92 protein-coding genes, 2 tRNA genes and 4 pseudogenes (2 of these 98 cut by a window edge) are annotated in these 115,343 nt (G+C 72.2%); 53 read left to right on the forward strand and 45 right to left on the reverse strand.

Annotated features, from left to right (window positions below):
* Together CP969_RS14530 and CP969_RS14535 are read left to right on the forward strand one after the other, a co-directional pair.
* On the forward strand, positions 1-997 hold the 3' end of the coding sequence (locus CP969_RS14530; protein ID WP_223887077.1) for an FtsX-like permease family protein. Its footprint begins 1,814 nt before the window's first position; 997 of the gene's 2,811 nt are visible here — the last part of the coding sequence; its start codon lies beyond the left edge, outside the window; it ends in the stop codon at positions 995-997.
* 94 nt (positions 998-1,091) lie between these two features.
* Complete coding sequence (locus tag CP969_RS14535; protein ID WP_016826225.1) at positions 1,092-2,114, forward strand: ABC transporter ATP-binding protein; 1,023 nt, start codon at positions 1,092-1,094, stop codon at positions 2,112-2,114.
* 155 nt (positions 2,115-2,269) lie between these two features.
* Here CP969_RS14535 and CP969_RS14540 read toward each other — a convergent pair whose 3' ends face one another.
* The 4 genes and pseudogenes from CP969_RS14540 to CP969_RS14560 form a co-directional block, all read right to left on the reverse strand.
* On the reverse strand, positions 2,270-2,947 hold the full coding sequence (locus CP969_RS14540) for a DUF8185 domain-containing protein (protein ID WP_004987981.1): 678 nt from the start codon (positions 2,945-2,947) through the stop codon (positions 2,270-2,272).
* The gene (locus CP969_RS14545; protein ID WP_004987980.1) at positions 2,944-3,360 is read right to left on the reverse strand and encodes an acyl-CoA thioesterase; all 417 of its coding nucleotides are present in this window, start codon (positions 3,358-3,360) and stop codon (positions 2,944-2,946) included. The genes CP969_RS14540 and CP969_RS14545 overlap by 4 nt, the downstream gene beginning before the upstream one ends.
* Positions 3,361-3,364: 4 nt before the next feature.
* A complete protein-coding gene (ettA, locus tag CP969_RS14550; RefSeq protein ID WP_026085176.1) occupies positions 3,365-5,029 on the reverse strand; it encodes an energy-dependent translational throttle protein EttA in 1,665 nt (554 codons plus the stop codon).
* Between the two features lie 238 nt (positions 5,030-5,267).
* A pseudogene (locus CP969_RS14560) lies at positions 5,268-6,024 on the reverse strand (GntR family transcriptional regulator).
* 78 nt (positions 6,025-6,102) lie between these two features.
* On the opposite strand from CP969_RS14560, the gene CP969_RS33825 reads away from it, so the two are divergent.
* Positions 6,103-6,381, forward strand: a complete 279-nt coding sequence (locus CP969_RS33825) for a hypothetical protein (protein WP_016826223.1) — start codon at positions 6,103-6,105, stop codon at positions 6,379-6,381.
* Between the two features lie 547 nt (positions 6,382-6,928).
* On the forward strand, positions 6,929-7,225 hold the full coding sequence (locus CP969_RS14580; RefSeq protein ID WP_016826221.1) for a hypothetical protein: 297 nt from the start codon (positions 6,929-6,931) through the stop codon (positions 7,223-7,225).
* Positions 7,226-7,851: 626 nt separating this feature from the next.
* On the opposite strand, the gene CP969_RS14585 is transcribed toward CP969_RS14580, so the two are convergent.
* Complete coding sequence (locus CP969_RS14585) at positions 7,852-10,947, reverse strand: NACHT domain-containing protein (protein WP_016826220.1); 3,096 nt, start codon at positions 10,945-10,947, stop codon at positions 7,852-7,854.
* A gap of 526 nt (positions 10,948-11,473) precedes the next feature.
* Here CP969_RS14585 and CP969_RS14590 point away from each other — a divergent pair.
* On the forward strand, positions 11,474-12,733 hold the full coding sequence (locus CP969_RS14590) for a hypothetical protein (RefSeq protein ID WP_144055266.1): 1,260 nt from the start codon (positions 11,474-11,476) through the stop codon (positions 12,731-12,733).
* 542 nt (positions 12,734-13,275) lie between these two features.
* Here CP969_RS14590 and CP969_RS14605 read toward each other — a convergent pair.
* Positions 13,276-14,892 (reverse strand): IS4 family transposase, encoded by a 1,617-nt coding sequence (locus CP969_RS14605; RefSeq protein ID WP_026085175.1) that lies wholly within the window; start codon positions 14,890-14,892, stop codon positions 13,276-13,278.
* Positions 14,893-15,005: 113 nt separating this feature from the next.
* Between CP969_RS14605 and CP969_RS14610 the strand changes: the two genes are divergently transcribed.
* Positions 15,006-15,710 carry an IS5 family transposase gene (locus CP969_RS14610; RefSeq protein WP_016826217.1) on the forward strand — a complete coding sequence of 235 codons (705 nt, stop codon included), beginning with the start codon at positions 15,006-15,008 and terminating at the stop codon, positions 15,708-15,710.
* Here the strand turns inward: CP969_RS14610 and CP969_RS14615 are convergent.
* Entirely contained in the window at positions 15,655-16,158 is a 504-nt protein-coding gene (locus tag CP969_RS14615; protein WP_016826216.1) for a hypothetical protein, read from the reverse strand. The genes CP969_RS14610 and CP969_RS14615 overlap by 56 nt on opposite strands.
* Before the next feature lie 271 nt (positions 16,159-16,429).
* On the opposite strand from CP969_RS14615, the pseudogene CP969_RS14620 reads away from it, so the two are divergent.
* Positions 16,430-16,900: pseudogene (locus CP969_RS14620) on the forward strand (tyrosine-type recombinase/integrase); the annotation flags it as partial.
* Positions 16,901-17,238: 338 nt separating this feature from the next.
* On the opposite strand, the gene CP969_RS14625 reads toward CP969_RS14620, so the two are convergent.
* The 4 genes from CP969_RS14625 to CP969_RS14640 all read right to left on the reverse strand — a co-directional run bounded on the left by CP969_RS14625 (position 17,239) and on the right by CP969_RS14640 (position 23,450).
* On the reverse strand, positions 17,239-18,648 hold the full coding sequence (locus CP969_RS14625) for a Cys-Gln thioester bond-forming surface protein (protein ID WP_026085173.1): 1,410 nt from the start codon (positions 18,646-18,648) through the stop codon (positions 17,239-17,241).
* A 287-nt stretch (positions 18,649-18,935) separates the two neighbouring features.
* Positions 18,936-19,418, reverse strand: coding sequence for a single-stranded DNA-binding protein (locus CP969_RS14630; protein ID WP_016826213.1), 483 nt, complete (start codon positions 19,416-19,418; stop codon positions 18,936-18,938).
* 441 nt (positions 19,419-19,859) lie between these two features.
* Positions 19,860-21,836 carry a YfjP family GTPase gene (locus tag CP969_RS14635; RefSeq protein ID WP_016826212.1) on the reverse strand — a complete coding sequence of 659 codons (1,977 nt, stop codon included), beginning with the start codon at positions 21,834-21,836 and terminating at the stop codon, positions 19,860-19,862.
* Between the two features lie 3 nt (positions 21,837-21,839).
* A complete protein-coding gene (locus CP969_RS14640; protein ID WP_004987923.1) occupies positions 21,840-23,450 on the reverse strand; it encodes a dynamin family protein in 1,611 nt (536 codons plus the stop codon).
* Between the two features lie 322 nt (positions 23,451-23,772).
* On the opposite strand from CP969_RS14640, the gene CP969_RS14645 reads away from it, so the two are divergent.
* Positions 23,773-23,845 (forward strand) — tRNA-Arg (locus CP969_RS14645).
* 198 nt (positions 23,846-24,043) lie between these two features.
* Here CP969_RS14645 and CP969_RS14650 read toward each other — a convergent pair.
* Complete coding sequence (locus CP969_RS14650; RefSeq protein WP_039831156.1) at positions 24,044-24,211, reverse strand: hypothetical protein; 168 nt, start codon at positions 24,209-24,211, stop codon at positions 24,044-24,046.
* Positions 24,212-24,377: 166 nt separating this feature from the next.
* Between CP969_RS14650 and CP969_RS14655 the strand changes: the two genes are divergently transcribed.
* The gene (locus CP969_RS14655; protein ID WP_004987916.1) at positions 24,378-24,599 is read left to right on the forward strand and encodes a hypothetical protein; all 222 of its coding nucleotides are present in this window, start codon (positions 24,378-24,380) and stop codon (positions 24,597-24,599) included.
* A gap of 592 nt (positions 24,600-25,191) precedes the next feature.
* Here CP969_RS14655 and CP969_RS14665 read toward each other — a convergent pair.
* Together CP969_RS14665 and CP969_RS14670 are read right to left on the reverse strand one after the other, a co-directional pair.
* The gene (locus CP969_RS14665; protein ID WP_016826210.1) at positions 25,192-25,500 is read right to left on the reverse strand and encodes a zinc ribbon domain-containing protein; all 309 of its coding nucleotides are present in this window, start codon (positions 25,498-25,500) and stop codon (positions 25,192-25,194) included.
* Between the two features lie 273 nt (positions 25,501-25,773).
* Entirely contained in the window at positions 25,774-25,893 is a 120-nt protein-coding gene (locus tag CP969_RS14670; protein WP_016826209.1) for an LPXTG cell wall anchor domain-containing protein, read from the reverse strand.
* 373 nt (positions 25,894-26,266) lie between these two features.
* Here CP969_RS14670 and CP969_RS14675 point away from each other — a divergent pair, with 373 nt between their 5' ends.
* Positions 26,267-27,241, forward strand: coding sequence for an alpha/beta fold hydrolase (locus CP969_RS14675; protein WP_106431151.1), 975 nt, complete (start codon positions 26,267-26,269; stop codon positions 27,239-27,241).
* 88 nt (positions 27,242-27,329) lie between these two features.
* Here CP969_RS14675 and CP969_RS14680 read toward each other — a convergent pair whose 3' ends face one another.
* From CP969_RS14680 to CP969_RS14695, 4 genes are all read right to left on the reverse strand, one after another.
* Positions 27,330-27,596 carry a hypothetical protein gene (locus tag CP969_RS14680; protein WP_016826207.1) on the reverse strand — a complete coding sequence of 89 codons (267 nt, stop codon included), beginning with the start codon at positions 27,594-27,596 and terminating at the stop codon, positions 27,330-27,332.
* 153 nt (positions 27,597-27,749) lie between these two features.
* The gene (locus tag CP969_RS14685) at positions 27,750-28,019 is read right to left on the reverse strand and encodes a hypothetical protein (RefSeq protein WP_016826206.1); all 270 of its coding nucleotides are present in this window, start codon (positions 28,017-28,019) and stop codon (positions 27,750-27,752) included.
* A gap of 145 nt (positions 28,020-28,164) precedes the next feature.
* Positions 28,165-28,443, reverse strand: coding sequence for a hypothetical protein (locus tag CP969_RS14690; protein ID WP_016826205.1), 279 nt, complete (start codon positions 28,441-28,443; stop codon positions 28,165-28,167).
* 157 nt (positions 28,444-28,600) lie between these two features.
* Positions 28,601-28,879: a hypothetical protein gene (locus CP969_RS14695; RefSeq protein WP_016826204.1), complete on the reverse strand. Its 279-nt coding sequence runs from the start codon at positions 28,877-28,879 to the stop codon at positions 28,601-28,603.
* A 373-nt stretch (positions 28,880-29,252) separates the two neighbouring features.
* Here CP969_RS14695 and CP969_RS14700 point away from each other — a divergent pair, with 373 nt between their 5' ends.
* Positions 29,253-29,498 carry a chaplin gene (locus CP969_RS14700; RefSeq protein ID WP_016826203.1) on the forward strand — a complete coding sequence of 82 codons (246 nt, stop codon included), beginning with the start codon at positions 29,253-29,255 and terminating at the stop codon, positions 29,496-29,498.
* Between the two features lie 144 nt (positions 29,499-29,642).
* Here CP969_RS14700 and CP969_RS14705 read toward each other — a convergent pair whose 3' ends face one another.
* The 4 genes from CP969_RS14705 to CP969_RS14720 all read right to left on the reverse strand — a co-directional run bounded on the left by CP969_RS14705 (position 29,643) and on the right by CP969_RS14720 (position 32,319).
* Positions 29,643-30,509, reverse strand: a complete 867-nt coding sequence (locus CP969_RS14705) for a tyrosinase family protein (RefSeq protein WP_016826202.1) — start codon at positions 30,507-30,509, stop codon at positions 29,643-29,645.
* Positions 30,493-30,948, reverse strand: a complete 456-nt coding sequence (locus tag CP969_RS14710; protein WP_016826201.1) for a tyrosinase family oxidase copper chaperone — start codon at positions 30,946-30,948, stop codon at positions 30,493-30,495. The genes CP969_RS14705 and CP969_RS14710 overlap by 17 nt, the downstream gene beginning before the upstream one ends.
* 203 nt (positions 30,949-31,151) lie before the next feature.
* On the reverse strand, positions 31,152-31,421 hold the full coding sequence (locus CP969_RS14715) for a hypothetical protein (RefSeq protein WP_016826200.1): 270 nt from the start codon (positions 31,419-31,421) through the stop codon (positions 31,152-31,154).
* A 184-nt stretch (positions 31,422-31,605) separates the two neighbouring features.
* Complete coding sequence (locus tag CP969_RS14720) at positions 31,606-32,319, reverse strand: hypothetical protein (RefSeq protein ID WP_016826199.1); 714 nt, start codon at positions 32,317-32,319, stop codon at positions 31,606-31,608.
* A 354-nt stretch (positions 32,320-32,673) separates the two neighbouring features.
* On the opposite strand from CP969_RS14720, the gene CP969_RS14725 reads away from it, so the two are divergent.
* Genes CP969_RS14725 through CP969_RS14760 form a run of 8 tightly spaced genes read left to right on the forward strand, consistent with a single transcriptional unit; the run spans position 32,674 to position 42,136 of the window.
* Positions 32,674-33,765, forward strand: a complete 1,092-nt coding sequence (locus CP969_RS14725) for a hypothetical protein (RefSeq protein WP_026085172.1) — start codon at positions 32,674-32,676, stop codon at positions 33,763-33,765.
* Entirely contained in the window at positions 33,759-35,063 is a 1,305-nt protein-coding gene (locus tag CP969_RS14730; RefSeq protein ID WP_016826197.1) for a glycosyltransferase family 4 protein, read from the forward strand. The genes CP969_RS14725 and CP969_RS14730 overlap by 7 nt, the downstream gene beginning before the upstream one ends.
* A complete protein-coding gene (locus CP969_RS14735) occupies positions 35,060-36,505 on the forward strand; it encodes an exopolysaccharide biosynthesis polyprenyl glycosylphosphotransferase (RefSeq protein ID WP_026085171.1) in 1,446 nt (481 codons plus the stop codon). The genes CP969_RS14730 and CP969_RS14735 overlap by 4 nt, the downstream gene beginning before the upstream one ends.
* A 6-nt stretch (positions 36,506-36,511) precedes the next feature.
* The gene (locus CP969_RS14740) at positions 36,512-37,855 is read left to right on the forward strand and encodes an O-antigen ligase family protein (protein WP_016826195.1); all 1,344 of its coding nucleotides are present in this window, start codon (positions 36,512-36,514) and stop codon (positions 37,853-37,855) included.
* Positions 37,852-39,546, forward strand: coding sequence for a murein biosynthesis integral membrane protein MurJ (gene murJ / locus CP969_RS14745; RefSeq protein WP_016826194.1), 1,695 nt, complete (start codon positions 37,852-37,854; stop codon positions 39,544-39,546). Before CP969_RS14740 ends, murJ begins: the two co-directional genes overlap by 4 nt.
* Positions 39,530-40,297: a polysaccharide deacetylase family protein gene (locus CP969_RS14750; protein ID WP_016826193.1), complete on the forward strand. Its 768-nt coding sequence runs from the start codon at positions 39,530-39,532 to the stop codon at positions 40,295-40,297. Before murJ ends, CP969_RS14750 begins: the two co-directional genes overlap by 17 nt.
* A 1-nt stretch (position 40,298) precedes the next feature.
* Positions 40,299-41,471: a glycosyltransferase gene (locus tag CP969_RS14755; protein WP_016826192.1), complete on the forward strand. Its 1,173-nt coding sequence runs from the start codon at positions 40,299-40,301 to the stop codon at positions 41,469-41,471.
* On the forward strand, positions 41,468-42,136 hold the full coding sequence (locus CP969_RS14760; RefSeq protein ID WP_004987869.1) for a YveK family protein: 669 nt from the start codon (positions 41,468-41,470) through the stop codon (positions 42,134-42,136). Before CP969_RS14755 ends, CP969_RS14760 begins: the two co-directional genes overlap by 4 nt.
* Positions 42,137-42,162: 26 nt before the next feature.
* Here CP969_RS14760 and CP969_RS14765 read toward each other — a convergent pair whose 3' ends face one another.
* A complete protein-coding gene (locus tag CP969_RS14765; RefSeq protein ID WP_016826191.1) occupies positions 42,163-43,449 on the reverse strand; it encodes a glycoside hydrolase family 26 protein in 1,287 nt (428 codons plus the stop codon).
* A gap of 187 nt (positions 43,450-43,636) precedes the next feature.
* Between CP969_RS14765 and CP969_RS14770 the strand changes: the two genes are divergently transcribed.
* Both CP969_RS14770 and CP969_RS14775 read left to right on the forward strand, forming a co-directional pair.
* Positions 43,637-44,890, forward strand: coding sequence for a carboxylate--amine ligase (locus tag CP969_RS14770; RefSeq protein WP_016826190.1), 1,254 nt, complete (start codon positions 43,637-43,639; stop codon positions 44,888-44,890).
* 2 nt (positions 44,891-44,892) lie between these two features.
* Positions 44,893-46,155 (forward strand): NAD(P)-binding domain-containing protein, encoded by a 1,263-nt coding sequence (locus CP969_RS14775; protein ID WP_026085170.1) that lies wholly within the window; start codon positions 44,893-44,895, stop codon positions 46,153-46,155.
* 151 nt (positions 46,156-46,306) lie between these two features.
* On the opposite strand, the gene CP969_RS34440 is transcribed toward CP969_RS14775, so the two are convergent.
* The 5 genes and pseudogenes from CP969_RS34440 to CP969_RS33830 form a co-directional block, all read right to left on the reverse strand.
* On the reverse strand, positions 46,307-47,293 hold the full coding sequence (locus CP969_RS34440) for a chaplin (RefSeq protein ID WP_223887078.1): 987 nt from the start codon (positions 47,291-47,293) through the stop codon (positions 46,307-46,309).
* Between the two features lie 180 nt (positions 47,294-47,473).
* Positions 47,474-48,373 carry an ABC transporter permease gene (locus tag CP969_RS14785; RefSeq protein ID WP_004987854.1) on the reverse strand — a complete coding sequence of 300 codons (900 nt, stop codon included), beginning with the start codon at positions 48,371-48,373 and terminating at the stop codon, positions 47,474-47,476.
* Entirely contained in the window at positions 48,370-51,027 is a 2,658-nt protein-coding gene (locus CP969_RS14790) for an alpha/beta fold hydrolase (protein WP_026085169.1), read from the reverse strand. Before CP969_RS14790 ends, CP969_RS14785 begins: the two co-directional genes overlap by 4 nt.
* Before the next feature lie 207 nt (positions 51,028-51,234).
* Positions 51,235-52,737 (reverse strand): CoA-acylating methylmalonate-semialdehyde dehydrogenase, encoded by a 1,503-nt coding sequence (mmsA, locus tag CP969_RS14795; protein ID WP_026085168.1) that lies wholly within the window; start codon positions 52,735-52,737, stop codon positions 51,235-51,237.
* Positions 52,738-52,979: 242 nt separating this feature from the next.
* Positions 52,980-53,141: pseudogene (locus tag CP969_RS33830) on the reverse strand (5-deoxy-glucuronate isomerase); the annotation flags it as partial.
* Positions 53,142-53,701: 560 nt separating this feature from the next.
* Here CP969_RS33830 and CP969_RS14805 point away from each other — a divergent pair.
* Positions 53,702-53,896, forward strand: a complete 195-nt coding sequence (locus tag CP969_RS14805) for a helix-turn-helix transcriptional regulator (protein WP_016826185.1) — start codon at positions 53,702-53,704, stop codon at positions 53,894-53,896.
* A gap of 63 nt (positions 53,897-53,959) precedes the next feature.
* Complete coding sequence (locus tag CP969_RS14810; protein WP_026085167.1) at positions 53,960-54,523, forward strand: GNAT family N-acetyltransferase; 564 nt, start codon at positions 53,960-53,962, stop codon at positions 54,521-54,523.
* On the opposite strand, the gene CP969_RS14815 is transcribed toward CP969_RS14810, so the two are convergent.
* A complete protein-coding gene (locus tag CP969_RS14815) occupies positions 54,504-55,547 on the reverse strand; it encodes a zinc-dependent alcohol dehydrogenase family protein (protein ID WP_016826183.1) in 1,044 nt (347 codons plus the stop codon). The genes CP969_RS14810 and CP969_RS14815 overlap by 20 nt on opposite strands.
* 331 nt (positions 55,548-55,878) lie before the next feature.
* Here CP969_RS14815 and CP969_RS14820 point away from each other — a divergent pair, with 331 nt between their 5' ends.
* Together CP969_RS14820 and CP969_RS14825 are read left to right on the forward strand one after the other, a co-directional pair.
* On the forward strand, positions 55,879-56,118 hold the full coding sequence (locus CP969_RS14820) for a heavy-metal-associated domain-containing protein (RefSeq protein ID WP_004987834.1): 240 nt from the start codon (positions 55,879-55,881) through the stop codon (positions 56,116-56,118).
* 122 nt (positions 56,119-56,240) lie between these two features.
* Positions 56,241-58,505, forward strand: a complete 2,265-nt coding sequence (locus CP969_RS14825; protein WP_016826182.1) for a heavy metal translocating P-type ATPase — start codon at positions 56,241-56,243, stop codon at positions 58,503-58,505.
* Between the two features lie 719 nt (positions 58,506-59,224).
* On the opposite strand, the gene CP969_RS14830 is transcribed toward CP969_RS14825, so the two are convergent.
* Both CP969_RS14830 and recD2 read right to left on the reverse strand, forming a co-directional pair.
* Complete coding sequence (locus tag CP969_RS14830) at positions 59,225-60,514, reverse strand: citrate synthase (RefSeq protein ID WP_004987828.1); 1,290 nt, start codon at positions 60,512-60,514, stop codon at positions 59,225-59,227.
* A gap of 219 nt (positions 60,515-60,733) precedes the next feature.
* Positions 60,734-63,043, reverse strand: a complete 2,310-nt coding sequence (recD2, locus tag CP969_RS14835; protein WP_004987825.1) for an SF1B family DNA helicase RecD2 — start codon at positions 63,041-63,043, stop codon at positions 60,734-60,736.
* A gap of 410 nt (positions 63,044-63,453) precedes the next feature.
* Here recD2 and CP969_RS14840 point away from each other — a divergent pair, with 410 nt between their 5' ends.
* Entirely contained in the window at positions 63,454-64,431 is a 978-nt protein-coding gene (locus CP969_RS14840; RefSeq protein WP_039831632.1) for an AraC-like ligand-binding domain-containing protein, read from the forward strand.
* A gap of 266 nt (positions 64,432-64,697) precedes the next feature.
* Here CP969_RS14840 and CP969_RS14845 read toward each other — a convergent pair whose 3' ends face one another.
* From CP969_RS14845 to CP969_RS14855, 3 genes are read right to left on the reverse strand one after another with little or no spacing between them, the layout of a single operon-like run.
* Positions 64,698-65,528: a sugar phosphate isomerase/epimerase family protein gene (locus CP969_RS14845; RefSeq protein WP_016826180.1), complete on the reverse strand. Its 831-nt coding sequence runs from the start codon at positions 65,526-65,528 to the stop codon at positions 64,698-64,700.
* Positions 65,525-66,676 (reverse strand): dihydrodipicolinate synthase family protein, encoded by a 1,152-nt coding sequence (locus CP969_RS14850; RefSeq protein ID WP_016826179.1) that lies wholly within the window; start codon positions 66,674-66,676, stop codon positions 65,525-65,527. Before CP969_RS14850 ends, CP969_RS14845 begins: the two co-directional genes overlap by 4 nt.
* Positions 66,673-67,824 (reverse strand): Gfo/Idh/MocA family protein, encoded by a 1,152-nt coding sequence (locus CP969_RS14855; protein WP_026085165.1) that lies wholly within the window; start codon positions 67,822-67,824, stop codon positions 66,673-66,675. The genes CP969_RS14850 and CP969_RS14855 overlap by 4 nt, the downstream gene beginning before the upstream one ends.
* 279 nt (positions 67,825-68,103) lie before the next feature.
* Here CP969_RS14855 and CP969_RS14860 point away from each other — a divergent pair, with 279 nt between their 5' ends.
* The 3 genes from CP969_RS14860 to CP969_RS14870 all read left to right on the forward strand — a co-directional run bounded on the left by CP969_RS14860 (position 68,104) and on the right by CP969_RS14870 (position 71,697).
* Positions 68,104-69,150 (forward strand): LacI family DNA-binding transcriptional regulator, encoded by a 1,047-nt coding sequence (locus CP969_RS14860; RefSeq protein ID WP_004987814.1) that lies wholly within the window; start codon positions 68,104-68,106, stop codon positions 69,148-69,150.
* A gap of 342 nt (positions 69,151-69,492) precedes the next feature.
* On the forward strand, positions 69,493-70,293 hold the full coding sequence (locus CP969_RS14865) for a sugar phosphate isomerase/epimerase family protein (RefSeq protein ID WP_016826177.1): 801 nt from the start codon (positions 69,493-69,495) through the stop codon (positions 70,291-70,293).
* A gap of 165 nt (positions 70,294-70,458) precedes the next feature.
* Entirely contained in the window at positions 70,459-71,697 is a 1,239-nt protein-coding gene (locus tag CP969_RS14870; protein ID WP_016826176.1) for an MFS transporter, read from the forward strand.
* 128 nt (positions 71,698-71,825) lie between these two features.
* Here CP969_RS14870 and CP969_RS14875 read toward each other — a convergent pair whose 3' ends face one another.
* Positions 71,826-72,746: an EamA family transporter gene (locus CP969_RS14875; RefSeq protein ID WP_016826175.1), complete on the reverse strand. Its 921-nt coding sequence runs from the start codon at positions 72,744-72,746 to the stop codon at positions 71,826-71,828.
* 89 nt (positions 72,747-72,835) lie between these two features.
* Here CP969_RS14875 and CP969_RS14880 point away from each other — a divergent pair, with 89 nt between their 5' ends.
* The 3 genes from CP969_RS14880 (at position 72,836) to CP969_RS14890 (ending at position 76,750) form a co-directional block, all read left to right on the forward strand.
* Complete coding sequence (locus CP969_RS14880) at positions 72,836-73,753, forward strand: LysR family transcriptional regulator (RefSeq protein WP_004987806.1); 918 nt, start codon at positions 72,836-72,838, stop codon at positions 73,751-73,753.
* Between the two features lie 340 nt (positions 73,754-74,093).
* Positions 74,094-75,938 carry a glycoside hydrolase family 3 protein gene (locus tag CP969_RS14885; protein ID WP_016826174.1) on the forward strand — a complete coding sequence of 615 codons (1,845 nt, stop codon included), beginning with the start codon at positions 74,094-74,096 and terminating at the stop codon, positions 75,936-75,938.
* 155 nt (positions 75,939-76,093) lie between these two features.
* A complete protein-coding gene (locus CP969_RS14890) occupies positions 76,094-76,750 on the forward strand; it encodes a hypothetical protein (RefSeq protein ID WP_399474464.1) in 657 nt (218 codons plus the stop codon).
* 19 nt (positions 76,751-76,769) lie between these two features.
* On the opposite strand, the gene CP969_RS14895 is transcribed toward CP969_RS14890, so the two are convergent.
* The 3 genes from CP969_RS14895 to CP969_RS14905 form a co-directional block, all read right to left on the reverse strand.
* Positions 76,770-78,203, reverse strand: a complete 1,434-nt coding sequence (locus CP969_RS14895) for a S28 family serine protease (RefSeq protein ID WP_016826172.1) — start codon at positions 78,201-78,203, stop codon at positions 76,770-76,772.
* 86 nt (positions 78,204-78,289) lie between these two features.
* Positions 78,290-78,676, reverse strand: a complete 387-nt coding sequence (locus tag CP969_RS14900; protein WP_004987800.1) for a hypothetical protein — start codon at positions 78,674-78,676, stop codon at positions 78,290-78,292.
* A gap of 243 nt (positions 78,677-78,919) precedes the next feature.
* Positions 78,920-82,669, reverse strand: a complete 3,750-nt coding sequence (locus tag CP969_RS14905) for an ABC transporter ATP-binding protein (RefSeq protein WP_026085163.1) — start codon at positions 82,667-82,669, stop codon at positions 78,920-78,922.
* A gap of 292 nt (positions 82,670-82,961) precedes the next feature.
* Here CP969_RS14905 and CP969_RS14910 point away from each other — a divergent pair, with 292 nt between their 5' ends.
* From CP969_RS14910 to CP969_RS14930, 4 genes and pseudogenes are all read left to right on the forward strand, one after another.
* The gene (locus tag CP969_RS14910) at positions 82,962-83,792 is read left to right on the forward strand and encodes an endonuclease I family protein (protein ID WP_016826170.1); all 831 of its coding nucleotides are present in this window, start codon (positions 82,962-82,964) and stop codon (positions 83,790-83,792) included.
* Between the two features lie 553 nt (positions 83,793-84,345).
* A pseudogene (locus CP969_RS14920) lies at positions 84,346-84,525 on the forward strand (Scr1 family TA system antitoxin-like transcriptional regulator); the annotation flags it as partial.
* Positions 84,526-84,580: 55 nt separating this feature from the next.
* Complete coding sequence (locus CP969_RS14925; RefSeq protein WP_004987783.1) at positions 84,581-84,808, forward strand: DUF397 domain-containing protein; 228 nt, start codon at positions 84,581-84,583, stop codon at positions 84,806-84,808.
* Between the two features lie 94 nt (positions 84,809-84,902).
* Entirely contained in the window at positions 84,903-85,514 is a 612-nt protein-coding gene (locus tag CP969_RS14930) for a hypothetical protein (protein ID WP_016826166.1), read from the forward strand.
* 210 nt (positions 85,515-85,724) lie between these two features.
* Here the strand turns inward: CP969_RS14930 and CP969_RS14935 are convergent, their stop codons facing one another.
* From CP969_RS14935 to CP969_RS14945, 3 genes are read right to left on the reverse strand one after another with little or no spacing between them, the layout of a single operon-like run.
* A complete protein-coding gene (locus CP969_RS14935; protein ID WP_016826165.1) occupies positions 85,725-87,410 on the reverse strand; it encodes a thiamine pyrophosphate-binding protein in 1,686 nt (561 codons plus the stop codon).
* Positions 87,407-88,384, reverse strand: coding sequence for an agmatinase (gene speB / locus CP969_RS14940; RefSeq protein ID WP_016826164.1), 978 nt, complete (start codon positions 88,382-88,384; stop codon positions 87,407-87,409). Before speB ends, CP969_RS14935 begins: the two co-directional genes overlap by 4 nt.
* 57 nt (positions 88,385-88,441) lie before the next feature.
* Positions 88,442-89,908, reverse strand: a complete 1,467-nt coding sequence (locus tag CP969_RS14945; protein ID WP_004987770.1) for a sodium:solute symporter family protein — start codon at positions 89,906-89,908, stop codon at positions 88,442-88,444.
* Between the two features lie 186 nt (positions 89,909-90,094).
* On the opposite strand from CP969_RS14945, the gene CP969_RS14950 reads away from it, so the two are divergent.
* Together CP969_RS14950 and CP969_RS14955 are read left to right on the forward strand one after the other, a co-directional pair.
* Positions 90,095-91,552 carry a PucR family transcriptional regulator gene (locus CP969_RS14950; RefSeq protein WP_016826163.1) on the forward strand — a complete coding sequence of 486 codons (1,458 nt, stop codon included), beginning with the start codon at positions 90,095-90,097 and terminating at the stop codon, positions 91,550-91,552.
* 151 nt (positions 91,553-91,703) lie between these two features.
* Positions 91,704-92,495 (forward strand): phosphatase, encoded by a 792-nt coding sequence (locus CP969_RS14955; protein WP_004987762.1) that lies wholly within the window; start codon positions 91,704-91,706, stop codon positions 92,493-92,495.
* A 3-nt stretch (positions 92,496-92,498) separates the two neighbouring features.
* On the opposite strand, the gene CP969_RS14960 is transcribed toward CP969_RS14955, so the two are convergent.
* The 3 genes from CP969_RS14960 to CP969_RS14970 form a co-directional block, all read right to left on the reverse strand.
* On the reverse strand, positions 92,499-93,377 hold the full coding sequence (locus CP969_RS14960; protein ID WP_016826162.1) for an acyl-CoA thioesterase: 879 nt from the start codon (positions 93,375-93,377) through the stop codon (positions 92,499-92,501).
* Positions 93,378-93,412: 35 nt separating this feature from the next.
* Positions 93,413-94,570 carry an acyl-CoA dehydrogenase family protein gene (locus CP969_RS14965; protein WP_016826161.1) on the reverse strand — a complete coding sequence of 386 codons (1,158 nt, stop codon included), beginning with the start codon at positions 94,568-94,570 and terminating at the stop codon, positions 93,413-93,415.
* A gap of 152 nt (positions 94,571-94,722) precedes the next feature.
* Complete coding sequence (locus tag CP969_RS14970; RefSeq protein ID WP_004987755.1) at positions 94,723-95,319, reverse strand: SACE_7040 family transcriptional regulator; 597 nt, start codon at positions 95,317-95,319, stop codon at positions 94,723-94,725.
* An 88-nt stretch (positions 95,320-95,407) separates the two neighbouring features.
* Here CP969_RS14970 and CP969_RS14975 point away from each other — a divergent pair, with 88 nt between their 5' ends.
* From CP969_RS14975 to glmS, 12 genes are all read left to right on the forward strand, one after another.
* Positions 95,408-97,024, forward strand: a complete 1,617-nt coding sequence (locus CP969_RS14975; protein ID WP_004987754.1) for a carboxyl transferase domain-containing protein — start codon at positions 95,408-95,410, stop codon at positions 97,022-97,024.
* Positions 97,025-97,050: 26 nt separating this feature from the next.
* Positions 97,051-98,991: an acetyl/propionyl/methylcrotonyl-CoA carboxylase subunit alpha gene (locus CP969_RS14980; protein ID WP_016826160.1), complete on the forward strand. Its 1,941-nt coding sequence runs from the start codon at positions 97,051-97,053 to the stop codon at positions 98,989-98,991.
* Positions 98,988-99,944, forward strand: coding sequence for a hydroxymethylglutaryl-CoA lyase (locus CP969_RS14985; protein ID WP_016826159.1), 957 nt, complete (start codon positions 98,988-98,990; stop codon positions 99,942-99,944). The genes CP969_RS14980 and CP969_RS14985 overlap by 4 nt, the downstream gene beginning before the upstream one ends.
* Before the next feature lie 5 nt (positions 99,945-99,949).
* Positions 99,950-101,110 carry an acyl-CoA dehydrogenase family protein gene (locus tag CP969_RS14990; protein WP_004987750.1) on the forward strand — a complete coding sequence of 387 codons (1,161 nt, stop codon included), beginning with the start codon at positions 99,950-99,952 and terminating at the stop codon, positions 101,108-101,110.
* 274 nt (positions 101,111-101,384) lie between these two features.
* The gene (locus tag CP969_RS14995; RefSeq protein ID WP_004987749.1) at positions 101,385-102,428 is read left to right on the forward strand and encodes an ABC transporter substrate-binding protein; all 1,044 of its coding nucleotides are present in this window, start codon (positions 101,385-101,387) and stop codon (positions 102,426-102,428) included.
* Positions 102,429-103,181: 753 nt separating this feature from the next.
* Positions 103,182-104,624, forward strand: coding sequence for a lysine decarboxylase DesA (gene desA, locus CP969_RS15000; RefSeq protein ID WP_016826157.1), 1,443 nt, complete (start codon positions 103,182-103,184; stop codon positions 104,622-104,624).
* Positions 104,608-105,900, forward strand: a complete 1,293-nt coding sequence (locus tag CP969_RS15005) for a lysine N(6)-hydroxylase/L-ornithine N(5)-oxygenase family protein (protein WP_016826156.1) — start codon at positions 104,608-104,610, stop codon at positions 105,898-105,900. The genes desA and CP969_RS15005 overlap by 17 nt, the downstream gene beginning before the upstream one ends.
* A complete protein-coding gene (locus CP969_RS15010) occupies positions 105,897-106,472 on the forward strand; it encodes a GNAT family N-acetyltransferase (protein WP_016826155.1) in 576 nt (191 codons plus the stop codon). Before CP969_RS15005 ends, CP969_RS15010 begins: the two co-directional genes overlap by 4 nt.
* Complete coding sequence (locus tag CP969_RS15015) at positions 106,469-108,241, forward strand: IucA/IucC family protein (protein ID WP_016826154.1); 1,773 nt, start codon at positions 106,469-106,471, stop codon at positions 108,239-108,241. Before CP969_RS15010 ends, CP969_RS15015 begins: the two co-directional genes overlap by 4 nt.
* A gap of 301 nt (positions 108,242-108,542) precedes the next feature.
* Positions 108,543-109,466 carry a DUF4429 domain-containing protein gene (locus CP969_RS15020; protein WP_016826153.1) on the forward strand — a complete coding sequence of 308 codons (924 nt, stop codon included), beginning with the start codon at positions 108,543-108,545 and terminating at the stop codon, positions 109,464-109,466.
* A 109-nt stretch (positions 109,467-109,575) separates the two neighbouring features.
* The gene (locus tag CP969_RS15025) at positions 109,576-109,833 is read left to right on the forward strand and encodes a hypothetical protein (RefSeq protein WP_004987724.1); all 258 of its coding nucleotides are present in this window, start codon (positions 109,576-109,578) and stop codon (positions 109,831-109,833) included.
* Between the two features lie 11 nt (positions 109,834-109,844).
* Positions 109,845-111,662, forward strand: a complete 1,818-nt coding sequence (gene glmS, locus CP969_RS15030; protein ID WP_004987722.1) for a glutamine--fructose-6-phosphate transaminase (isomerizing) — start codon at positions 109,845-109,847, stop codon at positions 111,660-111,662.
* A 113-nt stretch (positions 111,663-111,775) separates the two neighbouring features.
* Here the strand turns inward: glmS and CP969_RS15035 are convergent, their stop codons facing one another.
* Positions 111,776-112,303, reverse strand: a complete 528-nt coding sequence (locus CP969_RS15035) for a universal stress protein (protein ID WP_004987720.1) — start codon at positions 112,301-112,303, stop codon at positions 111,776-111,778.
* A gap of 777 nt (positions 112,304-113,080) precedes the next feature.
* On the opposite strand from CP969_RS15035, the gene CP969_RS15040 reads away from it, so the two are divergent.
* The 3 genes from CP969_RS15040 to CP969_RS15050 all read left to right on the forward strand — a co-directional run.
* Positions 113,081-114,367: a GlxA family transcriptional regulator gene (locus tag CP969_RS15040; RefSeq protein ID WP_004987717.1), complete on the forward strand. Its 1,287-nt coding sequence runs from the start codon at positions 113,081-113,083 to the stop codon at positions 114,365-114,367.
* A gap of 192 nt (positions 114,368-114,559) precedes the next feature.
* On the forward strand, positions 114,560-115,162 hold the full coding sequence (orn, locus tag CP969_RS15045; protein ID WP_026085162.1) for an oligoribonuclease: 603 nt from the start codon (positions 114,560-114,562) through the stop codon (positions 115,160-115,162).
* A gap of 128 nt (positions 115,163-115,290) precedes the next feature.
* Positions 115,291-115,343, forward strand: a tRNA-His gene (locus CP969_RS15050); it runs 20 nt beyond the window's last position.

Genomic DNA, 115,343 nt, shown 5'->3' on the forward strand with positions numbered 1-115,343 from the left:
CGCCCGCGTCACCTCGCCCCAGGCGCTGCCGTCCGGCCTGGCCGACCGGGTCCGGCGCGTGCCCGGCGTGCGCGAGGTCACCCCCGTCGGCATCACGCACTACGCCCAGCCCCTGGACGGCCGGACGACCCTCCAGCTGGCCGGCGTCGACCCGGCCGGTTACGCGGCCCTGGCCCGCCACACGGACCTCGGTCCCTTCGGCCGGGACGCGCTGAGGGCGACCGGGGCCTCCGGGTCGGACGCCCTGCCCGCCCTGGCCTCCCCCGCGGTCGCCGACCACTACGGCACCCGGCCGTTCGCGGTGCGCCTGGACGACGGCGCCCTGGTCACCGTGCGGATCGTGCTGGTGCGGGAGCGGACCCCGGCGGTCGCCGGCCAGGAGTTCCTGGTCGTGGACCGGTCGGGGCTTCCCGCCGGCGCCGCCCGCCCGACCTCGCTGCTGGTGACCGGCGACCACCCGGACGCGGCCGAGCTGCGCCGGGTCGCGGGCAGCGGAACGCAGGTCCGGGTGCGCGCCGAGGAGCTCGCCGGTCACGCCGACTCGCCCCTCCGGTCCGGCGCCGAGCGCGTCTACACCGCGGCGGTGGCGGCGGGCGCCGGGTACGCCGTCCTCGCCCTGCTGCTGACCCTGCTGCGCGCCGCCCCCGAACGCGCCGCGCTGCTGGCCCGTCTGCGCACCATGGGCCTCACCCGCGCCCAGGGGCGCCGTCTGCTCGTCCTGGAGTCCCTTCCGCAGGCCCTGCTCGCGGCGGTCGGCGGCATCCTCACGGCCTGGTCCGCCATCCGGCTGCTCTCCCCCGGGATCGACCTGACGGCCCTCGCCCTCGCCGCCTCCTCGTCCCCGGCGGGGCGGGCGACGCTGCGTACCGATCCGGTGTCCCTGCTGGTGCCGGCGCTGGCGGTGGTGGCCCTGACCGTCGGGATCGCGGCGGCGCAGGCGTGGTGGACGGGGCGACGGGGGTCGGTGCGGGAGCTGAGGGCGGGCGATGCCCGGTGAGGCGGACGGACGACGACGCGCGGTCCCCGGCGGCTCCCCCGCCTCCCGCACCCCTCCGGCCCCCGCCGATCGACCCCCGCCCAGGAGGCCCCCGATGACCTCGAAGCCCACGAAGCCCACGAACCCCTCGAAGCTCTCGAAGCTCTCGACGACCTCGAAGCCCACGTTGGCCGAGCTGGCCGGCCGCGTCGCGGCCGACCGCGACCGCCCGGTCTTCGGGCACGACGCGCTCATCACCTGCGACCGTCTGGTCCGGGTCTTCACCGCGGACGGCGTGGAGGTGCAGGCCCTGCAGGGGCTCGACCTGCTGGTGCGCGAGGGCGAGCTGATGGCCCTGGTGGGTGCCTCCGGCAGCGGCAAGTCCACCCTGATGAACATCCTGGCCGGCCTGGACACCCCCACGGCCGGCGCGGCCCGGGTGGCCGGCCGCGACCTGCTCACGATGAGCGCCGGGGACCGCCTCGCCTACCGCCGCGAGGTCGTCGGCTTCGTCTGGCAGCAGACCTCCCGCAACCTGCTGCCCTATCTGACGTCGGCGCAGAACGTCGCCCTGCCGATGCAGCTCGCCGGCCTCCGCGGCCGGTCCCGCGGGGCACGCCGCGCCCGCGCCGAACGCGCCCTGGAGCTGCTGGAGTTGCTGGAGGTCGCCGACTGCCGCGATCGCCGTCCGCACCAGATGTCCGGTGGCCAGCAGCAGCGCGTCGCCATCGCCGTGGCCCTCGCCAACGACCCGTCGGTGCTGCTCGCCGACGAGCCCACCGGCGAGCTCGACTCGCACACCGCGGAACAGATCTTCGCCGCGTTCCGCACCGCGAACGAACGGCTCGGCACGACCGTCGTGATCGTCACCCACGACCAGGCGGTGGCGGGCGAGGTCCGCCGCACGGTCGCCATCCGCGACGGCCGCACCTCCACCGAGGTCCTGCGCCGCAGCGAGGTCGACGCCACCACCGGTCACGAGACCGTGGTCGCCCGCGAGTACGCCATGCTCGACCGCGCCGGCCGCCTCCAGCTGCCCGCCGAGTACACCCGGGCCCTCGGCATGCGCGACCGCGTGGCGCTGGAACTGGAACCCGACCACATCGGGGTGTGGCCGGACGACAGCGCGGGCGACTGAGGGAACGGCACCGAGGAGACGGAACCGGGGCCGGAACTGGGACCGGGGCCGGAACTGGGACCGGAGCCGGGATTGGGATCGGGACCAGGGCCGGGATGGGGACCGGAACCGGTGCGCCGGGGCCGGGAGGAACCGGGAAGGGCCCTGCGGCGGTCTCAGCGCACGCTGAGGCCCAGCGCCCCGAGCCCGCCCTCGGGCCCGTCCCCGCGCACGGCGACCGACCCGTACGGCGTCCGCAGGCGCAGCCAGGCGCCCGAGGAGAACAGCCCCAGCTCCTCGCCGCGCAGGAACCCCAGGGACTGGGCCGCGTGCACCACCCGCACCGGGAGGCCGGTCTCCGCGACCGTGCGGGACCAGATCTCCCGCCCGATCCGGTCGAGCGCGGCGCGGGTGCGCCGCTCCGGCTCCAGTTCCTCCGTGCGGGAGCGGAACTCCGCGACCGAGGCGGCGACCAGCCCCCGCAGCGCCCGGGGCTCCGGCAGTCCCGGCTCGGCCCGCCAGCCGCCGCGCGGCGGCAGCACCCCCGCCCACGGCGGCCCGGTCACCGCACCCGGCACGGCGGCCGTGGCGGCGGTCTCGTCCACCGCCTCCAGCAGCTCACCGGCGGACACGGTCGCGTCCAGCGTGACGTCGAGCCCGTCCTCGAAGGGCTTGGCGAGCCGCACGGCGCGGATCGCGAGCACCTCGAAGGAGGGCGGCCGCCCGAAGACGGCCAGCGCGGTACCGGCCGCCTGCAGCCGCACCGCGGCCGAGCGGTCGTAGTGCAGCAGCCGGGAGAGGAAGGCGGCGAGATCCGCCGCCTCCCCCTCGTCGGCGAGGTGGAGCACCGTCATGCGGCGACGGCCTCCTCCTCGGCCGTGTCGTCCATGTACTCCTGGAGGAACTCCCGTTCCTCCGCGGTGATCCGGCGCGGACGCTGCGCCTCGAAGTCGAACGGCACGATGACCGTCGAGGCCCGGACGTAGACCTGGTCGCCGTCCTTCACCTCGTAGGTGAGGGTGAAGGACGCCGCCCTGATCTCCGTGACCCACAACTCGATGTCCACGGGCGCGTGCCGGTGGACGAGCTGCCGCTTGTAGTCGATCTCGTGGCGCGCCACCACCGACCCCTGCTGGAAGTCCTTGTCCGGGCGGAACAGGAAGTCGATACGGGCTTCCTCCAGGTACCGGAGGAACACCACGTTGTTGACGTGACCGTATGCGTCCATGTCCGCCCAGCGCAGCGGGCAGCGGTAGATGTGCCGCAAGAGATCAGCCCCGGGTCAGCTTCTTGTAGGTGGCGCGGTGCGGACGCGCGGCGTCCGGACCGAGCCGCTCGATCTTGTTCTTCTCGTACGACTCGAAGTTGCCCTCGAACCAGAACCACTTGGAGTCGCCCTCGTAGGCGAGGATGTGTGTGGCGACGCGGTCCAGGAACCACCGGTCGTGGGAGATGACCACGGCGCATCCCGGGAACTCCAGCAGGGCGTTCTCCAGGCTGGACAGCGTCTCGACGTCTAGGTCGTTGGTCGGCTCGTCGAGGAGCAGCAGGTTGCCGCCCTGCTTGAGGGTGAGCGCGAGATTCAGGCGGTTGCGCTCACCGCCGGAGAGGACGCCGGCCGGCTTCTGCTGGTCCGGTCCCTTGAACCCGAAGGCGGAGACGTAGGCGCGCGACGGCATCTCGACCTGGCCCACGTTGATGTAGTCCAGCTCGTCGGAGACGACGGCCCACAGCGTCTTCTTGGGATCGATGTTGGCGCGGTTCTGGTCGACGTAGGAGATCTTGACGGTCTCGCCGACCTTGATCGAGCCGGAGTCGGGCTCCTCGAGGCCCTGGATCATCTTGAACAGCGTGGTCTTGCCGGCGCCGTTCGGACCGATGACGCCGACGATGCCGTTGCGCGGCAGCGTGAAGCTGAGGTCGTCGATCAGCAGCTTGTCGCCGAAGCCCTTGCTGAGGTTGTTCACCTCGACGACGACGTTGCCCAGGCGCGGGCCCGGCGGGATCTGGATCTCCTCGAAGTCCAGCTTCCGCATCTTCTCGGCCTCGGCGGCCATCTCCTCGTAGCGCGCCAGACGCGCCTTGGACTTGGCCTGCCGCCCCTTGGCGTTCGACCGCACCCACTCGAGCTCGTCCTTCAGGCGCTTCTGCCGCTTGGCGTCCTTCGCGCCCTCGACCTTGAGGCGCGCTGCCTTGGTCTCGAGGTACTTGGAGTAGTTGCCCTCGTAGCCGTGCAGGCGCCCACGGTCGACCTCGCAGATCCACCCGGCGACGTTGTCCAGGAAGTACCGGTCGTGGGTGACGGCGACGACGGTGCCCTCGTACTTGGCGAGGTGCTGCTCGAGCCAGTTCACCGACTCGGCGTCGAGGTGGTTGGTGGGCTCGTCGAGGAGCAGCAGGTCGGGCGCCTCGAGCAGCAGCTTGCAGAGCGCCACGCGGCGCTTCTCGCCACCGGAGAGGTTGCTGACGGGCCAGTCGCCGGGCGGGCAGCCCAGGGCGTCCATGGCCTGCTCCAGCTGGGCGTCGAGGTCCCAGGCATTGGCGTGGTCGAGCTGCTCCTGCAGCTTGCCCATCTCGTCCATGAGCTCGTCGGTGTACTCGGTCGCCATCTGCTCGGCGATCTCGTTGAACCGGTCGAGCTTGCCCTTGATCTCGGCGACACCCTCCTGGACGTTCTCCAGGACGGTCTTCTCCTCGTTCAGCGGGGGCTCCTGCAGCAGGATGCCCACGGTGTAACCGGGGGTGAGGAAGGCGTCGCCGTTGGACGGCTGCTCCAGCCCCGCCATGATCTTCAGAACGGTCGACTTACCGGCACCGTTCGGGCCGACGACACCGATCTTCGCTCCGGGGTAGAAGCTCAGGGTGACGTCGTCGAGGATCACCTTGTCGCCGTGCGCTTTGCGCGCCTTGCGCATGGTGTAAATGAACTCAGCCAAGAGAAACCGTCCGGCAACTTGAAATCTGGCAGTGGGCAGATACACCCCATCTTGCCCGACCGCTACCCCCGGGGGGAAACCCATCTGGTTCAGGGCCCCCGACCTGGGGTTTCACGGACGGCGCCTGCACGTCGCCTGTCACTGTCGGTTGCCGTCGAGTGCCCTCGGGCGCCCTCGCACGGCCCAGAGACGGCCCAGCAGCGACCGTGATCAAGGGCGTCTCGATCTGGCCGTGCCGTTAACGGCTGATCGGAATCTCATAGACGATCTCGCAGAGCGCGGCGGGCACCACGATGTCCGCGGTCTCCACGGGCCGCCCCTGGTCGCTGTAGTACGTCCGTCGGATGTGGGTGACGAGCGCGCCCTTCTGGATGCCCAGGAGTGAGGCCTCCTCGGCGGTCGCCTGCCGCGGCTCCGGCTGCTCCACGGCGTGGCTGACGGTGATGCCGATCTCCGCCATGCGGTTCACGACCCCTGCCCCGGCGTGCGGGCCTCCCTCGGGGAGGACGACGAGCGTGCCGGCGGTGAGGTCGTACGGCTCCCAGCTCGTCGACAGCTGCACCGGCCTGCCGTCGGCGAGGAACTCGTACGCGGTGCGGACGCACAGCTCCCCCTCGGCGATGCCGAGACGCGTGGCGATCTCCACTGGTGCCGGGACCTTGGCCTCGGTCCGGCTCTCCCAGTCTCCTTGCCTGCCCACGGCCTTCATGTCCGCACGGAACGGGGAGCCGCTGGGCTGCTCGCGCGCCGATGAACGGACCACCCGTACCCGCTGGCGAGGCTCGGCGACGTAGGTGCCGGAACCGGCGCGGCCTTCCAGCACACCTTGGGAGATCAGCAACTCCTGCGCTCGGCGCACCACGTTCTCGCCGACGCCGTACTCCTGGCCGATCTGGGCGCGGGAGGGAAGCCGGTCCCCGGGTGCCCACTCGTGCTCCGCGATCCGCCGCCGTAAGTTCGTCGGCGATGCGGAGATAGGGCGGCTGCTCAGGCATATGGAAAATCTAGTCCACTAGCTCTAATCTAGTTAACTAGCTTTACTCAAAGTGATCGCCGGTGACGGAGGCTGCCCTGTGCCCGCTTCGGGAGTTCGCGCGGCAGCCATCGCTGCCCGGCTGTCCGACCTCGGGCTTCCCGCGCGCATGGAGGAGCACGACCGACACACGTCGGTCGAGGCGGAGGTACCGGAATCACTCACCGTCGACTTATGGCGGGAGGTCCTGGAAGCGGTGGCTGAGGCCGATCAATTCGGGCTTCTCGCCACCAGCCTGAACGGCCGCGCCCTCTGGGCGGTCGTACGCAAAACGGTCCCCACGACGGGCGATGTCGGGGGACCGAGCCATCAGCGATAGGAGCTGACCAGCATGCTCAACCGTATCCGCCGTGCCGCCTCGCTCACCAGAGCGCGGCACTTCCCCAGGGGCAGGCACCGCCGCACCTTAACGCCCTTCCAGCCGACGTCCGCCCCCGTTTCCTCTGCATCTGTTGACCAGCCGACGGTCGTCCTGGGCCACACCCTCGACAGAGCAAGTCACTGGCAGCCACTCAGAGGCGAGGACACCGCACTCGTCCGTCCGTACGTACTGGCGCACGAAGAACGCGCACGACGGCACCCGACAGTCGTCATCGCCTCCCAACCGCCGACCGACGCCTGGTCGGTTCTCCTGGGGGTCCACTGATGCCCTCGCAACGGCAGACTCTTGGCCCGGACGCCTCCGCCACCCCGTACCGCTCGACCGCCTGCCAGATCGGCACGCACCACGCCTGCGCGGAGTCCTCTCCGGAGTCGGCGCCGGTCGACCTGCCCTTGATCTACGAGGCCTGCGACTGTCTGTGCCACTCGGCATCCACTGGCACGCCGGCACTCCACGCCGAGATCACCGAGAGGAGCACGCGGGGATGACGGCACAGGACGAACTGAGGCTCCTCCCGTGGGTGGGGCCGGACGGCAAACCGTGCTACTTGAGCACCGACGACCAAGGCGGCTACGTCTCCCGCCTGGCAGACCACATCGAGGCATTTCAACTCGGCATGGCATCCCAACTGCTGGAACACTCGCGTCAGGTACTCGACGACGAGACCGAAGACCCGGAGGAGCTGAACCTCCTTGCGGCTCAGTTGACCAGCGCACTGCGAGACGTGTTACGTGTAGCGACCAGCCGCGGACGTGGTCCCGTCGCGCCTGGGCGCCCCTGAGACAACCTGTGCTGCTGTACAGCCACAACTGATCACCGGCGACCGTGACCTGCGGCCGTCTAACGGATCAACGCCCTGACCTGCTGCCGAGCTGTCGGCACCTGTCGACGTTGGCCACCATTGAGCGCCCTTCCACGGCCCGAGGACGGCCCGGGAGGGCGCTCGTTCGTGAGCACCGCATTAGGAGTTCGGTCCACTCCGGGCTAGTTTGGGTCCAACTGCACGCACGCGAGCCACCAGCGACCGCCCACTACTGCAACTGTCCGTGGTCGTTGATGTCAATCTTGGATGTCAGCGGAACAGTTCCGGCATTGGGCGGGCAGGCTTACAGCAGGCTGATTGCGCCCCCGTTGAGCAGGCCACTTCCCGTGCTGGGTACCTGCCGGGGGACGTCTGAGGGAGGCATTTCAGCGTCATTCCGGGCGGTAGTTGGTCAGTCCCTCGTTGAGGTTAGAGAACTGCCTCGAGACCGGGCCAGCGCGCGGCTTGCCCCTGAGAGTTCTACTGCTCGGCCACCTCTGGAAGGCTGGTCGTCTCGTGCATGGTGTCTGCCTCGACTTCACTGGGTGAGGCCCCTCGGCCGTACACGGCCCGGGCCCCTTCGGGAGCCCGGGGCTACCGTGTTGTCAGTCGAACTGGGTGCGTACCCCCGGGATGTCCAAGGTGGTGATGCTCGTACCATCGGGGGTTTGACAACTGGATAGAGTCACCAGTTCAAGGTTGTCGAGTTGTGTGAAGGCTTGACGGTCAAGGGGCACAATGCAGTTGTTCAGATGCAGTTCGGTCAACGAAGGCGGAACGCTCTTGAGCGCCGTGATCCAGGCGTTCACGTCCTGGTTGTAGAGCCACAGGTCTTTGAGACCGGTCATTCCTGCGAGCTCCTCGAAACCTAGCGTCGTGCAGTGGTCATCCCCGACCAGGTGCAGGCTCCGCAGGCCGGTGAGGGTGGTCAGCGGGCTCAGATCCTTCTCCGCGACGTGGGAGAGGCTGAGAACATCAAGCTTGAGAATCAGGCGCAAAGCGTTCAGGTCTAGGTCCCCAGTGAAGGGAAGTGCCAGACAGCTCAGTTCCGGGAGGTCCGCGAGAACGGAAGTTCCTCTCACCGGCTCTCTGCCCCACAGCATGACATGCTCCAGACCTGGATGGACCCGGAGGACGGACAGGTCGGCTTCTTCACGGAGCGTGAATACCCACAGTTGATGGAGGGACGGGAACTCGGCGAGAAACCCGAGCCCCCGTACGGGGTGACCTATTCGAACGCTTTCCAGCGAATGCAACCGGCTTGCTGCGTGTAGTTGGCCGGAGTGACTGAGGAACACATCGTGTCCTGCCAACGACAGCCGAGACAGAACATCGTCAACGTATGCGTCTGCGTCGAAGTAGTCCCATGCGCTGATAAGTTCATGGACGACGCCCTCACGATCATCCCTCACGTATCCCGCCAGCAGTTCCAGGGACTCCTCACCCCCGATCAGCGCCACGGTCCGCACCGTCTGTTTAGCGGCATTCTCACTCAACTGCTCCAATGACCGCGGCAACCAACGCAGCAGGCTGGGCCCCACTGCCGCCAGCGCGGGCGGATCCGTTTTCCTGCTTGCCGGAAGCAGCTTGGTCACGGCCTCGTCCAAGCGGTCCGCAAGTCCATCCGCCACGGAAGGCAGCGTCTCCTGGCACGCTGCCGCCAGCAGCCGCAGCGTGCGCGCGTGCCGGGGTTCTTCATCGGCGCGGCTGAGGATGCCACCAAGCAGTTCTTCCCGTTGGCGGGAGTTGGCATGGCCGGCCGTCATGATGATCGTCTCCCGCCACAGATCCAGATGCGCTCGGTCAACCAGGTTGCCGATGCGGTCCTCCTCCGCAGCCTCCTTCGCAGCGAGGTACTCCTGGAAGGTACGGTGCACGAAATCCACGCGCCCCTCAGCGGGAGACCGGAGGATGCCGGAGCGGTGCCGTAGCTGCTCCAAGACCTGGTCGCCGTCCAGAACGTCCAGGTGGCGCATCGCCCTCAGCTTCGCCGCGACGTATCCGGCTGCCTTCTCCAGGTCAATCTCAGTGCGGTTGTTGTCCGACAACCGCCACGCAAGATCTCTCAGTATGACAAGTTTGTCGCCGAGGCTGAGCTTGCTGTCCACCGCACTCGGCACATTCCGATCCGCGTCCCGGTCGTGGACCAAGGTGTGTAGGGCATTGCGATACAGCTCCATGCGATCCCGCGGCAGTTGACGGCCCCTGTTCAGGTGCATCGCACACAGCATGGCCGCCAGCAGCGGCGTACCCGCCAGCGATTGCAGATGCGCTCTGTCCTTAAGGCTGGCAAGCAGGGACTGCTCATACTGAGGAAGTTCATCTACGGCGCAGGGCAGTTCGCCGCCCAGCTCGCGTACGGCCTGGTGCCACTGCCGTATGAATGCCGCCAGGTCCGGTGGCGTCATCCGGTCCAAATGGAGGGCTGTGAATTCCTCACGGCGCAGCCAATCCGCGCCGGCAGCCGCAGGGCGCGAGGTGACGACCACCCGTACACCGTTGTACTGCCCAAGCAGCTTGTGCAGCCAGTCCCGCACTGCTCGGCGTTCCCGGTCGAGTAGTTCGTCCAAGCCGTCGATCAAGAGCAGTGCCGTACCGCTGTTGAGCTGCCGCTCCACCCATCCCCGGGGCATGATCCCAGTAATGGGCCCGGCGATTCCGTCGAGCATCGCCTCCGGGTTGGGCGGCGTGCGGCCGCTGTACTCACGAAGCTTAATAAAGATGGGGGTGAGTCCGTTCCAGTCGGCCAGTTCACCCGTGAAAGCTCCGCGCGCTGTCATGACGGCCAGCCAGCGCAGCAAGGTCGTCTTGCCCGAGCCGGCCTCGCCCCGTAGCAGTACCCGGGGCGCGCCGCTCAACGCAGCCTCGACCCGCATGCCAGAGCTCTCGACTACGGCTTCATCCCAGTTGCTCATATCGGGCCTGATTAGCGGTAAGGAGCGGGCGGTGCGTCGGCGCTTCCCGTCGTCTCCGGAGGTCCGCAGGCTCACATACGCGACGGACAGCCGTACACGTGGTGCGGTCGCTTGGTCAGAGGTACGGCGGAACAGCTCCACTTCGTCGAGGTCCCTACTGACCAGTTCCAGGTATGTACGGCGGAAGGCCGTGTCTTGGTCCATGCCGTCCGGCGCAAACAGCGAACGGTCCGGGAGGCGTTCCAAGATTCGCGCAACCTCGGCGCCCAACGTGGCTGTCCGCGCCAGCAACTCCCCAACTGCCCGCTCCTCGAAGACTGGCAGGCTGCGCACGATGCGTACGTAGTACTCGACGCACTCGGCGAAGAGCATCTCATACAGGTGGGTTTCCGCCTCGTTCAGGCCGACAGGCGCGCTCACGGAACCGGTGATGTAGCGGATGAGCTCGGCCGGGCGCGCGTTCGCGGCGAGGAGCGCCTCGTCTGAGAGGTCCGCCCGGGTAAACGTGTCGGACACGGCGTCGATCACCGCTTGACGGCTGCCCTCCTCCAACCGCTGGAACGCGTGCTTCAGGAACGGTTCTAGCCGGTCGAACACCGCGTTGGTGATCTGGTCAAACTGCTGCCTAACCTCGCGCTGAAGACGAATGCCGGGCACCCGTACCCGGACTAGTTCCTGCATCGGCAGCAAACGCTCCTGCTCCCGCTGCTTGCCTCCCAGCCAAAGCCGTCCCGCCGCGTTCGCCACCGTTGTCCCCAGCCGCAACGCTGCCGTCTCCGCGAGCATTGAAACCCCCTCCTTCACGTGACCCAGGCATTATGGCAGCAGACAACGACAAATGGTTTCCTTTCTATGTGAAGAGGACACCCTAGCCAGTCCTCACTACCGCAGTTGCCCTGCCTGGGCTTTGACGGAGCAGGGGCACCCTCCTGACCCGGCAGTCTTCCAGCGGGCTGGCTGTGCTCCCACCGACCTGGCCAAAGTCGGTGGTGCAATCACACCGAGGGACCGTGGGGGCAGACTTGCCTGGCTTGCCGGTCTACTGATCATCGGTTCCGCTGACCAGCGGACCTGAAGAAGCCCACGGCTCTGACCAGCTCAGATGCCGTGGGTTTCTGTCGTCGTTGGTCGGCGGCGGGTACTCTCGTACGGCCCAGAGACGGCCCAATGCGAGAGCCAGGTAGCCGCCCGCCTCCGCCATCAGATGAGGTAGGCGCCACAGGCTTCGAAAATCTGGTGGCACTCCTCCAAAGGCGCTGGTGATGATGTTGGGGTGACGTAACCGGTTCCCTCACAGTAGGCGGGGTGGAAAATGAATTACGAGTGGTACCGACCTCTGGGCAAATTTTCCGTACCTTGGCAGTTCAGAGGCGACGAGTGGATCTCACGGCTAGTTGCACACCTGAAGGAAATTTCCAGTATTTCCGGGCATGGAACACGGGCGGGCGGGGAAGTGGGGCCCTTCGTCGAAGTGCGTGTGTCAGCGGAGCATGAGGAATTTGATACTCGCCTACTTATCGTTCCCCTCCCTGAAGATGCCATCGAAGTATGGGTGTGTGGGAACGAAGCGGTAAACTTTAAACTTGAAGATAATTTTCGAGAGGCTGCGGAAAAGGCCACCGCTGGACTCAGGGAAAAAGATCGGACTCATAAATGGTCGGCGATAATTGGGGATTCCACGTCGATGTACAGCGAGGCTATACCTCGCCGCCTAGCTCAAGGATTCAAGCTGTCGGGAGTTGAGCTTTTTTCTACGGAGCGCTACTTCTGGAATGTGGAACGTGCACCCGTTCACACCATGAGCTCCTGGTCTTTCCGGCCGACGGTTCCTATCATCGTTCGTGGTTCTAGTCTCGGTTACGACTGGGGTGCTGCTCAACCTTTAGCGGCTGAACAGCTCGGCAAGCTGGCCGCATTCTTGTCGCTTGTCTGGGGGGTTCTAATTGACGTAATGGAGCCCCCTGCCCCCTTGGAGTGGGGGGAATGTCGCCTGCCTGATCATCCACCGTGGATCCGAATGGATCCAGATATGAAAACTGCACCAGCCATGGACGAACTTCCCGCGTTTGAAGCGGCAGAGTGGCTCGCTGACGCGTGGGTCCGGCTGAATAGGCGCACCAGGCTGCAAACTGCGGTTTCCATGTACATGGAGGGCCTTCGGATAGAAGATCGCCATCCTAGCTTAGCGCTGGTCTCTTACGTGTCGACTGTAGAGGCGATTTCACTGATGTTGTTCCATGAGCAGCGTTGTGAAGTTTGTCGAAATCACGTCAATATCGGAGATAAGTTCTTTGAGGCTCTAAGGCTGGCAGTCGGTCAAGAGGGTGCCGAATCCTTGCGTCGGGTTTACGGGAGTCGCTCCAAGACGGTGCACACTGGGCGCCTTCATGGAGCCGAGGTGGCACCTGGTGCTTTCAGGTTCAGCTCTTTCGTAATGCCGCCAGAGGCTTCTTTTCAGTGGCAGATTCTCCGGGGCATGAAAACCGCAGCCCAAAAATTGCTTATCATGGCTGTTAGGGGGCAGCTGCCCGGCAGGTCGCATTTCGTGAAGAGTGGCGAAGTGTCGGATTAAAGGTCGGTGGAGCGGCTTTGGGCTGGAGCTGCTTTGGGGCGAGTGATCATGGCCCCGTAAGCTTGCGGCGCGTCGGGCAGTCTGTGGACCTGCCCGTTAAAGCACGACGTTGGGGCCATGATCTGCGAGGCTCGCGCCAAAGTGGCTGCGTAACTGGCTGTTTTCTATCCGCTCGCGTGGTCGATCAGCTTCGAACAGGGTGCTGGATCGGGTGACTTGGTGGCTGGTGGGGCATGAAGAAAGGGCCTCTTGGTAGCTCGCGGTTGTCGAATCCAGCGAGTGGCAAGAGGCCCTGATGTCGAAGTGTTGCGTGGTGGTGGTCGGGGAGTCCAGCCGGGCCACCCGGGGGTGTGACTGTCTCGCTCACCGGTTCGGGAACGCGGGTGACCGGCCCGGCCGGGTGCGGCGGTACGGCTCGGACATGAGCGATGCGGAGTGGGCGCCGGTGCGGGACCTGCTGCCGGTGCCGGCCTGGATGGCGGGCCGGGGCGGCCGACCGGAGGGCTACTGCCACCGGCAGATGATCGACCAATGCCGCGAAGTTAAGGCCCCGATGGTGCTGTCAAGGGCTCGGCGAGCGGGATCTTGTAGGTGCACGGGGCTGTGCGGATCAGTCGGTTGTTGCGGGTCCAATAGCAGAGTTGTGCTGTGAGGCTTTTGATGGATGGTGCGGTGGTGAGGCCGAGGCGGCGTGCGATGTCTCGGGTGTGCATGGGTTGATTCGCGTTCGCTGCCAGGACCCGGCAGACCTGCTCCCAACGCCTGGAGGTCGTCTGGCTCGGAGCCTGTGTGCCGGGAAGGGCCGGCGGGTGGACGGTGATCTCGATAGTGCTGATCGGCGTGCTGTCGCGGGGGCGTCCGTCGCGATTCCAGGTGTGGTAGCGGGAGATTCCACTTTTGACGATGCGGGTGGAAAGCCGCATCCGGCGTCTGGGAAGGAGCGTGCGCAGAATGCGGGTGCCGACTTGTCCGACCAGGTCGGAGTAGTTGTTCGGTCCGGTTGTCGGAAGTGTTCCGGTGAGGCTGACGACGGTGTCGCGGGCTGCCTCCAGGGCGGCGGTGAAGCCAGCCCGGTCGGGGTCGCAGCCAGGTTCGGTCTCCACCGCGGTCACCATGATTGAGCGCAATGCCTGGTAGAGGGTGAGAAGTCCCCACACTTTCTGGCAGAGACCCACCGGGTCCTTCGACCGCAGCACCCGGCCTTGAAGGAGGGTATGGCGCAGTGCCAGGTAGGCGGTCTCGATCTCCCAGCGTTCGTGGTAGAGGCGCATCAAGCGGGCGGCGGGGTCTGTGCGATGGTCGGTGAGTGTGGTCAGCAGGCGGTAGGCGTCGCCAAAAGTGCTGCCGTCGACGGTGCGTGCTTCGACCTTGGCCTCGATCACTCGTAGCGAGAGGTTGCCGATGCGGGTGAGGTAGGAACCGTCGGGCAGCAGGGCCAGCACCGGTGGGCGTCGTGTGTTGGTGCAGCGCACCAGGAACTGGGCGCCCTGCCGTGCGATGGCGGCCAGGAGTTCGTTGCCGTCGAATGCGCGGTCGGCCAGAAGGAGCATGTCCGGGGTGAGGTGGCCGGTCAGTTCCCGGGCGTAATCGCTCTCGGCTTTGACGGCGGGGCCGAAGGCCGCCGCGATCAGGGCGCGGGTGCCTGTCTCGCACAGGGTCATCAGCATCAGCCGGGGGTATCCCGCCGGGCCGTGGCGTCGAACAGTACGGCCGAGCCAGGTCCTGTTGCGCTCGTGATCGGGGACCGAGAGGCTTCCGCATCCGTCGAAGGCGACCGTGCGCCAACGGCGGTAGCGCACTCCAGGGGTGGAGGGCTGGGCCAGCGGGCCCGCCAGCACGTCGAAGAGTCGCTGCAGAGGGGCAACGCCCACCCGCCGGCGCAGATCACGAAGTGCCTTCTCGGACGGCTGCGGCACGTTGACACTCAGTCCCGCTACGAGTTTGTCCCATACCAACTGGGCGCCCAGATGCTCGAACAGGCCGAGAGCCAGGACGAAGTAGACCCCGACTCGGGAAGGCAGACTCCGCAGTCGTTTCTCCCGGGCTCCGGTCTCCTCCACCACCGCATCCACCAGCTCCGGCGGGATGACTTGCGTTAACTCACCGATGTGACCGGGCGCGAACACGTCAGGGGTGCCGCCCGTGACAGACTGGGCCACAGGGCCTCTGCTTTCTCAGGAAGATCTTGGTCGATCCCCTGAATAGCAGAGGTCCTGCCACATCTCACGACCCCCTTGACATTGCCATCGGGGCCTTAACTTCGCGGCATTGGATGATCGACGCGGTGCGCTACCTCGTCGACAACGGCATCAAGTGGCGGGCGATGCCCGCCGACTTCCCGCCCTGGCCACGGGCGTACGCCTTCTTCGCCCGCTGGCGGGACACGGGCCTGGCGGCCGAGCTGCACGACCGGCTGCGGGACGCCGTCCGCCGGGCGGAGGGCCGCAGCCCGGAGCCGAGCGCGGGCGTGGTGGACTCGCAGTCGGTGAAGGCGGACGCCACCGTCACCCATTCCTCACGAGGCTTCGACGCCGGCAAGAAAATCAACGGCCGCAGGCGGCATCTGCTCACCGACACCCTCGGACTCGTCCTGGACGTCCTGGTCACGCCCGCGTCCACGACCGACCGGGACGCCGCCCGCCTCCTGCTGCCCGCAGGCAAAGAGCGGTTCCGGCGCCTCGCCCGCATCTGGGCCGACGGCGGCTACACCGGCCACCTCACCGACTGGGCGGCCCAGCATCTGGGGCTGGTGGTGGACATCGTCCGCCGCAGCGACGACGCCCGCGGCTTTGAGGTCCTGCCCCGTCGCTGGGTCGTCGAGCGGACCTTCGCCTGGTTCCTGCGCAGCCGACGCCTGGTCCGCGACTACGAAAGGCGTCCCGAGACCGGCGAAGCCGTCATCTGGTGGTCGATGACCATGCTCATGAGCCGCCGTCTGGCCGCCCGGCAGCGTCCTGCTCCGCTGCGGGCGGCGTGAAGCGGCCGGGCTTGTCCTCGACCAGCCAGCCCCGTTCCACCAGCCGCTTCAGCCGGGCCCTGGCTCCCTCGACGCGGGAGGCGGACGCGCTGTCCCAGCCCAGCACCACCGCCGCCCGCCGGGCACCGAACCCATCGGCTCCCGCATCGACCGCGGCGGCCATCAACGCCTGATAGTCCGGCGACAGCACCTCGGTTCCGGCCGCGCCCTGGCGGTGAGGCACGGCCCGGCGCGGCCCCACGGGCTTCTTCTGCGACACCCTGCCGGCCGCCACGGCGGGCGCATCCGCCTCGGCCAGCGCCTCCAGATACTGCTCCAGGCCGATCACCCGGCGCCGGAGCACCTCTTCCGCCTCCGCCAGAGCCGCCCGCACCCGCTCCAGCTCGGCTGCGAGGTCCTCCACCCACACCTCCGCGGCCTTCTGCCGTGCCTCCAGGACCGCCCGCATCGACGGCATCCGCCACCCCCTACGACATCTCGGCCAGTAATGACCCGAGACTTCCGCGACAGCTGCGATCTCATGTCTGACCAGCAGAAACCGCACATGAGGTTCGGAAAGAGAACGACCTCTAAAGCCGTGGAGCCGACCGCCCCAGCCACAGCGGGTTTTTCTTCTTCGCCCGCATGCACGCAGCGCGCCGCCGGGCGCGGCCAGCCGGGGCGAAGACAGGAGGCAGGCCGCGCCGCAGAGGCGGCGCGCGCCCGCGCCGCGCGCGGGCCTTGACCTCGAGGTGTCGGCGGCGCTCCGCGAGCACATGGCGGCCTTCCCGCCCGTCGACGTGACCTTGCCCTGGCTGACCCCGACCGGCCCCAAGGTCACGCACCGGCTCCTCTTCACGAGCGGGAGCGGCGCGGCCATCTGGAGCCAGGCGTTCAACGACCGGGCTTGGAAGCCTGCGCTCGCGTCCGCCGGCATCATCCCGGCCCCCGGAAAGGGTGAGCGCTACGCCTCCGCCCGTGAGCACGGCATGCACGCGCTCCGGCACTTCTACGCCTCGGTCCTCCTGGACGCCGGGGAGAGCATCAAAGCCCTGAGCCTCTACCTCGGCCACAGTGATCCGGGGTTCACCCTCCGGGTCTACACGCACCTGATGCCGTCCAGTGAGACGCGGACCCGGAAAGCCATCTCCGCGATGTACCGGGCCGCCGGTCACGCTCACGACGGCCCAGAGACGGCCCAGGTTGCCTGAGACAGCCCCTCATCGGCGGAGAAACTGCTGGTGAGGGGCTTTTTCATGCCTGCTCGCGGTAAGTAACACCCCATCTTGCCGCACCGCCCCCCAGGGACGAAACGCATACGGTCCGAGGCCTCCGACCTGCGCTTCCCCTCCGGAGCCGGGCGAGGACGCGCCGCGCGCTCTGCGGCTCCTCTCAGGGGGTCGCCCCCGGACCCGGTGACGTCGACGCGGACGCCACCGGGCCGTGCGGGTCCCTCGTGCGGATCCCCGCGCGGGACCCCCGCGGGCCCGGTCCGCAGAGGAGCGGGGCCGGAGCCGCGCAGGGCCGGGTCCTGCCCGCCCGCGGGCGCTCAGTCCCCGGCCGGGGACTGCCCGCGGCGGGTGATGACCAGGCCCGCTCCGCCGAGGACGACCAGGCCGATGGCGGTGCCGGCGATCCACGGGGTGGCGTCGGAGGCCCCGGTCGCGGCGAGGTTGGTGTCGGCGGGCGCGCCGGCGAGGGGGGTGGGGCTCGGCCCGCCGAGGGCGTGGGTGGTGGTGCCGATCTCGGCGGTCCGGGTCCGGCAGTCGAGCACGCCGGTGAACCGCTTCTCGAAGCCGCCCGACCCCTGGACCGTGAAGTCGTACCGCTGGTCCTCGTTCAGCGGAACCGTCACCGTGCGGGTCTCGCCCGGCGCGACGGTGTGCTCCAGGCCCGCCAGCTCGAAGGTGAAGGGCTCGTCGCCCTGGTTGGCGGCGGTGACGTCCACACCGCCCTCGGCGCAGTTCTCGCGGGCGGACAGGGCCGGTATCGGCCCCTCCTGCGCCCAGGTGACACTCGCCGTCGCCGAGACCGTCGACTCGCTGGAACCGGCCAGGATCTGGGTCTGGCTCCGGCTCTCGGAGGCGAACGCCCGGCCGACCGGCACCGTGGTCGCGGCCTGCGCGGTCAGCTGGGCCGTGCCCGCCGCCGCGTCCTCGGGCACGTCGAAGAACACCTGGCTGCCGTCGGTGGCGGTGATGACGGACCTGCCCTCCTCGTCGACGATCCGCACCCCGCTCGTGGCGGCGTCCGCCGGCGGGGAGATCGTCACGCTGCGCGCGTCCGTGTGCACCGTCACGGGTCCGATCCGCTGGCCCGGGCGACCGGAGACCGCCGGCGGGTCCAGGGACAGCGACGCCCTCGGCTCCGACTGGTTCCGGGCGTTCTCGTGCAGGTAGTCCGCGAGCTGCTCGGCCTGCGGGTCGACGGCGTCCACGTCCACGTCGTCGGAGTAGCGCCAGATGGCCACCTGCGTACCGGCCGCCGCGTCCTGCTCGGTGAGCTGGCCGCGCACGCCCGCCTTCTTGGCGAGCGCCGCGAGGTCGTTCACCTGGGGGTAGGAGTTCTGCAGGATCCAGCGGATCCGTCCGGCGTCCTTGTTGGTGCCCAGCGAGGTGCTGCTCCAGGGGGCCTCGTGGTACTTGGCGTCCTTCTGCGTGGGCGTCTGGACGTCGACGCAGTACGTCTGCAGCATGCCGCCGCCCTCGACGGACATCTCGAACAGGCCCGCCGAGATCTGCTGGTCCCCGGCGGCGCCGTGTATCACGGCCGCTCCGTACGTCTTCAGCCCACCTATGGTCGCGACCGCCCCGCCCTGCGCCGGCGCCGTCTCGTAGGCGACGGCCGTCCCGGCTCCGGTCAGCACGCCGGCGGCGGCGAGCCCGGACACCAGTGTCCCGGCGGCGAGGCGGGCCGCCCCACGTCCACGCGCGGACAACGCAGAGAACGAAGCAAACACCGAATTCCCTTCCAAGCAGGACCCGTTGTGACGTGGGGGGACGGTCCCACCAGCAGAATCACCGGCCCCGAGCCTCCCGGGAGCCATGCCCGGCATCCTAAGGACGCGGTGCACCACGCTTGTTCGATCATCCCGCCGCAGGAGTGATCCGAATCGGAATCGTTATCGCCGAAGCCGCCACCGGCTCGGTTTGTCGACAAAACCATCCGTGACCGTTCGACATGGATGCGTGGATAAGCCGCACTTCGGTCGGCACCGGCCCCGACGACGCCCGGCGTCCTCTGACGTCACGTCACCATGGCTGTTTCGAAGGGTTGTTGGGGCTCGTCCGCTCCGGCGTCCTCCGGTGCCTCACCGGGCCGGATCCGCCAACCGGGTTCGGACCGGTTCGGCGCCGCCGCCTGCTCCGGCCGGCCCGTGCGCTTGAAGGCGGAGGTGCCGCGGGCGAGGTCGTGGCCGATCGCCACCGCGTCGATGTCCGCCGACACCCGGCCCTGCTGTCCCTCGCGCAGCTCCGTACGCACCTTCAGGCGGCCCTGGACGACCACCGGTTCGCCCACCGACAGCGATGCGGCGGCGTTGGCGGCGAGCTGCCGGTTGGCCCACACCGTGAAGAAGTTGGTGTGCCCGTCCGTCCACGTGCTCTTCTCCCGGTCCCAGTACCGCGAGGTGACCGCGAGCCGGAACCTCGCCGACGGACCGGACGCCGTCTCCCGGTACACCGGCTGCGTCGCCACGTTGCCCACCGCGCAGACCATCGTCTCGTTCATCGCGCTTGCCTCCCCTCGGCCGGACGCCGCCACCGGCGCCGGCCGCATCCGCGTACGGGCCCGTCCCGCACGGCTGCGTCTGCCACGACGGCCACGCCACCACGGGGGCGCCACCGTCACCACGACGGCCGCACCACCACCGGGGGCGCCACCGTCACCACGACGACCGCGCCACCACCGGGGGCGCCACCGTCACCGCGACGGCCGCGGACCGGACCGCGATCGCCGCGAAGCCAGACTGCCTCCGCCGGGCCGGGCCCGCCGGGCACTGTGGACCACCGCCGCCCTGTGGACATCTCCGCCACCCGGACGAGTCACCCCGGACGACCGGAGCCGCGGCTGACCGGGCCGCAGCCGACCGGAGCCGCAGCCGACCGGGGGCCCGGCCGACCGGAACCCCGACTGGCCGGGGGCCCGGCCGGCCGGGCCCCCGGCCTCCGCTCAGCCTCCCCCGATCCGGGCCCCGGTCCCGACCCCGGTCACGGTCCCCGCCCCGGCCCCCACCCCCACGACCCGCCCGTACTGCTCCCGTACCTCCAGGTACCGCAGCAGCTCCGCCGCCACCGGATCCAGGACCCTGGCCCGGCCGCACCCGGCGGCCGCCTCCCGCAACCGTCTCTCCGCCTCCTGCCCGTATCTCCGGGCCGGCCCCCGGGCGGCCATGCGGCAGCTCCACTCGATGAGCGGTCCGCCGACGATGCCGATCACCATCAGCAGCACCGGCACCCCCAGGTTCGGCGGCACGACCCCGATGATCTGGCCCAGCAGCCACAGCCCGCCCACGAACTGGAGGAGCGTCATCGACGCCTGGACCAGCACGGCCACCGGCCACCACCCGGGCCTCGGCGGTCTGCCCGGCGGCAGCCCCGCCCGCACGGCCAGCGCGTCCAGCGCCTCCGGCAGCCCCTGCGCACCGCGCGCCGCCGCCTCCCGCACCGCCTGCGCCCACGGCGCCGGCAGCCCGGCCGAGGCCCGGTCGGCCACCGTGCGCACGGCCTGTTCCACGCGCTGCCGGGCCGTGATCTCCTCGTCGGGCTGCCCCCGCAGGAGCTGCCGTCCCGTGATCGGATCGCCCCGGTCCTGGCACCAGCGCCACAGCCGCAGCCAGGGCGTGCCGCACGCGCGGTTGGCGTTGCGCAGCCACGCCCGCTCGGCGGCCTCGCCCGCCGCGGTGGCGCCCACGGCGTCCGCGAGCCGGTCCGAGAACTCCTCGCGCGCCTCCTCGCTCAGCCCGGCGCGCCGGCGGGTGGCGTACACGGGCCACAGCCGGGCCGCGGCGACGTCCACGTCCGCGGAGATCCGGCGGGCCGGGGCCCCGCGTTCGACCACGAAACGGGCCAGCGCCTCCCGCAGGTCACCGACCCCGTCCCCGGTGAGCGCGGACAGCGCGAGCACGGTCGTCCCGGGTTCGCCGTACTCCCCGAGGGCGATGCCGTCCTCGTCGAGCAGCCGCCGCAGGTCGTCCAGGACCTGCTCGGCGGCCTCCCCCGGCAGCCGGTCGATCTGGTTGAGGACGACGAACATGACCTCCGCGTGGGCCGCCATGGGCCGCAGATAGCGCTCGTGCAGCATGGCGTCGGCGTACTTCTCGGGATCGACGACCCAGATGACCGCGTCGACCAGCGCCAGTACGCGGTCCACCTGCTCGCGGTGCTGCACGGCCGCCGAGTCGTGGTCGGGCAGGTCGACCAGGACGAGGCCGCGCAGCCGCTCGTCCGCGTCCACCGTCGCCTGCAGCGGGCGCCGCCTGAGCCGGGGCGGGATGCCCAGCCGTTCGATGAGGCTCGCCGCGCCGTCGCTCCAGCTGCACGCGATGGGCGCGGCGGTGGTCGGCCGCCGTACCCCGGTCTCCGAGATGGGCACTCCGGCCAGCGCGTTGAACAACTGGGACTTGCCGCTGCCGGTCGCGCCCGCGATGGCGACGACGGTGTGCTGCCCGGAGAGCCTGCGCCGCACGGCGGCCTCCTGCAGGACCCGGCCCGCCTCCGCGAGGGTCCGGTTGTCGAGCCGGGTGCGGGAGGACCCGACCAGCTCGCGCAGCGCCTCGAGCCGCAACCGCAGCGTCGTGTCGTACGCCAGGGGGGGCACCGCCTGCGGCCCGGGACCCCGGGACTCCGCCCCGGCGAACGGCCCCTCCCCTCCGTTCCCGGTCATCCGCCGTGCGATCAGCCCGTCGTCCCAGGGGCTCGCGTCGGTCCCCGTACGGCGGGCGGGACCCGCCGGGCCCGTACGGCCCTCACGGAGCGGGCCGCCGGCGGTGTCGTGGCCGCCCTCCCCGGACGGCCCGGCCGCCCCACGACCGTCCTCCCCGGGGTGACCGTGCTCACGGTCGTCGCGTTCCGGACGGTCGTCGTCGCACGAGGTGTCCCCCCGGCGATCGGGGCGCTCGGTGTGGTCCTGGTCAGTGACGGCGGTCACCGGTCACCTCTCCTTCTGCAGTACGGACAGCGCGGCGATGAGTTCGGCCTGGGGTTCCGCGTGCACCTCGAGCGCGTCGAGCGGGGCGAGCCGGCGCTCCCGTTCGGCGTGCAGGATCCGGTCCATGTGCGCGATGAGCAGCCGTCCGCCCCGGTCACGCAGCCGCAGCGCCCCGTGCGCGCCGATCCGCTCGGCGAGCCCCTCCCCCGCGGTGCGTGTCCGGCGGCCGCCCAGCAGCACCGTGGCGACCAGCGCGGCGACCGTCTCGGCGTCGGGGGCGACGCCGCGGTCCAGCTCGCGCACCTCCTCCTCGGCGTACTCCTCGAGCTCCCGTCGCCAGCGCCGCACGGCGAGCCCGATCCGGTGCTCGACGCTCTCCGGTGAGGAGTCCCGGGCGGCGAGTTCGGGGGCGCTCGCCGCGGGCTCGCGCCGCCAGGCGTCGTCGACGCGCTCGTCGGCGGCGGTGACGGCGCACAGCAGCAGCGCGCTCAGACTCTCCACCAGGGCGTCGAGGAGCTCGCCCGGGGTGCAGTCGAGCGGGAAGGCGCGCCACCGCTTGAGCGCGTCCCCGGAGAGCACGGCTCCGGCTTGCAGCCGGCCCCGTACGCGCGCGTGTTCGCTGTCGTAGGCCCCCTCGACGGCCGAGGTGAGCCGCAGCGCGGCCGCGTACTGCGCGGCGGCGGCCCCGGCCAGTTCGGGCATGCGGGCGTTGAGGGAGTCGAGGACGCCGTACGCGGTGCGGGCCAGGACCTGCTGCCGGGCGGCGGCATCGTGCGTCTGGTGCACGAGCCAGGTCCGCAGCGATGCCACGGCGGTGGCGGGCAGCAGCCCGCCGCCCCAGGCCGACTCGGGCAGCTCGGGCACGGTGAAGCGCGGTACGTGGCCGAGGCCGGCCTTGGTGAGCAGGGCACCGTACTGCCGTGACACCTCGGCCACCACCTGGTGGGGCACCCGGTCCAGGACGGTCACCAGGCTGACGTCGTACTCCTTGGCGGTGCGCAGCATGTACCAGGGCACGGCGTCCGCGTAGCGGGCGGCGGTGGTGACCATGATCCAGATGTCCGCGGCGCAGATGAGTTCGGCGGCGAGGACCCGGTTGTCGGACACCAGGGAGTCGATGTCGGGCGCGTCCAGGAGGGCCAGGCCGGGGGGCAGGGTCTCGGCGGTCTCGACGCGCAGCACGCGCGCGGGGTCCTCGCCGGGGAGCAGCAGGTCCTCCGACGGTTCCTGGTGGCGGGGCACCCACACCCGCGTGAGGTCGGGCAGCACCCTCATCCCGCTGAACCAGTGGTGGTCCTCCGGATGGCAGACGAGCACCGGCGTCCGTGTCGTCGGCCGCAGCACGCCCGCCTCGCTGACCCGCCGCCCCACCAGGGAGTTCACCAGGGTGGACTTCCCGGCCCCGGTGGATCCCCCGACGACGGCCAGCAAGGGCGCTTCGGGATCTCTCAGCCGGGGCACCAGATAGTCGTCGAGCTGCGCGAGCAGCTCGTCGCGGTTGGCACGCGCGCGTGGGGCCCCCGCCAGGGGCAGCGGGAAGCGTGCGGCGGCGACACGGTCGCGCAGGGCGGAGAGTGCGTCGAGCAGCTGAGGCCGTACGTCCAAGGTCACCACATGCGAAGAATGCCCAATTTCAGGGGAATTCTGAAACATATGAGCATGTCTGCGTGCCGATAGGACACAAGGGGCGGAGGGGACGTCTGCGACACGGGCGCAGTCCAGGCATAACGAGTGCACAACACCCGGTGCGCGAGACGCCAAAAGCGGTGCACGATTCGTACCTGCCTGCGATTATCAGGACCGCTTCACCGAACCTCCACACCGAGCCACGGAGGCGAGGCGACAGGGACAAGGATGCGGGAGCCCTATCCTTGTCCCCGGCGATGTCAGGGAACGGCCCGGGTCCGGGCACCACGACGACAGGCCGCCACACCCGGCCCCCGTAGCTCAGTGGATAGAGCAGGCGCCTTCTAAGCGCTTGGCCGCAGGTTCGAGTCCTGCCGGGGGCGCACGTCTCCGCCCTCCCCTCGGGGAGGGCTTTTCGCCGGTCGGAACCAGTGTCGTTCATCACGCCGAAGCCCCGGGCGCCCTCTTGACGATCAAGGGCGGCCCCCGGGGCTGTCCGGCCGTCACCGGGTTTTCGCGGGTGGCCGTGTCGACGGGTGGCCGCGTCGAACACGTGCCGACGTTCTCGGCCGGAGGAGGGCTCAGTCGGCGCCCGGCACCTCCGACGGCTCACCCGCGGCTCCGAGCCACCGCTTCAGAGCCGGCAGCCGCCCGTCGACGCACCGGGCGCGCGCGGCGAGCAGCACGACCACGCCGCTCCCGGCCCACTGCGCCACCCGGGCGCGGGCGGGATGCCGTCGTTGAGCCACTTGGTCGGACGCGTGCGCCGGTTGTCGTACACGCAAGGAGACCCGCGGTCGAGTTTCGTCTCACCAGGCTTCAAAACACCAGGTCAGCGGCGTGACCCGGTCGCTCCCGCCCGACTCTGTGCCGACGGCCACAGCGAACGGGACGCGCATGGGCTCATACTGAGCCATGACAAAGCCTGCGGCATCGAAGCGTCACCTGCCCACCAGCCCCTTCAAGGCCCCGGTCGAACCGGCTCCCAAGCACTTCGCCGTGGGCGACCAGGTCACCCACGACATGTACGGCCTCGGCCGGGTGATCGGCATCGAAGACGGCGTCGCGGCGCTCGTGGATTTCGGCTCGGCACAGATGCGGGTCTTGAGCCCGTACGCCAAGATGACCAAGCTGTAGGACCGCTGTGCCCGGTCACGGCACACCAGGCCCCGTCAGGGACCTGTGACGAAAGGCAGCCCCTCATCGACTCGACGTCGCTGTTCTCCGCCCCGGAAGGGCAACCCCGCCGTTCCGCTGCGGTGTCACCGCCTCCGACGACACAACCCTTCCAGCCCCCGGACTTCGGAGAAGGCGAGATCCCCTGGACCGAGGACGAACAGGTGCCCGCCCCGGACGCGCGTGCGACGCGGCCCGAGACCGCCTAGCGGTGGCCGGGAGTCGACCACGGCATGACGTGGGTGCAGGCGCTCATACGTACGGGAAGCCGAGCATGAGGGTGCCGAGCGTCGCGTCAGGGCGAAGGCCGTCCGTCGCCGGCAGCGCTCCCGTCCGGGTCAGTCGAGCAACCTCCTGCGGAGCCATCGGCTTCCCAAGCTGAGGGCTCTCGCGTTCTTGCCGCGGGCCCGGCGGTCGCGGGCTTGCTCTGGGCGACGGCACGGCAGCGTGGCTGAGACCGGACGGGGTACAGCAAGGCACACACGCGCCTGGCCGGACGGCTTGCCCACCCTCTGGGTCGACTGTCGTCGGCTGAGGTGGAAGCAGGAGAAGGTCAGTAAGGGATGACTCTCCAGCGTTCGACCCACCGATGCCGGTCGCCGCCCGCTCCCCGGATCAGGACGCGGTCATCCTCCAGCTGCCAGACGTCGCCGTACAGCGTCGCGTGGGGAAGGTCCGCCCGTACGGTGTCGTGGACCTCCAGGTCGGCTTCCACCTGCCGGGACCAGGCGTGTCCGCAGCGGTCGCAGGTGTAGCCGACGGCGTCGGGCTCGGCGGCGGAGGGCGGTGTGCCCAGGCGGACCGCTTCGTCGGAACAGCGGGGGCACGGGTCGGCAGTGTGCGGGCCTATCAGACGGGACACCGGGCGATCTTCCGGTACGGCAGCGAAGTGCCGCAACCTCCACGGTTCTCAGTGCCCAGCCCCGCCCCGCGCGGACCAGCTCGCCGCTTCCTTGCCGCCCAACGTCCGTTCCTCACAAAGCTACAGACCAGAAGGCAGCCGACATCCACGGTACTCAGACAGCAGGACTTGTCCTTCGGCCCCGACCGCGGGAGGAGCCGCGGTTCGCTCCGCGAGATCCCGGTCAACCGTCCACAGTGGTCGGTCAGTTCCCGAGAAGCAGGCCCGCGGGTGTCACACCTGCCTCCGGCGCCGGATGTACCAACCCGCCACCAGCACGATGAGAACGGCGACCACGAACGCCCACACGGTCGCCGCGCCGTGGTACGAGCGGTAGGCCACCAGAGCAAGCATGCTCGGGCGGGTACCCGGCGCGGGTGACTTCAGTCGGCACACGACACCTGCTCGTCTGTCGAACGCGTGTCGAAGTCACCGCACATCCGCAGCCGTTGGCCGGAGAACCCGAGGTCGGAGGGCGTGAGCCGATGATTCCACCCAGTGCCTTCCGAGTACTTGGCCGCGGGTTCGAGTCCTGTCGGGGGCTCAACGCCAGTGACGGGCAGAAACGTTGGTCCTTTTCGCTCCGGTGAGAAGGTTCCGCCGACGAGTTCAGGCCGGTGGGTGGATTTGACGGGATCGCCCACAAATGAGTGGTTCCGCCCCAAAAACGGTGTTGTCGGCAATCATGAACGGGTTCATCGACGTTCCCCCTGCCCCGGAGTCGTTCATGCGCACTACCGCCCCCATCCCCCGGTACGCACCGGACGCACACCGTCATGCCTCCGCCCCGCCTGCACCGGAGCAGGTCGAGGAGCGGAGCCTCACCTTCGAGGGCTTCACGTACACGTGCCGCATCGTCCACCAAAGCGCTCCGCAGACCGTCCCGCTGGTACTGCTCGGAGGCTCGTCCCAGAACAGGTTCTCCTGGCAGGGCCACGAGAAATGGCTGTCACCGCTGTGCACGCTGGTCACCGTGGATCTCCCCGGTTACGGCAGCTCGGACTTCCTGCCCGCCCGGTACGGCATGGACTTCCTCGCCGCCGCGGTCAGGCACATGCTGGTGAGCATCGACATGCCGCAGGTGAACCTGTTCGGGGGCTGCTTCGGTGAAGTCGTCGGTCTCCGCTTCGCGCAGCTCCACCCCGAATTCGTCCGGCGCCTCGTCTTCTGCGGCGCGGCGAAGCGGCTTCCCGAGATCTACACCGACGCGGTACCGCGCCTGTCGCAGGCGCTCGAACGGGGCGATGTCGAAGGGGCCGCCGGTGGACTGGTGCAGCTGTTCATGTCGAACCCGGGTGCCGGCCGGGTCCGCAAGCACGCAGTCGTCGCCCGTCTCCTCCATCACCAGTTCATGAGCCAGACGCCGGACGAGCTCAGGAAAGCGGTCGAGCACAACACGCGGCTGCTGGCGCACGGGTGCTACGAGCCCCTGCCCGTCCCCGAGGTGCCGACCCTGGTATTCACGGGGGAGTACGACACCCTGTGCACCCCGCAGATGGGTCGCGAGCTCGCCGCGACGATGCCCTCGGCCCGCTTCACGACGGTCAGGGAGGCGGACCATCTGGTCACCGTCGAGCGCAGGGAGGAGTCATCCGAGCTGATCGGCCGGTTCTGCGCCGACCTCCCCATCGACGACCTGCCGTACTGCACCGTCCTGGAGTCGCCGGGCGCCGAGCTCATCGGCGCGACGACGTGCCGGTGACGGACATACGGAGAGTGGCCGGACCCGGTACCGGGTCCGGCCACTCTCCGCTGTACAGGTGTTTCCGCGGTACGGGGCGTCAGGGCCTCTAGCCCGGGAGGGTGACGCTGCTCGTGCAGGAAACCTCGGGCCCACCGGAGCAGGTCTGCCTCGAGTCGTTGACGAAGCTAATCTTTCCGTGGTCTTTCGACCTGACCTCGTACTCGGTCACCTGCTCGCAGCGAACGGTGCCCCGGCTGTCCTTGACGCAGTTGCCCGGGTTCTCGGCGCCGACGGCCTGGACGGCACCGACGCCGATCAGGGCGAAGCCCCCCAGGACTCCCGTCACCGCTGCGATCTTCTTCGACTTGAACATCTGCCTGTTTCCTTGACGGTCGACTCGCCGCCGCTGGACGGCGGAGTCGCTCCGGATGACTGGACCGGCCACACCGGCCAACGAGTCGGGCAGGCCCGGGACTCGACCGCCTGGGTTCGAGTCCCGAGACCTGCCCGGATCACATGTTGGTGATCACTTGCCGCCGATGGTGAAGCTCGTGCCGCAGGCCACGGTGTTGGCGTCGTTGGCCTCCTGCTTGTTGAGGCCCAGGATGGCGATCCCGATGTTGACGTCCTCGATGTTGATGAGGCCCTCGGTGGAGTTGTCCTGGACGCAGGTGGTGGCCTGCTTGTTGTTCAGCTCGAACTCCGGCTCGTCACCGGCGTGGCTCACGCCGGCGCCGAGGAAACCGACACTGCCGAGCATGGCCATGACGACAGCGGCCTTCTGGTACTTGCGCATTGCTTCTCCATTTCTCGTCCGACACGTTCCGTACGGTTCGCGTCACTGACAGTCGCCAATCTAGGCGACATTTTGCGGCAGTTGGTAAGTGAAACGCCGAATCGCGCCTTTTAAAAGAGACTCGTCGCGTCTCGCCGACGTGACGTCAGGACTTCCCGCCATCAGCGGCGACACTGTTCGCGCACGAGAGCTCGGGAACCGAGCCGGAGCAGGTCATCGTCGACTCGTTGACGAAGCGGACCCTTCCCTCCCGGTCGGCCGGAAGCCGGTACTGCCTCGCCTGCTCGCAGCGAACGGTGCCCCGGCTGCCCTTGACGCAGTCGCCCGGGTCCTCGGCGCCGACGGCCTGGACGGCACCGACGCCGATCAGGGCGAAGCCCCCCAGGACTCCCGCCACCGCTGCGATCTTCTTCGACTTGAACATCTGCCTGTTTCCTTGACGGTCGACTCGCCGCCGCTGGACGGCGGAGTCGCTCCGGATGACTGGACCGGCCACACCGGCCGATCAGCCGGGCGGGCGGCCCCGGGGCTCGCGCACGTGGCTTCGAGCCCCGGGGTCCACCCAGATCACCTGTCAGTGATCACCTGTGCTTGCCACCGATGCTGAAGCCGGTGGCGCAGGCCACGGTGTTGGCGTCGTTGGCCTCCTGCTTGTTGAGACCCAGGAGAGCGGCGACGCCCACGTTGACGTCATCGACGTTGACGAGACCCTTGGTCGAGTTGTCCTGGACGCAGGTGGTGGCCTGCTTGTTGTTCAGCTCGATCTCCGGCTTGTCACCGGCGTGGCTCACGCCGGCGCCGAGGAAGCCAACGCTGCCGAGCATGGCCATGACGACAGCGGCCTTCTGGTACTTGCGCATTACCTCTCCGTTTCTCGAGTGGACACAGTCCGTGTTGGACCGGTCACTGCCAGCATTTAACGTAAGGGAGGTTTGCGGCTTTGAGTAGGAGAAACGCCCATATACGTGAGTTTCTTGTGAAGCCGCAGGTCGCGAGGCTGACACGCGGGCATCAGGCGGGCGAGTCGGGCGAGCCGATCCCCCCTTCCGAGCCGGACCGGGATGCACAGCTTCGCGTTCCCCTGGGCGAAAACCGTGAGTTGTTCCGTGACACCCCTTTTCCGAAGAGTGATCGCGAGCCGTGGCCCGTGACCGGTGCGTCGTCCCGGCGTTGAGCGGGGCGTGCGGTCGCGCGTCACGCCGCCGCGGTTACCAGATCAGTTAGGGGAACGTGATGTCTCGCATCGCGAAGGTCGGCACTGTCGCTCTCGGCACGGGCGCCATGGTGCTCAGCGGGGCCGGGATGGCCACGGCGGACGCCGGCGCCAAGGCTGTGGCGAGCCACTCACCCGGTCTCGCGTCCGGCAACGTGGTCCAGGTCCCGATCCACGCGCCGTTCAACGTGTGCGGAAACACCGTCAATGTGGTCGGCTCCCTCAACACGGCCGCCGGCCACCGCTGCGTGAACGTCGATCACTAGACGCGCCACGGCAAGCACGACAAGAAGCAGGACGGCAAAAACCACAAGGGTTACGACCACTGACGTCCCGCGTGATGACCGGCCCGAGAGCCCCGGCGCATTCGAGCGCCGGGGCTCTCCCCGTGGGCCCTGAGCCACGTCCCCTCACGCGTACCGGTAGACGTGGCCGACGTCCTCCAGTTCGTCCGGTGTCACGTCCCACGGCGGCAGCTTCTCGTGCCGTGCCACGACCCGGCCGTGCTGTTGGTTGCCTCGGCCCGGCGGTGTCGCGGGGAGGTAGCGGGCGTTGCCGTGCCGGCGCTGCCAGCGGTACCACTGCAGGTCGACGAAGGCGTGGTGCAGCCAGAAGACGGGGTCGTTGACCGAGGCGGCGCCGAGCATGACTCCACCGATCCAGCGGTGAACGCGGTTGTGGTTGCGCCACGAGGCGCTGCCCCGGCCGGTGCCCCAGCCCTCCAGCTTGTTGCGGAAGCCGTCCGTGACCGTCGAGTCCCAGGGCGCCACGTCGTAGACGGGGTCCCTCAGCGCCCACTCCAGGTCGCGCTCGGTCGGCAGGTCGAACGGGTCGCTCCGGCGGCCGAGGTCCCGGGTGAGGAACTCCTCGTCGGTCACACTCACCCTGATGGCCCAGTTGCCCTGCTGATGGGCGAACGGGCCGGTCATCACCCGGTTGTCGGAGCGGCGCCCGTTGCCGCCGAGGAGGTCTGCCGTCCACGGGACGGAGGTGGTCGTGCGGTCGCGGGTCCAGTCCCAGTAGGGAAGGGTCACCGAGTCGTCCACCCGGCGCAGGGCGCTCTCCAGGTCGAGCAGGAGCCGGCGGTGCCAGGGCAGGAAGGAGGGCGCCATGTGCGCGGTGCGCAGTCCGCGCTCGCCGTCGGGGGCGTAGTACGCGAGGTGCATCCGCACGAATTCGTCGTACTCGCCCCGCCGTTTGACCTCCAGCAGCGCGTTGACGAACCGGCGCTTCTCACCGCTCGTGAGCGTGGCGGCGTCCTTACGCACGTACGCCATGCGGACCTCCCTGGTGGTCGCGCAGCCGCTGGCCGGGGGCGAGGGCGTCGACGGCGGCGCGGGTGGCCTCGAGCGGTGTCCGGTGCGAGCTGTAGTGGTCGACCGTGCTCAGCCAGGTGCCGTCGGCACGGCGCATCAGGTGCAGGGGGCGGCCGTCGACGGTGACGTGCCACCGCTCGCCCTCGAACGCGTCCCGGGCGGGCATCCGGACGCCCCGGATGCAGCGGCCGCGATAGGTCGTGTCGAAGCCGGTGTCGCGCGGGGCGCCCCCGGCCGGGAAGCGGAAGGCGGTGAGCACCGGGGTCAGGACGGCGGCGAGCACACCGGCGCGCAGACCGCGTGCCACCTCCCGTCGTGTTCTGCCCTCCGGTCCGGGCAGTGCCCGGACCGGCGTCGTCTCCTCGGCACCCACCGGTGCCCCGCCCATGGTGACATTCATGATCCACTCCTTGTCCGTGCGGTTGTCGGTAGCGGTAACCGGTGCACACATCACGCGGGCACCGCCGTATGGCAAGAACGGTGAAGGCCGGCGAGCGGCACCGGACGAGCACGCGGAGCCCTTCCGCGGAGGGGCGTCACCGGTCACGCAGACGTAAGTCGGCCCCCGGAGGATCCGGGGGCCGACTTCGGTGCGCCGTGGCGTCAGGCGTGCAGCCCCAGGTCGCCGTGCACCGGCTTGGCCTCGTTCGCCACGGCCACCGCTTCCTTCGTCGTCTGCAGCAGCGAGCCCTCGGTGCCGAGTGCGTTCGACTCCTCCTGCAACGGCGACATCAGCTCGAAGGGGACCGCGGTGCGCAGGCCGCTGTCGAGGCCGGTGGACACCAGCTCGGTCTCCTGGGCAGAGGCGGGGGCGGCGAAACCCGCGGCGATCAGGGACCCGGCAATCACAGCGGCAGCCTTCAGGGACTTCATCGTGTTCCTTTCTTCGGCAACGCAGGTCGCCGGAGAGAAATCTGTCACCGTGCCTAACGACCTCCGGTCGCAGCGGAAACTGGGGATCCGGAGATTGACGAGTCCTCATATGAGATCTCCGAACGGCCGGAGAACAACGGTGGTGCCGCGCCCGGGGCCGAACGGAAGCCGTGCCGTGCGGCGCTCAGGAGGTCGGCAGGAACAACAACGTCAGCGGTGCGGACACGGGGAGCAGCGGCACCTGTGTCACCGGCGTCGTGCCGACCGGAGCGGGCAGGGTCGACACCTGAGGGTCGGCGGTGCCGAGCAGCTCGTCGACCAGAGCCTCCACCTCGGCCAGCAGGTCCTCGATGACGACGTCCTCTTCGCCGGAGAGCAGCAGGTCCTGGAGGTCGTCGACGACCTCGCGCACGGCGTCCAGCAGGTCGTCGGCGAGGACGGTCTCGTCGACGACGAGCGGCGTGTCCTCCGCCGGGACCGATGCTTCCGGCGTCGCGGTCGGGGACGAAGTCGTGATCGTGGTCGTGGTCCCCGGGTCCGACGCGTCCGGCGTGTCCGTGGTCACCGGAGCCGTCGTCGCGGGTGCGGCCGTGGCCGCCCGGGCCTTCGCGGCCGCCTTCTCCAGGGCGTCCTCGGCGGCCCCGCCCAGCTTCCTGGCCTCGGCGGGGGGCAGGTGGCCGCCGTCCGCCTCGAGCACGGCCTCCAGCAGGTCGACCACTGGGGCGAGTTCACCCCTTTGCGCGTCGAGGCTCCTGACCTGAACGAGCAGCGCGTCGGACGACGCGGGGGTGCGCTCGCGGACCGGGTCGGCGGCCGTGGCGACGGGGCCGGTGATCCCGACCAGGAGGGCGGCGCAGCACGCGCCGAGCGCGATGCGCCGTACAGGGAGAGCACGCATGGGTGTTCCTTTCGTTGGACGTCGGATCCTGTGCCCACCGTGAAAGCGCCCGTAACTCCCCGCAACCGATCATGCGCCGTTCGCGATCTTCCGTTCACCCTGCTGCCCGCCCGACTCGACGGAACCGCCTGCCGGTCCAGTGGAAGCCCGGCCCCGTTCCACGACACGGCAGCGGCCCGGCGACGGCTGGCTTCACACTTTCAACACACATGTCGCTATTCACTGAATTTCGGTGAATTTGTCCGTTTGGTGACTAGAGTTGCGAACCTCTTCACGCACTCCTCCGGGCGGACGCAGCGCATTCTTCGTCCCGCTGTCCGCCGTCCCTCACCCGTTCGAAAGGCTCCGACGGTCATGCGCCAATCCCCGGGTCAGATGCTTCGCCATACGACGGTGGGCGTCCTCACCCTTGCCGCGGTGTGGGCGCCCTGCGGCGCCCCGGTCGCCGCACCGGCCGCGCCCGCGCCCGAGGCCGCCGTCCTCGCGTTCGACCAGCGGTACCGCGCGCTCCAGCACGGCGGCATGGTGCGCGCCGCCAACACCTCCATCACCTGCCGCGCACAGGCGTCCTCCTGCCGGAACGTGCAGACCGGCGGTTCCGGGGTGAACGGCGACTTCGACATGTTCTACGTCGACGTCGACAACGACCCGAACACCTACAACTCCTCCCGCTCGGAGGTCCGTCTGCCCGCCGGCTCCCGGGTGACGTACGCGCGCCTGTACTGGGGCGGCAACCTGCGCGTGGGCGAGCAGAAGCCGCTCGAGGACAACGGGCGGGTGCTGATCGCCGAACCGGGCGGGGAGTACAAGGAGCTCCTCGCGGACACGGTCGTCGGACACCGCGTGGCGGACGGCGCGGACGCCTTCCAGGCCTCGGCCGACGTGACGGGGCTGGTGCGGGACAGCGGACCGGGCCTGTACACCGTGGCGCAGGTCAACGTGGCCATGGGCCGGTCGGCGGCCGGGGCGTGGGGCGGCTGGACGCTGGTCGTGGCGTACGAGAACCCGGCGGAGCCGCTGCGGCACCTCACGCTCTGGGACGGCTTCCTGCCGCTGATGGGCCGCGGGGAGGTCCAGATCCCGCTGCGCGCCCTGGACTTCTCCGCGGGCGCGGGGGGCCGGGTGGGCCTGGTGGCGTACAACGGCGACCGCGGGACCAGCGGCGACTCGCTCGTCCTGACCACCGGCGGGTCCGCGCCCGTGTCCACCGTGCTCGCCGACGCCGCCAACCCCGGCGACGACGTCCTGAACTCCACCATCAGCGACCCCGGAACGGCTCCGGCGCGGGTACCGGCGTACGCCAACACCCTCGGCTACGACTCCGACGTGTTCGACCTCTCGGGTGCTCTGCCGCACTCCGGTGACGAGGCGACCCTGCGGCTGACGTCCCAGCAGGACGCGGCATGGGCCGGCGCGCTCTTCGCCGCCGTCGACGCCCGGTGGTGAGCGCGCCGCAGCCCGCCCCGAGTCCCCTCACGGACTCCACGCGCGGGGAAACCCTGCCCACGGACCTGCCCCCCGTCGGCCACCGGCCGCGGATCCTGCACCTCACCCAGCCGGTGGACGGCGGGGTCGCGCGCGTCGTGACGGACCTGGTCCGGTCCCAGCTCGCGGACGGCCTGGACGTCACCGTGATCTGCCCCGACAGCCCGCTCGCCGACCGGCTGCGGGCGCTCGGCGCACACGTGCGGCGCTGGCGGGCGACGCGGTCGCCGGGTGCGTCGCTCGCACGGGAGGTGCGGCACCTCGCCCGGCTGATCGACGAGGTGCGCCCCGATCTGGTGCACGCGCACAGCGCGAAGGCCGGACTCGCCGGACGCCTCGCGGTGCGCGGGCGGATCCCCACCGTCTTCCAGCCGCACGCCTGGTCGTTCGAGGCGGTGGGCGGGGGCACCGCGGCCCTGGCGCTGCTGTGGGAGCGGTGGGGCGCGCGGTGGGCCGGGCGGATGATCTGCGTGAGCGAGGCGGAACGCGTGACGGGCGTGCGCTCCGGGATCACCGGCCGGTGGGCCGTCGTGCCCAACGGCATCGATCCCGAGCGCTTCCACCCGGCCTCCGCCGACACCGCACGGGCCGGGCTCGCGCCGCTCGCCGGCCTCCCGCCGCGGACACCGCTCGCCGTGTGCGTGGGCCGGCTGTGCCGGCAGAAGGGACAGGACGTCCTGCTGCGCGCCTGGGACACCGTCGTGCGCCGGGTGCCCGACGCCCGCCTCGTCCTGGTCGGCGACGGACCGGACCGGGACCGATTGCGCGCGCACGCTCCCGCGTCCGTGCTGTTCGCGGGAGCCGTGGGCGACCCCGCCCCCTGGTACCAGGCCGCCGATCTCGTCGTCCTGCCGTCCCGCTGGGAGGGCATGGCGCTGGCCCCGCTGGAGGCGATGGCCTGCGGGCGGCCCGTGGTCGTCACGGACGTCGACGGGGCCCGCGAGAGCCTGCCGCCCTCCTTCACCGCCCGCTGCCTGGTTCCGCCGGAGGACCCCGGGGCGCTGGCCGGTGCCGTCGGCGAGCTGCTGCTCGACCCGCCGCTGTGCGCCTCGCTCGGCGACCAGGGCCGCCGGCACGTGCTGTCCCTCCACGACGTGCGGCACACCGCCAGGGCGGTCGCGGACGTCTACCACGAGCTGCTCGGCACCCGGTCCGCTCCCGCGTGCGCGTGTCCGCCCCGGGCGGCCGGGCGCGCCGGGGCCCACCGGACGACACAGCACGCCGAGCCATCCGAGTACAGGGAGTCCATCCACTCGTGACCGCTGAACGTACCGTTCCCTCCCCCGGCGCGACGCCGCGGGAGCACGGTTCCTCACCCGTGTCCGTCATGCCGCCGCGCGGCACCGACACCGGCAGCCCCGACACCGGTTTCCGGCCGCCCGCCGCGCGGCCCCCCGAACGGCCGGCCTCGCCGGTTCCCCTGCGCGTCGCCGACGGTGCCGCCGCCCTGCTGGGCGCACTGGCGCTCACCGACGCCCAGCGCCATCCCCTGCTCGTCGCCCTGCTGGTCGGCGCGGCGCTGCTGTGGCGCCCGCGCGCCGCCGGCTCGCCGGTACCGGGGCTGCTGGAGGAACTGCCCGCCGTGTGCGGCCGCATCCTGGTGGCCTGGTCGGCGGCGGCGGCGCTCTGGGCGGTGCACCGGCCGGAGCAGGCGCTGTCCGCCCGCACCGTGCTGACCGGCCTCGCCCTGCAGGCGGTCGTGGGCTGCACGCTGCGCGCGGCCGTGCACGGGCGGCGGCGCGCCGCGCTGCTGCGCCACCCGCACGCCGCGCTCGTCGTCGGACCGCTGGTGCCCGCGCAGCGCGTGGCCGGCGCCGTGCTGCGCCACCCGCGGTGCGGCGTGCGGCCGGTGGGGATCGTCGCCGACGCGCAGCCGGACGGCACCGAGGGCGTCCCGGTGCTGCGCACGGACGAGGAGGCCCAGCGGGCGGTCATCCAGAACGGGGTGCGGGCGGTGCTCGCCGTGCACCCCTCGGTGCGCACCGAACAGGAGCCGCTGCTGCGGGCCCTGGCCGAGTCGGGCTGCGTGGTCTGGGAGGTCGACGCCGACTCCCCGTCGTACGGGGCGCGGGAACGGCTCGCCGGGTTCCCCTGCCGGCGGCTGGACCTCTTCCCGGCGCACTCCGGTGCCGCCGGCAAGCGGATGCTCGACGTCCTGGTCTCGGGAGCGCTGCTGCTGCTGGTCAGCCCGTGGCTGCTGGTGTGCGCGGTGACGCTGCGGCTCCTCGACGGGCCGGGCGTGGTGTTCCGGCAGGAGCGCATCGGCCGGAACGGGGAGCCGTTCACGCTGCTGAAGTTCCGCACCCACCGCCCGGTCGACGCGCACGAGTCGGCGACCCGGTGGAGCGTGGCCAACGAGCACGAGATGCGCTGGTTCTGCCGCATGCTGCGGCGCACCTCCCTGGACGAGCTGCTGCAGTTGTGGAACGTGCTCCGCGGCGACATGAGCCTGGTCGGGCCGCGCCCCGAACGCCCCTACTTCGTCGCGCAGTTCAGCCGGACCTACCCCGGCTACGCGGCCCGCCACCGGGTGCGCACCGGCATCACCGGACTGGCCCAGGTCCACGGGCTGCGCGGCGACACCTCGATCGAGGACCGCTGCCGGTTCGACAACGCCTACATCGACGACTGGTCGCTGTGGCAGGACGTCTGCATCCTGCTGCGCACCGCGGCCACACTGGTCCGTCCGACGGGGAGCTGACCGACCGTGAGCCACGCCCTCGCACCGCTCCCGCGCCGGACCGCCGCACTGGCGCCGGTCCTGCCGCTGGTGGCGGTGGTCGCCCTGCCGGCCCTGCCGTCGGCGGGGGACGGCGCGGGACCCGCCGACGCGGTGTCCGCCCTGGTGGTGGTGTACTGCGTGATCCGTCTGCTGCGGGAGCGGCGGCGCCCGCTGTCGCCGGCCGCGGCGGTGGTGCTGGGCCTGCCGGTCGTGGGGCTGGCGTTCGCCGTCATGGGGACGTCCTCGACGGCGGGCGGGCTCACCGGTCCGGGCCGCTATCTGCAGGTCTTCGTGCTGGTCCCGGCGGCCGTGCTGGTGCTGCTGCGGCACCGGGCCGACCTGCGCGTGCTGGCCTGGTCGTTCGTGGGGCTCGCCCTGTGGCAGGGGGCGGTCGGCGTGCACCAGTACGTCACCCGGACCGGTGCCTCCTACCAGGGCGAGACCATCCGCGCGGTCGGCACCTTCGGGGCCCAGGACGTGATGGGCATGGCGGCGGCGGTCTCGCTGGGCCTGGTGTGCGCGGTCGGGATCGCGCTGGGCCGGACTCCGGTGCGGCAGCGGGCGGTCGCCGCCGGGTGCGCCCTGGCGCTGCTGCTGCCGCTCGCGGTCTCCTTCAGCCGGGGCGCCTGGATCGCGACCGTCCTGACGTGCTCCGTGCAGCTGGTGCTGGCCGGGCTGCGGCGGGCGCTGTGGACGGCCGCGGCCGTGGTCGCCGCGGGCGCGGTCCTGGTGGGCGGCCTCGGCGTCGGCACGGCGCAGTTGCAGGAGCGGCTCGACAGCATCACGCAGGTCGCCGACACCCCCGACCAGTCGGTCGTGGACCGGTACACCCTGTGGGCGTCCGCCACCGGCATGTGGCGCGCGCACCCGCTGACCGGCGTGGGCCTGAAGAACTTCCCCGAGCACCGCGACGCGCACGCCGGCCTCGCGCTGTCGTCGGGCAGCGACATCGAGGGCGCGGGAGAGGCGTTCCACAAGCAGGCGCTGCTGTCCCCGCACAACATGTACCTGCTGGTGCTGAGCGAGCAGGGTCTGATCGGGCTGCTCGCGCTCGCCGGGAGCTGGCTGGCGCTGCTGGTGTGCGGGCTGCGCAGGCTGCTGCGGGCGCGCCGCCACGGACGGGGGCTCGACTGCGGGCTCGTCGCCTGCGGGCTGCTGATCTGGTCGCTGACCGACTTCGTGTACGGCGACATCGGCGGCCCCTCCACCGTGCTGACCGCCATGGGCCTGGGCCTCGCCGCGTGGTGGGCGCTGGCCGACGACGAGCGGGTGGAGGCCGCGTGCCGCGAGGAGGCGGCCGTGCGGGTCGAGGAGGCGGTGGCGCGATGACCGTGGTGCCCTCACGGGCCCCCGGGGCCCCGGCCGACGAGACGGCGGCCGTCCCCGCGGCGCGGACCGCCGGCCCGGCCGGGGACGGCGGCGACCACGCCTCCCCGTCCGGGAGGTTCCTCGCCCGGGCCGCGCTCGTCACGGCGGCGCTGTCCGTCGCCGGCTCCCTGCTGGGTCTGGTGCGCGACCAGTCACTGGCCCGGCTGTTCGGTGCCGGGAGCGACACGGACGCCTTCCTGGTCGCGTGGACCGTGCCGGAGATCGCCGCGACGCTGCTGATCGAGGACGGGCTGGCGATCGCGCTGATCCCGGCGTTCAGCATGGCGCTGGCCCGCCGCGCCCGGGGCGCCGCGGGCGACCCGGTCCGCGCCCTGGTCGCCGCCACCCTGCCCCGGCTGTGCCTGGCCTTCGCCGCCGTGGCCGCGCTGGTCGCCGGTACGGCCCCCCACCTGGTCCGGGCCCTGGCGCCGGGTCTGCCCGACCCGGGCCTGGCCGTCGACTGCACCCGGCTCACGGCGATCAGCGTGCTGGCCTTCGGGCTCGCCGGGTACTGCAGCGCCGCCCTGCGGGCCCACCGCCGCTTCGTCGCGCCCGCGGCGATCTACGTCGCCTACAACACCGGCATCGTCGCCGCGATGTTCCTGCTCGGCGGCGCGTGGGGGGTGCGCTCCGCGGCGGTCGGGGTCGCGGTGGGCGGCTGCCTGATGGTGGCGGTGCAGCTCCCCTCGCTGCTGCGGCAGCTGACGTCGCGCGCCCCCGCGCCCGGCGGGTCCGGGGACGGGGCGGGGGACGGGGAGCGGCCGGTGCGCCTCGCCCTGATCGCCGCCGTGCTCCTGTTCGCGCTGTGCCGCCAGTCCCAGGTCCTCGTCGAACGCTTCCTGGCCTCCTCGCTGCCCGCCGGGGCCATCTCGCACCTCAACTACGCGCAGAAGGTCGCGCAGATCCCGATGACGCTGTCGTTGATGCTGTGCACCGTCACCTTCCCCGTGGTGGCGCGGGCGCTCGCGGACGGCGACACCGAGCGGGCCCGCGCCCGCGTGGAGCGGGACCTGGTGCTGGCCTCCTGCGTGGTGCTGCTGGGCATGTGCGCGGTGCTCGCCTGCGCCCCGCAGATGATCGAACTGCTCTTCCAGCGGGGCGAGTTCACCGCGGGAGACACCACCGCGACGGCGGACGTCATGCGGGTGTACGCGCTCGGGCTGCTGGGCCAGACCCTGGTGGGCGCCCTGATCCGCTCGTACTTCTCGACGGGCCTGCCGAGTTGGTACCCCTTCGGCGTGATGGCCGTGGGCGTCGTCGCCACCTCCCTGATCGGCGCCGTGACCGTGGGCCACTGGGGGGTGGCGGGGATCGCCGCCGCCAACGCCTTCGGCATCACCGTCACCGCCGCCCTGCTGCTGGTCGGGCTGCGCACCGCCCGGCGCGCCGGCTCCCCCGGTGTCTCGGTCCGCGTCCGGCGGGTCCTGGCGGGGCTGGGCGGGCCCGTGCTCGCCGCGGCCGCCGCCACCGCCGCCGGGGTGTTCGCCGCGGGCCGGCCCTCCTCGCCGGCGGCGGGCCTCGCGGCGGGCTGCCTGACCGTGACCGTCGTCTTCGCCGCCCTCTGTCTGGCCCTGGGGGTCCAGGGCTCCGCATCCGCACTGCGTTCCGTCCGCACCGTCACACGAAGGCTCGCACATGGCCGCTTCCGTTGAATCCGCCGCCCACGGCGCCCTCCCCGCCCCGCGCCGTCCGGGCCCCGTCCCGTGGGTGGCGATGTACCACTCGGTGGGCGACTGCTCGGACGATCCGTACCGCATCACCGTCACCCCCGAACGGCTCGCGGGGCAGCTGGCCTGGCTGCGCCGGCGCGGGCTGCGGGGCGTGTCCGTGGCCGAGCTGCTCGCCGCCCGCGCCCGGGGCGGGGGGCGGGACCTGGTCGGGCTCACCTTCGACGACGGGTACGCCGACTTCGTCACCGACGCCCTGCCGCTGCTGCACCGCTGGGGCTGCGGCGCCACCCTCTTCGTGCTGCCCGGGCGGCTCGGCGGCGACAACGCCTGGGACCCGCTCGGCCCGCGCAAGCCGCTGCTGACCGCGGACGGCATCCGGCACGCGGCCGCCGAGGGCGTGGAGATCGGCTCGCACGGGCTGACGCACGTCGACCTCACCCGGGCGGACGACGTGACCCTGAAGACCGAGGTCACCGAAAGCCGCGCCAGGATCGCGGAGTTGACCGGCACCCGGGTCGACGGTTTCTGCTACCCGTACGGCACGATCGACGCCCGCGCCGTCGAGGCCGTGCGGGAGGCGGGCTACGCCTACGCCTGCGCCATCGACCCCGGCCCGCTGACCGGCCCGCACGCCCTGCCGCGCGCACACGTCGGCCAGAACGACACGGCGTGGCGCCTGCACCTCAAGTACCGGCTGCACCGGCTGCGCCGGCGCCCGGTGGAGGGGGTGTGAGATGGGGGCGTCCGACCTGAGGGTGCTGCACGTCATCACCGGTCTCGGCGTCGGCGGGGCCGAGCAGCAGCTGCGGCTGCTGCTGCGTCACCTGCCCGCCGACTGCGACGTGGTGACGCTCACCAACCCCGGCGCGGTCGCCGACGGCCTCACCGCCGACGGCGTCCGCGTCGTGCACCTCGGCATGGGCGGCAACCGCGACCTGGCCGCGTTGCCGCGCCTGGTCCGGCTGATCCGCGCCGGCGGCTACGACCTGGTGCACACGCACCTGTACCGGGCCTGCGTCTACGGCCGGCTCGCCGCGCGCGTCGCCGGGGTCCGCGCGGTCGTCGCCACCGAGCACTCCCTGGGCGACTCGCAGATGGAGGGCCGCAGGCTGACGGCGGGGGTGCGCGCGCTGTACCTCGCCAGCGAGCGGCTCGGCTCGGCGACGGTCGCCGTCTCCGAGGCGGTGGCCGAGCGCCTGAAGCGCTGGGGCGTGCCCGCGCCGCGCATCGAGGTCGTGCCCAACGGCATCGACCTGGAGCGTTTCCGCTTCGACCCCGAACGGCGGGAGCTCACCCGCCGTCGCCTCGGTCTGCCCGAGGGGGCGTTCGTCGTCGGCGGTGTGGGCCGGCTCGTCCGGGGCAAGCGGTTCGACGTCCTCGTGCACGCGCTGGCCCGGCTCCCGGAGGACCACTGGCTGCTGCTGGTGGGCGGCGGCCCCGAGGAACACGTGCTGCGCCGCACGGCCCACGAGGCCGGTGTGTCCGGCCGGGTCCTGTTCACCGGCGAACGCCCCTGCGTCCCCGACGGCTCCCCGGGCCCCGACCTGCCCTCGCTCACCTCGGCGATGGACCTGCTCGCCTCCCCGTCCGCGGAGGAGGCCTTCGGCCTGGCGGCCGTGGAGGCGCTGGCGTCGGGCCTGCCCGTGCTCTACGCCTCCTGCCCGGCGATCGAGGACCTGCCCGCGGCGGCCACCGTCGGCGCCCGGCGGGTGCACGGCGGCCCCGAGGCGTACGCCCGTGCGATCGCCGAGGTCCGCGCGGCGGGCCCCGGGCCGCGCACGGCGCCCGGCGTCGCGCACCACTACAGCATCACCCGCAGCACAGCCCGTCTCATGGACGTGTACGCCGCAGCCGTCTCCGGCACGTCGCCGTCCCTCGCACCTCGACAGGAAGCACATCCTTCATGACCGACACACCGATCCGTCGGCGCCGTCCGTCCCTGGCTTCTTCCCTGGCCCGGGTCAGGAGACTGCCGGCCTGGTCCGCGCTCGCGGCGGGCCTTCTCGCCGGCGGTCTGTGCGGAGGCGCGTACGGGCTGCTCACGCCCCCGGTGTACACGGCCACCAGCTACGTCGTCGCCGTGCCGACGGACAAGGCGCCCTCGGAGGCCGCCCGCGGTTTCGCGCAGGCGTACGGCCGGGTGGCCACCCAGCTCGCGGTGCTCGGCGACGCACAGGTGTGGGCCGGCGTGCCGGTGCGGACGCTGCGGGACAGTGTCCGCGCGTCGACCTCGCCGGACGCGCCGATGGTCGCCGTCACGGCCACCTCCGCGCGGCCCGACCTCGCCGTCGACATGGCCAACGCGGTCTCCCGCGCGCTGACCCGGCACGCGGAGGACACCAAGGGCAGCACCCAGGTCCGGCTCGTGCAGTTCTCGCGCGCGGTGAAGCCGGGCGGGCCGTCGTCCGCGTCGGCGGCGGTGACCACGCTGGTCGGTGCGAGCGCCGGCGGACTGCTGGGCGGTCTGGCCCTGCTGGTCCGGCCGAGGCGGCCCGGCCGGGACGAGGACGCCGTGCCGGCCGCCTCGGTGCCGGGCCCGGCCACCGCCGCCGACGCGCACGGGCAGCGGTGACGGCGGTGCACCCGGCCGGTCCGGCGTCAGGGCGTGCCGCTCGACCACCAGTTGTAGCGGAGGCAGAGCTTCCCGCCGAGCCAGTACTCCACCCAGTTGCCCAGCTCCAGCGGCGAGCAGTTCTCCGGGGACAGCGGAACGGTGGGCACGGGCGGTGTGGGAGTGGGAGTGGGGGTGGGAGTGGGCTCCGGGGCCGGCCCGGTCGAGCGGCCGGAGAGGACGGACCGGTAGACGCGGGACGACTCGGGGTTGTCGCCGCACTGCCACACGCCGTGCGGGCAGTAGTCGGTCACCGTGTTGTACAGCGGCCGCTGCTCGTCCATCCACTCGAGCATGCGCCGCATGTACTCGGGATTGTCACCGTTGCGGAAGAGCCCCCATTCGGGATAAGAGATCGGCTTTCCGTGGGCTTTCGCGAAATCCACGTGCGCCCGGAGTCCGTAGGGCTCCTCCACCTGTTCGTCGAACGACATTCCGGACGGCTGGTCGTAGGAATCCATGCCGATGACGTCGACCGTGCCGTCCCCCGGATAGCACTGCGTCCAGGGAACGGCGTCCCGGCCGCGGCTCGGCGCGAAGTCGAACCGGAATTCCTGGCCCGGCACCGCGCGCATCGTGGCGACGATCCGGTTCCAGTACTTCTTCCAGGACTCCGGGTCGGGCCCGCACCGGTGGGTGTAGGTGGCGCCGTTCATCTCCCAGCCGAGCACCAGGATCGTGTCCGGCACCTTCAGCTCGACCAGCCGCTCGGCGAGCGCGCGGAAGTGGTGGTCGAACTCCCCGGCGGCGCCCCGCCGCAGCAGCTGCCGCACCTCGGCGTCGGGGACGCCCTCCTCGTTGCGCTCCTGCAGGGGGACGTTGAGGACGAGCATCCGGTCGTCCTTCTCGTTGCGCCAGCGTGCCCAGTCCTCGAGGAAGCGGACGCGGCCCTCGATGTCGCTCCAGTGGTTGCCGGGCAGGTAGGTGTGTCCGACGCGCAGCTCGGCGCCGCCCAGCCAGCGGCTCAGCTCCTCCATGCGGGCCACGCCACGGGCGTCCGAGGCGAGGAACGCCCCGAACGGGGGGAACTCCTGACGGGGCGCCCGGAGGTCGGGGAGGGTGAGCGGCGGCAGGGGGAGGGCCGGTGCCAGGGGCACCGGAGGCGTGACGTCGGGCATCGTCGGGGCCGGAACCGGGGGGCGGGCGTCGTCGGTTCGCGCCGTCCCCGTCCCCACCCCCGCCACGGGGCCGGCCGCCAGGGCGGCCGACACGGCGACCGCCGCCGCGCCCAGGGCCAGCCCGCGAACCCGGACCCGCTGGTGCTGTGGGGCCATGGCTGCTCCTCTTCTCGCTCTCGTCCGCCTTCTGCCGCTGTCCTCTTTGCTGACGAACAGTCATACGAAGTAAAGGCACAGGAAAACCGACGACGCCAGCGTCATACGGCTTTCGAGTGCCGGGCTCGCCCGTGTGGGTGAGTCGACCCAAAAGAAAGCCAAGAAAGCCAAGAGAAAGTGAGATCGCGTGTCGTTGTTCGACATCCGCGTCCCCGCCGTGCTGCTGCGGATCGACCGGAATCCCTTTCACCACGGAACGCTGGGGGCGGTGCGCTCGCTCGGCCGGGCGGGTGTGGAGGTGCACGTCGTCGCCGATGCGGCGGGAAGTCCCGTCCACCGGTCGCGTTACGCGCACCGGATGCACCCCCCGCCTCCCCCGGGGGCGTCGGAGCGGGAGATCCTCGCCGCGCTGCGCCGCGTGGCCGACCGGGTCGCGCGCCCCGCCGTGCTGGTCCCGCTGGACGACGCGAGCGCCATCGCCGTCAGCCGCGCACGGGACGACCTCGCCCCCCACTACCTGCTGCCGGAGATGCCGGACAACCTGGCCGAACGCGTCGCCGACAAGGCGGAACTGGCCGCCGTGTGCGCGTCCGCGGACGTCCCGCACCCGGTGACACTGGTCCCGGACGGCCCGGAGCGGGCCGCCGACGACGCGCGACGGCTCGGGCTGCCGCTGGTGGCGAAATGGAGCCGGCCCTGGCTGCTGCCGGCCGGGAGCGGGCTGCGCAGCACCCGACTGGTGCACTCCGCGCAGCAGGCCCGGGAGCTGTACCTGCGCACCGAGGAGGCCGGCAGCCGGCTGCTGCTGCAGGCGTACCTGCCGCCGGGACCGGACCGGGACTGGTTCTTCCACGGTTACGCCGACCGCTCGGGCGCCGTCCGCGCGGGCGGACCGGGCCGCAAGCAGCTGTCCTGGCCGCGCGGGGCGGGCCTGACCGCCGTGGGCCGCTGGACACCCAACCCCGAGGTGCGGGCGCTGGCCGAGCGGCTCACCGGCGCACTCGGCTACCGCGGCGTCTTCGACCTCGACTTCCGCCGCTGCGGCACGACGGGCCGCTACCACCTGCTCGACTTCAACCCGCGCCCCGGCGCCCAGTTCCGGCTCTTCGCGGACAGCGCGGGACTGGACGTCGTCCGCGCCCTGCACTTGGACCTGACCGGCCGTGAGCTGCCGGACGGGGACCCGGTGGCCGGGCGGGCGTTCGTGGTGGAGAACTACGCGCCGTTCGCCGCGCTGCGCACGGCGCCGGGCAGCCGCGAACTGGCCTGGTACGCCCGGGACGACCGCGGCCCCGGACGGGCGATGTGGGCCCTGTGGTGCCGCCATGTGACCGGCCGGCTGCGCGAGCGGCTGACCGCGACGGCTCCGGTGCCGGCCCCGCGCCCCGTTCCCCGGGCGGTCTCGCCCTCCCTGACCGACAACGAGAAAGCGAGCAGTTGATGATGTACGACCTTCTGGTGGTGGGCGCGGGTCCGTACGGTCTGTCGATCGCGTCCCACGCCGCGGCCGCCGGGCTGGAGCTGCGCGTGTTCGGCCGACCCATGGCGTCCTGGCGGGACCACATGCCCCGCGGCATGTTCCTGAAGTCCGAGCCGTGGGCGTCCAACCTCTCCGATCCGGGCGGCCGCTGGCGGCTGGACGCCTACTGCGCCGAGCGGGGGCTGACGGCGCGTCACGCCGAGCCGATCCCGGTGGAGGAGTTCGCGTCGTACGGCCTGTGGTTCGCCCGGCACGCCGCGCCGCCGGTGGACGAGCGCACGGTGACCCGGGTGACGCCCGGCCCGGACGGCTTCACGGTGGTCACCGAGGACGGGGAGGCGCTGCGCGCGCGCAGCGTGGCGCTGGCGGTCGGGGTGATGCCGTTCATCGAGGTGCCGCAGGCCCTGCGCGGGCTGCACCCCGCGCTGGTCACGCACAGCAGCCACCACAGCGACCTCGGCCGCTTCCAGGGCAAGGACGTCACGGTGATCGGCGGTGGCCAGGCGGCGCTGGAGACCGCGGCGCTGCTCGCCGAACAGGGCACGCGGGTGCGGGTGCTGGCGCGGGCGGAGCGGCTGCGGTGGAACGACGTGCCGCCGCCCTGGGAGCGTCCCTGGTGGCAGTCGGTCCGCTCCCCGCACAGCGGACTGGGTCCCGGCTGGCGGAACTGGTTCTACTCCGAGCGCCCCGGCCTCTACCGCCGGCTGCCGGAGGCGACCCGGTCGCGCATCGCGGCCACGGCGCTGGGACCGGCGGGTGCCTGGTGGGTGCGGGACCGGGTGGAGCGGGCGGTGGACCTGCTGCCGGGCCACGAGGTCACCCGGGCGAGCGCGGTGCCGGGCGGGGTGCTGCTGGAGACGGTCAACCTCGAGGGCGGCCGGCGCAGCCTGGAGACCGAACACGTCATCGCCGCCACCGGGTTCCGGGCGCGCTGCGACCGGCTCGGGCTGCTCTCCGCCGAACTGCGCGGCACGCTGGCCACCCTGCCCGACGGTTCCCCGGCCCTGGGACACACCTTCGAGTCGTCCCACCCCGGGCTGTTCTTCGCGGGCCTGGTGACCGCGTCCGGCTTCGGCCCGGCCATGCGCTTCGTCCACGGTGCGACGTTCACGGCGGGGACCCTGGTGCAGGGGGTGCGCCGCCGGCTCAGGGCGACCCCGCCGCGCGGGACGGTTCCCGTTCCGGCCGGCAGCCGGAGCGCGTCGCCGTCACCGGTGGGTCCCTGACGCCGGGGCGGGCGGCGGGCGGCGTACGTCGCCCGCGCACATGGTTCGTCCCCCGGACCGGTTCGGCCACCTCGCGGGTGGCCCGGGTCGGTCCGGGGGACGTGCCGGGGTTCGGTGGTGCCGGGTGGGGTGTGCCCGGCACCGGGAGCGGCTAGCGGTGGCCGCCGGCGCGCCGGCGGCGGTACAGCATCGCCCCGCCCGTGATCAGTGCGGCACTGGCGGCCGAGGCGACGATCAGGCCCTCGGCGCCGGTCTCGGCCAGCTGGGGACCGGGTCCGGGCCGCTCCTCGTCGACGGACGGAGGCGCGGGCGGCGTCCGCTTGCCGGGCTCGGGCGTCGGGGTGACGGTGCGCGGAGGCGTGACGTCCTCGGTGCCGTAGCCGGGCTGCGTGGTGTTGGCGCAGGAGGTGCCGTACGAGGAGTCGAACAGGCCGATCAGGTCGAGGGTGTTGCCGCACACGTTCAGCGGCACGTGCACCGGCACCTGCACGTTGTTCCCGGACAGCACACCGGGGGATCCCTCGGTGTCGCTCACCGCGCGCGCACCGCCACCGGAGTTCCCGTACGAGGAGTCACCGCGCGAGGAGGCCGACGACCGGGCCCCGGACTCCCGCGCCTGCGAGTCGTTGGCGCAGGAGCTGTCGGCCGCCGTGTTGAACGCCCCGACCGCGGTGACGTCGTTGCCGCACGCGTTCACCGGCACGTGCACCGGTGCCTGCACGTTGTTGCCAGACAGCACACCGGGGGATCCCTCGGTGCCGCCCACCGCCTGCGCACCGCCGCCGGAGTCACCGTACGAGGAGTCACCGTACGAGGAGTCACCGTACGAGGAGGCGCCGCGCGGGGAGGCGCTGCGCGAGGAGTCCGACGACCGGGCCCCGGACTCCTGCGTCTGCGAGTCGTTGGCGCAGAAGCTGTCGGCCGCCGTGTTGAACGCCGAGACCGCACCGACGGTGTTGCCGCACGCGTTCACCGGCACGTGCACCGGCGCCTGCACGTTGTTCCCGGACAGCACACCGGGAGAATCCTCGACCCCACCCACCGCGTACGAGTCGGCGAGGGCGGGGGTTCCGTACAGGGACAGAATGCCCGTGGCGGCGGCCGCCGCGAACACTCCCCTGCTCAGGGTCTGTCGCAATGTGATTGTCTTCCTGCTTGAAGAATCGGAGTGGCCGGCCCCGGCATGGAGGCCGGCAACCGAGGACACGTGTCCCGGCCCTCGGTTGCCGCATGGCCTACTCCCTCCTCAACCCGCCTCACGCCGATCGGTTGCGCAGGTTCACCCGGTTGGACCGCACGGGGTGCGTGCGGTCCGGCGTCAGGAGACCACGTCCTTGCGGGCGAACCCGCGGAAGGCCAGCGCGAACAGCACGAGGGCGTACGTCACGGAGACGGCGGTGCCCTGGATCATCCCGGACCACTGGGGGGTCGGCTGGACGGCGTCCGCCCAGGCGAACTGCCAGTGCGCGGGCAGGAAGTGGCGCCAGTCGCCGAGGGCGGTCACGGCGTCCAGGACGTTGCCGACGATGGTCAGGCCGACGGCGCCGCCGACCGCGCCCAGCGGGGCGTCGGTCCGGGTGGACAGCCAGAACGCGAGCCCGGCGGTGACCAGTTGCGACACGAAGAGGTACGCCACGACCACCACGAGCCGCCCGACCGCCGTGCCGGGGTCGAGCGCGCCGCCGGTGGGGATCTGCAGCGGGCCCCAGCCGTAGGCCGCCGTGCCGACGGCGAGCGCCACCAGCGGCAGCAGCACCATCGCGGCGAGGCTCAGCCCCAGTCCGACGATCAGCTTGGACCACAGCAGCCGCATGCGGGGCACGGGCGCGGCGAGCAGATAGCGCAGGGAGGACCAGCCGGCCTCCGAGGCGACCGTGTCCCCGCAGAACAGGGCGACGGGGATGACCAGCAGGAAGCCCGCCGACACGAACAGGTTCACGGCGGCGAAGTTGGCGCCGGACGCGGTGGCCGTGTCCATCAGGTTCACGCGGTTGCCCCGGCCCTCCGGTTCGCCGCCGATCGCGAAGGCGACCACCAGGACGAAGGGCAGGGCGGCCAGGATCGCGCCCATGACGAAGGTGCGGCGGCGCTTGAGCTGTCGCGCCAGTTCGACGCGCAGCGGCAGCGTGCGGCCCGCGCGGTAGCCGGCGGCGGTCTCCACGGGCCCGGGGTGCCCGGCCGGGCCGGCGGGTTCGTTCCGCTCGGTGAGCGCGCTCATGCGGAACCTCCGATCAGGGTGAGGAAGGCGTCTTCGAGGCGGCGGTGCGGGCCCACCGACGCCACCGGCACCTCCAGCCGGACCAGTTCCGCCACCAGGCGCGGGGCGGTGCCGCCGGCGTCCAGCCGGACCAGCAGCCCCTCGTCGGTGCGGACGGCGGAGGCGACGCCGGGCAGGGCCGCGACCTTCTCGGCGAGCGGCTCGTCCACGGGCTCCTCCGTGCCGACCAGCAGGGTGTCGCCGGAGCCGACGATCTCGTGGACCGGACCGGCCTGGACGAGCCGGCCGCGGTCCATGACCACGAGGTGGGTGCAGGACTGCTCCACCTCCGCCAGCAGATGGCTGGAGACGATCACCGTGCGCCCGGCGGCGGCGTAGCGGATCATCACCTCGCGCATCTCGCGGATCTGGGGCGGGTCGAGTCCGTTGGTCGGCTCGTCGAGGATGAGCAGGTCCGGCAGGCCGAGCATGGCCTGGGCTATCGCGAGGCGCTGGCGCATGCCCTGGGAGTAGGTGCGCACCGCGCGGGCGAGGGCGCCGCCGAGGCCGGCGATCCGGAGGGCCTCGTCCAGGTGGGCGTCCTCGGGCGGGCGGCCGGTGGCCCGCCAGTACAGCTCGAGGTTCTCCCGGCCGGACAGGTGCGGCAGGAAGCCCGCGCCCTCGACGAAGGCGCCGACCCGGGACAGCACGGGGGCGCCGGGGCGGACGGCGTGGCCGAAGACCCGGATCTCGCCGGCGTCGGGCTTGATCAGGCCCATCAGCATGCGCAGGGTGGTGGTCTTGCCCGCGCCGTTCGGGCCGAGCAGGCCGAGGACCTGGCCCTTCTCGACGCGGAAGGACAGGTCCTGCACGGCGTACCGGTCGGCGGAGCGGGCGTAGCGCTTGCTCAGGCCGGTGATCTGCAGCGGCACGTCGGCCAGTGCGGGGTCGGGGGGCGTGGCCGCCGTCCGGCGGCGGCCGGTCAGCAGCAGGGCGAGGGCGGTCACGGCGCCGGCGGCCGGCAGCCACCACACCCACGCGGGCAGCGGGGCCGCCGCGGTGGTCACGCCGGGGGCGGCGGGCACCGTGAGGCCGCTCTTCAGGGAGACGGTGTACGTCGCCGGGGCGGCCGGCGAGGCGTAGCCGAGGTCGGTGGAGGCGAGGACGAGGCGCAGGCGGTGGCCCTTGCGGACCTCGTGGTCGACGGCCGGGAGGGTGAGGGTCACGTCCTTGCCGGCCTCGGCGCCCTCGACGCGGACCGGCGCGACCAGCTGGGAGGGCAGCACCTGCTGCCGGCCGTCCGGGCCGACGTCGTACACCTTGCCGAACAGCACGGCGTCCTTGCCGGTGGACTTCACGCGGACGGTGACCGTCGGCGATCCGGTGATCCGCAGGTCGCCGGGGAGCGGGGCGGACTCGAAGCGGGCGTGCTGGCCGGGGAAGTCGAGGGACACCCCGACGCCGAGGGAGGACAGCTGGGCCAGGCCGCCGGAGCCGCCGAGGCCGGGGAGCGCGGAGACGGCGGGCGGGTTGGCGCCGGCCGGGTTGGCGAAGCTCTGCTCGCGGCCGGTGAGGGGGAGGGAGGTGCCGCCGCCGTCCAGGCCCGGGTAGCGGTCCGCGCTCGCGCCGCGCAGCTGGGCCCGGCCGTCGGTGGAGTCGACGCCTCCGGTGCGGGTGACGCGGAAGGCGGGGCCGGTGTCGGCGCCCTCGTCCTCCTTCAGGTACCGGTCGAACCACGCCCGGACGCGCGCCTGGACGCGGCTCGTCTCCGGGTCGCCGCCGTCGTGCCCGCCCGCGATCCAGTCGACGGCGACGGGGGCGCCGTTCGCGCGGATCGCCCGCGCGGCCGCGTCGGCCTGGCCGAGCGGGAAGAGGGAGTCGGACTGGCCCTGCAGCAGGAGGGCGGGCACGTCGATGCGGTCGGCGACGGCGGACGGCGAGCGCGCCCGCAGCAGCGCGCGGGCGTCCTCGTCCGGGGTGCCGGACTCGGCGACCCGCTCGTACATCTCGCACAGCGCGGGCTCGAACCGCGCGCAGCCGCCGCCGGTGTTGACGAAGATCCCGGCCCACAGCTTCTTGAAGACGCCGTCGGGGAAGAGCGCGTCGGCCAGGTCGAAGTAGGTGATCGCCGGGGCGACGGCGTCGACGCGGTCGTCGTGCCCGGCGGTGAGCAGGGCGATGGCGCCGCCGTAGGAGGCACCGGCCATGCCGACGCGCGGGTCGCCGGCCCGGTCGAGCTCGACCTCGGGCCGGTCGGCCAGCCAGTCGATGAGCCGGGAGACGTCGGCGACCTCGCCCTCCGGATCGTTCAGCCCGATCCTCCCGGTCGACTTGCCGAAGCCGCGCGCGGACCAGGTGAGGACGGCGTACCCGTCGCGCGCGAGGTCCTCGGCCTGCCGGCGCACGTCGTTCTTGCTGCCGCCGAAGCCGTGCCCGAGCAGGACGGCGGGGCGGCGGCCGTCCGGGCCGGCGGTGAAGTACGAGGTGTCGATGCGCACCCCGTCGCCCACGTCCATGACCCGGTCGGCGCGGCGGACCGCGGGCGCGTCGTCCGAGGCGACGGCGGTCCAGGTGCCGGCACCGGCGAGCACGACGACGGCGGCCGCGACGGCGGCCAGGGTCCGTCGCGGCCGCCGCGACCGCAGCCACCGCACTCCGGGCAGTCGAAGATCCATGCGTCAACGGTACGGGGTGCGTCCGGCGCCCCGACGCCGCCCGTGGACCGAACCCGGGGCCCTACCGGCGGCGTACGCGGGGGCTCGCGCGTACTGCGTCCGCGGTAGCGGCGGGACCGGGGTCCGGCCGGGGGAGCGGTGGGCGGCGGGCCGGGACCGTGGAGGTGGGCACGGTCCCGGTCCCGCCGGGGTGGGGGGCGGTGGCCGTCAGTGGTTGCGCGGGAAGCCCAGGTCGACGCCGGTGGGGGCGTCGGCCGGGTCGGGCCAGCGGGTGGTGACGACCTTGCCGCGGGTGTAGAAGTGCGTGCCGTCGTTGCCGTAGATGTGGTGGTCGCCGAAGAGCGAGTCCTTCCAGCCGCCGAAGGAGTGGTAGCCCACGGGGACCGGGATCGGCACGTTCACGCCGACCATGCCGGCCTCGACCTCGAGCTGGAAGCGGCGGGCGGCGCCGCCGTCCCGGGTGAAGATCGCGGTGCCGTTGCCGAACGGCGAGGCGTTGACGATCTCCAGGGCCTCCTCGTACGTCTCGGTGCGCAGCACGCACAGGACCGGGCCGAAGATCTCGTCCTGGTAGGCCTTGGCGGACGTCGGCACCCTGTCGAGCAGGGAGATGCCGATCCAGTGGCCGTCCTCGTACCCCTCGACGGTGTGGCCGGTGCCGTCGAGGACGACCTCGGCGCCCTCGTCCGCCGCGCCCGCCACGTACGAGGCCACCTTGTCGCGGTGCGCCTTGGTGATCAGCGGGCCCATCTCGGAGGCCGGGTCGTCGCCGGGGCCGATCTTGATCTTCTCGGCGCGCTCGCGGATCTTCTCCACCAGCTCGTCGCCGATCGCGCCGACGGCGACCACCGCGGAGATCGCCATGCAGCGCTCGCCCGCCGAGCCGTAGGCCGCGCTCACCGCGGCGTCGGCCGCCGCGTCGAGGTCGGCGTCGGGCAGCACCAGCATGTGGTTCTTGGCGCCGCCGAGGGCCTGGACGCGCTTGCCGTTGGCCGAGGCGGTGGTGTGGATGTAGCGGGCGATCGGGGTGGAGCCGACGAAGGAGACCGCCTTGACGTCGGGGTGGGCGAGGAGGCGGTCGACGGCCACCTTGTCGCCATGGACGACGTTGAACACGCCGTCGGGCAGCCCGGCCTCGGCCAGCAGCTCGGCGAGGCGGATCGAGGCGGACGGGTCCTTCTCGCTCGGCTTCAGCACGAAGGTGTTGCCGCAGGCGATGGCGAGGGGGAACATCCACATCGGCACCATGGCCGGGAAGTTGAACGGCGTGATGCCGGCGACGACGCCCAGCGGCTGGCGGATCGAGGCCACGTCGACGCGGCTGGCGACCTGCGTGGACAGCTCGCCCTTGAGCTGGACGTTGATCCCGCAGGCCAGGTCGACGATCTCCAGGCCGCGGGCCACCTCGCCGAGGGCGTCGGAGTGCACCTTGCCGTGCTCGGCGGTGATCAGCTCGGCGATCTCGTCGCGGTGGGCGTCCAGCAGCGCGCGGAACCTGAAGAGGACGGCGGTCCGCTGGGCCAGCGAGGACTGGCCCCAGCTCAGGAACGCCTCCTTGGCGGCGGCGACCGCGGCGTCCACCTCCTCGACGGAGGCGAACGCGACCTTCGTGGTGACCTCACCGGTCGCCGGGTTCGTCACCGGGCCGTAGGTACCCGAGGCGCCTTCGGCGGTCTTGCCGCCGATCCAGTGGTTGACGATCTTCGTCATGACCGAGAGCTCCTTCTGAAGATGGCGGCGACGGGTGGAGACGTGCCGTTCGTACAGCTCGTGCGCCGTGACCGCGGACGGCCGTGTCGCGGTTCCGGCCACGGGTCCATCCCAACAGGCCCGGGCCTTCGGATGCGCCCGACACAGTGTCGGCCGTTTCGGTCCCCGCGTAGACACATGCGGGGGCGGCGGACACGTGCGGGAGCGGCGGGGGCGCGGAACCGGCCCGCGCCCCGGCGGACGCCGTCGTCCAGGGCCTGCACCTCCGGCGCGGGGCCATAGCGGGCGGGGAGTCGTCGCTCGCACTTCGCTCCTGCCAAAGCAAAGCGGCTTCCCGCGCCGGAGGCGATCCGGGGCCGGGCGCCCCGGGACGCGTACACACCATCGGTGACCAACGTGCACACACCCCTCACACCCGGGAGCCGACACACTCTTCTTCCTCCGTGCGGACCATACGGCTCTCCCCGGTTCTAGCCCGGGCGGGAAACCCTGTCAACATTTTGTCCGGACATTCGGACGAGATCTTGACGGTGCCGCTCCGGCCGCGGGCCGGCCCGGGGCGCTCCGCCCGGCGGACCGGGCAGGTGGCGGAGGCGGGCCGCACGGCGCGGTGGGCGTCCACGACGTCCACCGACCGGCCCTCGAGCCGGCCCTCGAACCGGCGCGTGAACCGGGTGGCCCCGTACGGGAGCCCGGTGCGTCCGCCGCGGCACGAGGAGGTCCGGAGCGCCCCCGCCGTACGACCGGCGTACGCCTTTGCGTCATTCGTGTCACAAAGACCTCCGTTCGGTCACACCCGTCACGGGTGTGCGGGCTTTCCGTCACATCCGCGCACGCCCCCTGACCCGCTCCCGCCCGGTGTCGTTCACCGGGCGCGAGGCTGGTGATCGTCAGCGCGGCACCCGGCTCCCCCACGGACGGCCACCCCGGCCGCCGCCGCGGTGCGCGCGGGGAGGTACGACACATGACCGACCGACGGCTGTGGTCCTACAAGGACATCGCGGCGCACATCAAGGTGCAGCCGGACACCGTGCGCTCCTACCGCAAGCACGGCCTGCTGCCCCCGCCGGACCACGTCGAGGGCGGCAAGCCCTACTGGTACGCGGACACGGTCCGGACCTGGGTGGCCTCCCGGCCGGGCAACCGGGGCCGGGGCTGACCCCGGGAGGACCTCCGGGAAAAGCGGCTGTGCCCCACCGCCCGGGTGGGGCACAGTTCCGCCATGGACTTCACCGACAAACCCACCCTCACCGGGGAGCGGACCGTGCTGCGCCCCTTCACGGAGGCCGACGCCGAGGCGATGGGGGAGATCATCCAGGACCCGGAGGTCGTCCGCTTCACCTTCGACCCCTCCGTCGAACTCACCCCGGAGCGGCTGCGCTCCTGGTACGGCTCCCGGTCCGCGCAGCCCGACCGGCTCGACCTCGCCGTCACCGACCGCGCCACCGGGGAGCTCGTCGGCGAGGTGGTGCTCAACGCGTGGGACCCGGACGCGCGCAGCTGCACCTTCCGCACCCTCATCGGGCCGCGCGGCCGCGGCCGGGGGCTGGGCACCGAGGCCACCCGGCTCATCGTCGGCCACGGCTTCGAGCGCCTCGGGCTGCGCCGCATCCAGCTGGAGGCCTACGGCAACAACCCGCGCGCCCTGCGCGTGTACGAGAAGGTCGGCTTCGTGGTCGAGGGCGTGCGGCGGGAGGTCACCTTCCGGGACGGGGAGTGGGTGGACGAGGTGATCATGGCGATCCTCGACCGGGAGTGGGCCACGCTCAACGCCACGGTTCGATGACCGTCACGCCCGCGCCCGGGGCCGTGCCCATCGCCGCCAGGGCCGACGGGGCCGCGTCCAGGCCGATGGTCCGCGTCACCAGGAGGTCGGGGCGGACCGCGCCCGCGCGGACCAGTTCCAGCATCGGCGGGTAGGCGTGCGCGGCCATGCCGTGGCTGCCGAGGAGTTCGAGCTCCAGGGCGATGGCGCGGGCCATCGGGACCGGGGTGGTACCCGTGGGCGAGGGCAGCAGGCCGACCTGGACGTGACGGCCCCGGCGGCGCAGGCCGCCCACCGAGGCGGCGCAGGTGGCGGGTGAGCCGAGGGCGTCCAGGGAGAGGTGGGCGCCGCCGCCGGTGAGGTCGCGGACCGCCTCCGCCGTGTCCTTCGTCCCCGTCGCGTCCACGCATTCCGCCGCGCCGAACGTCCGTGCCAGGTCGAGGGCGTGCGGGGAGACGTCCACCGCGACGACCCGCGCGCCGGCCGCCGCCGCGATCATCACCGCGGACAGGCCCACCCCGCCGCAGCCGTGCACGGCGACCCACTCCCCCGCCGCCACCCGCCCCTGCTGCACCACCGCGCGGTAGGCGGTGGCGAAGCGGCAGCCGAGGGAGGCGGCCGTCGCGAAGGTCATGTCCTCCGGGACGGCGACCAGGTTCACCTCGGCGTGGTCCAGCGCCACGTACTGGGCGAAGGAGCCCCAGTGGGTGAAGCCGGGCTGGGTCTGCCGCTCGCACACCTGCTGGTCGCCGGCCGCGCAGGCCGGGCAGCTTCCGCAGGCGCAGACGAACGGGACGGTGACCCGGTCCCCGGGGTGCCACCGGGTCACCCGCGCGCCGACCGCCTCGACGGTCCCGGCGAGTTCGTGGCCGGGGACGTGCGGCAGCGCGATGTCCGGATCGTGGCCCTGCCAGCCGTGCCAGTCGCTGCGGCACAGGCCGGTGGCCTCCACGCGGACCACGACCCCGTGCTCCGCGGGTTCCGGGTCCGCGACCTCCCGCACCTCGGCCGGTTCCCCGTACCGCTCGAACACCACCGCCCGCATGGCCGGTCCCTCCCCACGCTCGCCGTTGTCGGCGGAACGCTATCCCCGGCCTCCCGCTTTGTCGCGGGCGGCCCCTCCGCCGACGGCTCCCTCCCCCGCGCCCACCGGTGCCGCCGCGGCCTCCGGGAGGCGCAGTACGTTCGGGAACGCGGGGCGTCCGGGCGGGGCGTCCGGGCGGGGCGTCCGGGCGCGGAAACGTCCGGGAACGGGGAACACTTTCGTCCGCCGCTCCGGCCCGCCGGTCCTGGATTCATACCCCCTAGGGGTATAGTCTTGGTGGAGGGCCCCCGAGGACCCTCCCATCCCCTACCCCCCGACGAGGAGCAACGCCATGACTTCCCCGACCGACACCCAGGGTTCCGTCACCGCCGTCTACAAGGTGAGCGGGATGAGCTGCGGCCACTGCGAGGGCGCCGTCTCCGGCGAGATCTCCGAGATCCCCGGTGTCAGCTCGGTGAAGGCGATCGCCTCCACCGGCGAGGTGACCGTGGTCTCCGCGGCCCCGCTCGACGAGGCGGCGGTGCGCGCCGCCGTCGACGAGGCCGGCTTCGAACTCGTCGGCAAGGCCTGAGCCGGGACCGGGGCACCGCGCGGCGCGCACCGGGCCGTACCGGCCATCAGCTCCCACGGCCCGGCACGCCGTCGGCCCCGGGTCCCGGACACCACCCCTTCCGGCTTTCCTGGAGTGAGGACGTGACCAGCAGCACCACCACCGCCGGGGCCCCGGCCGACGGACAGCCGGCGACCTCGGAGGTCGAGCTGCTCATCGGCGGGATGACCTGCGCCTCCTGCGCGGCCCGCGTCGAGAAGAAGCTCAACCGCATGGACGGTGTCACCGCCACGGTGAACTACGCGACGGAGAAGGCCCGGATCACCTGCCCGCCGGGCGTCGAGGTCGCCGACCTGATCGCCACCGTGGTGAAGACCGGCTACACCGCCGAGGAGCCCGCGCCCCCGGCGGACGAGCCGTCCGCCCCGCACGACGGGCCGCCCGGTGGGCAGGAGGACGTCGAGTCGGCCGCCCTGCGCCGGCGCCTGACCGTCTCCGCGCTCCTCGCCCTCCCCGTCGTCCTGCTGGCGATGGTCCCGCCCCTGCAGTTCGACCACTGGCAGTGGCTCTCCCTCACCCTCGCCGCGCCCGTCGTGGTCTGGGGCGCGCTGCCCTTCCACCGGGCCGCCTGGACCAACCTCCGGCACGGCGCGGCCACCATGGACACCCTGGTCTCCGTCGGCACGCTCGCCGCGTTCGGCTGGTCCCTGTGGGCACTGTTCCTCGGCGACGCGGGCATGCCCGGGATGCGGCACCCCTTCGAGCTCACCGTCTCCCGCACCGACGGCGCCGCCACGATCTACCTGGAGGTCGCCGCCGGCGTCACCGCCTTCCTCCTGCTCGGCCGCTACCTGGAGGCCCGCTCCAAGCGCCGCGCGGGAGCGGCCCTGCGGGCGCTGATGGAGCTGGGCGCCAAGGACGTGGCCGTCCTGCGGGCCGGGCGCGAGGTGCGCATACCGGCGCAGCAACTGGCCGTCGGCGACCGGTTCGTCGTACGTCCCGGGGAGAAGATCGCCACCGACGGCACGGTGGTGGAGGGCTCCTCCGCCGTGGACGCGTCCATGCTGACCGGCGAGTCCGTCCCCGTGGACGTCGCCGTCGGCGACACCGTCACCGGCGCCACGGTCAACGCGGGCGGCCGGCTCGTCGTCGAGGCCACCCGGGTCGGCGCCGACACCCGGCTCGCCCGGATGGCGAAGCTGGTCGAGGACGCGCAGAACGGCAAGGCCCGGGTGCAGCGGCTGGCCGACCGGATCTCCGCCGTCTTCGTCCCCGTGGTGCTGCTGATCGCGGCCGGCACCTTCGGGGGCTGGCTGGCCACCACGGGCGACACGGTGGCGGCGTTCACCGCGGCCGTCGCCGTGCTGATCATCGCCTGCCCGTGCGCCCTCGGGCTCGCCACGCCCACCGCGCTGATGGTCGGCACCGGGCGCGGCGCGCAGCTCGGCATCCTGATCAAGGGACCGGAGGTGCTGGAGTCCACCCGCCGCGTCGACACCGTGGTCCTGGACAAGACCGGCACCGTCACCACCGGACGGATGTCCCTGCAGGAGGTGTACGTCGCCGAGGGCACCGACGAGAAGCAGGTGCTGCGGCTCGCCGGCGCCCTGGAGCACGCCTCCGAGCACCCCGTCGCCCGGGCGGTCGCCGCGGGGGCCGAGGAACGCGCGGGCGCGCTGCCGGAGGCCGAGTCCTTCGAGAACGTCCCCGGCCGGGGCGTACGCGGGCGCGTGGAGGGCCACGAGGTGGCCGTGGGGCGGCTCTTCGAGGAACTGCCGCCGGAGCTGGCCCGGGCCGCGCGGGAGGCCGAGAACGGCGGGCGCACGGCCGTCGTGGTCGGCTGGGACGGGACGGCACGCGGGGTCCTCGCCGTCGCCGACACGATCAAGGAGACCAGCGCCGAGGCGGTGCGCGAACTGCGCGCCCTGGGACTCGCCCCGGTGCTGCTGACCGGTGACAACCGGACGGTGGCCCGGGCGGTGGCCGAGGCCGTGGGCATCGACGAGGTGATCGCCGAGGTGCTGCCCGAGGACAAGGTCGACGTCGTGCGGCGGCTGCAGGCCGAGGGGCGCGTCGTCGCCATGGTGGGTGACGGCGTCAACGACGCGGCCGCGCTCGCCGTCGCCGATCTGGGTCTCGCCCTGGGCACCGGCACGGACGCGGCGATCGAGGCGGGCGACCTGACCCTGGTCCGCGGCGACCTGCGGGTGGCCGCCGACGCGATCCGGCTCTCCCGCAGGACCCTCGCCACGATCAAGGGCAACCTCGTGTGGGCCTTCGGCTACAACGTCGCCGCGCTGCCGCTGGCCGCGGCCGGGCTGCTGAACCCGATGATCGCCGGAGCGGCGATGGCCTTCTCCTCGGTCTTCGTGGTGACGAACAGCCTGCGGCTGCGGTCATTTCATTGAGGTCTCACATTGGGGTGCACCCCTGGAGTCCGGTACGACCCTCACATAAGCTCTTCACAAGGCTCGCGCATCACCCTTACGCTCGGGCCCCATGAGCGACATTCCGTCTCTTGCGCACCTAACGGACATACGCAAGAGACGCAGATCACAGTGATCTGAACGTAACCATCGAAGGGGTTCGAAGGTCTAAGTTGGCGATGTCGGGCAGCGTCTTGGGGGGCGCTTCCTGGCATCTGGGGATGTCTTGGGGGACTTTCCCAGAATGGAGTACCTCCCTGCTCGAACGTAGGTGAGAGCTCGGGGGAGCGTTGCCGGGGCACGTATCCGCCGGGGAGCTTTGAGCGGCCCTCCCGAACGTGCGTTGTCCCGGCAGACCGCACAACTGTACGAGTGCACGGCGGAAGCGTTCCGTCCGCGCTCACACAGCGATTCAGGCGCTGTCCTCACAGACGCCCGGCCGGATCCCGTGGGGGGAATCCGCACCGGGACATGGGAAGGCGCCCTGCTCGTCGGCCCGTGGGGGGACCGGCGCCAGGGCGCCTTCCGCTTCTGTCCGCGCGGACGTCCTCGTCCCCCGGAGATCCCTGCCCGCACGGACCTTCCTGTCCGCACGGACGCCTTCCTCCGCACGGACAGGAATCCCGCGCCGGCGGGAAGCGGAAGGCCCCGCACACGACCTGCGTGCGCGGGGCCCGGTGACGCGACGTGCGCCGCCCGTGTCAGCGCTCCTCGACCGGGACGAAGTCGCGCTCGACCACGCCCGTGTAGATCTGGCGCGGGCGGCCGATGCGGGAGCCCGGCTCCTTGATCATCTCGTGCCACTGGGCGATCCAGCCCGGAAGACGGCCGAGGGCGAACAGGACCGTGAACATCTCGGTCGGGAAGCCCATGGCCCGGTAGATCAGACCGGTGTAGAAGTCGACGTTCGGGTAGAGGCTGCGCGAGACGAAGTAGTCGTCGGAGAGCGCGTGCTCCTCCAGCTTCAGCGCGATGTCCAGCAGCTCGTCGGACTTGCCGAGGGCGGACAGCACCTCGTGCGCGGCGGCCTTGATGATCTTGGCGCGCGGGTCGAAGTTCTTGTAGACCCGGTGGCCGAAGCCCATCAGGCGGACGCCGTCCTCCTTGTTCTTCACCTTGCGGATGAAGGAGTCGACGTCGCCGCCGGAGTCGCGGATGCCCTCCAGCATCTCCAGCACCGACTGGTTGGCGCCGCCGTGCAGCGGGCCCCACAGGGCACTGATGCCGGCGGAGATCGAGGCGAACATGTTCGCCTGCGAGGAGCCGACCAGGCGGACCGTGGAGGTCGAGCAGTTCTGCTCGTGGTCCGCGTGCAGGATGAGCAGCTTGTCCAGCGCGGAGACCACGACCGGGTCGAGGTCGTACTCCTGCGCGGGCACCGAGAAGGTCATGCGCAGGAAGTTCTCGACGTAGCCGAGGTCGTTGCGCGGGTAGACGAACGGGTGGCCGACCGACTTCTTGTACGCGTACGCCGCGATCGTCGGGAGCTTGGCCAGCAGGCGGATGGTGGAGAGGTGACGCTGCTGCTCGTCGAACGGGTTGTGGCTGTCCTGGTAGAAGGTGGACAGCGCCGAGACGACCGACGACAGCATGGCCATCGGGTGGGCGTCGCGCGGGAAACCCTTGTAGAAGTTCTTGACGTCCTCGTGCAGCAGGGTGTGCTGCGTGACCTCGTTCTTGAACGCGGAGAGCTGGTCGACCGTCGGCAGCTCGCCGTTGATCAGCAGGTAGGCGACCTCCAGGAAGGTGGAGCGCTCGGCCAGCTGCTCGATGGGGTAGCCGCGGTACCGGAGGATGCCGGCCTCGCCGTCCAGGTAGGTGATCGCGGATTTGTAGGCGGCGGTGTTGCCGTAGCCGCTGTCCAGCGTCACCAGACCGGTCTGGGCGCGGAGCTTTCCGATGTCGAAGCCCTTGTCACCGACGGTGCTGTCGACCACCGGGTAGGTGTACTCGCCGCCGTCGTACCGCAGTACTACAGAGTTGTCGCTCACGTCTTCCCTCACCGACGTTGTGCCTCATCTTCGAGGTGCCCTGACTGTCTCTACCATCCCCCACTTGGCTCAGGAGAGTGCACTCGGGGTCGACCATCGGGCCTATTGGCGGCACTGAGTGCCGCCAACTTGCCCATCCTGCCCCCTCGGTCCACCAACCGGAAGGGTTCTGTGACCTTCACGACTCGTTTGATCGATCATTTTTTGGTGACGGGCCGCTCACCGCGGCGCCCCGCCCTCCGGGAGGCGCGCGTCCGCGAGGCGTGCGTCCGGTGAGCGGGAACCCGCCAGACGGAAGTCCAGGGCCGTGCACCGGCGGCCCGCCGAGACCGTGCGCACCGCCTGCCCGATCGCCCTGCGGGAACCGACCAGGACGACCAGCCGCTTGGCCCGCGTGACCGCCGTGTAGAGCAGGTTGCGCTGCAGCATCATCCAGGCGCCCGTGGTCACCGGGATGACGACCGCCGGGTACTCGCTGCCCTGGGAACGGTGGATGGTCACGGCGTAGGCGTGCGCCAGCTCGTCCAGCTCGTCGAACTCGTACCCCACCTCCTCGTCCTCGTCGGTCAGCACCGTCAGGCGTTGTTCGACCGGGTCGAGCGAGGTGACCACACCCACGGTGCCGTTGAAGACGCCGTTCTCCCCCTTCTCGTAATTGTTGCGGATCTGGGTGACCTTGTCGCCGACACGGAAGACCCGGCCGCCGAACCGCTTCTCGGCGAGGTCCGGGCGGCCGGGGGTGATGGCCTGCTGGAGCAGCCCGTTCAGGGTGCCGGCGCCGGCCGGCCCCCGGTGCATGGGGGCGAGGACCTGCACGTCGCGGCGCGGGTCCAGGCCGAACTTCGCCGGGATGCGGCGGGCCGCGACGTCCACCGTGAGCCGGCCGGCCTCCTCGGTGTCGTCCTCGACGAAGAGGAAGAAGTCCTTCATGCCGTCGGTGACCGGGGGACGCCCCGCGTTGATCCGGTGCGCGTTGGTCACCACGCCCGACTGCTGGGCCTGGCGGAAGACCCGGGTGAGCCGCACGGCGGGCATCGGGCTGCCGTCCGCCAGCAGATCCCGCAGGACCTCGCCCGCGCCGACGCTGGGCAACTGGTCGACGTCCCCGACGAAGAGCAGGTGGGCGCCCGGGGGGACCGCCTTGACCAGCTTGTTGGCGAGCAGGAGGTCCAGCATGGAGGCCTCGTCGACCACCACCAGGTCGGCGTCCAGCGGGCGGTCCCGGTCGTAGGCGGCGTCGCCGCCGGGCTTGAGCTCCAGCAGCCGGTGGACGGTGGAGGCCTCGGCGCCGGTCAGCTCGGCCAGGCGCTTGGCGGCGCGGCCGGTCGGGGCGGCCAGCACCACCTTGGCCCTCTTCGCGCGGGCCAGCTCCACGATCGAGCGGACCGTGAAGGACTTGCCGCAGCCGGGGCCACCGGTGAGGACGGCGACCTTCTCGGTGAGCGCGAGCTTCACGGCCGCCTCCTGCTCGGGGGCGAGGTCGGCTCCCGTCCGCCCCTTCAGCCAGGACAGCGCCCGGTCCCAGGCCACGTCACGGAAGCCCGGCATCCGGTCCTCCTCGGTGCGCAGCAGCCGCAGCAGCTGGGCGGAGAGGGACAGCTCGGCGCGGTGGAAGGGGACCAGGTAGACCGCCGTGACCGGATCGCCGCCGTCCGGGCCCGGCACCTTCTCGCGCACGACACCGGGGTCGGCGCCGTCCTCCGGCGGTTCGGACAGCTCCGCGAGGCACTCGATGACCAGGCCGGTGTCGACCTGGAGGAGCTTGACCGCGTCCGCGATGAGCCGTTCCTCGGGGAGGAAGCAGTGCCCCTGGTCGGCGGACTGGGACAGGGCGTACTGCAGGCCCGCCTTCACCCGCTCCGGGCTGTCGTGCGGGATGCCGACGGACTGGGCGATCTTGTCGGCGGTGAGGAAGCCGATGCCCCAGACGTCGGCGGCCAGCCGGTAGGGCTGGTTCTTCACGACGGAGATGGAGGCGTCGCCGTACTTCTTGTAGATGCGCACCGCGATCGACGTGGAGACCTCGACGGTCTGGAGGAAGAGCATGACCTCCTTGATCGCCTTCTGCTCCTCCCAGGCGTCGGCGATCCTCTTCGTGCGCTTGGGGCCGAGACCGGGGACCTCGACGAGCCGCTCGGGCTCCTCCTCGATGATCTTCAGCGTGTCCAGGCCGAAGTGCTGGGTGATGCGGTCGGCGAAGACCGGGCCGATGCCCTTGACCAGGCCCGAGCCGAGGTAGCGGCGGATGCCCTGGACCGTGGCCGGCAGGACGGTCGTGTAGTTCTCCACGTGGAACTGCTTGCCGTACTGCGGGTGGGAGCCCCAGCGGCCCTCCATCCGCAGGGACTCGCCGACCTGGGCACCGAGCAGCGCGCCGACGACCGTGAGGAGGTCGCCGGCACCCCGGCCGGTGTCGACGCGCGCCACCGTGTAGCCGTTCTCCTCATTGGCGTACGTGATCCGCTCCAGGACGCCTTCGAGGACGGCGAGTCGGCGTTCGCCGGAGGCTGCTGCGGACTGGTTGGACATGGTCCGACGGTACCTGTGGGCGGTGACAGCCACCGAAGTACGGGGGTGCGGCCGGTACGGGGGTGCGGGGCCCCGCCGTGGCCTCACCGCCCGCTGGGGGCAGCAGGTGTTCGTCGAGGCCGGGGGCCGGACCCGCTTGAGGTTCTGCCCCGCCGGGTAGGAGGCGTCACCGAAGACGTCGAGCCGGAACTTCGAGGGGGCCCGGTCCGTCGACCGGGCCCCCTCGGTCCCTCCCCCGTCAGAACCCCTCAAGCCCCCCCCGGGTCCCCCTCCAGAAGTCCTGACGCAGAGTACGACCGGCGAAGGGCGGGGAGGGTTGCACGGTCTCCCGGATTTTTTTCCCGCCCGGTTCCTACGATGTCCTCCGGGCAGGAAGCAGCCGTCCGGTACACGTGGGGAGCCGTGTGGCGATGCTGGTGCAGGAGTTCCGGACCGAGGTCGTGCCGCCCGCCGAGCGGTGGGACCTGTGGCAGGACGTCGCCACGCGGACGCACGTGCCCAACCTGCTGCGCAGTGAGCGCAGCGACGACTTCCGGGCCACGATGCGGGTCCTGCCGCTCGGCGAGCTGCAGATCGCCGAGCTGGACCTGCCGCAGCTGGACACCGTGCGCACCCCGCGGACCATCCGGCGGTTCGACCCCGAGGTCTACCAGGTCAACTGCCAGCTCGCCGGGGACGGCGGGATGGCCCAGGACGGCAACGAGTCGGTGTTCGGGGCGGGGCACCTCGTCGTGGCCGACAGCAGCCTCCCCTACGACGTGCGGATCAACAGGACGTCCGAGCGGACCACGACGGTCGTCGTCAGCGTGCCGCGGGCCCGGCTGCCGCTGCCGCCCCGCGCGGTCCGGCGGCTGCTGGCCGTGCCGGTCCCGGTGGACCGGGGCATGGGCGGCACGCTGTACCGCTGGCTGGCCGACGTCGCCCGGCGGGCCGAGGAGTTCACCGAGGCCGACGCACCGACGCTGGCCTCGGTGACCACGGACCTGCTCGCCTGCGTGCTCGGCGGCTGCCTGGACTCCGAGGACGCGCTGCCCCCGGAGTCCCGCCGGCGGGCCCTGCACACCCGGATCCGGGACTTCATCGACCAGAACCTCGGCGACCCGTCGCTGTCCCCGGCCACCGTCGCGGCGGCGCACGGCATCTCGGTGCGCCACCTGCACCAGCTGTTCGCGGCGGAGGGGGAGGCCCCGGCCGCCTGGGTCCGCCACCGCCGCCTGGAGCGCTGCCGCCGTGACCTGGCCGACCCCCGGCTGCGGGGCCACTCCGTGCGGTCCATCGCCGCGCGGTGGGGCTTCACCGACCCGGCCACCTTCAGCCGCGTCTTCCGCCGCGCGTACGGGATGACCCCGACGGACCACCGCCACCACCACACGGGCCGGAGCGCGTAGGGAGGGCTCCCTCCGCGCCGGCCGGTTCCTGCGGGAATCGACAAGGCCCCTGCACGGACCGTCAAGGTTTCGTGCGCCCGGCCGGGGCATGCTGGTGCGCGTGCGCAGTGGGGGCTGCGCACAGGGGGAACGGGGGGAACGGGGGGAAACAGCGTGCGGTGCCGGCGAACGTCGGCGTCCTGTCCGGCACCGCACGGCTCGCGCTCCGTGCCCCTGTCCTCCCCCGCCCCGGCTCCCTCCGTGCGCGGGAGGGCCCCGCGCGGCCGCTACCCGGCGTGCTCCGCGAACCGTGCCGCCGTCTCGGCCAGCACCTCGCGCCCGTCCCGGGCCCACAGCGCCTCGTTGAACAGCTCGACCTCGATGGCGCCGGTGTAACCGGCCGCCTCCACGTACCCCTTCCACTCCCGCATGTCGATCGAGCCGTCGCCGATCTGGCCGCGGCCGTTGAGGACGCCCTCGGGCAGCGGGGTGGTCCAGTCGGCGAGCTGGAAGGTGTGGATGCGGCCCTGGGCGCCCGCGCGGGCGATCTGTGCGGGCGCGGTGTCGTCCCACCAGATGTGGTACGTGTCGACGGTGACGCCGACCTGGTGGGCGGGGAAGCGCTCGGCGAGGTCGAGGGCCTGGGCGAGCGTGGAGACCACGCAGCGGTCGGAGGCGAACATGGGGTGCAGCGGCTCGATGGCCAGCCTCACCCCCTGCCGCTCGGCGTACGGGGCCAGCTCCGCCAGGGCGTCCGCGATGCGTTCCCGGGCGGCGCGCAGGTCCTTGGAGCCGGCCGGCAGACCGCCCGAGACCAGGACCAGGGTGTCGGTGCCGAGCGTCGCCGCCTCGTCGACGGCGCGGCGGTTGTCGGCCAGGGCGACCGCCCGCTCGCCGGGGTCGACGGCGGTGAGGAAGCCGCCCCGGCACAGCGTGGTCACCGCCAGGCCCGCGTCGCGCACGAGCCCGGCCGCCGCCTCCACCCCGTAGGCCCGGACGGGTTCGCGCCACAGTCCCACGCCCGGCACGCCCAGGTCCCGGCAGGCGGCGACGAGGTCCGGCAGCGGCAGCTGCTTGACCGTCATCTGGTTGATGCTGAAGCGCGCGAGGTCGGTCACGGGGTCACTCCGTACAGGTGCAGCAGGGTCCTCATCCGTTCCTCGGCGAGCTTCGGGTCGGGGAACAGGCCGAGGCCGTCGGCGAGTTCGTAGGCGCGGGCGAAGTGCGGCAGGGAACGGGCCGACTGCAGGCCGCCGACCATCGCGAAGTGGTTCTGGTGGCCCGCCAGCCAGGCCAGGAAGACCACGCCCGTCTTGTAGAAGCGGGTGGGGGCCTGGAAGAGGTGGCGAGAGAGTTCGACGGTGGGGTCGAGGAGGGCGCGGAAGCCCTCCGTGTTCCCCGTGTCCAGCACGCGGACCGCCTCGGCCGCCAGTGGGCCGAGCGGGTCGAAGATGCCGAGCAGGGCGTGGCTGAAGCCCTGCTCGTCCCCGGCGATCAGCTCGGGGTAGTGGAAGTCGTCGCCGGTGTAGCAGCGCACGCCGTGCGGGAGGCGGCGGCGCAGGTCGACCTCCCGCCGGGCGTCGAGGAGCGAGATCTTGACGCCGTCGACCTTGTCGGGGTGGGCGGCGACGACCTCCAGGAAGGTCCCGGTGGCCGCGTCCAGGTCGGTGGAGCCCCAGTAGCCCTCCAGCGCCGGGTCGAACATCGGGCCGAGCCAGTGCAGGATCACCGGCTCGGCGGCCTGGCGCAGGAGGTGGCCGTACACCTCCAGGTAGTCGTCGGGGGACTGTGCGGCGGCGGCCAGCGCGCGGGAGGCCATCAGGATGGCCTGCGCGCCCGACTCCTCGACGAGCGCGAGCTGTTCCTCGTACGCCGCCCGCACCTCGGCGAGCGTGCCGGAGGCGATCTGGTCGGTGCCGACGCCGCAGGCGATCCGGCCGCCCACCGCCTTCGCCTCGGCGGCGGAGCGGCGGATCAGCTCGGCCGCGCCCGCCCAGTCCAGGCCCATGCCGCGCTGGGCGGTGTCCATGGCCTCGGCGACGCCCAGCCCGTGCGACCACAGGTGGCGGCGGAAGGCGAGGGTGGCGTCCCAGTCGACGGCCGCCGGCGCGTCGGGGGTGGTGTCGGCGTACGGGTCGGCGACGACGTGCGCGGCCGAGAAGACCGTGCGGGAGACGAGGGGGGCGCCGGGCGTGGGGGCGAGGGGCTCGGTGCGGGGTTCGTAGGTCCGCAGCCGGCCGTGTTCGTCGGGCAGTCGGACGGTCACAGCGCGATCTCCGGTACGTCGAGGCGGCGGCCCTCGGCCGAGGACCTCAGGCCCAGTTCGGCGAGCTGGACGCCACGGGCGCCGGCCAGCAGGTCCCAGTGGTAGGGGGCGTCGGCGTAGACGTGCTTGAGGAACAGCTCCCACTGGGCCTTGAAGCCGTTGTCGAACTCCCCGTTGTCGGGGACCTCCTGCCACTGGTCGCGGAAGACCTCGGTGGCGGGGATGTCCGGGTTCCAGACCGGCTTGGGGGTGGCGGAGCGGTGCTGGACGCGGCAGCCCCGCAGCCCGGCGACCGCCGAGCCCTCGGTGCCGTCCACCTGGAACTCGACCAGTTCGTCGCGGTGGACGCGGACCGCCCAGGAGGAGTTGATCTGGGCGATCGCGCCGCCCTCCAGCTCGAAGACGCCGTAGGCGGCGTCGTCGGCGGTGGCGTCGTAGGGCTTGCCGTGCTCGTCCCAGCGCTGCGGGACGTGGGTGGCGGCGAGGGCCTGGACGGACTTCACCCGGCCGAACAGCTCGTGCAGGACGTACTCCCAGTGCGGGAACATGTCGACGACGATGCCGCCGCCGTCCTCGGCGCGGTAGTTCCAGGACGGGCGCTGGGCGGGCTGCCAGTCGCCCTCGAAGACCCAGTAGCCGAACTCGCCGCGCACGGACAGGATGCGGCCGAAGAAGCCGCCGTCGATGAGCCGCTTCAGCTTGAGCAGGCCGGGCAGGAACAGCTTGTCCTGGACGACGCCGTGCTTGACGCCGGCCCCGTGCGCGAGGCGGGCGAGTTCCAGGGCGCCGTCGAGGCCGGTGGCGGTCGGCTTCTCGGTGTAGACGTGCTTGCCCGCCGCGATGGCCTTCTTGAGGGCCTCCTCGCGGGCGGAGGTGACCTGGGCGTCGAAGTAGACGTCCACCGTCTCGTCGGCGAGGACCGCGTCCAGGTCGGTGGAGAGGTGCTCCAGGCCGTGCCGCTCGGCCAGCGCGCGCAGCGCGGGCTCGCGGCGGCCGACCAGGATCGGCTCCGGCCACAGCACGGTGCCGTCGCCGAGGTCGAGGCCGCCCTGTTCGCGCAGGGCCAGGATGGAGCGGACGAGGTGCTGGCGGTAGCCCATGCGCCCGGTCACACCGTTCATGGCGATACGCACCGTTCTACGTGTCACGTCGTTCCCTTCGTACGCGGTCCGCGCGCCGCGTACGTCCAGCCCGTCGCCCGTCGGCCGCCGAGGGTGCGCGGTGACTGGTGAACGTGACAGCAAGCGCTTTCTATGTAGACAGAAGCTAGCCTCTGGACGAGGGTCCGGACAAGACCGCGGCGGGCCGGACTTGTTCGAGGGGGCGAACAATCGGGCGTGGGGCCGTAGGGTCTGCTCGGAACCACGGCCACGGGTGTGGGTGTGTACGACGGCGTACGGCGGGACGCGCGAGGCGGAGGACGAGGCATGACGGTGACCCTGGCGGACGTGGCGGCTCGCGCGCAGGTCTCCCCCGCGACGGTGTCGCGCGTGCTCAACGGGAACTATCCCGTCGCCGCTTCCACCCGTGAGCGGGTGCTGAAGGCCGTGGACGAGCTGGACTACGTGCTCAACGGCCCCGCGAGCGCCCTGGCCGCCGCCACCTCCGACCTGGTGGGCATCCTGGTGAACGACATCGCCGACCCGTTCTTCGGGATCATGGCGAGCGCGATCCAGGCCGAGATCGGGGGGCCCGGCGGACGCGCGGGCGGGGAGAGACTCGCGGTCGTCTGCAACACGGGCGGCTCCCCGGAGCGCGAACTGACCTACCTCACCCTGCTCCAGCGGCAGCGGGCGGCGGCGGTCGTGCTGACCGGCGGGGCGATCGAGGGCGCGGCGCACCGGGCGGCCATGGACGCGAAGCTGCGCAAGCTGACGGACGCCGGGACCCGGGTGGTGCTGTGCGGCCGGCCGCCGGCGCCGGAGGCCGGGGCGATCGCGCTGACCTTCGACAACCGCGGCGGCGGCCGGGAACTCACCGAGCACCTGATCGGCCTCGGCCACCGCCGTCTCGGCTACATCGCGGGCCCCGAGGAGCGCACGACCACCCGCCACCGCCTCGAGGGGCACCGGGCCGCGCTCGCCGCGCACGGCATCGAGGAGGACCCGCGCTGGACCGTCCACGGCCGCTACGACCGCCGGTCCGGTTACGAGGCCACCCTGGAACTCCTGCGCCGGGACCCGACGTTGACGGCCTTCGTCGCCGCGAACGACACCGTCGCCCTCGGCGCGTGCGCCGCCCTGCGGGACTCCGGGCTGCGCATCCCCCAGGACGTCTCGGTCGCCGGCTTCGACGACCTGCCGTTCAGCATCGACGCGGTGCCGGCGCTGACGACGGTGCGGCTGCCGCTGGCGGAGGCGGGGGCCCGGGCCGGGCGCATCGCCATGGGCCGCGAGGAGCCGCCGCCGGGCGGGATCGCCTCGGTGCGGGGGGAGTTGATGGTGCGGGGGTCCAGCGGGGTGCCGCGCGCGTAGCCGGTCCGGTGCTCCGGTGGCCCGGCGCTTCGGTGCCTCTGCGCTCCGGCGCTCCGGCGCTCCGGGAGACGTACCGTCCTCGGCGCTTCTTTGACGGCCGTAGGCCGGACGGGACGACGAGGGCGTGGGGACGGGGCGACAGGACGCGGGACGCGGAGGGCGCGGCTCGGTGGCGGTGGGCCGGCGCCTTGCCCCTCGGGATCTTCCGCCCGGCGGCCCCGCAGGCACCCGCCGAAGCCTGAACCGGGCCTCCCCCGGAGGGCCGCCCCCGCCCGACCTCGCTCGTGACACCCGCGTGACGAGGGGGATTCGCCCCGGGGGTCGCGGGTACGTTCCCTTCTCATGAAGCTGGCGTTCTCCACCCTCGGTGTCCCCGGCCTGCCCCTGCCCGACGTGCTGCGTCTCGCGACCGAGCACGGCTACCACGGTGTCGAACTGCGCGCCCACCCCGAGGAACCGGTCCACCCCCGTCTCACCCCCGCCGAACGCGCCGACGTCGCCGCCGGGTTCGAGGCGGCCGGTGTCGAGGTCCTGGGCCTCGCCGGGTACTCCCGGGTCGCCGCGCCGGGCGACGACGAACCGGTCCTCGCCGAGATCCGCGCCCTGCTCGACCTCGCCCGCGACCTCGGCGCCCCCTCCGTCCGCGTCTTCCCCGGCGGCGCCCCCGAGCAGGGTCCCGAGGAGGCGGACGCGACGGCCGCCCGCCGGCTGGGCACGGCCGCCGAGTACGCCGCCGACCTCGGCGTCCGCATCCTGCTGGAGACCCACGACTCGCACCGCACCGCCGCCGACGCGATGCGGATCCTCGGCCTGGTCGGCCACCGTCAGGTGGGCGCGCTGTGGGACGTGATGCACACCTGGCTGGGCGGCGAGCAGCCCGTGGAGAGCTTCGCGGCGCTCTCCCCCCACCTCGGCTACGTCCAGGTCAAGGACATCGCCTCCGCCGACGACACGGCCCCGCTCCCCCTCGGCGCCGGCGTCCTGCCCCTGGCCGACTGCGTGGAGGTCCTCTCCCGCCACGGCTGGGACGGCTGGCTGTGCTGGGAGTACGAGAAACGCTGGTACGCCGACGCCGCCCCGCTCCCCGCCCTCCTCTCCGCCGGCCGTGCGCACCTGACCCGGCTCCTCGGCGAATCGGCCTGACGCACCACGGCGGCCCGACGGCCGACCCCGCGGAGGCCGGCCCCCGGGCGGGGGCGCGGGAACCGGCCGCCGGGCGGGGCCGCGCCGAAATGACTGGCCCCGCACGCGCACGGCCGGGTAGCGTCCGCGCGTGCCTCAGCCCGCGCCCCTCCCCGCCGTTCCGTCATGAGTCCCGCCCGCGTCCTGATCGACGTGCGTCCCCTGCGCACGTCCCCGGTTTTCCGGCGCCTGCTGATCGGACGGACGGTGTCCGTGCTCGGCAGCTTCATGACCATGGTCACCGTCATGTACCAGGTCTGGGAGATGACGCACAGCGCGGTCTGGAGCGGCGCGGTGGGTCTCGCGCAGGCGCTGCCGATGGTCTGCTTCGGGCTGTTCGCCGGGGCCTGGGCCGACCGGGGCGACCGGCGCCGGATCTACCTGGCCTCGACGACCGGCCAGGCGGTCTGCTCGCTGCTGCTCGCGGTCCAGGGTTTCACCGGGCACGTACCGGTGGCCGGGGTGCTCGCGCTGGTCGCGGCGCAGTCCGCCTGCGCGGCGGTCGGCGCTCCCGCGGCCGGGGTGTTCGTCCCGCGCCTGCTGCCCAAGGACCAGGTGGCCGCCGGGCTGGCGCTCCACCAGGTCACCGGCCAGGCGATGATGCTCGTCGGTCCCGCGCTCGGGGGCCTGCTGCTCGGCTGGTTCGGCATCGGCGTCTGCTACCTGCTCGACGCGCTGAGCTTCCTCCTCTCCTTCTACGGCGCGTTCGGTCTGCCCGCGCTGCCGCCCGAGGGGGAGCCGTCACGGGCCGGTCTGCACGGGGTGCTGGACGGGCTGCGCTTCCTGGCCGGCCACCGGGCGGTGCGCGGCGCGCTCGTCACCGATCTCGCCGCCACCGTCCTGTCGATGCCGGTCAGCCTCTTCCCGCTGGTCAACGACGAGCGCTTCGGCGGTGATCCGCGCACGCTCGGCCTGTTCCTGTCGGCCCTCGCGATCGGCGGCGTCCTGGCGTCCGCGCTGTCCGGTGCGGTGACCCACCGGGGCCGCCCCGGTTTCGTCATGCTCTTCGGCGCGGGCGTCTGGGGCGCCGCGCTGGCCGCGTTCGGCCTCATGACCGATCCGTGGGTGGGCCTGGGGCTGCTGGTCCTGGCCGGTGCGGCCGACGCCCTGTCGGTGCTCTCCCGCACCACGCTCGTGCAGACCCGTACGCCCGACGCCCTGCTGGGCCGGGTCACGGCCGCCGAGACGATCGTCGGGCAGGCCGGTCCGCACCTCGGCAACATGCGCGCGGGGCTGGTGGCCGGCGCGACCTCGGGCGCGACGGCCCTGGTGACGGGCGGCCTGCTGTGCCTGCTCGCGGTGGTCTACGTCGCCACGAGCACACCGGAGTTGCGCGTCGGCGCCCCCGCGCCGGAGGCGCGCTGACCGACCGGCCGGACCGCCGCCCCCCCCCGGGGGACCGGGCGGTGCGCGACGGGCCGGGCGGTGCCCGGCGCCGCGTGGGTCATGCGGTTCCGCGTCGTGATCGAGTGGCCCGCGCGCCGGTCGCTCGCTCACCGCCGGTCGGCGGCCGCCTCCGGCGCCGGGGCGTCCGCGGGAGGGGCGGCCGGGACCGCGGGCCGTCGCCGGGTGAGGGACGCCATCGCCACCCCGCCCACCAGCAGCGCCGCCGCGCACCACCTGAGCGGGGTCACCGTCTCGCCCAGGAACAGCGCGGCCGACGACATCCCGAAGACCGGGACGAGCAGGGAGAAGGGCGCGACCGTGGAGGCGGGGTGGCGGCGCAGCAGCCAGCCCCAGGCGCCGAAGCCGAACACCGTGGCGCCCCAGGCGACGAAGAGCACCGTGCCCGCGCCCCGCCAGTCCAGGCCGGCCAGCGCCTCGAGGTCCCGTTCGGGGCCCTCCAGCAGGAACGACAGGGCCAGCAGCGGGAGCACCGGCACCGTGCTCACCCAGATCATGAAGTTCAGGGCGTCCGGGGGCGCCGCCTTGCGGGTCAGGATGTTCGAGACGCCCCAGCAGGCCGCCGCCGCGACGATCAGGACGAAGCCGGTCAGCGAGCCCGAGGTGCCCTCGTCGACCGCCGCGACCCCGATGCCCGCCAGCGCCACCACCATGCCCACGAGACGGACGCGGGAGGGGCGCTCACCGAGCAGCGCGAAGGCGAACAGGGCCGTGAACACCGCCTGGATCTGGAGCACCAGGGAGGAGAGCCCGCCCGGCATCCCCGCGTCCATGCCGACGAACAGCAGCCCGAACTTGGCCACCCCCAGCGCCAGCCCCACCCCGACGATCCACTTCCACGCCACCTTGGGCCGCCCCACGAGGAACACCGCGGGAAGCGCCGCCACGAGGAAGCGCAGGGCGGAGAAGAACAGCGGCGGGAAGTGGTCGAGCCCGATCTCGATGACGGTGAAGTTCACGCCCCAGACGGCGGCGACGAGGACGGCGAGCAACAGGTGGGAGGGTCGCATGGGTCGAGGATCACCGCCCGCGACGCTTCAGCACCAGCGACGGTTCCTGCATGATTGGATGAAGCATCGCTTACTGATCGGGGCCCGCCATGCTCGACCTCCAGCGTCTGCGCGCCCTGCACGCCGTCTCCGTCCACGGCACCGTCGGTGCCGCCGCCGTGGCGCTCGGGTACACCTCCTCCGCCGTCTCCCAGCAGATCGCCAAGCTGGAGCGGGAGACCCGGACCGTCCTGCTGGAGCGGGAGGGCCGGAGCGTGCGGCTGACCGACGAGGCCCACCGGCTGGTGTCCGCCGCCCAGGAGCTGCTCGCCATCGTGGAACGGGCGGAGACCGAGCTGGAGGAGCGGCGCGGGGTGCCGGCCGGGCGGCTGACCGTCGCCGCCTTCGCGTCGGCGGCGCGCGGGCTGATGCCGTCCGTCCTGGCCGACCTGGCCCGGCGGCACCCCGCGCTCGACGCCCGGCTCACCGAGATCGACCCGCACCTGTCCGTGGACCTGGTGGCCAAGGGCGCGGTCGACCTCGCCGTCGCGCACGACTGGGACATCGCGCCGCTGCCCGCCCCCGCGGGCGTGGAGCAGGCGGTCATCGGGGACGACCTGTGCGATCTGCTGGTGCCCGAGGGCCATCCGTTCGCGGGGCGCACGGCGGTGCGGCGGGAGGAGCTGGGCGGCGAGCGGTGGATCAGTCCGCCGCCGGGTCGGGTCTGTCACGAATGGCTGGTGCGCACCCTGCGCGCCGCCGGGCACCAGCCGGAGATCGTCCACCGGGCCGACGAGAACCCGACCCTGGTCGCCCTGGTCGCGGCCGGGCTCGGCATCGCGCTGATCCCCCGGCTGGGGCGCGGCCCGCTGCCCGACGGGGTGGTGGAGGTGCCGCTCGACCCGATGCCCGTCCGGCGGGTGTACGCGCTGTGGCGCACGGGCGCGGCCCGCCGTCCGGCGATCGCGGAGACGGTCCGGGCCCTGCGCGGGCACTGGCCCGGGGTCCGCGCGCACACGCCCCGCTGACCCCGTCCGGACCACCGGTCCCGACTTCGGGGAATTCGCCGCGACCGGGGAACCCGTCCGCACCCCCGTCCGTCCCATACGCAGGCTGCCGGACGAGTCTCCGCGGCGCGGTGTCGGCCCTCGCTGCCGGCAGCGATCGCTGACCCACCCTCTCCGCCGTGCCGCGGCCGGCAGCACGCCGTCATCGGCGCGCCCCCCTCCGACTGCGCCGATGACGGCCCCTCCCCGGTTGCTGTGCGTTCCCTTGACTGGCAGAAACTTCCCGGATATTGGTGACCTCCTGGCAGTTTCCTTCAGTGGATCCCCGGTCCCCCGCGGATCACCTCCCAAAGGAGCGCACGTGCCCGACAGCAGCACGGGAAGCACGGGAAGCACCGCACGTCCGTCCAGACGCACCGTCCTCGCCGCGACGGCGGGCGTCACCACCGCCCTGGCGGCCGCCGGCACGGTGCACGCCGCCGCCGGCCCCTCCGCCCCCGACGACAGGAAGCTGCGCGCCCTCATCTCCCGGATGACGCTCGAGGAGAAGGTCGGCCAGCTCTTCGTGATGCGGGTCTACGGCCACTCCGCCACCGACCCGGACCAGGCCGACGTCGACGCCAACCTCAAGGAGATCGGTGTCCGCACGGCCGCCGAACTGCTCGCGAAGTACCGGGTCGGCGGCATCATCTACTTCGCCTGGGCGCACAACACCCGCGAGCCGCACCAGATCGCCGACCTGTCCAACGGCATCCAGAAGGCGTCCCTCGGCCTGCCGCGCGGCCTGCCGGTGCTCATCTCCACCGACCAGGAGCACGGCATCGTGGCCCGCGTGGGCGAGCCCGCCACCCTGTTCCCCGGCGCGATGGCCGTCGGCGCGGGCGGCTCCCGCTCCGACGCCCGCACCCTCGGCCGGATCGCCGGGCGCGAACTGCGCGCGATGGGCATCCGCCAGGACTACGCCCCGGTGGCCGACGTGAACGTCGATCCGGCCAACCCGGTCATCGGGGTGCGGTCCTTCGGCTCCGAACCGGAGGCCGTGGCACGGCTGGTGGCCGCCGAGGTCGCCGGGTACCAGGGGTCGGGGGTCGCGGCGACCGCCAAGCACTTCCCCGGGCACGGCGACACGGTCGACGACAGCCACGCCAAGCTCCCGTACATCCACCACACCCGCGAGCAGTGGGAGCGGCTCGACGCGCCGCCGTTCCGGGCCGCGATCGCCGCGGGCATCGACTCGATCATGACGGCCCACATCGTCGTCCCCGCGCTCGACGGCGCCGAGGACCCGGCCACCCTGTCCCGCCCGATCCTCACCGGCATCCTGCGCGAGGAACTGGGCTACGACGGGGTCGTGGTCACCGACTCCCTCGGCATGGAGGGCGTCCGCACCAAGTACGGCGACGACCGGGTGCCGGTGCTGGCCCTGAAGGCGGGCGTGGACCAGCTCCTCAACCCGCCCTCCCTGGACGTGGCCTGGAACGCGGTCCTGCGGGCCGTCCGGGACGGCGAGCTCACCGAGGACCGGCTCGATGCGTCGATCCTGCGCATCCTGCGGCTGAAGACGAAGCTGGGCCTGTTCAAGGACCCGTTCGTCAGCCACGCCGGCGTCGACCGCACCGTCGGCACCCGCCCGCACCTGGCCGCGGCCGACCGGATCGCCGAACGCACCACCACCCTGCTGGTCAACGAGCGCGGCCTGCTGCCGCTGTCGCGGCGCAGACGGCCGAAGCTGCTCGTCGTCGGCGCCGACCCGGCCTCCCCGTCCGGTACGACCGGTCCGCCGACCGGTGTGCTCGCGGGCGCGCTGACCGAGCTGGGCTTCACGGCCACCGCCCTGTCGACCGGCACGGCACCGTCCGCGGCGACCATCGCCACGGCGGTGGCGGCGGCCCGGGAGGCGGACGCGGTGGTCGTCGGGACGTACAACGTCACGGCGGGCAGCAGCCAGAAGAGGCTGGTCGAGCAGCTCCTGGCGACCGGCACGCCGGTGGTGGCGGTGGCGATCCGCAATCCGTACGACGTGGCCCACCTGCCCGGCGTCCCGGCGTACCTGGCGACGTACTCCTGGACCGACGTCGAACTGCGGGCGGCGGCCCGGGTCATCGCGGGCAGGGTGGATCCGCGCGGGACGCTGCCGGTGCCGGTGCAGCGGGCGGACGATCCGGCCACGGTGCTGTACCCCGTGGGGCACGGGCTGGGGTACTAACGACGGCACACGGGCGCCGCGCACCCGGTGTAGTCCGTCGGACGTAGCGCCCGTACGCCACACACCCGGCGCACCACCCCCAAGGTACGCAAAGCACCCTGTTCGCCTGGCGTGTCCCGGCACACGCGGTCACGCTGGGCGGGAGGGTCCGGGGGATGACGATGCACGTGAGAAGTTCCTGGAGGGCGGTCTGCGCACCGGTGGCACTGGCCGCCGTCCTGCTGACGGGGTGCCAGAGCGCGTCGGGCGGGGGCGCCGAGGAGGACGACCGCCTCGGCGAGCGGCGACCGGCGTCGGTGTCGCCCGCGCCGCCCCGGCCGTCCGGGTACGGGGCGGTGTTCCTCGCGGTGGACGAGTGCAGCTCGTTCGGCCGGACCAGCTTCACCGAGGTGCCCTGCACGAGCGAACGGGCGGCGGCCCGGGTGGTCGCCCGTCACGACGGCACCGTGCGCGAAGGGCCGCGCTGCCCCGCCACCACGGACTTCGTGCTGCACATCAGCGAACAGCGCCCCTCCCTGGACGAGGACGGCGACGGCGCGGTGCCGCAGGGCTACGCCTGCATGCGCAACCTCCAGCCGCCGCACCCCGGCGATCCGGGCGGCGGGGGCGGCCCGCGCACCATCGTCGGCGACTGCGTCTACGGGCTGGGCGACGGCAAGGTCCGCGAGACGGCCTGCGACGGGAAGGGCAAGCGGAAGCCGGAGTACAAGGTGACGAAGGCCGTGGGCGCCCGGTCCGCGTGCCCGGCGTCCACGGCCCTCTACGTCCGGCTGGGCGGCACCTCGCCGGTGGGCTGCGCCCTCCCGGTGTAGTCCCGCCCCGGCGGCGTTCCTACGGGCGCAGGGTGCGCTCCCGCTCGACGCCGCGCCGGTCGAGCTTGGCGTCGAACTTCGCCAGCGGCTTCGCCGCCGCCGGGTTCTCCCGGACCGCGCTCGGGGCGACGCCCGCCCAGTCGAGGATGCGGGCCGTGGCGAACGCCTTCTCCTTCTCGACCAGTCCGGCCACGTTGGCACCGTGGTTCATGCCGGGGGCGGTGAAGACGTGGGAGTCGCGCGCCCCGTGTCCCAGGCGGAACGGCTCGGCGCCCCACGGGTCGTTCTCGCCGTAGACGAACAGCATCTGCCGCGCGTTGTGGCGGACCCAGGTGTCGATGTCCCGCATGGCCGAGGGCTCGAACCTCATCGGGATCGAGCGGGGGACGAAGTTGCGCGGCGGCTGGTAGCCGTAGCGGATGTACTTCTTCTCGATGTGCGGGAAGTGGATCGTCGGCGCGCCCAGCTGCGTACCGGCCTGGTAGTAGTACGGCGTGTACGGGCTCAGGCCCTGGTCGGTGTAGAACGAGAAACCGGAGATCGTGTCGATCGAGGTCCAGATCTCGTCGTCGGTGGCGTTCTTCGCGTCCGCCGGGATCTGCTCGCAGTCCGCCAGCGTGCTGTACTGCCAGAAGCCCCACACGTAGTCGAGGACGACGGCCTCGTACGCCCGGTCCAGGCTGCCGATGGTGTCGAAGGTGTAGCCGTTCTCGGCGGCGTACGCCTCGTACCGCTTCTCCAGCGGCGCGCGGCGCACCAGCGCCTCGCGCTGCACCGCGTTCAGCCGGTCGCGGCACTCCTTGGTGCCGACGGTGCGGAAGAAGCGGTCGTAGGCCGAGTCCTCCTTGTTCACCACGTCGTTGGGGGCGACGTAGGCGACCACGCCGTCCATGTCGCGCGGGTAGAAGCGCTCGTAGTAGGTGGCGGTCATCCCGCCCTTGGAGCCGCCGGTGGAGATCCAGTTCTCGGGATAGATCTTCTTCAGCGCCGTGAAGATGCGGTGCTGGTCGCTGGCGGCCTGCCAGATGTCCAGCTTGGACCAGTCGGCCGGGTCGGGCCGGGACGGGGTGAAGAAGCGGTACTCCATGGAGACCTGGTTGCCGTCCACGATCTGGGTCGGCTCGCTGCGGCGGGGCGTCGTGGAGACGCTGTAGCCGCCGGTGTGGAAGACCGTCGGCCGTGCGACGTCCTTGTGCAGCACGGTGATCCGCTGCTGGAACGTGCCCTTGGCGGGCCTGCGGTGGTCGACCGGCTGGGTGTAGTTCAGGACGAAGAAGCGGTAGCCGGTGTACGGCTTCTCCTCGATCAGGCTCATGCCCGGAACGGAGAGCAGTCTCTCCTTGATGTCGATGGTGCCGGTGGCCTCCGGCTCGGCGGCGGTGGCCGCCCCGGCCGTGCTCATGGTGCCTATGAGCACCGTGAGCGCCAGCAGCCATCTGAGCGCCTTGCGCATGCGCACTCCCCTGTGAAGACAGATGTGCGCCGGAAGCTAGCGGACCAACTCACCGCAGCACCAGGGGACATAGGGAAAACCCCGTGTCAGCACAGGATCCAGCCGGAGCTGACGGACCCGCCGCCGACCCTGCCCTTCACCCAGACGCAGCGGCGTCCGGCGTGCACGGTCACCGGGCCCGCGTGGTACTTGTAGCGGCCCTCGTCGACGACCGGCCGGCCGCCGCGCGCCCGCACGCTCACCGACATCGTGCGGGCGGTGCCGGGCTTCCTGGCGAGGGTGGCGGCGCAGACGTAGCCGCCGCGCTTGTGGACGACCACGGAGCCGGTGGAGAAGGACAGGGTGCGCACCTTGCGGCCGGGGCACGGTGCGGCGGCGTGCGCGTCACCCGGTGCGGCGACGGTGAGCAGCCCCGAGGCGGTCAGCACGGCCAGGACGGGCGCGAGGCGCCGTCGTATCGCTCCACTGCCCACGTGTCGTTCCTCCCGTACCGCGTCTGCCGCGACCAACGACGTACGGAGGTACGGACGCACGGCGTATGTCGGACGGTTGCGCGGTCGTCACGGGAGCGGGTGCACGGGAACGGGTCCGCGGGAGCCGGTCCACGGGGGCCGGCCCGCGGGAGCGGGTGCACGGGAACAGGCCCCCCCGAGAGCCGGCCCGCGAGAGCCGGCCCGCGAGAGCCGGCCCGCGAGAGCCGGCCCGCGGGAGCGGGTTCAGCGGGCCGCCCCGACCGGCTCCTCCGGCTCGGCCTGGCCGATGAAGGTCCGCCACAGTTCGGCGTACCGGCCGTCGCGGGCCAGCAGCTCCTCGTGCGTGCCGTCCTCCACGACCCGCCCGTGGTCCATGACGACCACCCGGTCGGCGCGGGCCGCGGTGGTCAGGCGGTGGGCGACGACCAGCGTCGTGCGGCGGCCCGCCAGCCGGTCGGTGGCCTGGTTGACCTGGGCCTCGGTGGCCAGGTCGAGCGCGGCCGTGGCCTCGTCGAGCAGCAGGACGTCCGGGTCGACGAGTTCGGCGCGGGCCAGCGCGATCAGCTGGCGCTGCCCGGCGGAGAGGTTGCGTCCGCGCTCGGCGACCTCGTGCAGGTAGCCGCCCTCCAGGGTGGCGATCATCTCGTGCGCGCCGACCGCGCGGGCGGCCGCCTCCACCTCGGCGTCGGTGGCGTCCGGGCGGCCGTAGGCGATGGCGTCGCGGACGGTGCCGGGGAAGAGGTACGCCTCCTGCGGGACGACGCCGAGCCGGTGCCGGTACGCCGTGATGTCCAGGTCCCTGATGTCCGTGCCGTCGACGGTGACCCTGCCGCCGGTGGGGTCGTAGAACCGGGCCACCAGCTTGACCAGGGTGGACTTGCCGGCGCCGGTCTCGCCGACGAAGGCGACGGTCTGCCCGGCGGGGATGCGCAGGTCGATCCCGCCGAGCGCCTCCTCCGCCCGCTCCGCCCCGTCACCGGAGGCGTAGGCGAAGCGCACGCCCTCGAAGGCGATCTCCCCGCGCAGGGACGGCACGTCGACCGGCTCGTCGGCGGGCTCGGTGGAGGCCGGTTCGCGCAGCAGCTCCTGGATGCGGCCGAGCGAGACGGACGCCTGCTGGTAGCCGTCGAAGACCTGGGAGAGCTGCTGCACGGGGGCGAAGAACAGGTCGATGTAGAGCAGGTACGCCACCAGCGCACCGGTCGTCAGCGTCCCGTCGTCGACCCGGGCGCCGCCCACGACCAGGACCGCCGCCGCCGCGATCGCGGACAGGAACTGCACGAACGGGAAGTACACCGAGATCAGCCACTGGCCCCGGACCCGGGCGCTGCGGTAGTCGGCGCTGCGCTCGCCGAACCGGCGGACTCCGTCCCGCTCCCGGCGGAAGGCCTGCACGATCCGCAGCCCGGACACCGACTCCTGCAGGTCGGCGTTGACCGTGGACACGCGTTCGCGGGCCAGCTCGTACGCCTTCACACTGGCCCGGCGGAAGAACCAGGTGGCGACGATCAGCGGGGGCAGGGTGGCGAAGACGACCAGGGCGAGCTGCACGTCGATCACCAGCAGGGCGACCATGATGCCGAAGAAGGTGACCACCGAGACGAACGCCGTCACCAGGCCCGTCTGCAGGAACGTCGACAGGGCGTCGACGTCGGTGGTCATCCGGGTCATGATCCGGCCGGTCAGCTCGCGCTCGTAGTAGTCGAGGCCGAGCCGCTGGAGCTGGGCGAAGATCTTCAGCCTGAGCGAGTACAGCACGCGTTCGCCGGTGCGTCCGGTCATCCGCATCTCGCCGATCTGCGCGGCCCACTGGAGGGTCACGGTGAGCAGGGCGAGCAGCGAGGCGGCCCAGACCGCGCCGAGGGCGACCTGGGTGACGCCCTGGTCGATGCCGTGCCGGATCAGCACCGGCAGCAGCAGGCCCATGCCGGCGTCCACGGCGACGAGGCCGAGGCTGACCAGGAGCGGCAGGCCGAAACCGCGCAGCAGGCGGCGCAGGCCGTAGGAGTCCTCCGGCCGGACCGCGCGGGCCTCGTCGACGTCGGGGACGTCGGTCGCCGGGGGCAGTGCCGCGACCTGGGCGAGGAGCTCCGGGGTGGCCGGGCTGCCGGACAGGGCGGTGTCCTTGGGCTCGCGGTCGCCGGTCCACAGCCGGGGCGTGACGCCGCGCTCGGCGTCGAACTCGGCGTCCAGCTCCGCGCGGACGGAGGTGTCCCCCTCCTCGGGCTCCTGGGGCCCGGCGGTCGGGGTGTGGCCCGGGGAGACGGCGCCGAGCTCGTCGGGGTCGGTGAGCAGCCGGCGGTAGAGGGCGCAGCGCCGCTGGAGCTCGTCGTGGGTGCCGATGTCGACGAGCCGGCCGGCGTCGAGGACGGCGATGCGGTCGGCGAGGCCCAGGGTGGAGCGGCGGTGGGCGATCAGCAGGGTGGTGCGGCCCCGCATGACCTCCCGGAGCGCCTCGTGGATCTCGTGCTCGACGCGTGCGTCCACGGCGGAGGTGGCGTCGTCCAGGACCAGCAGGCGCGGGTCGGTGAGGATCGCGCGGGCGAGGGCGATGCGCTGGCGCTGGCCGCCGGAGAGGGTCAGGCCGTGCTCGCCGACCGCGGTGTCGTAGCCGTCGGGCAGCTCGGTGATGAACCGGTCGGCCTGGGCCGCGCGGGCGGCGGCGGTGATCTGCTCGTCGGTGGCGTCCGGGCGGCCGTAGGCGATGTTGCCGCGCACGGTGTCGGAGAAGAGGAAGGAGTCCTCGGGGACCAGCCCGATCGCGGCCCGCAGCGACTCGGTGGTCAGCTCGCGCACGTCGTGGCCGCCGACGAGGACCGCGCCGTGCGTGACGTCGTAGAAGCGCGGCAGGAGCAGGGAGACGGTGGACTTGCCGGAGCCGGAGGAGCCGACGACGGCGAGGGTCTCGCCCGGGCGGATCTCGAAGGAGAGGCCGTCCAGGACCGGGTGCTCCGGGTCGTAGCCGAAGGAGACGTCGTCGAACTCGACGGTCGCGGGGGCGTCGGCGGGCAGTTCCACGGTGCCGTCGGTCAGGGACGGCTCGGTGTCGATCAGCTCCAGGACGCGTTCGGTGCCCGCGCGGGCCTGCTGGCCGACGGTGAGCACCACGGCGAGCATCCGGACCGGGCCGACGAGCTGGGCGAGGTAGGTGGAGAAGGCGACGAACGTGCCCAGCGTGATGTTCCCGCGGACGGCGAGCCATCCGCCGAGCGCCAGCATCGCCACCTGGCCGAGGGCGGGGACGGCCTGGAGGGCGGGGGTGTACTTCGCGTTCAGCCGGATGGTGCGCAGCCGCCCGGCGTACAGCCGACGGCCGACCTCGCGCAGCTTGCCGGTCTCCTGGTCCTCCTGCCCGAAGCCCTTCACCACGCGGACGCCGCTGACCGCGCCGTCGACCACGCCGGCCACGGCGGCCGCCTGGGCCTGGGCGTACCAGGTGGAGGGGTGCAGCCGGGTGCGGCTGCGCTTGGCGATCCACCACAGGGCGGGGGCGACGGCGAGGGCGACGAAGGTGAGCGGCAGCGACAGCCACGCCATGATCACCAGTGAGAGCAGGAACAGCAGGAGGTTGCCGATGGTCATCGGCAGCATGAAGAGCAGGCCCTGGATCAGCTGGAGGTCGCTGGTGGCGCGGCCGACGACCTGCCCGGTGTTCAGCTCGTCCTGGCGGCGGCCGTCGAGCCGGGTGATCGTCCCGTACATCTCGGTCCGCAGGTCGTGCTGGACGTCGAGGGCGAGCCGGCCGCCGTAGTAGCGGCGGATGTAGGTGAGGACGTAGACGACGAGCGCGGCACCGATCAGGGCGCCCGCCCAGGGGGCCATGGCGCGGCTGTGGTCGCCTATCACGTCGTCGATGATCACCTTGGTGATCAGCGGGACCAGTGCCATCACGGCCATCCCGCCGAGGGAGGAGCCGAGAGCGAGGACGACGTCCTTGGGATGACGCCACGCGTATCCGGCCAGTCGCCGTGCCCATCCCCGTTGCGGTGTCACGCGGTGCCCTCCGTTCGACCTGATCTGCCGCAAGGCACCAACGCCGCCGGAAGCGGATTTCATCCCTCCGCACCCTGCGGCCCGGTCCGCCCGGAGCGCGCCGCGCCCCCGGACACGGGGGCGACGGCGAGGAGGGCGTGCGGGCGCACGGGCGTCACCGCGCGGGGCGCCCCGCGACGACCGGCTCCTCCTACCGTCACACGACCGCCACCTCGTCTTCACCCCCGTGCACGCATGTCCATGTCACGCTTCTGTCGGCCGCGCTTTCAACCCGCGTAGAACGGACGCCCCCATGCCCGTGACCCCCGTACGCCGCCGCTGGAGGACCGTCGCCCTGGCCGCGTCCGCCGCCCTGGTCGGTCTCACCGTCCCCGCCCTGACCGCGCCCTCCGCCGGCGCCGCGAGCGCCCCGCCCGCCGGCGTCGCGAGCGCCGCGTACGACGACACCTACTACGCCGACGCGATCGGCAGGACCGGCCCCGCGCTGAAGGACTCCCTGCACACGATCATCAGCGACCAGAGGAAGCTGTCCTACTCGGCCGTCTGGGACGCGCTGAAGGTCACCGACCAGGACCCGAACAACAGCGGCAACGTGATCCTGCTGTACTCGGGCATCTCCCGCAGCAAGTCCCGCAACGGCGGGAACACGGGCGACTGGAACCGCGAGCACGTGTGGGCCAAGTCCCACGGCGACTTCGGCACCTCCACCGGCCCCGGCACCGACCTGCACCACCTGCGCCCCGAGGACGTCCAGGTCAACTCGATCCGCGGCAACAAGGACTTCGACAACGGCGGCAGCGCGTTCGGCAACAGCGGCGGCAGCCTGACCGACTCGAACTCCTTCGAGCCCCGGGACGCGGTCAAGGGCGACGTGGCCCGCATGGTCCTCTACATGGCGGTGCGCTACGAGGGCACGGACGGCTGGCCCGACCTGGAGCCCAACGACTCCGTCACCAACGGCAGCGCCCCGTACCACGGCCGCCTCTCGGTGCTGAAGCAGTGGCACCAGCAGGACCCGCCGGACGCCTTCGAGAAGCGCCGCAACGACGTCATACACGCCTCCTACCAGCACAACCGAAACCCGTTCATCGACCACCCGGAGTGGGTCGAGGCGATCTGGTAGGCAGGCGGGCGCCCCGGCTCTCGGCGATCCGGCGCACGTCGGTCAGCGACTCGGGCATCCGGGCGAGCAGGAACCGGAGCTGGTCCGCGGTCGCACGGCGGTCGGCCGGCAGGTCCGCCGTGCGGCCGAAGAGATCGTCGGCCACGGCGAGCCGCACCTGTTCGACGGCGTCGGCGCGGCGGGAGAGGTGACCGGTCCCGTCCGTGACGAGGTGACGGGGCTTTCCCCCGGTCCCGTCCAGGGCAGGAGCCGCACGTCGTCGTCCCCGTCCTCCACGCCGTCACCTCCGCCCCGCGGATAACGCGCGGCCCGGCGCCGATCCCGTGCGCGGCGAGCCGCGGCGCCCGGCGCCGGACCGGCCGGCGCCGGGGGGCGGCGGCCCCGGCAGCGGTGCGAAGAGACGGCCGATGCCGTCGCCCATGTCGTCGACTCCCTGAAGACGTCGGTGGCCATGCCGGTGACCACGCCCCGGGCCGGTCGCACGGCCGCGAGGGCATCACTCTGCGTAGCACCTCATTCACGGGGTGAGAGGGTTGCCGCCAGGCTCGCCAGGGTGACGTTCGTCCCGGGAGTCCTCCAGACGGAGAGGTACGCGCGCGCCGTCCTGGGGACGACGCTCCCTCCCCTGGGCGACGAGGAGCGTGACAAGCGCCTCGTCACGCGCTTGGAACGTGCGAGGATCCTCGACGATCCCACGACGCCCGTCTTCTGGGCCCTGCTGAGCGACGCGCTTCCGCTGCGCGAGTCGCTTGCCGTCATGAAGGCCACAGTGAAGGACCACGGACACGATGGCTGACCGGACCACAGCGGACGCCACGGCGCTGAGCGGTTGGCGCAGGTCGTCCCGCAGCGGAAACGAAGCGGGCAGTTGCCTCGAAGTGGTCGACGGCTGTCCTTTCGGCGTCCCCGTGCGGGACTCCAAGGTGCCGGACGGTCCGGCGGTGGTCTTCTCGACGACCGGCTGGACCTCCTTCGTCACCGCCCTCAAGGACCGACGCCCTCGCCGAGAAGCGTGAACACTTCGGCCACCACTGTTCATACATCGCTCATCTGAGTGCTCAAGTGGCATTCCGCTGCCCACTGCTCACGCCTTTCAGCACAGTGGCCGCCATGAGCTCGCGATTCGCCCCCGGCCCCGACCCCCACAGCACGGGGCACGTGATCAGCACGGTGCGCGCCCTCATGCGCACCGACGGGCTGGACGTGTCCCTGACCTCCATCGCCCGCAGGTGCGGAACCACGCGCACCTTCCTCTACGCGAACTGGAAGACCGTCTCCGCACTGCACCTGCGCGCGCTGCAGACGGAGCTGGCGCAGGCCTTCGACACGGCGCACCGCGCCTGCCCGAGCGACGGCACCGTCCCGGGGATCACCGGGCACCTGACGGAAGTCGTACGGGTCGTCCGCCGCCATCCGACCACGGCTGCCGTCGCGCGGTCCTCCCCCGAGGCCTTCTGCGCGGCGTACACGGCGACCGAGGGGCCCCTGATGCGGGTCGCGGTGGAACGCATCGACGACCTGCTCCATCCCCTCTGCCCGCACGGCGGCGTCTGGGGCGATCCCGAACTGGGGTCCAGGTCCTGGAAGATCCTGTGGATCGCCCGGCCCGCCGCCCTGTGCCCCGCAGCCGCCGGCGACCGGCTCCGGGAGGACACCCTGGACAACGCCTTCGCCGAACTGCTGCGCGACCTGCTCGCCCCCTGGGCCGCCGCCGCACGGTGACAGGCGACGGACAGCCGGCGAAACGGCCCGGGGCAGGGGATGCCCCGCCCCGTACGACCGTGCCACGGCCGTACGCGGGCGGTCACCGACGCTCGTTCGGCACCTGCTCCCGGAAGAGGAGCAGCGCGCGCCGCTGCCGGTCGATGCCGGTGACGACGGCCGTGGCCTCGTCACCGGCCCGGACGGCGGAGCGGTGCAGCGCGTGCGGGCTCAGTCCAGGTGGGTCGGTGCGAACATCCGCAGGACCGCCGGGAGGACGACCACGGACGGGCCCGGTGTCCTCAGGGCCTCGGCGAGGTCCCGCTCCAGGGTCTCGGGGGTGGTCCACGCGCCCGGGACCCCGAAGGACCGCGCCAGGGTCACGTAGTCCGGGCGGGTCAGTTCCGTCGCCGTGGGCTCGCCGAAGGCGTCGGTCATGTACTCGCGCAGGATGCCGTAGCCGCCGTCGTCGACGATGAGCCAGGTGACGTCCAGGTCGTACTGCCGTGCCGTGGCCAGCTCGGCGATGGAGTACAGGGCGCCGCCGTCCCCGGAGACCGCGAGCACCGGGCGGGTGGGGTCGGCGACCGCCGCGCCGAGGGCGGCCGGGAAGCCGTAGCCCAGGCCGCCGGCTCCCTGGGCGGAGTGCAGGTGGTTGGGGCCCTTGGCGTCGAAGGCGGACCAGGCCCAGTAGGCCAGGATCGTCATGTCCCAGAACGAGGGCGAGTCGGCGGGCAGGGCCCGGCGGACCGCCGTCAGCACCTGCTGCTCCAGGGTGAGTTCCTGGGCGGCGATGCGCGCGGCGACCTTCGCCAGCAGCGCGCGCACCCGCTCCGGGGCGGTGGCGTCCTCGCGCGGTTCCACCGTCTCCAGCAGCGCCTGGAGCGCGAGGCGCGCGTCGGCGTGGATGCCCAGGCCCGGGTGGTTGGACTCCAGCTTGCCGAGGTCGGCCTCGATCTGGATCACCCGGCCACGCGGCTCGAACGTGTGGTAGTTCGAGGAGAGTTCGCCCAGGCCCGACCCCACCACCAGGAGCACGTCGGCGTCCTCCAGGAAGTCCGTCGTGTGGCGGTCCTCCAGCCAGGACTGCAGCGACAGCGGGTGGGTCCAGGGGAACGCCCCCTTGCCGCCGGGGGTGGTGACCACCGGCGCCTGGATGCGCTCGGCGAGCTGCCTCAGCTTGCCGGAGGCGTCCGCGCGGACCACTCCCCCGCCCGCGATGATCGCCGGGCGGGCGGCGTTCGCCAGCAGGTGGGCGGCGAGCGCGGTCAGTTCGGGGCGCGGGGGCAGCTCGTCCGGGGTGGCGTCCACCGCCGTCACCACCGGCAGGAGCGTCTCGGCGAGCAGCACGTCCTGCGGGATCTCCACCCACACGGGACCGTGCGGCACGGTGAGCGCCGACTTCCAGGCCGCGGCGATCGCGGACGGGATCTGGGACTGCGTGCGGACCGTGTGCACGGACTTCACCACGCCCCGGAACGACGCCGCCTGGTCGGGCAGTTCGTGCAGGTAGCCGTGGCGGCCCCCGCCCAGTCCCGCCGTCGGGACCTGGCTGCTGATCGCCAGTACGGGGGCGGAGGCCGCCGCCGCCTCCTGGAGCGCGGCCAGGGAGGTGAGGGCTCCCGGACCGGTCGACAGCAGCAACGGGGCCGCCTCACCGGTGATGCGGCCGTACGCGTCCGCCGCGAACCCCGCGTTGTTCTCCACGCGCAGGCCGACGTACCTGAGGTCGGAGCGGCGCAGGGCGTCGAACATGCCGAGGGCGTGCTGGCCGGGCAGGCCGAAGACGGTGGTCGCGCCGAGCCCGGCCAGGGTCTCCACGACCAGGTCTCCGCCGTTGCGGCCGGGGGGAGGGTCGAGTGCGGCCTCCGTCTGCGCGGCGGTCGGACGGAGCACCAGGTCGTGGTCGTGGGTCACTTGCCCTCGTTCTCCTCACGGGCGGCGGCGATCTGGCGGGACATGATCGTGGTCAGCTCGTACGCCGTGTGGGACGCGGCCACCGAGGTGATCTCCGCGTGGTCGTACGCGGGGGCCACCTCGACGACGTCCGCGGAGACCAGGTTGCAGGAGGCCAGTCCGCGCAGGATCTCCAGCAGTTCGCGGGAGGTCATGCCGCCGGCCTCGGGGGTACCGGTGCCGGGGGCGTGGGCCGGGTCCAGGCAGTCGATGTCGATGGAGATGTACAGCGGGCGGTCGCCGATGCGCTGGCGGAGCTGGTCGGCGACCTCGTCGGCGCCGCGGCGGTAGACGTCCGCGGAGGTGACGATGCCGAAGCCCATCTTCTCGTCGTCGGTGAGGTCCTGCTTGCCGTACAGCGGGCCGCGCGTGCCGACGTGCGAGAGGGCGGAGGTGTCGAGGATGCCCTCCTCGACGGCCCGGCGGAACGGGGTGCCGTGGGTGTACTCGGCGCCGAAGTAGGTGTCCCAGGTGTCGAGGTGGGCGTCGAAGTGGAGCAGGGCCACGGGGCCGTGCTTCTTGGCGACCGAGCGGAGCAGCGGCAGGGCGATGGTGTGGTCGCCGCCGAGGGTCATCAGCCGCGCGCCGGTGTCGAGCAGGTCGTCGGCGGCGGCCTCGATCGTCTCCACGGCCTCGTGGATGTTGAACGGGTTCACGGCGATGTCGCCGCCGTCCGCGACCTGGGCGAGGGCGAAGGGGGAGGCGTCCTGGGCCGGGTTGTAGGGGCGCAGCAGCCGGGACGCCTCGCGGATGGCGTTGCCGCCGAAGCGGGCGCCCGGCCGGTAGGAGACTCCCGAGTCGAACGGCACGCCCACCACGGCGACGTCGGCGCGGCCGACCTCGTCGAGGCGGGGCAGCCGGGCGAAGGTGGCGGGACCGGCGTACCGCGGGATGCGGGAGGAGTCGACGGGGCCTCGGGGCGTCTCGTTGCTCATGGGGGACTGCTCTCTTTCCTACGCTTCGTCGCGTATGTACTGCCTGCTCCGACGACTCTACTGGGCGGCGGAGGCCGGTTCGGACACGGATTCGGACGCGGGTGCGCGTCCGGCGACGCGTTCGCGCCAGGCGGCCAGCACGGCCTCGTCGGTGGGCCGGGTCGCCAGGGAGACGACGACGTAGGCGGCGAGGGAGGCCAGAAGGCCGTAGAAGATGGGCTCGTTGGCGAGGATGCCGTAGCCGGCCATCAGAGCGACGACGGCCAGGCCGCCGACGGCGACGGCGGCGAGGGCGCCCTGCGCGGTGCCGCGCTTCCACAGCAGTCCGCCGAGGATCGGCACGAGCAGCCCGCCGACGAGCAGGTTGTAGGCCACGGTCAGCGCCTGGACGACGTCGTTCAGCGCGATCGCCGTGCCGATCACGGCGAGGCCCATGAGGAGGATGAAGGCGCGGTTGCCCTTGACCTCGTCGTGCTGTTCGCCGGACGGGCGCACGGCGCCCCGCAGCCGTGACCAGATGTCGTTGTTGGCGACGGTGGCGCAGGCGATCAGCGCGCCGGAGGAGGTCGACATCACGGCGGCGAGCGCGGCGGCCAGCACCAGTCCGCGCACGCCCATGGGCAGTTCGTCCTTGACCACGGTGGCGAAGGCGTCGTCGGCGTTGGCGAGGTCGGGGTAGAGCACCTTGGCGGCGGTGCCGATGACGGCGCCGGCGACGGCGTAGGCGAGGCAGTAGGTGCCGGCGACGGTGCCGCCCCACCGGGCGGTGCGGTCGCTGCGGGCGGTGAACACGCGCTGCCAGATGTCCTGGCCGATCAGCATGCCGAAGGTGTAGATCAGCACATAGGTGAAGATCGTCTCGCCGCCGATGCCCAGCGGGTCGAAGTACTCGGTGGGCAGCTGCGCCCTCATCTCGCTGAAGCCGCCCGCCTTGACGACCGCGATCGGCAGCAGCAGGAGCAGCACGCCGATCGTCTTGACGACGAACTGCACCATGTCGGTCAGCGTGATGGACCACATGCCGCCGAGTGTGGAGTACGCGACGACGATGGAGCCGCCGAGGACGATCGCGAAGGTGCGGTTGACGTCGAACAGGACGTCGAAGATCGTGGCGTAGGCGATGGTCGAGGTGACCGCGAGCATGAGGGTGTACGCCCACATGACCACGCCGGAGATGACGCCCGCCCGGCCGCCGTAGCGCAGGTCGAGCATCTCGGAGACGGTGTAGACCTTCAGCCGGGCGATGCGGGCGGAGAAGAAGATGCTCAGGGCCAGCAGTCCGAGGCCGATGGTGAAGACCATCCAGGCGCCGGAGAGGCCGTACTGGTAGCCGAGGCCCACGCCGCCGATGGTGGAGGCGCCGCCGAGGACGATGGCGGCCATGGTGCCGGAGTACATGGCGGGACCCAGGCGGCGGCCGGCCACCAGGAACTCGCTCTTGGACTTGGCGCGGCGCATGCCCCACCAGCCCATGGCCAGCATGCCGACCAGATAGACGACGATGACCAGGTAATCGACGGCCATGCGGGCCTCCTTCGCGCGCTGTCAGCGGCGTGCCGTACAGGGGGGAAGACGTCCGGGGGCTCGTCACGGGGGCGTCCGCCCGTGCCCGTGGGCCTCCGGTCTGATGCGACCCTAGGTGGCCGGAAAGCGACTGCGAAGTGTACGTTTCCTCCATTCTCACCGAACGGGACGGAGGAAACGTCCACCATGCCGGACCCCGCGGTCCCGCCCACACCGCCCGTGCCCCTGGACGCGCTCCTGGCACGCGAGGACCTCGGCCTGCGCCGGATCGCCGGGCCGGGCGGTCCCGGCATCGTCGTCCACGGGGCGCACACCTCGGAGATGGCGGACCCGTACCCGTACCTGCTGGGCGGGGAGCTGCTGCTGTCGGCGGGTGTGCACATCCCCGAGGACGCGGGCGCGGAGTACTTCGACGCCTATGTCTCCCGGATCGTGGCGGCGGGCGGCGCGGCGCTCGGTTTCGGTCTGGCGCCGGTGCACGACACGGTGCCGGCGGCGCTGGTCAAGGCCTGCGGGAGGCACGGGCTGCCGTTGCTGGAGGTGCCGCCGCGGACCACCTTCTCGGGCGTGGCCCGCGCGGTCTGGCAGCTGATGGCCCGGGCCCGGCTGGCCGAGCTGCGGCGCGTGACGGAGGCCCAGCAGAGTCTCGCCACCGCCGCCGCCCGCCCGGACCCGGTCCCGTCCGTCCTGCACCAGCTGGCCCGCCGGCTGGGCGGCCGGGCGGTGCTCTACGGCCCGCAGGGCACGGAACTCGCGGCGGCGGGGCGGGACCAGGGGGAGGGGGCGCGGACGGCGCTGGCGGAACTGGCCCGGGTCGTGCGCCCCGACGCCGGGCGCCCCGCCTCCGCCACCGACACCGCCGCCGGCACCCGTCTGGCCGCCTACGCGCTCGGTACCGGTCAGGGCTTCGTGCTCGGGGTCGCCGCCCCGCGGCAGCACCCGGGCGACCACACCATCGCGTCCGTGGCCGCCGTGCTGCTCTCGCTGCTCACCGGCGAGCACCAGAGCGGCACCGGCGCGGCGCGCTCCTCCGCGCTGGTGCGGCTGCTGCTGGGCAGTCCGCCCGAGGAGGTGGCCCCGTTGCTCGGCGGGGAGCGGTGGCGGGTGGTGCACGCCCGGCCGGACGCCCGGGCACCGGACTCCCTGGCCGCCTCCGCGCTGGGCGCCGCGCTCGGATCGGCGCTGGTGGATCCGGCCGGCGAGACCGTTCGGGTCCTGGTGCCCGCGGACCGGGCCCTCCAGGCGCTGCCCGGCTGGACCCTGGGGGTCAGCGCGGCCGTCGCCCCGCCCGACTGGCCGGCCGCCGACACCCAGGCGGCCCGCGCCCTGGCCCGGGCCCGCGCCACCCGCGTCCCGCTGGTCCGGCACGGCTCCCGCGCCGCCCTCGCCGACCTCGTCGCCCCGCACGACGCGGACGCGCACGCCCGCGCGCTCCTCGCGCCGCTGGCGGCCGCCCCCGCGCTCACGGAGACACTGCGCACCTGGCTCTCCCTGCACGGCAGTTGGGACCGCACGGCGGTGGCCCTGTCCGTGCACCGCAACACCGTGCGGCAGCGGATCGCGCGGTGCGCGGCCCTGCTGGAGAGCGACCTGGACGACCCGGACACACGGATGGAGCTGTGGTTCGCGCTGCGGCGGACCTGAGCGGCCGAAGGCGCTCCGAGCGCCCCGCTCCACCCGTGCTCTGAGTACCCGTGCTCTGAGTACCCGTACGCAGTCGTCCGAGTACGTGACGCACATCCCAGCGCGCGATACGCCGGGGACGGCCACAGGCCGCTGCACCACAATGGGGGGCATGCCGATACCCGGGACGCCCAGCCGCGCCGAACTCCTCGCCCACCTCGTCGCCACCCGCATCGCGGGCGACGTCGCCACGCCGCGCGAGAACAACCTCTCCCACTACCGCAAACTGGCGAACGGCGACCGCCACTACTGGCTGGGCCTGGAACTCGGCGACCGCTGGAGCGACGAGCAGGACGTGCTCGCGGTGATGGCGGAGCGGGTCGGCGTCAACGACGATCCCGAGCACCGGCACGGCCAGGACACCATCGACCCCGAGCTGACCGTCTCCGGGCTGGAGCGCATGGCGGGACGGCTGCGCAAGGCGGCGGAAGGGCGGCAGCGGGTGCTGTTCGCCACCGGCCACCCCGGCGGCCTGCTCGACGTGCACCGCGCCACGGCCGCCGCGCTGCGGGCCGCCGGCTGCGAGATCGTCGTCATCCCGGACGGGCTGACCACGGACGAGGGCTATGTGATGCAGTTCGCGGACGTGGCGGTGCTGGAGCACGGCGCCACCCTGTGGCACACGCACTCCGGTGAGCCGATGAGGGCCATCCTCACCGCCCTGGAGCGCGGGGGCCGCCCGCTGCCCGAGCTGGTCGTCGCCGACCACGGCTGGGCGGGGGCCGCGGGGCAGTACGGCGTCGACTCCGTCGGCTACGCCGACTGCAACGACCCGGCCCTGTTCCTCGCCGAGGCGGAGGGCACCGTCCAGGTGACGGTCCCCCTCGACGACCACGTGGTCAGCCCCCGCCACTACGACCCGATGACGGCGTACCTGCTGGCGGAGGCGGGGCTTTCGCAGTAAACGCTAGCTCCGCGGGACGCGGACCACGCCCTCCTGGATGACCGAGACCGCGAGGCGGCCGTCCTGGGTGTAGATGCGGGCCTGGCCGAGGCCCCGGCCGCCGTGGGCCGACGGGGACTGCTGGTCGTAGAGCAGCCACTCGTCGGCCCGGAACGGGCGGTGGAACCACATGGCGTGGTCCAGGGAGGCGCCCACGACGTCGCCGACGGCCCAGCCGCCGCGCCCGTGGGCGAGGAGGACCGAGTCCAGGAGCGTCATGTCGGAGACGTACGTGGCGAGCACGACGTGCAGCAGGGGGTCGTCGACGTCGCTGTCCAGCTTGCCGTTGGTGCGGAACCACACCTGGGAGTGGGGTTCGCGCGGCTCGCCGAAGCGGCCGTAGGGCGGCTCGTCGACGTAGCGCAGGTCGACCGCGGCGCGGGCCTCCAGGAAGCGGTCCACGACCTCGGGGGCGAGGTGGGGGTAGCCGCGCAGCCGCTCCTCGGAGGTGGGCAGTGCGGCGGGGTCCGGTGCGGGCGGCATCGGCTCCTGGTGGTCCAGGCCCTCCTCGTGCGTCTGGAAGGACGCCGAGAGGTGGAAGATCGGCTTGCCGTGCTGGACCGCGACCACCCGGCGGGTGGTGAAGGAGCGGCCGTCGCGGATCCGGTCGACGGTGTAGACGATGGGCGCGCCGGGGTCGCCGGGGCGCAGGAAGTACGCGTGCAGGGAGTGGGCGGGCCGGTCCTCGGGGACGGTCCGCCCGGCGGCGACCAGCGCCTGCGCCGCGACCTGCCCGCCGAAGACGCGGGGGACGACGGCGGAGCGGGACCGTCCGCGGAAGATGTTCTCCTCGATCTGCTCGAGGTCGAGCAGATCGAGGAGATCCCGTAGTGCCTGACTCATGGGGTCAGTTGTATACGCCAGGGATTTCGCGGACCTTACAGGCCCATGTCCTTGGCGATGATCGACTTCATGATCTCGCTGGTGCCGCCGTAGATGCGGTTGACGCGGTTGTCCGCGTACAGGCGGGCGATCGGGTACTCGTTCATGTAGCCGTAGCCGCCGTGCAGCTGGAGGCAGCGGTCGATGACGCGGTGCGCGACCTCGGTGCAGAACAGCTTGGCGCTGGCGGCCTCGGCGGGGGTGAGTTCACCCGCGTCCAGGGCCTCCGTGGCGCGGTCGGCGACGGCCTCGGCCGCGTCCACCTCGGCCTGGCAGGCGGCCAGCTCGAACTTGGTGTTCTGGAAGTGGGCGACCGGCTTGCCGAAGACGGTACGCTCCTGCACGTACTGCTTGGCGAACCGGACGGCGGCCTTGGCCTGCGCGTAGGCGCCGAAGGCGATGCCCCAGCGCTCGGAGGCCAGGTTGTGGCCGAGGTAGGAGAAGCCCTTGTTCTCCTCGCCGAGCAGGTCCTCGACGGGGACCTTGACGTCGACGAACGCCAGCTCGGCGGTGTCGGAGGTGCGCAGGCCCAGCTTGTCGAGCTTGCGGCCGACGGAGTAGCCCTCGGACTTGGTGTCGACGGCGAACAGGGAGATGCCGTGCCGGCGGTCCTCCGCGGTCGGGGCGGCGGTGCGGGCGCAGACGATCACCTTGTCGGCGTGGACGCCGCCGGTGATGAAGGTCTTGGCGCCGTTGAGGACGTAGTGCGTGCCGTCCTCGCTCAGCTTGGCCGTGGTCTTCATGCCCGCGAGGTCGGAGCCGGTGCCCGGCTCGGTCATCGCGATGGCCCACATCTCCTCGCCGGTGACGAACTTCGGCAGGTAGCGCTTCTTCTGCTCGTCGGTGGCGAGCATCTTGATGTAGGGCAGGGCGAGCAGCACGTGCACGCCGGAGCCGCCGAACTGGACGCCCGCGCGAGCGGTCTCCTCGTAGAGGACGGCCTCGAACTTGTGGGTGTCCAGGCCCGCGCCGCCGAACTCCTCGGGCACGCTGATCCCGAAGATGCCCAGCTCACCGAGCTTGTAGTAGAAGTCGCGGGGCGCCTGTCCCGCCGCGAACCACTCGTCGTAGACGGGGACGACCTCGGCCTCGATGAAGGCGCGGATGGTCTCCCGGAACGCCTCGTAATCCTCGTTGAAAATCGTACGGCGCACTCCGCCACCTCCGCTTGCCTCGGGCATGTCTAAGCGCTTGCTCAGATCCAAAGATACCGGCGAGTACGGACAGGCGTCCAGAGAGGGGGTGCCGTAACGCTCGTCACGCTCCGGGAGTCACTCCGGGACCGTCACCGCGGACGCTCCGGGAGTCACTCCGGCGCCGCCGCCGCGAACGCCCCCCGCGCCATCCGGTGCAGCAGTCCGGCCGTCGCCTCGCGTCCGGGGAGGGATCCCGGGCGGGCCAGGTGCGGGGTGGAGTTGAGCAGGCCGAACACCGAGTGGACCGCCGAACGGGCGGCCGGTTCGGCCAGCTCCGGGTACACCTCGCGGACCACCCCCACCCACAGCTCGACGTACTGCCGCTGCAACTGGCGGACCAGCTTCCGGTCGGCGTCCCGGAGGCGGTCCAGCTCCCGGTCGTGCAGGGTGATGAGGGGGCGGTCGTCGAGCGCGAAGTCGATGTGCCCCTCGATCAGCGAGTCGAGGACCGCCCCGGGGGCCACGCCCCCGGCCTCCCCCAGGCGCCGTTTCGCACCGGTCAGCAGCGACTCGCTGATCCCGACCAGCAGCTCCGCGAGCATCGCGTCCTTGCCCGCGAAGTGCCGGTAGAGCCCGGGTCCGCTGATGCCGACCGCGGCGCCTATCTCGTCGACCCCGACGCCGTGGAAGCCGCGCTCGGCGAACAGCCGGGCGGCCTCCTTGAGGATCTGCTCGCGACGGGTGGGGGCGTCGGTTCTGGTGGCCATGGGAACGATTCTAGACAGCGCGGTTAGCGGTCGTTAACCTGAAGGAACATGCGTTAACGCTCATTAACAAGGTGAGGGGACCCGCAGGATGCAACAGGCACCGGAGCTTCACAGCGCGGCCGATCCCGCGTCGGAGGCCTTTCGGGCCAACGAGGAGGCGCACCGCGCGCTCGTCGAGGAGCTGCGCGGCAAGCTGGCCGCGGCCCGCCTCGGCGGCGGCGAGAAGGCGCGGGCGCGGCACACCGCACGCGGGAAGCTGCTCCCGCGCGACCGGGTGGACACCCTCCTCGACCCCGGCTCGCCCTTCCTGGAGCTGGCCCCGCTGGCGGCCGACGGGATGTACGACGGCCAGGCCCCGGCGGCCGGCGTGATCGCCGGGATCGGCCGGATCAGCGGCCGGGAGTGCGTGGTCGTCGCCAACGACGCCACCGTCAAGGGCGGCACGTACTACCCGATGACGGTGAAGAAGCACCTGCGCGCCCAGGAGGTGGCCCTGGACAACCGGCTCCCCTGCGTCTACCTGGTGGACTCCGGGGGCGCCTTCCTGCCGATGCAGGACGAGGTGTTCCCGGACCGGGACCACTTCGGGCGGATCTTCTACAACCAGGCCCGGATGTCCGGCGCCGGCATCCCGCAGATCGCGGCGGTCCTCGGCTCCTGCACGGCCGGCGGGGCGTACGTCCCGGCGATGAGCGACGAGGCGGTGATCGTCCGGGGCCAGGGCACGATCTTCCTCGGCGGCCCGCCCCTGGTGAAGGCGGCCACCGGTGAGGTGGTCACGGCGGAGGAGCTGGGCGGCGGCGAGGTGCACTCACGGGTGTCCGGCGTCACCGACCACCTCGCGGAGGACGACGCGCACGCGCTGCGGATCGTGCGGACCGTCGTCTCCACGCTCCCCGCCCGCGGCCCCCTGCCCTGGCAGGTCGAGCCGGCCGTCGAGCCGAAGGTCGACCCCGCCGGGCTGTACGGGGCGGTGCCGGTCGACTCCCGCACCCCCTACGACGTGCGGGAGGTCATCGCGCGGATCACCGACGGGTCCCGGTTCGCGGAGTTCAAGGCGGAGTTCGGGCAGACCCTGGTCACCGGCTTCGCCCGGATCCACGGCCACCCGGTGGGGATCGTCGCCAACAACGGCATCCTGTTCTCGGAGTCCGCCCAGAAGGGCGCCCACTTCATCGAACTGTGCGACCAGCGCGGGATCCCGCTGCTGTTCCTGCAGAACATCTCCGGCTTCATGGTCGGCCGGGACTACGAGGCGGGCGGCATCGCCAAGCACGGCGCCAAGATGGTCACGGCGGTCGCCTGCACCCGCGTGCCGAAGCTGACGGTCGTGGTCGGCGGCTCCTACGGCGCGGGCAACTACTCCATGTGCGGCAGGGCCTACTCCCCCCGCTTCCTGTGGATGTGGCCCAACGCCAAGATCTCGGTGATGGGCGGCGAGCAGGCCGCCTCCGTCCTCGCGACGGTCAAGCGGGACCAGTTGGAGGCGCGCGGCGAACAGTGGCCGGCCGAGGACGAGGACGCCTTCAAGGCCCCGATCCGTGCCCAGTACGAGCGCCAGGGGAACGCCTACTACGCGACGGCCCGCCTCTGGGACGACGGCGTGATCGACCCGATGGAGACCCGGCAGGTCCTGGGCCTGGCCCTGACCGCGTGCGCCAACGCGCCCCTGGGTGACCCCCAGTTCGGCGTCTTCCGGATGTGAGGGGACCCCTGACGATGACAGCTCAGATGTTCGAGACGGTGCTGGTGGCCAACCGGGGCGAGATCGCGGTCCGCGTCATCCGCACGCTGCGGTCGATGGGCGTGCGCTCGGTGGCGGTGTACTCCGACGCGGACGCCGACGCCCGGCACGTCCGGGAGGCCGACACGGCGGTGCGGATCGGACCGGCACCGGCCGCGGAGAGCTACCTGTCGGTGGAGCGGCTGCTCGAGGCCGCCGCCCGCACCGGTGCCCAGGCGGTCCACCCCGGGTACGGCTTCCTCGCCGAGAACGCCGGCTTCGCGCGGGCGTGCGCGGAGGCGGGACTGGTGTTCATCGGGCCCCCGGCGGACGCGATCGCCCTGATGGGCGACAAGATCCGCGCCAAGGAGACGGTGAGGGCGGCCGGTGTCCCGGTCGTCCCCGGCTCCAGCGGCAGCGGGCTGTCGGACGCGCAGCTCGCCGACGCGGCCCGCGGGATCGGCATGCCGGTGCTGCTGAAGCCGTCCGCGGGCGGCGGCGGCAAGGGCATGCGCCTGGTGCGGGACGCCTCGGCGCTGGCCGACGAGATCGCCGCCGCCCGCCGCGAGGCCCGCGCCTCCTTCGGCGACGACACGCTGCTGGTCGAGCGGTGGATCGACCGCCCCCGGCACATCGAGATCCAGGTGCTGGCCGACGGCCACGGGGGCGTCGTCCACCTGGGCGAGCGCGAGTGCTCCCTCCAGCGGCGCCACCAGAAGATCATCGAGGAGGCGCCCAGTGTGCTCCTCGACGAGGAGACCCGGGCCGCGATGGGCGAGGCGGCGGTCCAGGCGGCCCGCTCCTGCGGCTACCGGGGCGCGGGCACGGTGGAGTTCATCGTCCCCGGCGGCGACCCGTCCTCCTACTACTTCATGGAGATGAACACCCGCCTCCAGGTGGAGCACCCGGTCACCGAGCTGATCACGGGTCTCGACCTGGTGGAGTGGCAGCTGCGGGTGGCGGCGGGCGAGCCGCTGCCCTTCGGCCAGGACGACGTCCGGCTCACCGGTCACGCGGTGGAGGCCCGCATCTGCGCCGAGGACCCCACCCGCGGCTTCCTCCCCTCCGGCGGCACGGTGCTGAAGCTGCGCGAACCGCGGGGCGAGGGCGTGCGTACCGACTCCGGCCTCACCGAGGGCACGGAGGTCGGCAGCCTCTACGACCCGATGCTGTCCAAGGTGATCGCGTACGGCCCCGACCGCGCGAGCGCGCTGCGCAGGCTCCGGGCGGCCCTGGCGGAGACGGTCACGCTGGGCGTGCCGACCAACGCCGGGTTCCTGCGGCGGCTGCTGGCGCACCCGGCGGTGGTCTCCGGCGACCTGGACACCGGGCTGGTGGAGCGGGAGGCGGAGGGCCTGGTCCCGACCGACGTGCCCGAGGAGGTGTACGAGGCGGCGGCGGCCGTACGCCTGGAGGCGCTGCGCCCGCGCGGTGACGGCTGGACCGACCCGTTCTCGGTGCCGGACGGCTGGCGCATGGGCGGCACGGCGCGACCGGCCGCCTTCCACCTGCGGGTCACCGACCCGGTGGAGCACACCCCGCGCGGCTCCCACACCGTCACCGAGGACGAGATGTCGGTGACGCTGGACGGCGTCCGGCACACCTTCCACCGGGCCGCCGACTGGCTCGGCCGGGACGGCGACGCCTGGCACGTGCGCGACCACGACCCGGTCACCGCGTCCCTCACCCGCGCCGGCCGGGCGGGCGCCGACTCGCTGACCGCGCCGATGCCGGGCACGGTGACGGTGGTGAAGGTCGCCGTCGGCGACGAGGTGGCCGCGGGCCAGAGCCTGCTGGTGGTGGAGGCGATGAAGATGGAGCACGTCATCTCCGCCCCGCACGCCGGCACGGTCACCGAACTGGACGTGGCGCCGGGCACCACGGTCGCCATGGACCAGGTGCTGGCGGTCATCGCCCCCGTGGAGGACGTGGAGGAGGAGACGGCATGAGCATCCCGGACGCCCCGGACCTGGGCCTGCCCATGGCCGTACCGGCCGAGGGCCTGCCCGCGCGGGTACGCATCCACGAGGTCGGCGCGCGCGACGGCCTGCAGAACGAGAAGGCGACCGTCCCGACGGCCGTCAAGGCGGAGTTCGTCCGCCGCCTGGCCGGCACCGGCCTGACCACCATCGAGGCGACGAGCTTCGTCCACCCCCGGTGGGTGCCCCAGCTCGCGGACGCCGAGGAGCTGTACCCGGCGGTGTCCGACCTGCCGGTGTCCCTGCCGGTCCTGGTGCCGAACGAGCGCGGCCTGGACCGCGCGCTGGCGCTGGGCGCCCGGCGGGTGGCGGTGTTCGCCAGCGCCACGGAGTCCTTCGCCAAGGCCAACCTCAACCGCACGGTGGACGAGGCGCTGGCGATGTTCGAGCCGGTGGTGGCCCGGGCGAAGGCGGAGGGCGTCCACGTCCGCGGCTACCTCTCGATGTGCTTCGGGGACCCGTGGGAAGGCGCGGTCCCGGTCGCCCGAGTGGTGGAGGTCTGCAAGGCCCTGCTGGACATGGGCTGCGACGAACTGAGCCTGGGCGACACCATCGGGGTGGCGACGCCGGGCCATGTGACGGCGCTCCTCTCCGCGCTGACCGGGGCGGACGTACCCGTGTCCGCGCTGGGCGTGCACTTCCACGACACCTACGGCCAGGCCCTGTCCAACACGCTGGCCGCACTCCAGCAGGGCGTCACCACGGTCGACGCCTCCGCCGGCGGACTGGGCGGCTGCCCGTACGCGAAGTCCGCCACCGGCAACCTCGCCACCGAAGACCTCGTGTGGATGCTGCGCGGACTCGGCATCGACACCGGGGTCGACCTCGGCCGTCTCGTCGCCACCAGCGTCTGGATGGCCGCCCACCTGGGCCGACCCAGCCCGTCCCGCACCGTACGAGCCCTCTCCCACCAGGAGCAGTGAACGCCATGGACCACAAGCTCTCCCCCGAACTGGAAGAACTCCGCCGGACGGTCGAGGAGTTCGCACACGACGTCGTGGCGCCGAAGATCGGTGACTTCTACGAGCGGCACGAGTTCCCGTACGAGATCGTCCGGGAGATGGGCCGCATGGGGCTGTTCGGTCTGCCGTTCCCGGAGGAGTACGGCGGCATGGGCGGCGACTACTTCGCGCTGGGCGTGGCCCTGGAGGAACTGGCCCGGGTGGACTCGTCGGTGGCCATCACCCTGGAGGCCGGGGTCTCCCTGGGCGCGATGCCGCTGCACCTGTTCGGCACCGAGGAGCAGAAGCGCGCGTGGCTGCCCCGCCTGTGTTCGGGCGAGGTCCTGGGCGCGTTCGGGCTGACGGAGCCGGACGGCGGCAGCGACGCGGGGGCGACCCGTACGACGGCCCGTCTGGACGAGGCGACGAACGAGTGGGTGATCAACGGCACCAAGTGCTTCATCACCAACTCGGGCACGGACATCACGGGCCTGGTCACGGTCACCGCGGTCACCGGGCGGGGGCCCGGCGGCAAGCCGCTGATCTCGGCGATCATCGTCCCGTCGGGCACGCCGGGCTTCACGGTGGCGGCCCCGTACTCGAAGGTCGGCTGGAACGCCTCGGACACGCGGGAGCTGTCCTTCCAGGACGTCCGCGTCCCCGCGTCGAACCTGCTGGGCGAGGAGGGCCGGGGCTACGCGCAGTTCCTGCGCATCCTGGACGAGGGCCGCATCGCCATCGCGGCGCTGGCGACGGGCCTGGCGCAGGGCTGTGTGGACGAGTCGGTGAAGTACGCCAAGGAACGCCACGCGTTCGGCCGCCCGATCGGCGCCAACCAGGCCATCCAGTTCAAGATCGCGGACATGGAGATGAAGGCCCACACCGCCCGCCTCGCCTGGCGCGACGCGGCGAGCCGCCTGGTGGCCGGGGAGCCCTTCAAGAAGGAGGCGGCGCTGGCGAAGCTGTACTCCTCCACGGTCGCCGTGGACAACGCCCGCGACGCGACCCAGATCCACGGCGGCTACGGCTTCATGAACGAGTACCCGGTGGCCCGGATGTGGCGCGACTCCAAGATCCTGGAGATCGGCGAGGGCACCAGCGAGGTCCAGCGGATGCTGATCGCCCGGGAGTTGGGGCTGGCGGGCTGAGCCGTCCGTGACCGGTCCGCGCCCGGAAGGGCGCGGACCGGTCACCGCGTCGCGGGCCCGGGGAGGGGTTCCGTCGCCGGGCGGGCCCGGTGACGGAACCCCTCCCGCGTGACGGGGATCACGGTGCGGGCGCGCATTCCGACGGTCCGTGAAGGGATGCATACGGGGCACCCTCTGGACAGATCATGAGGTTAGGCTAACCTAAGCCTGTTTACAGCCACAGGGCCGTGAGCGCGCACCCTTCGGCTCCGTACGCACGAAAGCAGACCCCGCCATGTCGAACGCCAGAACCGCCCGCCTCTCCCGTCGCGGACTGCTCGCCGCCGGTGGCGCCCTCGGACTCGGCGCCGTGCTCGCCGCCTGCGGGAACGACGACGCGAAGAGCGGCGGCTCGGACGCGACGGGGGCCGCCGGGTCCGGCCCCTGGTCCTTCAAGGACGACCGCGGCACCACCGTGAAGCTCGACGAGGTCCCCGCGAACATCGTCGCGTTCACCGGTGTCGCCGCCGCCCTGTACGACTACGGCATCGAGGTCAAGGGCGTCTTCGGCCCGACCGAGACCAAGGACGGCAAGGCCGACGTCCAGGCCGGGGACATGGACATCAGCAAGGTGACCATCCTCGGCAACGTCTGGGACCAGTTCAACGTCGAGAAGTACGCGGCCCTCGCGCCCGACGTCCTCATCTCCACCATGTTCGACGACGCCGGCACCCTCTGGTACGTCCCCGAGTCCTCGAAGGACAAGATCGCCAAGCTCGCCCCGAGCGTCGGCATCTCCGTCTACGACCGCCAGTTGACCGCCTCGCTGCAGCGCATGTGGGAGCTCGCCGAGTCGCTCGGCGGCGACATGAAGGCGGCGAAGGCCGCCGACGCCAAGAAGCGCTTCGAGGAGGCCTCGGAGCGGCTACGCAAGGCCGTCAAGGCCAACCCCGGCATCAAGGTGATGGCCGGTTCCGCGAGCCAGGAGATCTTCTACGTCTCCGGCACCGACCTCTCCGTCGACCTGGAGTACTTCAAGGCCCTCGGCGTGGACTTCGTCGAGCCGCCGGCGAAGGCCAAGGCCGAGGGCGGCGGCTGGTTCGAGAGCCTCAGCTGGGAGAACGTCGACAAGTACCCGGCCGACATCATCATGATGGACGACCGCACCTCGACCATCCAGCCCGCCGATATCACCGAGGCGACCTGGAAGAAGCTGCCCGCGGTCAAGGCCGGCCAGGTCATCCCGCGCTCCGCCGAGCCGATCCTGTCCTACGACAAGTGCGTCCCGCTGGTCGAGAACCTCGCCGAGGCCATCGAGAAGGCCAAGAAGGTCAGCTGACCGTTCCCCGCCCTCTCCCCCGGGAGCCGTACGTGACCACCGCCGCGGCCGCCCCGTTCCGTTCCTCCGCCCTCGGGGCCGTACGGACGAGGCGGCCCGGCCCGTCCCCGGCCCGGGTCGCCCTCACCGGCCCCGGGCCGCGGGGCTTCCGCTCCGGGGGACCCGGCCGGCCCCTGCCGCCGTTCCTGCCGCATCCGGGCCGGAGCGGGCCGGTCGCACCGCTCGGGCGCGACGCCCACCGGTGGCGGGGACGTCGGCCCCCCCGACCGGCGACCGGGTGCCGCCCTCCCCCGGCCCGCTCGCGCCGACGACCGGGCGATCCGCTTCCGGGCCGCCCGGGGACACCGGCCCGCTCCTGCCGTGGGCTGACGGGAGCGCCCCGTCCGAAACCGCCGCCGCCCTCGAGTCGCCGCCACCCGCATCCCGTCCGCGGGCCGTACGACCGTACGTGCGGCCCGCGGGCGGGCCCGGCTGCCGCGCGCCCTCGTGAGGAGTGTGGGACCGGTCGCCCTCGCGTGACGCCCGCGGGCTGCCGGCGCCGCGGGACGACCGAGGAGAGGACGCGCCAACTGGGCTGATTACGACGGGAGTTGAGCCACCCCACCCGGCTCCGGAGTGATCGCGGTCACGATCGGGGCCAACAGGGTACCGAGTCATGGAGGTTAGGCTAACCTAACCGAGGTCGCAGACCGCTCCGCGGCCCGGCCCGCTCCCTGCCCCGCACCGGACCGTCCCCACCGGGAGGACCCCCACATGCGCTCGCACCTGCTCAACGACACCACCACGGAGCATTACCGCCGCTCCGTGACCGAAGGAGTCGAGCGGGTGGCCGCCAAAGTCGCCACCACCGACCGGCCGTTCACCGGCGTCGCGGTCGACGCACTCTCCCCCCGCATCGAGCAGATCGACCTCGACCGGCCGCTGTACGACACCACCGCGGTGCTGGACGAGTTGGAGGAGGTCTACCTCCGGGACGCGGTCTACTTCCACCACCCCCGCTACCTCGCCCACCTCAACTGCCCGGTCGTCATCCCGGCCCTGCTCGGCGAGGCCGTGCTCTCCGCCGTCAACTCCTCCCTGGACACCTGGGACCAGTCGGCCGGCGGCACCCTCATCGAACGCAAGCTCATCGACTGGACCGCCCGGCGCATCGGCCTCGGCCCGGGTGCCGACGGCGTGTTCACCTCCGGCGGCACCCAGTCCAACCTCCAGGCGCTGCTGCTGGCGCGGGAGGAGGCCAAGAGCGAGGACCTCGCGAAACTGCGCCTCTTCGCCTCCGAGGCCGGCCACTTCAGCGTGCAGAAGTCCGCGAAACTGCTGGGTCTCGGGCCGGACGCCGTGGTGCCGATCCCCGTCGACCACGACAAGCGGCTCCAGACGGTCGCCCTCGCCCACGAGTTGGCGCGCTGCGTCGAGGCGGGCCTGGTCCCCATGGCCGTCGTCGCCACCGCCGGCACCACCGACTTCGGCTCCATCGACCCGCTGCCCGAGATCGCCGAGCTGTGCGCGCAGTACGGCGTCTGGATGCACGTGGACGCCGCCTACGGCTGCGGCCTGCTCGCCTCGCTGAAGTACCGGGACCGCGTCGACGGCATCGAGCGCGCCGACTCCGTCACCGTCGACTACCACAAGTCCTTCTTCCAGCCGGTCAGTTCGTCCGCCGTGCTGGTCCGCGACGCGGCCACGCTGCGGCACGCCACCTACCACGCGGAGTACCTCAACCCGCGCCGCATGGTGACCGAGCGCATCCCCAACCAGGTCGACAAGTCCCTGCAGACCACCCGCCGGTTCGACGCGCTCAAGCTGTGGATGACGCTGCGCGTGATGGGCGCCGACGGCATCGGCCGGCTCTTCGACGAGGTGTGCGACCTGGCCGCCGAGGGCTGGAAACTGCTCGCCGCCGACCCGCGCTTCGACGTGGTCGTCGAGCCCTCGCTGTCCACGCTCGTCTTCCGCTACGTCCCGGCGGCGGTCACCGACCCCGCCGAGATCGACCGGGCCAACCTCTACGCCCGCAAGGCCCTGTTCGCCTCCGGCGACGCGGTGGTCGCGGGCACCAAGGTCGCCGGGCGCCACTACCTGAAGTTCACCCTGCTCAACCCCGAGACCACGACGGCCGACATCACCGCCGTCCTCGACCTGATCGCCGGCCACGCCGAGCAGTACCTGGGAGAGTCCCTTGACCGCGCTTCCTGAAGCCCCGGAAACCACCCACGACTTCGTCGGCATCGGACTGGGCCCCTTCAACCTCGGCCTCGCCTGCCTGACCGAGCCCATCGACGAGCTCAACGGCGTCTTCCTGGAGTCCAAGCCGGACTTCGAGTGGCACGCCGGGATGTTCCTCGACGGCGCCCACCTGCAGACGCCGTTCATGTCGGACCTGGTCACCCTCGCCGACCCGACGTCCCCGTACTCCTTCCTCAACTACCTGAAGGAGAAGGGCCGGCTCTACTCGTTCTACATCCGCGAGAACTTCTACCCGCTGCGCCTGGAGTACGACGACTACTGCCGCTGGGCGGCCGGGCAGCTCTCCTGCATCCGCTTCGGCACGACGGTCACCGAGGTGACGTACGACGAGGCCGCCGAGCTGTACGCCGTGCGGACGGAGGCCGGGGAGACCTACCGCGCCCGGCACCTGGTCCTCGGCACCGGCACCGTGCCGTTCGTCCCCGAGGCCTGCCGCGGCCTGGAGGGCGACGCCTTCCACACCGCGCAGTACATGCACCGCAAGGCGGAACTGCGCGGGAAGAAGTCGATCACGGTCGTCGGCAGCGGGCAGAGCGCCGCCGAGATCTACCACGAGCTGCTCTCCGGGATCGACGCGCACGGCTACCAGCTCAACTGGGTCACCCGCTCCCCGCGGTTCTTCCCGCTGGAGTACACCAAGCTGACCCTGGAGATGACCTCCCCGGACTACATCGACTACTTCCGCGCGCTGCCCGAGGAGACCCGCTACCGGCTGGAGAAGCAGCAGAAGGGCCTGTTCAAGGGCATCAACTCGGAACTGATCGACGCGATCTTCGACCTGCTGTACCAGAAGAACGTCGAGAGCGGCGACCGGCCGGTCCCCACCCGGCTGATCACCAACTCCTCGCTGACCTCCGCGCGGTACGAGGACGGCGGCTACACGCTCGGCTTCCACCAGGACGAGCAGGGCAAGGACTTCGAGCTCCGCACCGAGGGCCTGGTGCTGGCCACCGGCTACCACTACGAGCCGCCGGACTTCCTCGACCCGATCCGCGACCGGCTCCGCTTCGACGGGCACGGCCGTTTCGACGTGACCCGTGACTACGCCGTCGACGTGACCGGGCGGGGCGTCTTCCTGCAGAACGCCGGTGTCCACACGCACAGCGTCACCAGCCCCGACCTGGGCATGGGCCCGTACCGCAACAGCTGCATCATCCGCGAAATGCTCGGCACCGAGTACTACCCCGTCGAGAAGTCCATCGCGTTCCAGGAGTTCGCCGTATGAGCACCGACGACACCGGCTTCACCGGCTTCAAGAACGAGCTCGGCACCTTCACCGTCCGGCCGCTCGACCCGCTGCGGGACGCCGAGCTGCTGCACCGCTGGGTCACCCACCCCAAGGCCGCTTTCTGGATGATGCAGGACGCGAAGCTCCAGGACGTCGAGCGCGAGTACATGAGGATCGCCGCCGACGAGCACCACCACGCCCACCTGGGCCTGCACGACGGCCGGCCCGCCTTCCTGATGGAGACGTACGACCCCGCCCACCGCGAGCTGGTCGGCCTGTACGAGCCGGAGCCCGGGGACGTCGGCATGCACTTCCTGGTCGCGCCCACCGACACCCCGCTGCACGGCTTCACCCGGTCCGTCATCACCGCCGTGATGGCGCACCTGTTCGCCGACCCGGCGACCCGGCGCGTCGTCGTGGAGCCGGACGTGTCCAACAAGGCGGTGCACGCCCTGAACGAGGCCGTGGGCTTCGTCCCCGTGCGCGAGGTGGAGAAGCCGGAGAAGAGGGCCTTGCTGAGCTTCTGCACCCGTGAACGGTTCACCGCGGCCACGGGGGTGGACGCATGAACCCGGCCGACGCCGTCTCCCACCTGACCCCCGAGCACTGGGAGCGGGCCAACCGCCTGCTGATCCGCAAGGCGCTCGCCGAGTTCGCGCACGAGCGGCTGATCACCCCCGAGGAGACGGGCCGGGGCCGCTACGCCGTGCGCAGCGACGACGGCCTGACCGAGTACCGCTTCACCGCCGTGCGCCGGGCCCTGGACCACTGGCAGGTGGACGCCGACTCCATCGTCCGCCACCGCGGGGAGGGCGAACTCCCGCTCGCCGCACTGGACTTCTTCATCGAGCTGCAGAAGTCGCTGGGGCTGAGCGAGGAGATCCTGCCGGTGTACCTGGAGGAGGTCTCCTCCACCCTCTCCGGCACCTGCTACAAGCTCACCAAGCCGCCGGTCACCTCCGCCGAGCTGGCCCGGAGCGACTTCCAGGCCGTCGAGACCGGCATGACCGAGGGCCACCCCTGCTTCGTCGCCAACAACGGGCGGCTCGGCTTCGGCGTCCACGAGTACCTGGCGTACGCGCCGGAGACGGCGCACCCCGTGAAGCTGGTGTGGCTGGCCGCGCACCGCTCGCGGGCCGTGTTCACGGCCGGCGCCGGCGTCGAGTACGAGTCGTTCCTCCGGGACGAGCTGGGCGGGGAGACCGTCGAGCGGTTCCACGGCGTCCTGCGCGAGCAGGGCCTCGACCCCGCCGACTACCTCCTCGTCCCCGTCCACCCCTGGCAGTGGTGGAACAAGCTCTCCGTCACCTTCGCCGCCGAGGTCGCGCGCAGGCACCTGGTCTGCCTGGGCGAGGGCGACGACGCGTACCTGGCGCAGCAGTCCATCCGGACCTTCTTCAACACCACCCACCCCGAGAAGCACTACGTGAAGACGGCCCTGTCCGTCCTCAACATGGGCTTCATGCGCGGGCTGTCGGCCGCCTACATGGAGGCGACCCCGGCGATCAACGACTGGCTGGCCCGGCTGATCGAGAGCGACCCGGTGCTGCGGGCGACGGGCCTGTCGATCATCCGGGAGCGGGCGGCGGTCGGCTACCGGCACCTGGAGTACGAGCGGGCGACCGACCGCCACTCGCCGTACCGGAAGATGCTGGCGGCGCTGTGGCGGGAGAGCCCGGTGCCCTCGCTGGAGGACGGCGAGACCCTGGCCACCATGGCGTCGCTGGTCCACGTCGACCACGAGGGGAAGTCCGTCGCGGGCGCGCTGATCGAGCGGTCGGGGCTGGCGCCGGCCGAGTGGCTGCGGCACTACCTGCGCGCCTACTACACCCCGCTGCTGCACAGCTTCTACGCCTACGACCTGGCGTACATGCCGCACGGCGAGAACGTCATCCTGGTCCTCGGGGACGGGGTGGTGCGGCGGGCCGTCTACAAGGACATCGCCGAGGAGATCGCGGTGATGGACCCGGACGCGGTGCTGCCGCCGGAGGTCTCCCGGATCCGCGTGGAGGTCCCCGACGACCAGAAGCTGCTGTCGATCTTCACGGACGTCTTCGACTGCTTCTTCCGCTTCCTGGCCGCGAACCTCGCCACCGAGGGGATCCTGGACGAGGACGGCTTCTGGCGCACGGTCGCGGAGGTCACCCGCGAGTACCAGGCGTCGGTGCCCGAACTCGCCGACAAGTTCGCCCGGTACGACATGTTCGCCCCCGAGTTCGCGCTGTCCTGCCTCAACCGGCTCCAACTGCGCAACAACCGGCAGATGGTGGACCTCGCGGACCCGTCCGGCGCGCTCCAGCTGGTCGGCACCCTGCGCAACCCCCTCGCGGGGTTCTGACCCACGAACGGGCGGGCACCCCGGAGTACGGTCCTCCGGGGTGCCCGCCCGCCGTTTCCGCCCCCTCGTTCCGTCCCCGGGACGGCCCGGGCACCTGCGGGGACCTGGGGCACCCGATCCCCGGCGCGTCCCGCACGTTCCGGCGCGGCCCCCGCGCCGCGGGCCGCACCCGGTGGCCCTCCCGGTCGTGCGCGGCCGCGGGGGGACCGGCCCAACTCGGGCCACGCCCGGCAGCCGTCCGCAAGGGAGACCGAAAAAGGTCTAGGCCACTGTCCCGCGGAACCGGTGAAACAATCCCCCCATGGCGGAAATCATCCAGAAGGACGGCACCTGGGTCTTCGACGGAGAGGCCCTGCGACTGACCCCCGGGCGGGACAAGAACGTCGGCCTGCTGCGCAGGACCCTGGGTGAACTGGTGGTGCCCCTGCGGGCGTTGGCGGGGATCTCGTTCGAGCAGGGCAAGAAGGCGGGGCGGCTGAGGCTGCGGCTGCGCGACGGCGCCGACCCGCTGCTGCACGTGGCCCGCGGCCGGCTCACCGAGCCGCACGACCCCTACCAGCTGATCGTCGAGTCCGACCGCTACGGGGTCGCCGAGTACGTCGCGGAGGAGGTCCGCAGCGCCCTGCTGCTGGAGCAGGTCCCCTCCACCCCGGTCGCCGAGTACCTGCTGCCCGGCCCGTCCGTGCCGCTGTCGGTGTCCGCCGGGGACGGCACGGCGAGCTTCGACGGCGAGCGCGTCCGCCTGGAGTGGAACTGGAAGACGGAGGAGGCCAAGTCCGCCGCCGGCACCCGCACGCTCGCACTGGCCGACATAGCCGCCGTGGAGTGGCAGCCGTCGGCCGGGCTGGAGAACGGCCACCTCCGCTTCCTCGTGCGGAACGCCCCCACCAAGGCCCCGGCCAAGTACGACCCCAACGCGGTGGAGCTGTGGGGCTTCAAGAAGGACCCGCTGATGGCGCTCGTCGCCGCCGCCGTCCAGGCCCGCCTGCCCCACCCGGCCGCCCGGGACGCCGCCGAGGACGAACGGCCCGCGGCGCCCGGGACCGCGAGCGCGCCCGCCGCGACTCCCGCCCTCGTTCCCACCCCCGCTCCCGCCCCCGCCGCCGAGCACGATCACGACGCCCTGCTGCGCCGGCTGCGGGAACTGGGCGAGCTGCACCGCTCCGGGGTGCTGACGGACGAGGAGTTCGCCCTGGCCAAGCAGGCGGTCCTCAAGCGCATGTAGCGGCCCACCCCGGGCCTCGGGACATCGCGGCAGCCCCCGAGAGACATTTTCCTGCCCGAAATCGGGCACGTTTCTTGCGAAACCGACTCCGGTACCTCAGGATCATCGGGTGCACGACGAACTTGTTGATCATCTGACGCGGTCCACCCCCCTCAGCCGGGGCGAGGCGCTGCGCGTGGTCCAGGACGTGCTCGCCTACTTCGACGAGACGACCGAGGAGTACGTCCGTCGCCGCCACCGCGAGCTGCAGGCCCAGGGTCTGGTGAACGCGACGATCTTCGAACGGATCGAGGCGGACCTCAAATACCGCGCGGTGGCCCCGCCCGAGCTCTCGCTCCGGCAGCTGCGCCGCATCGTCTACGGCTAGGAACTACCCATATGTGCGGAATCGTCGGATACATCGGCAGGCGTGAGGCCGCTCCCCTGCTGCTCGAGGGCCTGCAGCGCCTGGAGTACCGCGGCTACGACTCGGCGGGCGTCGCCGTCACCTCCCCGAAGGCGACCGGCCTGAAGACGGTCAAGGCCAAGGGCCGGGTGCGCGACCTGGAGGCCAAGGTCCCCGCGCGCTTCAAGGGCACCACCGGCATCGCCCACACCCGCTGGGCCACCCACGGCGCCCCGTCCGACGTGAACGCCCACCCGCACCTGGACGCCGAGGGCAAGGTCGCCGTCGTCCACAACGGCATCATCGACAACGCCTCCGACCTGCGCCGCAAGCTGGAGGCGGACGGGGTCGAGTTCCTCTCCGAGACGGACACCGAGGTCCTCACCCACCTGATCGCCCGCTCGGGGGCCGAGAAGCTGGAGGACAAGGTCCGCGAGACCGTGCGCCTCATCGAGGGCACCTACGGCATCGCCGTGCTGCACGCCGACTTCCCGGACCGCATCGTGGTGGCCCGCAACGGCTCGCCCGTCGTGCTCGGCATCGGCGAGAAGGAGATGTTCGTCGCCTCCGACATAGCCGCCCTGGTCGCCCACACCCGGCAGATCGTCACCCTCGACGACGGCGAGATGGCCACCCTCAAGGCCGACGACTTCCGCACGTACACCACCGAGGGCACCCGGACCACCGCCGAGCCGACCACCGTGGAGTGGGAGGCGGCCTCCTACGACATGGGTGGCCACGACACCTACATGCACAAGGAGATCCACGAGCAGGCCGAGGCCGTGGACCGCGTGCTGCGCGGCCGGATCGACGACCGCTTCTCCACCGTGCGCCTGGGCGGCCTGAACCTGGACGCCCGCGAGGCGCGCCGGATCCGCCGCGTGAAGATCCTCGGCTGCGGCACCTCGTACCACGCCGGCATGATCGGCGCGCAGATGATCGAGGAGCTGGCCCGCATCCCCGCCGACGCCGAGCCGGCCTCCGAGTTCCGCTACCGCAACGCGGTCGTCGACCCCGACACCCTGTACGTCGCGGTCTCCCAGTCCGGTGAGACCTACGACGTGCTGGCGGCCGTGCAGGAGCTGAAGCGCAAGGGCGCCCGGGTGCTGGGCGTGGTGAACGTCGTCGGCTCCGCGATCGCCCGCGAGGCGGACGGCGGCATCTACGTGCACGCCGGTCCCGAGGTGTGCGTGGTGTCCACCAAGTGCTTCACCAACACCACGGTCGCCTTCGCCCTGCTCGCCCTGCACCTGGGCCGCACCCGCGACCTGTCCGTGAGCGACGGCAAGCGGATCATCGAGGGGCTGCGCCGACTGCCGGGGCAGATCGCCGAGATCCTGGAGCAGGAGGAGGACGTCAAGAAGCTGGCCCTGCAGTACGCCGAGGCCCGCTCGATGCTCTTCATCGGCCGCGTGCGGGGCTACCCGGTGGCCCGCGAGGCCTCCCTGAAGCTCAAGGAGGTCTCCTACATCCACGCCGAGGCCTATCCGGCCTCCGAGCTCAAGCACGGCCCGCTGGCCCTGATCGAGCCCGCGCTGCCCACGGTCGCGATCGTGCCCGACGACGACCTGCTGGAGAAGAACCGCGCCGCGCTGGAGGAGATCAAGGCCCGCAGCGGCCGGATCCTCGCCGTGGCCCACCGGGAGCAGGAGAAGGCCGACCACACCGTCGTCGTCCCGAAGAACGAGAACGAGCTGGACCCGATCCTCATGGGCATCCCGCTCCAACTCCTCGCCTACCACACGGCGCTGGCCCTGGGCCGGGACATCGACAAGCCGCGCAACCTCGCCAAGTCGGTGACGGTGGAGTAGCACCCCCAGGGGGGCGCGGGGAACCGCGTGAACGCCCCCCGTGCCCACAGGGGCGGAACGACGGAACGGACCCCCGCGCGGCGCGCTCCCGCACGCGGGGGTCCGTCAGCGACTCACGGGACGACGACCACCGGCCGCTTCGCCCGCTTGGCGAGCCGGCCGGCCACCGAGCCGAAGATCCGGCCCGCGATGCCGTGGGTGGAGCCGACCACGATCGCGTCGGCCTCGTACTCCCGGCCCACTTCCTCGAGTTCGTGGCAGATGTCGCCCCCGCGCTCGACCAGGATCCAGGGCACCTCGGTGAGGTGGTCCGCGCAGGCGAGTTCGAGGCCGAGGACCTCGGTGCGGTGGTCCGGGACGTCCACGAAGACCGGGGGCTCGCAGCCCGCCCACACCGTGGTGGGCAACCGGTTGGCGACATGGACGATGATCAGGCCCGAGCCGAGCCGCTGCGCCATGCCGATCGCGTAGGCGAGGGCCCGCTCGCTGGAGGTCGAGCCGTCGAAGCCGACGACCACACCGTGCCGGAACGCGGGATCGCACGCGTGGCGCGACTCCTCCGCCGCCCTGGGATCGGCCGCCGTGGGATCGGCGACCGGCCGCTTGCGGTCCGCGGGTTCGAAGAATTCGTGACCGGCCATGGCTGTCTCGGAGTGGTGATCCTTTGATGGGGACGACAGTGTGCGGCGGAGCTGTGTCCGGGAATCATCTTCCCAACCCCATACCCCCAAGGGTACGGCGGCACGCCTCCTGAGCCCAGATCCCGCGCGCATCGGCCGACGGGCCCCCCGGAGCATGCACGAGGAGGCGCCCGTAACGCAATGGTCGCTGCGCCGTACAGGCGGTTTGCGCGGGGCCCGCCCGGCCGCGAGAGTGGGGCGCCGCGGGCCGCCCGCCCCGGACGCCCGGGCTCCGGCGGGCCGGCCGCGCGGCGGACCGTGACCCGCACCGCGGGGAAGCGGACCGCGTCCGGGTCCGGCCCCCCTTCCCGGGCGACACCGGGTGCCACCGGACGGAGCGGGGGCGCACCGGTCGGCTGACCGGTTTCCGTGCACGCCCCCGTATCTTTTCAGCCAACTTCTGCTCCTCGTGCATCTCCTGCCGTAACCACCCCCCAACCCCCGTTCGACCTGCACGGAAAGGGTCACGGGGGTCCCGTGCACCCTATGGGGATTGGCCACTGCGACGAGGCGCACTTCCCTGCACGGCCCGCGAGTGCAACGCTTCGTGATCGAATGCTTCACGCCAAGTTGCCAAGTCGACAATGTGCCGGATGCCGAACTGGCCACCGGGGCACGGCGGGACGCAGTAGATTCGATCTTGACTGTCTTACGGCGGGGGACTCGTGCAGGACCGAGGGGAAACGTGCAGGAGCGACACAACCGAGGAGCCGCGACCACCGAGGGGGGCTTAGCAGGATGAGCCACGACTCCACTGCCGCGCCGGACATCGCGGCCCGGAAACTCGCCGGGCGACGCCGCAAGGAGATCGTCGCGGTGCTGCTGTTCAGCGGCGGCCCCATTTTCGAGAGTTCCATACCGCTGTCGGTGTTCGGGGTTGACCGCCAGGACGCCGGCGTGCCGCGCTACCGCCTGCTGGTGTGCGGCGGCGAAGAAGGCCCGCTGCGGACCACGGGGGGCCTGGAACTCACCGCACCACACGGGCTGGAGGCGATAGCGAGGGCGGGCACCGTCGTGGTGCCGGCCTGGCGCTCGATCACCTCACCACCGCCCCAGGAGGCGCTCGACGCGCTGCGCCGGGCCCATGAGGAGGGTGCCCGCATCGTCGGGCTGTGCACCGGCGCCTTCGTCCTCGCGGCGGCGGGCCTGCTGGACGGCCGGCCCGCGACCACCCACTGGATGTACGCGCCGACGCTGGCCAAGCGCTATCCGTCGGTGCACGTCGATCCACGGGAGCTGTTCGTGGACGACGGTGACGTGCTGACCTCCGCGGGCACGGCGGCCGGAATCGATCTGTGCCTGCACATCGTGCGCACGGACCACGGCCACGAGGCGGCCGGGGCACTCGCCCGGCGCCTGGTCGTCCCACCGCGCCGCAGCGGCGGCCAGGAGCGCTACCTCGACCGGTCTTTACCGGAGGAGATCGGCGCCGACCCGCTCGCCGAGGTCGTCGCCTGGGCGCTGGAGCACCTCCACGAGCAGTTCGACGTGGAGACGCTGGCGGCCCGCGCGTACATGAGCCGCCGTACGTTCGACCGCCGGTTCCGCTCGCTGACCGGCAGCGCGCCGCTGCAGTGGCTGATCACCCAGCGGGTGCTGCAGGCGCAGCGTCTGCTGGAGACGTCGGACTACTCGGTGGACGAGGTCGCCGGCCGCTGCGGCTTCCGCTCGCCGGTCGCCCTGCGCGGCCACTTCCGGCGCCAGCTCGGCTCGTCCCCGGCCGCCTACCGGGCCGCGTACCGCGCGCGGCGCCCGCAGGCCGACCGGAACCAGGACACCGACGGCACCGCGAACGCCCCGGGAGGCGTCCCGTCCGGCCAGCAGGGGCATCCGGGACTGCCCGGTCATCCGGGGCAGTCCGCCGCCCTGCACCCGGAGCAGCCCCTGCCGCACCAGTCCCGCCGCACCGCGGCGGCGAGCTCCCTGGGCCCGTCCCTGACGGCCTCCGCCTCCCCGGCGGACTCCGGCCGCGAGGCCTACGTCCCGACGCGGGCCGGCGTCCCGGGACAGCGCAGCGCGCCGTGACGTAGACGGCACCGGCGCACACCGGACGGGGCCGGAGGCACCGGCCTCCGGCCCCGTCCGTCCGCGGGACACCGCGCGGACCGCTCGTGTCCACCGGCCCGTGAAACCGCTCCCGCCGCGCCCGGGCACCACCGCCGCCGGGCGCCTCACCACCCGGTTCGATCCGCCCCGGTGCGCCGTAAGGTGAGACACATGAACGATCGCATGGTGTGGATCGACTGCGAGATGACCGGCCTCTCGCTGTCGGACGACGCGCTCATCGAGGTGGCCGCCCTCGTCACCGACTCCGAGCTGAACGTCCTCGGTGAGGGCGTGGACATCGTCATCCGCCCGCCGGAGCGGGCCCTGGAGACGATGCCGGAGGTGGTGCGTCAGATGCACACCGCGTCCGGGCTGCTCGCCGAGCTGCCGGACGGCACGACGCTCGAGGACGCCGAGCAGCAGGTCCTCGCCTATGTGCAAGAGCACGTCAAGGAGCCCGGCAAGGCTCCCCTGTGCGGCAACTCCGTCGGCACGGACCGCGGCTTCCTGCTGCGGGACATGCCGACGCTGGAGGACTACCTGCACTACCGCATCGTGGACGTGTCCAGCGTCAAGGAGCTGGCCCGCCGCTGGTACCCGAAGGCGTACTTCAACAGTCCCGAGAAGAACGGCAACCACCGCGCCCTCGCCGACATCCGCGAGTCCATCGCGGAGCTGCGCTACTACCGGGAGGCCGTCTTCGTCCCGCAGCCGGGGCCCGACTCCGACACCGCGAAGAAGATCGCCGCGAAGCACGTCGTGCCTGCCCAGTAGGCGGATCGGGGGAGATCAGGGGAAGATCGGGGGCGCCGCGCGAAGCCGTGCACGAGCACCCCTTCGGACCCTGTACACTTTTTCTCGGCCGGTCGGGGAAGGAACTCCTCCCGATCGACCGGGCCGTGGTGGGTGTAGCTCAGATGGTAGAGCACCTGGTTGTGGTCCAGGATGTCGCGGG

The organism is Streptomyces viridosporus T7A, assembly GCF_008704515.1.
GTDB classification, from domain to species: domain Bacteria; phylum Actinomycetota; class Actinomycetes; order Streptomycetales; family Streptomycetaceae; genus Streptomyces; species Streptomyces viridosporus.

Coding starts and splice junctions, on each gene's coding strand:
- CP969_RS14980 (WP_016826160.1), top strand. CDS start 97,051: ATGTTCGAGACGGTGCTGGTGGCCAACCGGGGCGAGATCGCGGTCCGC.
- CP969_RS14985 (WP_016826159.1), top strand. CDS start 98,988: ATGAGCATCCCGGACGCCCCGGACCTGGGCCTGCCCATGGCCGTACCG.
- CP969_RS14720 (WP_016826199.1), bottom strand. CDS start 32,319: ATGCGTGCTCTCCCTGTACGGCGCATCGCGCTCGGCGCGTGCTGCGCC.
- CP969_RS14765 (WP_016826191.1), bottom strand. CDS start 43,449: ATGGCCCCACAGCACCAGCGGGTCCGGGTTCGCGGGCTGGCCCTGGGC.
- CP969_RS14820 (WP_004987834.1), top strand. CDS start 55,879: ATGACTTCCCCGACCGACACCCAGGGTTCCGTCACCGCCGTCTACAAG.
- CP969_RS14925 (WP_004987783.1), top strand. CDS start 84,581: ATGGCTGACCGGACCACAGCGGACGCCACGGCGCTGAGCGGTTGGCGC.
- CP969_RS14790 (WP_026085169.1), bottom strand. CDS start 51,027: ATGGATCTTCGACTGCCCGGAGTGCGGTGGCTGCGGTCGCGGCGGCCG.
- mmsA (WP_026085168.1), bottom strand. CDS start 52,737: ATGACGAAGATCGTCAACCACTGGATCGGCGGCAAGACCGCCGAAGGC.
- CP969_RS14685 (WP_016826206.1), bottom strand. CDS start 28,019: ATGCGCAAGTACCAGAAGGCCGCTGTCGTCATGGCCATGCTCGGCAGT.
- CP969_RS14810 (WP_026085167.1), top strand. CDS start 53,960: ATGGACTTCACCGACAAACCCACCCTCACCGGGGAGCGGACCGTGCTG.
- CP969_RS14815 (WP_016826183.1), bottom strand. CDS start 55,547: ATGCGGGCGGTGGTGTTCGAGCGGTACGGGGAACCGGCCGAGGTGCGG.
- CP969_RS14690 (WP_016826205.1), bottom strand. CDS start 28,443: ATGTTCAAGTCGAAGAAGATCGCAGCGGTGGCGGGAGTCCTGGGGGGC.
- CP969_RS14610 (WP_016826217.1), top strand. CDS start 15,006: ATGATCGACGCGGTGCGCTACCTCGTCGACAACGGCATCAAGTGGCGG.
- CP969_RS14945 (WP_004987770.1), bottom strand. CDS start 89,908: ATGGCCGTCGATTACCTGGTCATCGTCGTCTATCTGGTCGGCATGCTG.
- CP969_RS14710 (WP_016826201.1), bottom strand. CDS start 30,948: ATGAATGTCACCATGGGCGGGGCACCGGTGGGTGCCGAGGAGACGACG.
- CP969_RS15015 (WP_016826154.1), top strand. CDS start 106,469: ATGAACCCGGCCGACGCCGTCTCCCACCTGACCCCCGAGCACTGGGAG.
- CP969_RS15040 (WP_004987717.1), top strand. CDS start 113,081: ATGAGCCACGACTCCACTGCCGCGCCGGACATCGCGGCCCGGAAACTC.
- CP969_RS14750 (WP_016826193.1), top strand. CDS start 39,530: ATGGCCGCTTCCGTTGAATCCGCCGCCCACGGCGCCCTCCCCGCCCCG.
- CP969_RS14630 (WP_016826213.1), bottom strand. CDS start 19,418: ATGAACGAGACGATGGTCTGCGCGGTGGGCAACGTGGCGACGCAGCCG.
- CP969_RS14585 (WP_016826220.1), bottom strand. CDS start 10,947: ATGCTCGCGGAGACGGCAGCGTTGCGGCTGGGGACAACGGTGGCGAAC.
- CP969_RS14805 (WP_016826185.1), top strand. CDS start 53,702: ATGACCGACCGACGGCTGTGGTCCTACAAGGACATCGCGGCGCACATC.
- CP969_RS14840 (WP_039831632.1), top strand. CDS start 63,454: ATGCTGGTGCAGGAGTTCCGGACCGAGGTCGTGCCGCCCGCCGAGCGG.
- CP969_RS14540 (WP_004987981.1), bottom strand. CDS start 2,947: ATGACGGTGCTCCACCTCGCCGACGAGGGGGAGGCGGCGGATCTCGCC.
- CP969_RS14955 (WP_004987762.1), top strand. CDS start 91,704: ATGCCGATACCCGGGACGCCCAGCCGCGCCGAACTCCTCGCCCACCTC.
- CP969_RS14950 (WP_016826163.1), top strand. CDS start 90,095: ATGCCGGACCCCGCGGTCCCGCCCACACCGCCCGTGCCCCTGGACGCG.
- CP969_RS14680 (WP_016826207.1), bottom strand. CDS start 27,596: ATGTTCAAGTCGAAGAAGATCGCAGCGGTGACGGGAGTCCTGGGGGGC.
- CP969_RS14860 (WP_004987814.1), top strand. CDS start 68,104: ATGACGGTGACCCTGGCGGACGTGGCGGCTCGCGCGCAGGTCTCCCCC.
- CP969_RS14865 (WP_016826177.1), top strand. CDS start 69,493: ATGAAGCTGGCGTTCTCCACCCTCGGTGTCCCCGGCCTGCCCCTGCCC.
- CP969_RS14695 (WP_016826204.1), bottom strand. CDS start 28,879: ATGCGCAAGTACCAGAAGGCCGCTGTCGTCATGGCCATGCTCGGCAGC.
- CP969_RS14715 (WP_016826200.1), bottom strand. CDS start 31,421: ATGAAGTCCCTGAAGGCTGCCGCTGTGATTGCCGGGTCCCTGATCGCC.
- CP969_RS14675 (WP_106431151.1), top strand. CDS start 26,267: ATGCGCACTACCGCCCCCATCCCCCGGTACGCACCGGACGCACACCGT.
- CP969_RS14870 (WP_016826176.1), top strand. CDS start 70,459: ATGAGTCCCGCCCGCGTCCTGATCGACGTGCGTCCCCTGCGCACGTCC.
- CP969_RS14760 (WP_004987869.1), top strand. CDS start 41,468: ATGACCGACACACCGATCCGTCGGCGCCGTCCGTCCCTGGCTTCTTCC.
- CP969_RS14970 (WP_004987755.1), bottom strand. CDS start 95,319: ATGGCCACCAGAACCGACGCCCCCACCCGTCGCGAGCAGATCCTCAAG.
- CP969_RS14875 (WP_016826175.1), bottom strand. CDS start 72,746: ATGCGACCCTCCCACCTGTTGCTCGCCGTCCTCGTCGCCGCCGTCTGG.
- CP969_RS14930 (WP_016826166.1), top strand. CDS start 84,903: ATGAGCTCGCGATTCGCCCCCGGCCCCGACCCCCACAGCACGGGGCAC.
- CP969_RS14615 (WP_016826216.1), bottom strand. CDS start 16,158: ATGCGGGCGGTCCTGGAGGCACGGCAGAAGGCCGCGGAGGTGTGGGTG.
- CP969_RS14890 (WP_399474464.1), top strand. CDS start 76,094: ATGACGATGCACGTGAGAAGTTCCTGGAGGGCGGTCTGCGCACCGGTG.
- speB (WP_016826164.1), bottom strand. CDS start 88,384: ATGAGCAACGAGACGCCCCGAGGCCCCGTCGACTCCTCCCGCATCCCG.
- CP969_RS14785 (WP_004987854.1), bottom strand. CDS start 48,373: ATGAGCGCGCTCACCGAGCGGAACGAACCCGCCGGCCCGGCCGGGCAC.
- recD2 (WP_004987825.1), bottom strand. CDS start 63,043: ATGTCCAACCAGTCCGCAGCAGCCTCCGGCGAACGCCGACTCGCCGTC.
- murJ (WP_016826194.1), top strand. CDS start 37,852: ATGACCGTGGTGCCCTCACGGGCCCCCGGGGCCCCGGCCGACGAGACG.
- glmS (WP_004987722.1), top strand. CDS start 109,845: ATGTGCGGAATCGTCGGATACATCGGCAGGCGTGAGGCCGCTCCCCTG.
- CP969_RS14580 (WP_016826221.1), top strand. CDS start 6,929: ATGACGGCACAGGACGAACTGAGGCTCCTCCCGTGGGTGGGGCCGGAC.
- CP969_RS14535 (WP_016826225.1), top strand. CDS start 1,092: ATGACCTCGAAGCCCACGAAGCCCACGAACCCCTCGAAGCTCTCGAAG.
- CP969_RS14960 (WP_016826162.1), bottom strand. CDS start 93,377: ATGAGTCAGGCACTACGGGATCTCCTCGATCTGCTCGACCTCGAGCAG.
- CP969_RS14895 (WP_016826172.1), bottom strand. CDS start 78,203: ATGCGCAAGGCGCTCAGATGGCTGCTGGCGCTCACGGTGCTCATAGGC.
- CP969_RS14655 (WP_004987916.1), top strand. CDS start 24,378: ATGACAAAGCCTGCGGCATCGAAGCGTCACCTGCCCACCAGCCCCTTC.
- CP969_RS14880 (WP_004987806.1), top strand. CDS start 72,836: ATGCTCGACCTCCAGCGTCTGCGCGCCCTGCACGCCGTCTCCGTCCAC.
- CP969_RS15020 (WP_016826153.1), top strand. CDS start 108,543: ATGGCGGAAATCATCCAGAAGGACGGCACCTGGGTCTTCGACGGAGAG.
- CP969_RS15035 (WP_004987720.1), bottom strand. CDS start 112,303: ATGGCCGGTCACGAATTCTTCGAACCCGCGGACCGCAAGCGGCCGGTC.
- orn (WP_026085162.1), top strand. CDS start 114,560: ATGAACGATCGCATGGTGTGGATCGACTGCGAGATGACCGGCCTCTCG.
- CP969_RS14755 (WP_016826192.1), top strand. CDS start 40,299: ATGGGGGCGTCCGACCTGAGGGTGCTGCACGTCATCACCGGTCTCGGC.
- CP969_RS14990 (WP_004987750.1), top strand. CDS start 99,950: ATGGACCACAAGCTCTCCCCCGAACTGGAAGAACTCCGCCGGACGGTC.
- CP969_RS14725 (WP_026085172.1), top strand. CDS start 32,674: ATGCGCCAATCCCCGGGTCAGATGCTTCGCCATACGACGGTGGGCGTC.
- CP969_RS14995 (WP_004987749.1), top strand. CDS start 101,385: ATGTCGAACGCCAGAACCGCCCGCCTCTCCCGTCGCGGACTGCTCGCC.
- CP969_RS14590 (WP_144055266.1), top strand. CDS start 11,474: ATGAATTACGAGTGGTACCGACCTCTGGGCAAATTTTCCGTACCTTGG.
- CP969_RS15010 (WP_016826155.1), top strand. CDS start 105,897: ATGAGCACCGACGACACCGGCTTCACCGGCTTCAAGAACGAGCTCGGC.
- CP969_RS14775 (WP_026085170.1), top strand. CDS start 44,893: ATGTACGACCTTCTGGTGGTGGGCGCGGGTCCGTACGGTCTGTCGATC.
- CP969_RS14975 (WP_004987754.1), top strand. CDS start 95,408: ATGCAACAGGCACCGGAGCTTCACAGCGCGGCCGATCCCGCGTCGGAG.
- CP969_RS14670 (WP_016826209.1), bottom strand. CDS start 25,893: ATGCTTGCTCTGGTGGCCTACCGCTCGTACCACGGCGCGGCGACCGTG.
- desA (WP_016826157.1), top strand. CDS start 103,182: ATGCGCTCGCACCTGCTCAACGACACCACCACGGAGCATTACCGCCGC.
- CP969_RS14705 (WP_016826202.1), bottom strand. CDS start 30,509: ATGGCGTACGTGCGTAAGGACGCCGCCACGCTCACGAGCGGTGAGAAG.
- CP969_RS14910 (WP_016826170.1), top strand. CDS start 82,962: ATGCCCGTGACCCCCGTACGCCGCCGCTGGAGGACCGTCGCCCTGGCC.
- CP969_RS14700 (WP_016826203.1), top strand. CDS start 29,253: ATGTCTCGCATCGCGAAGGTCGGCACTGTCGCTCTCGGCACGGGCGCC.